Below are 115,343 nucleotides of genomic sequence, written 5' to 3'. Positions count from 1 at the left end.
GGGCAAGCTCTCGTTTACCCATCAAGAAAACATATCGGTGTCGGTTTCCGAAGACGGAAAGACGCTCACCGTAAACCGAGCCAACGACAATCGCGACTCGCGAGCGTTCCATGGGTTGACCCGCGCTCTGATCAATAACATGGTCGTGGGTGTGAAGAACGGTTACGAGAAGAAGCTTGAGATCATCGGGGTTGGTTATCTCGCCGCCATCAAAGGAAAGATTCTGCAGCTTCGGGTTGGTTTCGCCAACGAATTGCAAATCCCGATTCCTGAAAACTTGGAAGTGACATGCCCGGACCAAACGCACGTGACGGTCAAGGGTTGCGACAAGCAAGCTGTCGGTCAGTTCGCAGCCTACGTTCGAGCCCTTCGCAAACCTGAGCCTTACAAGGGCAAAGGGGTTCGTTATGTCGGAGAGCAAGTCAAGATTAAGCCTGGTAAGAGTGCGACCTAGTCGTACACTTAGAGTTTGGACGGGGGCGAGAGGTTTCTGGTTCCCAAAGGTGCGGCTCGGGGCCGTTTGCATGGAAGGCGTAGGATCCTTTTCGGGAGCGCCCTCTGGTTGTGAACGGGAAGCTGCGTTGGTTTTAAGAAAACAACTGGTGGATTCGAGGTAAGTCGTGGATATTCGAAAAGTAGTGGATGGTCAGCGTCAGCGGCGGGCCTACCGTGTGCGGAAGAAGGTTCGTGGAAGCGCCGAGCGCCCACGTTTGTGCATTAATCGATCCTTGACGAATTTCGGATGCCAAGTGATCGACGATGCGAGTGGTTTGACGATTGTTTCCGCCACGACGCGTGACAAGGATGTTCGGGGATCGATCGGCTACGGCGGAAATTGTGAAGCAGCAAAGAAGCTTGGAAAGATCGTCGCAGAGCGAGCGATTGCCAAGGGGATCAAGACGGTTTGTTTGGACCGCGGGTCTTGTAAGTATCACGGTCGCGTGGCGGCTTTCGCCGATGCGGCTCGCGAAGCAGGTTTGGAATTCTAGTTCGGAGTGATCGATAGAGTGGCTAACAATACTGCAGAGAATACTCAAGGCGATCAGCTCATCGATCGCGTGTTGAAGATCAAGCGATGCGCCGCCGTGGTAAAAGGTGGTCGTCGTTTTAGCTTCGCAGCTTTGGTTGTCGTAGGGGACGGGAAAGGTCGCGTCGGCTATGGATATGGCAAAGCGAATGAAGTTCCACCGAGCGTTTCGAAGGCTCAGAAGGCAGCCAACCGAGCGATGATCAGCGTCCCGGTTCAGAACGGGACCATTCCTCACGCAGTGTCGGGTCGATTCGGCGCTGCTCACGTTTTGTTGATGCCAGCCAGCCCTGGCACAGGTATCATTGCAGGGCAAGCAGTTCGTGCTGTTTGCGAAGCGGTCGGAATTCAGGACATCCTGACAAAGAGTTTCCGATCCAATAATCCAACGGTGTTGATCAAGGCGACGTTCGACGCGTTGTCACAACTCCGAACCAAAGAAGATATCGAGCGACTCCGAGGGGTCAAATTGTCATGAATTTAGAAGACATCAACAACGGCATCGTCAAGAACCGTCCTCGCAAGCGTATTGGCCGCGGGGTTGGTAGCAAGACGGGCAAGACAGCCGGTCGTGGTCATAACGGTCACAAGTCACGAAGCGGTTACTCGCGGCACCCCATTTTCAATGGTGGGGATTTGCCGATGGTTCGCCGCATTCCAAAGCGAGGCTTCCACAATCGTTGGGCAGCCACCGTATTCGGTGTGAACTTGAGCGCCATCGACGCGTTGTTCGTTGCAGGCGAAGAGGTGAATCCGACCACGCTTCGCGAGAAGGGATTGGTCAAAGTCCGCTGCGACGAGGTCAAGATCCTTGGCGATGGCGAGCTGACCAAGGCGTTGAAGTTCGTCGTGACCCGAGCGAGCGAGACGGCGAAGGAAAAGATCGCAAAGGCTGGCGGCACCATCGAGATTGTCGCTGCGAAGCGAACCCCTGAAGAGCGCGTTGCGGCTCTCAAGGCGGAGTAGTCCTGCGAGGTCCAGTTGACTTCGAAGGAAATCGAATTCAAAGCACCACGCATTCCGCGTGGTGTTTTCGTTTAAGGAAGGTTGAATTCGGCTAGTCACGATCTCAATCTTTCGAAACAATACAGCCTCTACGTTGTGAACATCACCTGTTCAGGATCAAGCCTATGTTGGAAAAACTTCGGGTTGTTTTTTCGATTCCCGAGCTTCGTCAGAAGATATTGCTGACCCTCGCTTTGTTGGCAATTTACCGAATCGGATACCACATCCGTCTTCCTGTGTTGCAGGAATCCAGCATTGCCATGGGCGGGCAGGTCCAGAGTTTTCTTGACAAGGTCGCTGTCTTCTCTGCGACAGACTTGCGAACCTTGACCATCTTCGGTCTCGGTATCGCCCCTTACATTTCGGCGTCGATTATCTTCCAATTGTTGGGAACGGTTTGGGGTCCCATAGAGCAGCTTCGCAAAGAGGGGCCCGCAGGTCGAAAGAAGATCAACGAATACACCCGTTACCTGACCGTATTCATTTGTGTGATCCAAAGTTGGGTGTATCTGCGGTACATGATCATCGGTCAGTCGGCCGGCTCCATATCCGAGTTCTTTTATGCGAGCGGATCGAACGAACTTTCCTTCGGTTGGCAGATCACGTCTGTCGCCATCATGACTGCCGGTTCCTTGTTCTTGATGTGGCTCGGTGAGCAGATCGATGAGTATGGGATCGGGAACGGGGTGTCGTTGTTGATCATGGCTGGGATTTTGGCCCAGATGCCGAAAGCTTTGTGGGATTTGCGACAGAACATGTCCAGTTCGTTGAGCGGTGGTAGCGGTAGCAACATCGGACCCGACGTGTTGTTGGTATTGGCGTTCCTTTTCGTTGCGGTGGTGTTTGCCGTCGTGTTTATCACCATGGCACAGCGACGCATCCAGATGCAAAGTGCAAAGCACGTTCGCGGCCGACGTGTGATGGGCGGATCGAAGCAGTTCTTGCCGCTTAAAATCAATCAGTCCGGTGTGATGCCGATTATTTTCGCGGGAAGTCTTTTGATGATCCCCGCGTTGGTGTTCGGCATGTTGGCGAGCGCGAGTGCATCTTGGTGGCCCGCGTTGACCTCCGTTTTCAACGCGTTGTCTGCGATGCTCAATTCAGGTTCGTCGTTTGCTTATAACGTCCTCTATGTTGCTTTGATCTTCTTCTTCTGCTTCTTTTGGACATCGATCATGTTCAATCCCAAGGAGATGTCGCAGAACTTGCAGGATTCAGGCGCGTTCATTCCGGGTTATCGTCCTGGGAAGCGGACAGCGGATTACCTTGAAAAAGTGATGGTTCGGATCACCTATGTTGGCGCAGCGTTCTTGGCTGTCGTCGCAATCGTTCCGACGATTATCACTTCTCAGTTTGGTGTTTCGTTTAGCGTGGCCTCCTTTTACGGGGGTACGGGTTTGTTGATCGCGGTGAGTGTGGCTTTTGATCTGATCCAAAAGATCGACAGTCATTTGCTCATGCGAAACTACAAGGGTTTATTGGAAGAGTAGCCCCTGGATCTTGATTCCTACCACCAGGACAGCCAGTTAGAAAGGGCCGCTCCGTGCGATTGGTTTTTATCGGCCCTCCCGGCGCAGGGAAGGGAACGCAATGCAAGCGGTTGGTCGAACTGCTAAACATTCCCCACCTATCGACCGGCGAAATGCTGCGAGCGGTCAAGAAGCAGGAGACCGCCCTTTCCCGTTGGGTCGCTTCCTACATCGATGCGGGGCGCTTGGCCCCCGATCACGTCGTGATGCGCATTGTCGCGCAGAAGCTTCAAAGTGAAGAGTGCGTCAACGGTGCGTTATTCGACGGCTTCCCTCGTACGCTCATCCAGGCTCAGTTGCTGGATGACTATTTAGCTGACCAAGGCCTCAAGCTGGATATGGCCTTGGAGTTAAAGGTAGAGGAAGAGGAGTTGATTCAGCGATTGCTGAAGCGGGCACAGATCGATGGTCGCGTCGACGACAATTACGATACGATCCGCGAGAGACTCCACGTGTTTCATACGCAAACCGCGCCGCTCACCGAGTATTACGCCAAGCAGGGCAAGCTCGAGGTGGTAAACGGGATGCAATCAGCGGATCAAGTGTTTGAAGACATCAAAGCCTGCGTAGAGCGACATCGCTAACGCCACCGTTTACTGAAAGGTCGATCTCTCATGAGTCGTACCCCTCCGTCTGTTGGTTACGGTTTCTGGAAGGTCGAGAAAGATCGAGCGGCGGCACTGACCGTGCAGGCGATCGAAATGGGCTATCGCCATTTGGACTGCGCCTCCGACTACGGAAATGAAGCGGAGGTTGGGCAAGGGATCGAGAAGGCATTGTCGCAAAGACTATGCGTTCGCGATGCATTATGGGTCACCAGCAAGCTTTGGAATACGAATCATCGCGCCGAGCATGTTCTGCCGGCACTGAAGCGTTCGTTATCGGATCTACGCGTCGACTATTTGGATCTATATCTCATCCATTTCCCGATCTCGCTGAAATACGTACCGGAGAGCACTCGTTACCCAGCCGGATGGTTCTGGGATCCTGAGGCGCAGCCTCCGCGAATGGAATACGACCCGGTACCGATCCGCGAAACCTGGCAAGCAATGGAGGAGTTGGTTGATCAGGGGTTGGTCAAGCAGATTGGAGTGAGCAACTTTAGCGTCGCTTTGATTCGCGATCTCTTGGCTCAATGCAGCATTCGGCCGTCGGTTCTTCAAGTTGAAGCGCATCCCTATTTGGTGCAAGCCAAACTGCTGCGTTACTGTCAGCAGGAATCGATCGCGATGACAGCCTTCTCGCCGTTAGGGGCTCCTTCCTATATTCCTTTAGGGATGGCGACGAAAGGTGATTCGGTTCTTGAGCATCCTGTGGTCGTAGGGATTGCCAAGTCGCATGGCAAGTCGCCGGCTCAAGTCGTATTACGGTGGGGTGTGCAGCGGGGGACGTCCGTGATTCCGAAGTCGAGCAATCCTGATCGATTGCGAGAGAACTTGGATGTGGATGGTTTCGTGTTAAGCCAGGAGGAGATGGGACGCATTGATGCGTTGGATCGCCATCAGCGCTTCAACGATCCAGGGGTGTTTTGTGAGCAAGCGTTCAACACGTTCTTCCCGATTTACGAATAGGGAAATTGACGCGACATCTTCGAGGCAGCGATCTCGAGAGGACGCAGAGAGCCTAGGTCGGTGAAGAGAGGCCTGTGGCCGTCAACCGCTGGGCGCTAGCGGTAGAGGTGAGAAAGGGATCGGGCGTGCGTGAGAGGTTAGCCGATCGCTACGCGTCGGTACGCCACGATTTGGGCTTGGTCGCCGAAAGCTTTGATGGCAGCATCGACCGTCTTCGTTTCATCGAGAACGTAGAACTGGTTGAGCAAGCATCGTTCTTGGTCGAGCAGAGTGTTGTCGGCAACGAAGCGATCGATTTTGCCTGGAACGATTTTGTCCCAGATCTTCTCGGGCTTTCCTTCGGCTTTCAATTCCGCTTTGATCGCATCTTCTGCGGCGGTCATGACCTCCGGGGTTAGTTGCAATCGGCTCACGAATTGAGGAACCGTCTTGAGAGGTTTGCCCAAGCGAGCGCGGTCTTCGTTTTCGGTGATGATGCGAGCTCGCATCGATTCCGTTTCTTTAGCAACGAACTCTGCATCGAACTCGGTATAGTTCAAGATCGTAGGCTTCATTGCGGCGATGTGCATGGCAACTCCGCGGAAGAATTCATCCGCACCTGGTTTGCCCCCATCTTTGAACGCGAGGAGGACTCCAATCTTGCTTCCTGCGTGAATGTAGGTCGCGATCTTGTCGCCGCTGAGTTGGTAGAGTTCGGAAACAACCATCTTTTCGCCGGTCTTGCCCGTTTGTTCGACGAGTTTCTCGGCGACAGTCATTCCGTCGATCTTCAGTGCATTGAGTTGTTCGACAGATTCGGCATTGCTATCAAGCGCCAGTTGGCCCAATCGTTTGGCCAAATCGGTGAAACCTTCGTTTTTGGCGACGAAGTCTGTTTCGCAGCAAAGGGCCAAGACGACACCTTTGGTCTTCGAAGGATCGACAGCGGTTACGACGCAGCCTTCGCTGGCCGATTTGTCAGCGCGTTTCTCTGCAACTTTTTGTCCCTTCTTTCGAAGGTAATCGAGAGCGCCTTCGTAGTCGCCGTTGGATTCCTGCAATGCTTTTTTGCAGTCCATCAAACCGGCACCGGTTTGCTTACGAAGTTCAGCGACGTCACTTGCGGAAATAGTCGACATGGTTTGTATCCCTGTATGGAAGTCGTTTCGGATAACGAAGCGACGCCAATCCCAAGAGCAGGATCGGCGCCGACGCATGGTTGAATCTTTGGTGGACGGAGCGCCTGGCGATTAAGCCATCGATTCGGCCTTAGCGACCATTTCGGCGGTTACGTCATTTTTCGCTTCGCCGCCGGCCTTCTTTTGCATTTCTGGGTTTTCGGCCCGGCCTGCCAGAACCGCATCCGCCAGTTGTTTGATGATCAAGTCGATGGAGCGGATCCCGTCGTCGTTGCCTGGGATTGGCAAGTCGATTTGGGTTGGATCGCAATCGGTGTCGATCAATGCGACGGTGGTGATTCCGAGCGCTTTGGCTTCACGAACAGCGTTCTTTTCCTTTTTAGGGTCGACGATGACCAAGCACTCGGGCAAGCGATTGAGGATGCGAAGACCGTTCAAGTTTCGGTAGATCTTTCGATACTCGCGGTTGAGCGAGGATTGCATCTTCTTCGAGTACTCGTTGATGCGTTCGCTGTTCATGATCGTTTCCAATTCGTCCAATCGCTTCATTCGATCACGAACGGTTCGGAAGTTGGTCAGAGCGCCACCCAACCATCGTTCGCTGACGAATGGCATTCCGCAGCGGAGAGCTTCCCGTTGAACGACTTCGGATGCTTGACGCTTGGTTCCGACGAACAGCACCAAGGAGCCTTGTGCGGCGACTTGGTTCAGGTATTTCTTCGCTCGAAGCATTCCGCGAAGCGTTTCGCGGATGTCGATGATGTGGATGAGGTTTTTTCGGCCGTAGATGTACGGCTCCATCTTGGGGTTCCAGCGGCTCACTCGGTGTCCGAAGTGAGCGCCAGCCTCGATCAATTTTTCGACTAACTCGTTGGCCATATTTCACTCTCCGTGGTCTGGTTGTTCCTGCAATGCAAGCCCCGGCCAAGAGGCTGTGCACAGGCAACGGCATTCGCCGTCACCTTCTGCGGTATCGAACAACGGGTAAAAAAACAAATCCCCCGGAACTATCGGGGGATTCTCCATCAAAAGATTAGCCTATGTAAGGGAGTTTCGTCAATCCGTGATTGCCGTCCCAGGGGGGCGAATGTCAGGCAAAACGTTAGACTTTCCCGCCTCCACGCCGGAGATCGAAGACCCATCGAGCGAGGGCCACATCTCCTTCGAGCCCGAGTTTTTCGAGGATTCGTTGGCGATGTCGCGCAACGGCTTGGAAGCTAGTCCCAGAACTGGATGCAATGGTCTTCATGGAGTTCCCGGCGACGAGCAACTCGAGTACTTCACGTTCTCGAAGGGTGAGGCTGCTAAGTTTCTTCTCGGCATCGATTTGGGCCTGCAGCTCCTGTTTCCGTTTTTCCGATGCGTCGTACGCGTTCCGTATGCAACTGAGAAGCTTGTCCGGGTCGACCGGTTTGGCCAAGTAATCGCTGGCTCCGGCGTTGAAGGCGCTCGCGCACCAGCCAATATCGTTTTGGGAGGTCACGATGAGAATGGGAATCTTCCAGCCCGCATCCCGGATCCGGCGGATCAGAGAAGTACCATCGGTATCCCCAAGCTCCAATTCCAGAACAATACATCCAAGAGGCTCGGACTGGATTAGGGACAAAAACCGTTCGGCAGAGTCAAACTCGATGACCGTGTAGCCCGCCCCATCGGCAAGCTTCTTCACCACCCCTCGCGCCTTCGGATCGCTATCGACGATGTAAACGGTCATGTAGACGTTTTCGAGTGAGGGCACGGAAGAGGCTGCGTACGAGTGCGAATCCAGATATTGAAGAGAAGTTGATGCTGTTAACGAGGAGCTCATTGCTGGTCTTTCGATTGGTCACTACCAAGTTAGTTCACGAACTGCGTCCGAGCTCACAAGCCAGCCGCACGAACGAGAGGTTGCATCGTTTTTTGGCCGATACTTAAACACAAACGCCTACGAAAGGTTTCGCGCATCGAAGAAATCTTCCCTTCGGTTCCGCTCGAAAAGTCAGGCTTGTTCCTCGATGCTTCCATAGCGATCTCGTTTGAAAAATAGTGCAAAAATGCAGGGAAAGTACTCGTTTCCATAGAACGGCTTGAAAAGTCCCTCGATGGCCGTTCAATTATTCAACGCTCTCGGCGATGTGTCGCTTTGGGTTGACGCAAGGGCGTCGTTCAAGCATCGGTCTATTCGGTGCATAAGTTTGTTCGATGCCGGCCACGATTCCATGGTCCATGCGGTTCTACGCGCGAAGATTGGTTCCGACGGTCCGCTTCGTGTCTCATCGGGAGGGGAAGAAACTGCACGGAGTAGTTTACATTTTGGGCAAGTGACGGAGAAGGCAATTCTTCTCGAACTTCGTCCAGACCGAGCAACTCGAATAGGAATCCCGCGCAGAGCGTCTATCATACGGATTCCCTTCCTATCCGCTTTTTCGACGATCAAGTTATGAGTGAAACCCCTACTTCCTCCGACGGCTACGAACCGGTTGCCCGCCGTTTGCCTCCTCGAGCCGAAGAAGCCATCTTGGCTGGCACGCTCCTCGACTGGGACTGGCTGGGTCTTCGTAAGAAACTTGGGATTCCCGATCTCGAAGGATTGAAGTTGGTCAGTATCTCCTCCGGGCGGCACCAGGCCGCCGAAGGGCTGGCTCGTCACACGGCGGGGGAACAGCTCCGGCTTCAGGTCCAATGCTTCCACATCGATTCCTTCCAGGCCAGTCGGACCGAAGGGCATCTTCAGCTGGCGGAAGATAATTCCCCGGTCCCATCACCTGGGAATGTCGAGGTGTTGTGCGATGCCGATCTTCCCGACTCCCGCTTCCACGCCGGCCTCCTTTCGCTGGTGACGACAGGCGAAGGAGAGCTTTCCAGGGATTACATTCAGCAGCTTTTCCATCACCTGGTGCTCGGAGGGGTGCTCTTCGTGTCGGTCGATAATCCGGACGATCGCTGGGTTCTCGATCAGCTCAAGACCTTCGAGCGCAGCGTGAAGGTTCGCAAGCACGAGCAGGGAACGGTCTACTGGATTGAGAAAACAGCAGAACTCAAGAAGCGCAAGGATTTTGCTTGCGAGCTCGCCTATCGGGACTGCGATGAGCTGATCAAGATGGTGACGCGTCCCGGAGTTTTCTCCCATCGCCACCTCGACAATGGAGCTAGGCAGCTGCTGGATGCGGTCGACGTCTACCCAGAGTCCAAGCTGATCGATATCGGCTGTGGTGCCGGTTCGGTGGCTCTCGGCCTAGCGAAAAGGGATCCGAGCGCCCGCGTCCACGCGGTCGACGCCAACGCCCGTGCGATCGATTGCGTGCAGCGGGGAATTCGCCTCAATGGGCTGACCAATCTGACGACCGAAGTGAATTGGACAGGCGTTTACGGGGAGCCCGGCTCCTACGACATGGCACTCGCCAACCCGCCCTACTTCGGCGACTTTCATATTGCCGAGAAGTTTCTTGCGGCCGCTCACCGTTCGCTGAGGCCTGGCGGGAGGTTGGTGTTGGTGACCAAGCATCCCAACTGGTACGAGGCTAATTTGGGAAGGTGGTTTGAAGAGGGTGAATTGTTTCCGTCCCGGCGATACCACATCGCATCGGGGGTGAAGCCGAAGGCCTAGCGGTCTTTTGCTTGGAACGCGTTTTTCTGGAAAAGCGATTCTGCACAGGCGGTCTGGGGGGAGGGGTCCGTGGAGATCCCAGACGGACGTAACGCCCGGAGCCAACAGGAAACTAAAAAGCCAACAGGAAACCAAAAAAGCCGGTTCGAAGAACCGGCTCTTTTTCAATGCAGGAATGGAGGTGGCTGGGTGAGGCTCCTACTTGATCTCGCCGTAGCTCCCCGGATCGAAAACTCGATTCGGAGACCTAGTTGGCGGCGGTCGGAACCACCCACACCTTGAGTTCGGTGCCGACTTCTTGGTGCAATTGAATCTTGACCGTGTAGAGCCCCAGTTCCTTGAGAACCCCTTCGAGTCGTACTTGCTCGCTGGTGATCGTAAAGCCGTTGGCCTTGAGAGCGGAGACGATCTCGGTTGCGCCGACGCTACCGTAGAGATGTCCTTCGTCGTTTGCATTGGCTTCGACGTTGATCGATTGCTTCGACAACTGATCGGCGAGTTGGCGGAGGGAAGCGAGTCGTTGCTTCTCGATTTCCGCTAGTTTGGCGCGGTGCTTATCGACCATTCGCTTGTGGTGGTCGGTGGCGACGATCGCCAAGCCTTCTGGGAGGAGATAATTGTTCGCGTGCCCAGGTTTGACTTCAACGACATCCCCTGCTTTGCCGAGATGCTCGACGTTTTGGATGAGCATCAGCTGAATACCGCCATTCGGTCCCTTGGGAAGACGAGGAAATGTCGGAGTACGCATCTTTCGTGTTGTCATTTCAAATCACTAACCAAAGCGGTTTTAAAATAATGTTCTGTATTAAAAGGGCATGTCTTCGTCGATGAAGCCACCATCCCCAACCTCCGACACGTGCATATCGGGAGAAACATGTTGTTCCTGATCTGCAAATCGGTTGCCGTTGCTTTGCGGCCTAGGAGCCCCCGAGCCTTTCGACTCATTGCGGCTCCCGATCAGCTGCATGCGATCGACGATCACATACAATTTGCTTCGCTTCTGGCCATCCTTTTCCCAAGTATCCTGCTTGAGTTTGCCCTCGACGAAGATCGGGGAACCCTTGCCTAAATACTCGGCGACGACCTCTGCGGTCCTACCGAAAAAGGTTACATCGACGAAGGAGGTCTCATCGACCCATTCGCCTGCTGCATTCTTTCGCCGCTCGTTCACGGCAATCGCGTTTTGACATACCGCCAATCGCGAGGTGGTGTATTTCAGTTCGATGTCTCGAACCAAATTTCCAAGGAGAATAACTCGATTGTAGCTAGCCATGTTGTGCACTCCCGGTCTCTAAGCCGTTAACGGCAACGTTTGGCCGAGCCCGAATCTCTTATTCGTCCTCAACCTCGGATTCTTCTTCATCGTCGGCACCCACGCCAACGCCTACGGGCTGTCGTTCGAGAGCATCAATGGGCACAACAACTTTTTCTTGGGCGTGCGCCACCAACGCATCGATCAATCGCGGATCGATTTTGGTGAACATGAAACGGAGCAAGCTCTCGTTGAGCTGGCAAGTCCGATTCAGTTCTTTGAGCTTCAATGTATCGAGTCGGAAATAGGCAAGCCAGTAGGTACCCTTGTTGTGACCGTTGATCGGGTAAGCAAGTCGCTGCTCGGCCCACAATCGGCATACCAAGATCTCCCCACCCAAATCTGCGATCATCGATTGAACGGAGGTGGCAACACCACCCGGGTCGCGGGCGTAGTGATTGCTATCAAACAAAAAAAGGCATTCGTAAATTCCGGTAGCCAACTTTTTCAACTCCTACGCTGTTATTCGCGATCCCTTCGCCGGATCGCCTGTGTTTTCGAAGCGACTAGTCGCTCCCTGGGGATGTGTCCGATGGTTTCTGTTTAGGTCTCTTCGGCGAACGAGGTTCCGACGCGTTGAACAAATTCATCGCAACGTCGATCCCATCGCTCCACCAACACGCAATGGCCGCATCCGCGCGAACCAACGCTTGGTCGACGACTTCTTTGTCGGCGGCCGCGAATTTGCTCAACACATAATCCGCGGTCTCCCACCTATCCGGCGTCGGGTCGATCCCGATCCGAAGACGCGGGACGTCTTGGGTGCCCAGGCAACGAAGGATGTCCTCCAACCCTTTTTGCCCACCACTCGAGCCCGATTTGCGAATCCGGAGCTTGCCCAAAGGCAAACTCAAATCATCGCAAACCACCAGTATATTCGCTGGCTCGATGCGGTAGAACCTTGCAAACTGTGCAACGCACCGTCCGCTCAAGTTCATATAGGTCAAAGGCCAAACCAAACAGACATCCTGCCCGCCCTGCTTGACCTTTGCAAACTGGCCTTCAAATTTAGTCTGCAAGCTCGGCGAACCAAGCTTCCGATGGACTAAATTTAAACATTCAAATCCAATGTTGTGCCGGGTCCAATGATACTTGGCCCCTGGGTTCCCGAGCCCTACCACCATCGACATTCGTGAGGGGGTCAACTCCACAACCGAAACCCACTAGCTAGCCGAATCGGCTGGCTTCTCCTTGCGGATCAACTCGGGCTCCGAAGCTCCCGACGCTGCAACGGCGGCTTCTTCACCCGCTGCTACCGCTACTTGAACCACGACGATCGAACCAGGCGTAACTGCCGACGCTCCCTCTGGAAGCTTCAGCTCGCTGACGTGAATCGACTGACCTAGCTGCAAATGGCTGATGTCGCACGAAAGGAACTCAGGAATCTTCGCCGCGGGGCAGCGAATCACCACTTCGTGTGCCACAAATCGCAATTGACCTGCAGCGGTCATCGCGCCAGGGGCTTCGCCATGCAAATGGACAGGCAACGTCACATCCACCGTTTCCGTTTGCGAAACGCGTGCGAAATCGACGTGGATGACGTAGTCACCCATGCTGCTCCACTGCACCGATCGCAACAAAGCTGTATCGGTCACGGACCCGGTCAGATTGACCAGTTTGGTGCCGTGCTTGATCAGCTTGTTGACCGTGTCCAAAGGCAGGGTCAAGCAAATGTTTTCTTCGCCGTGACCATAGAGAATTGCAGGCACCAAACCCTTTTCTCGGATCTTGATCATTGCACGCGAACCAACTTGTTCGCGCTTCGCTACTTCGATTGTTTCAATCATTCCTAAGCTATTCCGGTGCCAAAATAACGACACGCATGGACAAGTCCACGCAATTTAGGTTTACGATCGCCGCGCGGAGCGGCCGTCGTTTTCGTTTGGGGAAAGCCCAGGAGTATGACGAATTTGCCGGTCGACGCAAGTGCAAATGTACTTGTCGATTTCCGTTCCTCCCCTATGCTGGGGCCATGGCAAAAAAATCTACGAACTTTGACTACATCGAACCCATCGGTTACCGCGTGCTCGTCCGTAAAGACGAGCCAAAACGGGAAACTCGCGGAGGGATCGCACTCCCCGACGCGGCGGAAATCCCCACCATTACCGGACGAATCGTTACGATTAGCCAGCAGATCGAACACGATGAGGATGTGCCCCTCAAACAGTACGACAAAATTCTTTTTCACCCCAAAAACGCAATACCCGTCGATTTCGAAGTCGACAACCAACTTTATGTGATCCCCGTAGAAGATGTGGTTGCGGTCTTCCGCAGCAAGCCGCCCGCCGATCTCGACTAGTCGAATGCGATTGGCCAGCTGCGATCGGCACTGGACGGCTGCGGTGACCGAGTCGACCTTTTCAGGGATCTTTCATCAGGAGCAGGAATAGCCATGCACTCCCACCCCCATCCTGCTGATCCCCAACCTCCGTTTCCTCCGAAAGATCCGCGCTCGGTCACGCGTTCCGGGCTTCACCCAAAGGGTCGCAAAGTCTGCGATCGGAGGAATTGGATCGCTGCCGCGGCTGCCCTTTCGGTCCACACCCTGTCTCTAGGCTCACGCATTCGCTGCCTCGACGCTCAAGAGTCCTCCGGAACTTCAACAGACGCCTCCGTCCCTGACTTGGGCTTCATGACCTCTATCCGGTACCGCGAGAACGGAGAAGCCAAATCGGTTCAAGGAGAATTGGTGGCGGAACGGGATGGCTTCGGGCTCCTGGTCCTCGATGCCGATGGAGCACTCACCGCGATATCTCCAGAGGAATTGGTGGCCAAAGAATCCCAGACCGGTCTGCTCGAACCCACCAAACCGGTCGAACTGGGACAAAAGATGCTGCGTTGGATGCCCCCGAACAGCCGCGTCCTCGACAGCGATCACTTCCTCCTTTGCTACAACACAACGGAAGCCTACGCGCGATGGAATGTCGATCTGTACGAACGACTCTACCGCGGATTCCATCGCTTCTGGAAATCCAAAGGTTTCGAGCTCACGGCGCCCCGCTTTCCATTGGTTTCGCTCATCTTCGAAACCAAAGCGGATTACGTCCGCTATGCGAGCCAAGAATTTCAAGGCGCGGAGAATACATTCGGCTATTACCACCAAGGTACGAACCGTCTTGCCTCGTATGACTTGACCGGTGTCGAGGGAATGCTTCCCAGCAATATGCGAGTCAATCGCGATATATTGGTGCAACAAATCCTGTCCCGCCCAGAAGCGGAACGGACCGTCGCTACCATCGTCCACGAAGCCTGCCACCAAATCGCTTTCAATTGCGGACTGCAAACTCGACTTGGAGCTAGCCCGCTTTGGCTGAGCGAAGGACTGGCGACCTATTTCGAATCCCCTGACTTGACCAGCAAAGGAGGATGGGGAGGAATCGGGAAGATCAATCAACACAACTACAACAATCTCGTTCAATATATCCCGCTCCGAACCGCCGATTCGCTTGCCCTCCTTCTTTCCGACGATAACCGATTGCGAAACGGGGAAACCATGACCCACTGCTACGCGGAGGCGTGGGGGCTCACCCATTTCTTGGTCCAAACCCGCTCCAAAGACTTCGTCAAATACCTTCAGCTCATTCGTGAAATCCCCGTGGGAACCCAACCCCCCACGAGAGAACGGCTCGATCTCTTCCGCTCCTGCTTCGGCGAGGATCTGGCTAAACTCGACCGAGACTTCCTTCGCCACCTGCAGCGTCTTCGATAACCCGCAGCAGTCCCATCTTGACTTCTAGGCCGGTCTCACTATTCTCTTGAAACACAGTCTCAATAAGAGACGGCGAAGCCAGCGATTGGATTTTCTTTGACGTGTTCAAAGACGAACCTCAGCCAGCCACGTTTGACCGATCCTTCTGAGTGTTTCTGCGTTTGCGGGACGGAAGGAATCGCGTTAGGTCGATGCGTAGCGTTGGAGAGATGAGATGGCTTGCGCAAATGGCCGTGGGGTGATTCGGTCGAGGCCACTGCGAACGGGCTTCACCTTGGTGGAGTTGTTGGTCGTGATTGCGATCATCGGTATTTTGGTTGGATTGTTGCTTCCGGCGGTTCAAGCTGCCCGCGAGGCCGCGCGGCGGATGTCATGCCAAAACAATCTCAAGCAGCTCGGTTTGGCTCTGCACAATTACGAGGGAACTTTCAAATCCTTTCCACCCTCGACGATCACTTTGGGGGGATCGGCCGGTCAGCCTTGGTCGGGGCAATCATTCCTCCTCCCGTTTCTCGAAGGGGATAACACCTTCCGCCTGATCGATTTCTCCATCGGTTACCACACGGCAGGAAACAAAGCGAACTTCCCACCCAACGGCGTGGCGACGATCAAGGTTCCTGTGTTGATATGCCCGAGCGACACGAACGATCGGGCGCGGCTCGACGCCAATGGAATTCCTGAGCATTACCCGCTCTGCTATGCGTTGAGCGTCGGTGAGTATTTGATTTACAACCCGGTCAATCGCGCGGACGGCGGGGCCGCGTTTGCCCCCAACTTGCGATCTCGTGTCGGGGGTTTTAGCGATGGCCTCAGCAACACGATCGGCATGGCGGAGGTCAAAGCCTTTACGCCTCGCGTTCACGATGCCACGTTGCCTGCGACTGCACCGCTCACACCCGACGCTGTCTCCCCTTCCATCAGCGGTGGGGCTTGGTCCGAATCGAATGGTCACACCGAGTGGGTTTGCGGCCGAGCGATCCACGCAGGATTCACCACCACTTTTTCACCGAACACACGAGTCCCACACGTTGTCAGCGGTAGGACTTTTGATTTCGACGTATCGAGCAGTCGCGAGGGGCGGGATCAGACCTCCACGACCTACGCAGTCATCACGTCCCGCAGCTACCACACGGGAGTTGTGAATACGTTGATGATGGACGGATCGGTGCAATCGATCTCGTCCAATATTGAATTGCCCATCTGGAGGGCGTTGGGGACCCGTGCTGGGGGCGAAGCCAACACGTTCTTCCAGTAGTCCGATTTGCATGGCGATCGACCGAAAGGACGTCGCCCTGTCCTGTCATTCCAAGCTCGAAACGATCGGCAGGATCAGTTCGCTTTGATCGAGATCGATCGAAAGTTCGGTACCTGGCTCCTGCCAGAGCGTGAAATCCCGGTCGCTGGCGAAGAGCATCAAGCCGATGCTTTCGCCGGCGGGAATGATTTGATCTTCGGGTTGCAAATGGAACTCAACGGTCCGGAATTCGCCCGGCACCAGCGGCTCTTCGTTCTCGAGCGATTTGGCATTTTTGGGATCGGCCCACCCACGGGTGATCACGTCGTCGGTGATCCGTTTGCTTCCCGTCCAAGGTAATGCAACGAGCCAGACCGACAAGCATGCCGACGGTTTATTAGAAGCGACGCGCAATCGAATTCTGGGAGTGCCGGAGATGTGGACTTCCTTTTCCAAAGGCTTGGTGGAATAAAGGAGACGGTGATTGGACCACTCGGCTTGGGCGAGAGCCGAGCCAGGGAAGGAGAAGTTATCGATCAATGTTTCCTTGCCCTGGCTCACAATGGGAACAATCGGGTTCCCATTCGCGTTTCGATCGTTGCGCACGAGTGCACCGGAGCTGATACCTCCCTTTTCCAAGCGGAACGATACGGGTTTGGAATCGGGGTGTGGGTAATTTGCGTACGACTCGGGTTCGTCGCGAGGCTTTCCTTCGCGGACGATGCGTACCGGGGGATCTTTTTCCACGTCGTTCGGAATGTTGTAGAGATAGCGAGTGAACCATCGGTTCATTTGCGAAACGGGGGGCTGGCCGCCGTGCCCTCCTTGGTGCATGAACAGTTGTGTTGGCAATCCTTTGGCTTTGACTGCTTCGTAGATGCGGATGCTGTGTTCGGGCATGACGTTCCAATCGTTGAAGGCGTGGGCCATCAACATGGCCGCCTTCATGGGGCCGAGTTCGTGCAGGTAGTCCCGTTCCTTCCAAAACGCGTTGTAATTCCCGTCTTTGCGATCGAACTCCTTGAGCATACCCTTGTCGCGGACTTCGCAATTGCAGTAGTCCCTACGATCGGGATTGCCGCTATTGATGAAGTCGTAGAGGACATCGATATCTTCACCGATGTAACCGCCTGGATGGCGTACCAGACCATTGGAGCGGTAGTAGTGATAGTACGAGGTATTCGGAGCTACGGGGATGATCGCTTCCAGTCCCTCGACACCGGTGGTCGCGGCTGCCAGGGCAAGGGTTCCGTTGTAGGATGTTCCGGTCATGCCCACTTTCCCGGTCGACCAGTAGGCTTTCACTTCTTCGTCGCCATCCGGAGTTGTGTACCCCTTGGCGCGACCATTGAGCCAATCGATGACTGCTTTGGGAGCGAGCGATTCATTGTCGCCGCCGACCGTCGGACAGCCTTGCGAGAGCCCGGTCCCGGGGGAGGACGAGTGCACCACGGCGAAACCGCGAGGGACCCATTCTTTCAAGTGATCGCGCGAGAGAACCGGCCGGAGGCTCTGTTGATCGATCTCTGGTGCATCTTCGTGTTTGGGTGGTTCGGTCCCGATTTGTTGTTTCGGATTCCACATGTGTTTGGGATCGTTGGATCCCATGCCAGCGTAATAAGGGCTGGATTGGTAAATGACCGGCACCTTAAGCTTTTCCGAATCAGTTTGTGCAGGGCGGGTGACGGCGACGTGCATCCGATCTTGCTTTCCATCGCCATCGGAATCGAAGGGGGCTTCGACCCAAAGATCGTGTTGGATCCAGTCCTTCGCAAACGCTTCGACGACCTGAGCTTCACCGTTCTCAAAACGGGGAAGTGCCGGTTGCTGTGCGGACAAGGGGATCGCGGGTGCCGAAAAGCTGGCCAAGCAAACGTAAAGTGGAAGCGATTTGGTCTTCAAGGGGACGCCTCTGGGGATGGAGTCGATGCTTTTAAGGGGCGAGAGGACGACATGAGTATAGTTGATGGCCGGAAAACGGGCACGCAATCTAGAATCGGCAAGGTAGCGATGAGGCCCGCGTTGGAAAAGATTTTGGGAATCTCTCAGCAACTGCTGTAATCCAGAGTGTTAGGCTGTCTGTTTGTATTGGGGTGCAATTCACGACTCGCCAACCAAAACAGCCATGATCGATACCCGAGAAAGTTTGCTCATTCGACTCCGCGACCGGCAGGACCGGGAGGCTTGGGAGCAATTCATCGAAATCTATCGACCTTTCTTGTTCCGATTGGCCCGGTCCCGTGGCTTCCAAGAGGCGGACTCTAGCGACCTGGTCCAAGAGGTTTTTCTCGCCGTTTCCAGGAAAGTGCACGAGTTCGTCCCCGATCCCGAGCGAGGCAAGTTTCGAGCTTGGCTGGGAACGATCGCCCGCAACGCCATGATCCACTTCCTCACCCGTCGCCAGTACAAGCCGACAGCCCCAATCCAATCTCTTTCGGAGCAACTGGAGGAGTTTGTCGATCCGATGGGGTTCAGTGCTGAGATCAGCGCCCTGTTCGATTTGGAGTACCGGCGTGAACTGTTTCACATAGCGGGTCAGCGGGTGCAGCTCCGCGTCCACGCGAACACTTGGAAGGCGTTCCATCGTTCGGCGGTGGAAGGTGCGGATCCGGAGATGGTCGGCCGCGAGCTGGGGATGACCCCCGGTGCGGTTTTGGTGGCCAAGTGCCGCGTCATTGCCAAGCTACGAAATGAAGTCCAACGGTTGGAGGAATCCTCCTCGTCCGGCAATTCCCTGTCCCCATCTCTCCATCAGGAATGATCGTTCGATGTCCCCAGCCATCCACGTGAGCGACGAGCAGCTTCGAATGCTGATGACCGAAGTCGACGATACGGGCGAGACGGTCGCCGCTGCCTCGCATGTCGAGGCGTGCGAACATTGCCAGCATCGGTTGAGCCAACTGTTGTCCCACGACGAAGTCTGCGTCGATGCCGTCCAGCTCCTCCAAGGCGGATCGGAGTTTGCCGCTTCACTACGGAGCGACGCCACCGCTTCGTTCGAGCAACGCGACGCGGCAGATCCATTGCATGTTCGGGAGGAGAATTCCTCGGAGGAGATCGACGATCGGGAGTTGCTATCTCCCTCCCATCCCGAAATGCTGGGGCGGATCGGCCGATACGAAATCGAACGCCGTCTCGGTTCTGGCGGGATGGGGGTAGTCTATAAAGGGTTCGACACCGAACTGAATCGATCGGTCGCGATCAAGGTCCTCGCGCCGCACTTGGCGACCAACGGCCCCGCAAGGCAACGCTTTGGCAGAGAATCGCGAGCGATCGCGGCAGTCGTTCATGAACACGTCGTCGCCATCCACAACGTCGAATCGAGCGGACCTCACCCCTATCTGGTGATGCAGTATGTCCCAGGCGAGTCGCTCCAATCCCGTATTGAACGAGATGGGCCCCTATCGGTTGAAGAGATCCTGCGCATCGGTATGCAGACGGCGAGCGGATTGGCGGCTGCCCACGAGCAAGGCATCGTGCATCGAGACGTCAAACCAGCCAATATCCTGCTGGAGGCCGGACTCGAACGCGTGCTCCTGACCGACTTCGGGCTCGCTCGAACGGCGGACGACGCGAGTCTGACCCAAACCGGAATCGTCGCCGGCACCCCTCACTACATGTCCCCCGAGCAAGCCAACGGGGAAGCGATCGATCATCGTTCCGATCTTTTTAGCCTAGGTTCTGTTTTGTACTTCATCGCCACGGGCCATCCTCCCTTTCGCGCCGACCGCGCCATGGGGGTGTTGCATCGCATTTGCCATCATCCCCATCGCCCTGTTTGGCAATCGAATCCTCAGTTGCCAGACTCCCTTTGCTACATGATTGATCAGCTGCTGGAAAAGCGACCCAACAAACGACCCGGGAGTGCTGGTGAAGTCAAAGAACGATTGCTCAAGATGCTGCAACGGACTCAAGTCCAGCGCCCAGGCATGTGGACTCGGTGCAAACGATCCCTCCGTCGCCACCGCAGACCGCTGCGAGCTGGGGGGGCTCTGGCGGCCATTTGCACTTTCGCCATCGCAATATTCTTCACACTCGGGGGCAACGAATGGTTCCGTTCGGATGCTGGAAACCCTATCGATCCGTCGATCCCGCGCCCTGTCGTTCCCGAGCTACCCCATATTTCGGATGCGCCCCCCATACAGGAACCCCCTGTTCCTGATCAGGTAGAAAAGCTCAGCGATCTACCGGCCGATCTGCAGGGAACCTTGCAAGGCTGGATGAACGACTCACTGGAGTTTCAGCAAGAGATTGGTCGGCTTCAACAAGAAATCGATTCTTACGAGAACCGATTCGAACGCAACCGATAGAACGAACCAAGTTTCCCACTAAGGAGATGATGTGATGAGATGTTTGCACGCTTGCCGATGGGCAGCCATCGCTGTCTTGTTCGGATGGATTTCACCTTACCCGGTTATGTCTCAGACCTCTGTGCGGGGAGATGCGAAACAATCTGGTGCACCGAATGACGATTCGAAAGGAGTGAAGCCGAAGACGTTGGATGATATTCGCAAATCGCTTCGAGAGAGACCCGCTCCTCCTGCGGCCGAGAGCTCGGGCGGCTATGGAGGTTACGGCAGCGAAAGTGGTGGTTACCCCGGTGGAAGTAGTAGCTACGGCAGCGAAGGTGGTGGCTACGGCGGTGAAGGCTCTGGTAGTCCTAGCGGCATGGGGATGGGAGGGTATGGTGGCGCAGGGATGTCCGGAGAACCGCTCCTTCCGGCAGAGATGCAACAAGTGGCTCAGTTGATATGGAAGCTTCGACAGGCGCTGCGTGCGGCAGCCACGCCCGAGGATCGGTCCGCGATTGAGAAGGAGTTGCGGGTGGCCCTCGACGGCTATTTCACGATGGATCTGGAACGACGGGTCCGGGAGTTGGACAAGCTGCAGGCACGCGTTTCGAAGATGGAGGCAGCACTTCAAAAGCGATTGTCATTGCAATCGGATTGGATCGACCTGCAATTGAAACAGATCTTGTTCCAAGCCAACGGAATCAACGTGACGGTTCCCGGCATGGAGGCGGATTCATCCGGCCACGGAAGCAGTAGCTATGGCAGCAGTAGCTATGGCAGCAGTCCACTCAATGATGGCGTTGGTGGGGGTGGCTATGGAATGAGCTTAAGCGGTTATGGTGGCCCCGGCATGGCCTACGGTGGGCCTGGTCCTGGAGGGCCTGGTATTGGTGGGGCGGGAGCTGACGGTTTCGATGGTTCGCGGATGGAAGGTGCTCCTAGCAGTTACCGATCGGAGACTCCCAGAAATATGGGCTACGATTTTCGATTCGAGATCACTCGCATTCTGCCGCGAGGCTCGAAAGCGGATCTCCAGAATAACGACCCGCTCAAGAGTTATATCGAAACTCCCTCCTCCGAGGACGTGGTAGCCGAAGAACAAGCGTTGAAGGGGGACGACGAAAAACTAAAAAAGATTCTGCTGGCATTCCATATGTTCGAATCCCAATTTCGACATCTCCCGAGTTCTCAAATGAGGCGGAGCGAACAAAACCCTCCACACAGTTGGCGGGTCGCCATCTTGCCTGTGTTGGGGCACGCGGATCTCTACCGTCAGTATCGTTTCGACGAGCCATGGGATAGTCCACACAATCAAACACTCGTCGACCGCATGCCTAGCGTATTCAAGACCGATGCATCGAAATCGGGAATGACTTCGTTCAAAATGGTCGTAGGGCCTGGGGCGATCGACTCGGGGGACGGATCTCAAGGAGGGATGGAACGTATCACCGATGGTACCGCCAATACCATCGCCGTTGTGAAGTCGAGCGATCCGGTCGTCTGGACCAACCCCCAGGACGAGGAATTTAGCCCGACGCGACTTCCTGCGATGGCGAGGGACAATCTTGTGGCGCTTCTGGACGGTTCGGTTCGCTTCCTGGATCCGAACGTTACATCCGATCAGTTGCGAGCTTTGGTTACTCGAGGGGGTGGAGAGGTGGTTGATACGTCGATTTTCCTGTCTACGTCGAAACCATCGAAGTAATCCAACTCCTTGTAGGATGCGAGACGGAATGCCAATAGCGTAAGGACCGTTTTCTCGAGGGATCGGTCCGGACTATACTGGAGTAGTTAGCCGTTGAACGGTTCTTTGCTCGCATCCCCATCCAACCTACGTTCGACGCCATGCGCTTTGCCATCCGATCGATCAGAAACGGAATCGCATGGTGGATGGGCATGAGTTGTTTGTTCTCCTCCGATTGCTTAGGGGACTTCCTGGTTTACACACCACCGGGCGCGAAGGCCGCGATTGTTTTGGAGGGGAAGACCAAGCTTCATTCAGGGAACCTCTTGGAGTTCACCTATCCGGGTTACCCCTCGGTCGCCATGGATCGCGATCAAGCGGTGGTGGTGAAGGCTCCAACCCGACTGGAAGAGTACCGAAAGCTTTGGTTTGACGCGACCAAGTCCAACTCGGTAGACGACTATCTCAAGGCGGCCCACGTCGCCCTTCGGCATGGCAAGTTGAAGGAGTTTTACGAGTGCTGCAGCGCGGCGTATAAGCGGGAGCCGAATCATCCCACCGTCGTGCGATTGGTTGAAGCCCGCGCGAAGATCAAAACACCCGTTCAAGGTTTTGCAGAGACTGAAACGAAGTTGCGCAGCATCACGAAGCTCGCATCGATGAAGGTGGCCAAGAGCGAGCATTACTTGCTGCTGCACGACATCGATGGAGAGTCATCCGCTAGTCGGGCATCGCGTGTGTCCAAGCGATTGGAAAGATTGGAAACGGTATACGAATCCTTTTTTCTCAAGTTCGCGTTGAACGGAATCGTTTTGGAGGCCCCGTCGGAGCCGTTAATGGTGCTCCTTTTCTCGGAGGAGAAAGACTATCTGCGCTATGCGACGCAGCTAGATCCGCAGCTTCAGTCGGCGGCTGGTTTTTGGTCTCCCAAGGATAATGTGAGCGTCTTTTACGATCGCAGTTCCACCGACGAAATGCGTTTGCTGACCGCGTTGGTCGAGGAGATGAAACGAGCTAAATTGCAAGCGAGAGGGACAACGCTATCCCGAGAAGTCGCGCAGCAAACCAACTCGCTGGAACTCATGGTGAAGATCTTGAAGGACGAGCTCGACGCAGAAGTGGTTTCTCACGAAGCCACCCATCAGTTGGCCGGAAACACCGGACTGATGCCTCGTGGAAAGCTTGGGCTCTCCTGGGCCCATGAGGGGCTAGCTTGTTATTTCGAGACACCCTCTGGTGTGTCCTCGGGGGGCGTGGGTGCGCTGAACCCACGACGTTTGCAGGGGTATCGTAGGCTCAGCGGCGATCCATCGCGGAGCCGCATGGAGTTTCTCGTTTCCGACTATTTGTTCGATCCCAAAATGCCTTCGTCGTCGGTCGTGGATGCGTATGGAGGGGCTTGGGCGCTAACCCATTTCCTGATGGAGACCGATGCCCCAAAGCTGACCGAGTATTATCGTCGGTGCGCCGAGCTAACTGTCGAGGCGGAGGCGGGGATCCCGAGGGCCAAGCTGATCGAGCTCTTTTCGGATGTATTCGGTGATATGGCGTCGCTCGAACGCGAGCTTCGGGAGCATATGCGGGATCAAAAAACGGACTTGGAACGATTGCGAGAAGCCGCCAGTCCGTGAGATCTTGATGTGTGTTGGGGCGCAAACGCAGTGGGCCAGTCTTCTTTCATGCAGGGCGAGGGGCCCCTGGCAGATCGCGTCTCTTACTCCGCGCGATTTACTCGGCTGGGCGATAAACCGTGGAGGGGTCCACCAATCGCGATCGATCAATCGAGAATTGCTGTGTGTCCCATTTTCGAAAGAAGCAGCTCGCGTATCCTTCGTGGCATGCGGCGCCGGTCTGTTCAACCAGCATGAGGATGCAATCGGCATCGCAGTCGATTCGCAGTTCGACGACCTTCTGACGGTGGCCGCTTTCCTCTCCTTTTCTCCAAAGTTTGTTTCGGGAGCGGCTGAAGTAGGTTGCGAATCCGGTAGCCAAGGTTTCGCGATAAGCCTCTTCGTTCATCCACGCGAACATGAGAACTTCGCGCGTCTGCGCATCTTGTGCGATTGCAGGCAAGAGACCTTGGACAGACCTCGAGAAATCGGGGGAGGTCGTGGAGGTCGCTACTGCCATGGTCTTTTCAAGATTTCGTTGAAGATGATCGCTGCTTTGAGCGATTGTGGGTTTCGAATTTGCTCGCGGATGTTGAGATTGTTGAGAAGGGGGGCCGACGGTGCAGCCATGAGTTCGGCGGAAGGAACCAATGAAGGAATCACGGGCGGGAGCGCAGGTTCGGGGGCTGAGCTTGGCGCGTTCCTTGATTTGTTCTTTTTGGGTTTCGAAGGCGTCGGTGGAGCTGGAGGCCGATCGAATTGCGATGGAAACCGTGAAACCTCTTCGCGGGCGGGGGCCATTTGGGCCGATGCCTTGGGGGCAGGCGTGTCGCTGCGAGTTGCTGGGGTATTGCTATAGGCATCTCGCTCCGAAAGAGGCCTCAGGGTCGGGATCGGATCCCGAACAGGCTGCCCGACGACGGGGGGAGGTGGGGCGATGGGAGGGCGCGCGTTTTTTTGCTGCTGCCGGTTTTTACGGCGCTCCGCTGCCTGCCGTAGGAACTCGTCCAAGTCATCTGCCATGTTCCGTTATCCTGCTGGAGGTGGGGGCTTACGACGCAGGGGTGCGCGTCGGATTGGTTGGGCCAGTGGTGCTGGTGCCGGCGATGCTTTGACGCATTTCGGTGTCGGCAGTGATGTTCCTGAGTTTGTAGTAATCCATCACATTGAGACGACCGGTCGAGAGGGCCTCCGCGACGGCTCGGGGGACGTCGGCTTCTGCGGCGACGACCGCAGCGCGACTTTCCTCGATCTTGGCGATCATCTCTTGTTCGGTTGCAACCGCCTCGGCGCGACGACTTTCTGCTTTGGCGCGGGCTACACGAGTGTCTGCCTCCGCTTTATCCGCTTGCAATCGGGCGCCGATGTTTTCACCGACGTCGATATCTGCGATGTCGATGGAAACGATTTCGAACGCGGTTTGGTCATCGAGTCTGCTGGCGAGCACGGCCTTGGAAATCATATCCGGGTTTTCGAGAACGACCTTATGGCTATCGGCCGAACCGATCGCGCTCACAATGCCTTGTCCAACTCGAGCGATGATGGTTTCTTCGGTCGCTCCTCCGATCAAGCGTTGCAAGTTCGCTCGGACGGTAACGCGTGCCTTGACCTTGAGCTGAATCCCGTCCTTCGCAATCGCGTCGAGGAAAGGAACCGCACTGCCTTTGGGTGGGCAGTCGATGACTTTGGGATAGACGCTCGTTTGAACGGCATCGAGCACATCCCGGCCTGCTAAATCGATGGCGGCTGCACCCCGGAAGGTCAGGGTGATTTGGCGGCTCTTATGCGCGGCGACCAAGGCGCGGATGACTTGCGGGACATTGCCGCGGGCCAGGTAATGGGCTTCCAGGGACCGGGTGGTCAAATCCGGGTCGTCGATTCCGGCTTGGGTCGACATGATCTTCCCGCGGACAATCGTTCGCGCATCGACACGTCGAAAGAGCATTCCGATTAAATCCAATACGGATACTTTGGCACCGGTCATCACCGATTGAACCCACAGCCAAAAATAGCGTGAGAAGATCGCGAGAATGATGGCGGCGATGATGAACGCAAGCAGTCCGAGGACCAAAAGGATGGCGAACAAAGCCGGGTTCATAAAGTCAGTCCGATTCGAGTTGGCAAGAGATGAGAGTGAACGAAGCAAACGCGAGGATCGCGAGGAATGCCACGATTATCGGGGATGTACCGGGAGTCGAGGCGTTATGGAGCCCGCACCGCGCGGCTGGTGTCTCCACCCATTTGAAACTCCAGTTCCTTGGGGTTTCCCGCATCATCATACTGAATCGTGACCAAACCTGCTGTGTACTTTAGGCCAAATTCCGAGGCGCTGTGCGGAATCAGTTCCAAAGGATTCACAATGATGTTGAGATAGAGCTTTCCGTTTTTCGAGGTGATTTCCCAAGTCCCTCCTCCGGAGCGTTGGTAGCTGCCGACCAGCTTTTTCTTTTGCTCCTCGGTAAGGTCCACGATGACAGGGTCGTAAGGAGATTTGGGTTGCGGAATGGATTCGGGTGGGAGTTCTCGGAGCCAAACGTTTCGGTAGCGGACAGGGTTTCCGTGGTCTTGAAACGACAGGGGGCGTTTCTCTTCGCTTTTCGAGTAGCGATGGTGCTGAAGCCACGAGGTTGGGCCGAGGGGGCGCACGTTGTCTTGAACGAGGACACCGTTATGGAAAACCGTCATGCGAGCGGGTTGTTGGAGCGTTCCGTTCTCTTCGTAGTGGGGACGCCGGAAGACAATGTCATACGTTTGCCATTCGCCCGGTTTGCGACTGGCGTTCACGAGGGGTGGATACTGGCCGTAGATAGCCCCTGCCTGCCCGTCCGCATACGTGATGTTGTCGAACGAATCGAGGACCTGCACTTCAAAAAGTCCCTGCAGGAATACTCCGCTATTTCCTCGGCCCTGGCTTTTTCCGACCACCTTCATCGGGGCTGCCCATTCGACATGCAGTTGGACATCGCCAAAGGAATCTGCCGTGTAGACGTAACCGCTGCCAGGAACCGACTCCATGACGCCCTCCTTGATCACCCATTTTGCTGGCCCCCCGTCGGCGGACCGCCATTTGTCGAGGCTCATTCCGTCGAAGAGGACGATCGCATCCGACGGGGGAGCCACCGGGCCGGCGAGTTCACCTGGCGTGACGATCGCAGGGCGCTCTCGGTCCCAGTCGTGTTGTTTCCATCCCGTGGGGAGCTGACCGAACAACGGCGTGGAGACGGATGCCATGGCAAGGAGCATGGCGGTCCGGAGAGGCAAAGACAACGCCCGAATTCGGACGAGGGAAGGAAGCTTTGGTAGTGAAGGGCTCATAAACATGGCTTGGGGCAAAGAGTCGGTGGAAAGGAAGGAGGCATGAGTTAGCGACGGAAGTATTCCAAGAACGCAGAGGAACGTGCGGACCATACGAACTGCTTGATCCGAAAAATCGTTTCAACCCGCACCTTTTCTCATTCGGCTAACGCGAATTTGAATACGAACGTTGGGCTAAGGAATTCTCCGTCGCGAACGCATCGTACAGTTTTTCACTGCGAGAAACCACACTTTTCGACGTTGGAACCATGTCAGATTTTAGCGACGTATTAAGCCAAACGGTGGGCGGCCCCTTCCCCGGTGCATCGATCCCGCTACCAATCTGTCCAACTCAGATCAACACGGAAAATGCCGGCGCATGGCAGTCGATGGTGCATGCTCGTTTTGGGACCGTTTCGAGTCTCTACGTTTCCCTCCGAGCCAAGCATCCGCCTGCGGCTGCGCATTCGCTCCGCGTTGCGTTCTGGACTTCGGCTTGGGCGACGAAGCACGAGCTGAAGGAAGATCAGCAACAGCTTTTCGAAACGCTCGCCCTGCTGCATGAAATAGGAAAGATTGGCATTCCTGATCGTGTCCTGCAAAAGCCCGAGAGGTTGTTGGAACACGAGCAGTCGATGATGGATATGCATAGCCAAGTCGGTTTAGAGATTCTTCGAGCGGCGGGAGCAAGCAAAGAGCTATTGCTCGCGATCGCGGGTCTAGGGACCAGCTATGAATCGTCCAGCAATCTGCTTTCGCCCGATATCGCGCCGCTCGCCAGCCGACTGGTCAATGTCATCGATGCATACGACTCGATGACCGCGAAGCAAGTCTATCGCGATGCGATGACACGTGAGATGGCTCTCGCGGAAATCATTCGGTTGGGTGGCACCCAATTTGATCCCAAATTGGCGAAGTCGTTCGCCGAGCTTGTATTGAGCAATGACAGGCAGCTACAAGCCCGCGTGGCGGAACGTTGGATCAATCGCATCGAACAGCACGATTTTTCACGACTGTTTGAGATGGATCGCCAGCCAGGGAACGATCGTATGGGGAGCACTCTGGTCCATTCGCTGAATGAGACCTTCTATCGCCATATGATGGACCATGTTCAAAACGGCGTTGTCTTCATCGATTCCGAATACCGTATTCTCGATTGGAATTCGGCCGCCGAACGTTTTACGGGACGATCGGTAACGTCCGTGCTTCACCAGTATTGGACACCTCAAATCGCCGGTCTCTGCGATACGGAAGGCTTTCAATTGCAAGAAGTGGATTGCCCCTTTCGCGCATTGATGACTACCGGTGAGACCAAAAAGCAGAGGCTTGCGATCCGGACGCAGGGGAGCAAGATGTTTCAGGTCCAAGTCGATGTGGTGCCGGTGATCAGCGATCGAGGTCATCTATGCGGCGGAGCCATGATCATCGAAGACGTGAGCGAAACAGCGGAACTCGAACGAAAGATCCTTCACCTAAGCGAGCGGGCTTGCCAGGATCAGCTGACCAAGCTGGCAAACCGAGGCGAACTGAACCGTCAGCTTCCCGAGTTCGTGGAATACCATCAGCGCACGGGAGAGCCGGCGAGCGTCATTATCTGCGACATTGATTTCTTTAAGAAAATCAACGATACGTACTCCCACCAAGCGGGGGACGATGCGTTGATTGCGTTTGCGAATTTGCTCAAGGAATCTTGCCGCGAATCCGACTTCGTCGCGCGCTACGGTGGCGAAGAATTCGTCATGCTCTGCGGGCAATGCGACCTTCAAGAAGCAAAGGAGTTGGCCGAAACCATCCGCAAAAAGCTTCAGCGCACTCCTATTCCTTCTCTGCGCAACCAGTGCCTCACCGCGAGTTTCGGCGTAGCGATCGTGCAGCCCGAGGACTCTACCGAAACCGTCTTGGGGCGAGCAGACCGTGGCCTGCTGATTGCAAAGGAAAGTGGCCGCGACCAAGTTGTTGCGCTAGGAGATGCTGAACCGTCTTCTCAGAAGATCCGATTGAGTTCCAAACGATCTTGGTGGGGCTGGCTCTGTTCCTCGAATGAAAAATCGATCCGAACCGAGCTCTTCACCAATGTTCCGCGGGCTGTCACGCTTGAAAAGCTCAAAGGATTTGTCCGGGAATTCCATGCAGTGGTTCAACACGTCGATAGCAACCATGTGATCCTGGACTTGGACTGCAAACAAACCCCGATTCCGAAACGGTCCGACGAGCGGTTGGGTAAATTCCGGATGTCGATCGAGGTTGCGGACATTGAGATGAAGGTGGCTGGCAAGAGTGGGAACGTGAAGGTCTGCACTCTTCTGGACGTGGAGATTTCGTCACTACGTTCTCGCGATCGAAGAAGCGAAGCGATTCGCAGCCAGTCGAATCGACTGAAAACCGCGTTACAGGGGTACTTGGTCGCACATGAATTGGATGACGTTCTCAAAGAAGAAATCGTGAGAACCATCAAGCCCGAAAGCGACTCTCGCTACGGATAACCCAATCGATGGGCTCCGGCGCAATGGAAGGTTATACCGCGACAGGCGCCGGGATATGAGGATGTGGATCGTAATCCTGTAGTTCGATATCATCGAACTCGTAATCGAGCACGCTCGGACGGAATTGCTTGAGCACGAGTCTGGGGGGAGTTCGCGGAGTGCGAGATAACTGCAATTGAGCCTGCTCGAGATGGTTGTTGTACAGGTGCACATCGCCGAGGGTATGGACAAAGTCCCCTGGTATCAATCCACAGGATCCCGCCATCATGATGGTGAGAAGGGAGTAGGATGCGATGTTGAAAGGGACACCCAGAAAGAAGTCCGCGCTGCGCTGGTAAAGCTGGCAGCTGAGCCGGTTGTTGGCGACATAAAACTGAAACAGGAGATGGCACGGTGGCAAAGCCATGTCTTGGATGTCGGCCACATTCCAAGCACTGACGATCAATCGCCTTGAGTCGGGTGACTTCATAATTTGCTGTTGCACCTGAGCAATCTGGTCGATCACTCTCCCGTCGGGGCACTCCCAGGAACGCCACTGTTTTCCGTAGACGGGACCTAATTCTCCTTGCGAATCGGCCCATTCGTCCCAAATGCTCACCCGGTTTTGCTTCAGATAGGAGATATTGGTTTCCCCGCGGAGAAACCACAAGAGTTCATAGATGATGCTCCGCAAATGAAGCTTCTTGGTCGTGATGAGCGGGAATCCCTTGGACAGGTCGAATCGCATTTGTGCGCCGAACAGGCTCCGTGTTCCCACACCGGTTCGGTCGCTCTTCGCATCACCATGCTCGATGATTTGACGCATCAGATCCAAATACTGTTGTTCCATGGGATCACGCTTGACGAGAAGAATCGGTCGATGGCTGGATTTGATCCACAGGTGCAAATGTTTGTTTCGACGACGAGGCTCTAGCGGCCAGAGTCCAATGCCGGTCGCTCGTCATGCGAATGCACTCTCGTGGGATCCCGAAAGGTTCGACGAGCGACTGAATCTCGGGTAGGGTGAGCGCGGCATGAAAACTTTGGCGTAGCAACTGCTGCCCATTCGAATCTGCTCCTCCGTAGGTCGTGACGAGTTTCTCCAACTCCTCTTCAGATTCGGGTCGAAACAAATCTCGCAAAAACAACACGCCCCCTGGACGAAGCACGCGGATCGCTTCCCGGAAGAAATTATCGTGTTCGGGCAAGTGATGGAGGAGGGTGTTGGAGATCACACCGTCGAAATAGTTATCTTGAAAGATCATGTCTTTGGCATCGACCAAGTGGAGTTGGACTCGCGATGCGCACTGAAAGACCTCTAGGTTGTAACGTGCGATCTCCAGCATCCAACGCGACGCATCGGCAGCCATGATTCGGACGTCCCGATTCAACCGACAGAGTACGGTAGGGATCAACGCCGTCCCGGTTCCCAAATCGAGAAGGTCGGTTCCTAAAGAAGGGACGGCGAGCAAGTCCTTTGCGAATGCTTCGTTGACGGCCGAATGATCCATCGCGTCGTAGGCCATTGCCTCTTCGCATGAATCCATGATCTCGGGCTCTAACGTGCGTTCCAACATAAGAAGGCTTTCCAAGTCGAGTGCACTCGAGTCTTCGCCGACCCGCTTGGTGTTAGCAGCAATCGGGCGAGGTTTCCCCCACGATGCGCCGGCGAGGACCAGCAATTTCGCGTCCGGTGTAGGTGATTTTGTTTTGGTCGTCCACAAAGACGACTTTGGGCTCCGGGATTCTCCATTCCGGCCCGGTTTCCTGTAGGAATCCGAAGGTCGCGATGATGATGATATCGCCGGGACGCACCAAGTGGGCTGCCGCGCCATTGATGCAGACATCGTTCGAGCCCTGTTCGCCCAAGATAGCGTAGGTCTCAAGCCGAGTGCCACGCGTGACGTTCCAAACATGAACCGACTCGAAGGGATCGATCCCGGCTGCCAAAAGCAAATCGGGAGGTAGCGTCAAAGACCCTTCGTAATGCAAGTCAGCTTGCGTTACGGTTGCGCGGTGAATCTTGGAACGAAGAAACTTTCTTAGCATGGCGGTATTGTCACCGGAGCGAAGCCTTTTTACCAGCCAAAATTCGCTCTGACCGTTTCGATCGCAGCACGGGCCGCGGTTGGGCCCTTCGCTAGTTTGGAGTTTGCGGTTTGGTGTCGCCGATGAAGCGAATACCGAGTTCTTTGAGCTGCTTTGGAGTGACTTCCGATGGGGCTCCCATCATCAAGTCCTCGGCTTTTTGGTTCATGGGGAACAAGATGACTTCGCGAATATTCGGTTCGTCCGCCAGGAGCATGACGATGCGGTCGACTCCGGGAGCCGATCCGCCGTGAGGCGGTGCACCGTATTTGAATGCATTGATCATTCCGCGGAATTGTTCATCGACAACGCTTTGATCGTAGCCTGCGATTTCAAACGCTTTGTACATGATCTCGGGCTTGTGATTCCGAATGGCTCCCGAGGAAAGCTCGATCCCATTGCAAACGATGTCGTACTGGTAGGCGAGAATATCGAGCGGGTCCATCGTTTGGAGCGCTTCCATTTCGCCCTGCGGCATGGAGAAGGGGTTGTGGCTGAAAATGACTTTCTGCTCGACTTCATCCCACTCGAACATCGGGAAGTCGACGATCCAACAGAACTTGAAGGTGTCTTTTTCGATCAGTCCAAGTTCGGTGCCGACCCTCGTTCGGGCTGCACCCGCCAGTTTGGCGGCGACGTTCGGTTTGGCGCAAGCAAAGAAGACGCCGTCGTCGGGGCCCAAGCCCATTTGGGAGACGAGTTGCGCGACCCGTTCAGGCCCCAAGTTCTTCGCGACCCCACCTCCGGGCTCCCCGCCTTTGAAGTTGATATAGCCGAGCCCTGCATAGCCCTCGTCCTTGGCCCATTGATTCGTGCCATCGAAGAAGCTTCGAGCACGGACCCCAGCGCCGGGCGCGGGAACGGCGCGAACCACCGAGCCTTGCTCGATCGCATTGGCGAAGACGCCAAAGCCACCGCCCCGAAAGATCTCCGTGACATCGGCGATTTCAATCGGGTTGCGCAGGTCCGGTTTGTCGCTGCCGTATTTAAGCATCGCTTCCTTGTAGGAAATGCGAGGGAACGGGGGCGGAGTGACGCTCTTTCCGTTGCTGAATTCCTCGAACACACCATGGAGAACGGGCTCGATGGCTTGGAACACGTCCTCTTGGGTGACGAAACTCATCTCGAAGTCGAGTTGGTAAAACTCACCGGGAGAGCGGTCTGCTCTCGCGTCCTCGTCTCGAAAACAGGGAGCGATTTGGAAATAGCGATCGAACCCAGCCACCATCAATAGCTGTTTGAACATCTGTGGGGCCTGCGGCAACGCATAGAACTTCCCGTGATGCAAACGGGAAGGTACGAGAAAGTCCCGGGCTCCCTCGGGGCTCGATGCGGTCAGGATCGGCGTTTGGAATTCGGTGAATCCTTGGTCGATCATCCGGCGTCGCAGGCTCGCGATGACTTGGGAGCGGAGCACGATATTGGCGTGCAGTTTTTCCCGTCGAAGGTCCAGGAAGCGATTGCGCAAGCGGATTTCTTCAGGATATTCCGCGTTGCCCGCGATCGGGAGAGGAAGCTCGGCAGCTTCGGACATGATCTCAATCGAAGTAGCCCGAACCTCGATTTCGCCAGTGGGGAGGTTGGGGTTGATTCGGTCGCCGCTCCGGGCCAGGACTTTTCCATCGACGCGAATGACCGACTCCAGCTTCACCGACTGGATGATCGAAAACGCACTGCTGTCCTTGTCCACGACGACTTGGGTTACCCCGTAATGGTCGCGGAGATCGATAAAGAGAACGTTTCCGTGGTCGCGAACCCGATAGACCCAGCCGGAAAGTCGCACAAGAGAATCGACGTCGGAGACGGCGAGTTGGGAGCAATGATGGGTTCGGTAGGGGTGCATAAACGTTTCCGCCTTGAAAGGCTCCACGGAGGGCTGGGAGCAAGCTAAATCTTGGTTTGGCAGCAACTTATCGGCTACCAAGGGGATACTCAAGGCCTATTTGCAAGAGGCAGAAAATGGCCATTGGACGCAGGTTTAGGTTTCGTGAATTCCCTTTGATCCCTGCCAAAGGGTTGCGTGAGGATCAAATCAAAGGTATAGTTTCGGTATCCGGTAAATTCAGCTCCCTTAGCCGGGGGTTTTGGCGGACTCGTTCGCCAAAAGACTGGTTCATCCTGCCGGTGCTCCACGTTGGCCTGACAGCCATTGGCTACAGCCCTTTTCCTCTTCGACTCCTATAGCAAAAGTCCTCCACTTTTGCCGGGTCCGCGTGGAGCATCCGCTCTCCTTCTAGAGGCGTTGATTCGGTCCTGATTGCTTCGGATACCATCTCTCGACCCACGCACTGCCATTTCCTATTTTGGAGTTTTCAACAGATCTATGAGTCAGCCACAAGAATCTCAGTCGACTGAATCCCGCCGCGGTTTCCTCCAGGCCGGAGGAGTCGTTGCAGCAGGTGCCGTCGCAGTGAACAGTTTGCCCATCAGCCGAGCCGCTCACACCTTCAGCAGCGATGAAATCAAAATCGGATTGGTCGGTTGCGGTGGACGAGGAACGGGTGCGGCCCTCCAAGCTCTCGACACGGCAAGCGACTCGAACCGTTTGAAACTGACCGCGGTTGCTGACCCCTTCAAATTCCGAATCGACGGGTCCTTGAGCGCGATCCAAAAGAAGCACGCCGCCCTGGTCGATTTGAAAGATCGCACCTTCGTCGGTGTCGACGCTTTCAAAAAGGTGCTTGAAAGCGATGTCGATATGGTGATCCTGGCAACCCCGCCTGGCTTCCGACCCATGCACTTCGAAGCCGCGATCAAGGCTGGCAAGCATGTGTTCATGGAAAAGCCGGTCGCGGTGGATGCTCCCGGCGTCCGACGCGTCCTCGAGGCCAACAAGATGGCCAAAGAAAAGAAGTTGGCAGTCGGCGTCGGATTGCAACGCCGGCATGAATCGGGCTACCAAGCGACGATTCAAAAGCTGCGCGACGGTGCTATCGGAGACATCATCCTGACCCGCGCCTACTGGAATATGGGAGACCTCTGGGTCCGAAACCGCGAACCACAGCAATCGGAACTCGAATACCAAATCAACAACTGGTACCACTTCAACTGGCTCAGCGGAGATCACATCTGCGAACAACACATCCACAACTTGGACGTGATCAACTGGCTGATGGATGGTTATCCCGTCGAAGCACAGGGGCAAGGAGGACGCCAGGTTCGGACCGGCAAGCAATACGGTCAAATCTATGACCACCACTTCGTCGAATTCACCTACGAGAATGGTACCAAGCTACTCTCCCAATGCCGTCAAATCTCCGGCTGCTGGAACGAAGTCAAAGAGTACGCGCACGGCAGCAAGGGCTGGTGCGAAATCAATGCAGGGAAAATCTACGATCGCGATAATAAGGTGATCTGGACCGCACCCGCGAACGAGCAAGGCCACGCGAAGGAGCACGTCGATCTCTTCGCTTCGATCCGAAAGGGCGAAATCCCCAATGAAGGTGACTACGGTGCCTACAGCACCATGACCTCGATCATGGGACGGATGGCGACCTACACCGGTAAGAAGCTCAGCTGGAAAGATTGCCTCAACAGCAAAGTCTCCCTCGCTAACACCGACGCCATGGATGACTTCTCCGACGAAGCACCTCTCAAGCCAGATGATGACGGACGTTACTGGGTTCCACAGCCTGGCCAAGACCCCGAACTCATCGTCTAGCAGGCGGTCAATCCGCAAATAGTCGTTTGACAAAATATCGGGGGGCGACCAAGCCCCTTGATTCGCTGCGAGAATCGCTGCGATAGAACATAACACGGTCCGTTTGGCAGCCTCTCTGTCGCCTGGAAGGCGAACTGCCAAACGGACCGTTTTTGTTTGAACATCCCCCGGGCACTACGGTCAGAACCACGCCTTCTTGCACAGCTTCTTTACGATTCCGACAGAACGATCGGGATAATCGATAGGGCACGAACCTATGGCACATGCGGTGGTCCTCCTACCCTTTTCGATTCGATTTGAGTTCGAAGCGCTCGATCCTCGACGGGGTACGGCCGACATCTGAGGAAAGGCTTGCTAACGTCTGCAACGGACCGCTGTGAGCTGTTTCGCCATTTGTTACAACCGCTACGAACTGCCAATCCTATGCGTGAACAATCCAGTCGCAGAAAACGCAATTCGCTTCGTGCCTGGTTCAAAGCTTGGGTTTCCAAGTCGGTGCGCGACGCTGCCGTTGTAGGTTGTGTTGCAGGTCTTTCCGGAAGTGCAATGGCGCAACAACCTGTTCCGGCATTTCCCCCGCGGGGTTCGGAGCAGATTCCCGTTTCCGTTCGAACCGGAACCGATTTCCTCTCTAACCGATCCCGCGATGAACAATACGAACAAATTGCCCAAGAGGTCGAGCTTCTCGAACGCCATCAATCATTGCTTCGACGCGTCGTTCGACTCGTCGCCCCAACCGTGGTTCACATTGAAGCCATCAAAGAGGAGCCATCCCCAGAGCGATCCAACGGAAAGCCTCGGGAAACAAAACGAATCGAAGAGGCGGGATCGGGCGTAATCGTTGCCCTCAACAACATCAACGTTATTCTTACCAATCGCCATGTGATCCATGGTGCCCCTCTGCAAAACATTCGCTTGGAAACGTCCGAGGGTGGATTGTTGACCCCCCTCCGCGTTCTCGAAGATCCTTCGACGGACGTCGCAGTGATCGAAATCGATCGAACCCTTCTCCCCACCGCCAAGATCGCCGATAGCCGGCAACTAGAGATCGGAGATTTTGTCTTCGCCGTCGGTAGCCCCTTTGGTTTGAACCATTCGGTCAGCTACGGAATCGTCAGCGCAAAAGGAAGACGCAATCTGGAGTTGGGCTCCAAAGCCATCGTCTTCCAAGACTTCATTCAAACCGATGCTGCAATCAATCCCGGCAATAGCGGTGGTCCGCTGATGAACATGCGTGGGGAAGTGGTCGGTATCAATACCGCGATTGCCAGCAACAGCGGAGGCAACGAAGGGATCGGCTTTGCTATCCCGGTCAATATCGCGGTGAGTGTCGCAAAACAACTGGTGGAGCGAGGTGAATTGCAACGCGCCTACCTCGGAGTGAGTGTCGAGAGAGCCTTTAACGCCTCCAACACCGCACCGGGAACTCCGCCCCCTCGCGGCGCCTTTGTGAAGGTGATCAAGCCGAACAGCCCTGCCGAGCAAGCCGGATTGCGGTATGGAGATATCATCCTCGAATTCGATGGAACCCCAGTCGACAACGATGAGCATCTCGTCCAGTTGGTCGGCCTGACCGGGGTCAATCGCGAAGTCGATATCATCTACATCCGCGATAGCCAGCAGTTCAAGATTCATGTCTCCCTGGCTCCCTTGCCGCTGATGAATTAGACACCGCTCTGCGAATTCACTTCACTCACCGCGCGAGGAGCGAAGTGCGATTCATGTCATTCTTGCAATGCCGTTCTGCGGTGCGCTACTTCAAGTCGATAGCAATCGGCCCGCGGTCGTTCGGCTGGATCTCGATCTGCAGATCTGTTTTATCGAGTGTGGCGTACTTGTTCGGCAGCGCATTCGGCTTCGCGACGATAGTGCCTTTGGAAACCGAAACTTCGTGCTGCACCACGGTCACTCGATACTTGCCCGCCGGTATGCCATCTGACTGAACGTACGTCCAGATATCAAAAGTTCCAGATGGATCCGATTTGGCCTTCGGCCGGACGTCATCTGGAAACGAAACGTCGACGGGAAAGAACGCCAGCTCAGCCCCCGCCACAGGTTTCCCTTTGTACTGAACCACCCCGCTCACAGGATAGGTTTTCTCCCATGGCATGGAGGGTTTTGAACATCCTGTTGCACCTATGCAGGCCACTGCCGTCACCAAGAATGTTACCGCAAGCGGGGAAAGGAACTTAAAGCGTGGCGATAGCGATGGAATCAAAATCAATACTCCTTTCAAGAAATCCTCGGAGTGCAAACCGATGTCTGCACCGCGGTACCATGGGTTTTGGGATGGGTACCATGGGCTTTGGGATGCATGGGACTGCGGCGCGAAAGACGCCACCTCGTTACGTGATCAAAACTCACCTGGGATTTCACCACCTGCGGGTGTTGCCAGGGAGATGAAGACAGCGAGGTTGACCCCTTCGCTGATGAACTGAACCGATCCATCCCCAAGGGCAAAGTGAGCTCCGCCGGTGTGGAACGAATAAGGGGCACCGGTTCCGTGGGTGGCGATAGGTAACCCGAGAATGGTCTGCGCGATGCCTTGCGGGGTATACGTCAAACCGCGGATGTTATGTCCGTTCGTCGAGTTGAAGGAAACCGTCCCCCCCAACACACCTCTCGGATCGTTGGTCGAACCGAATAGCATGAGATCGCTTGCGGGCCGAGACCATCCTCCCGAGTTCAATCGATCGGTGTTGGATGAAGACGCATCCGTATCGTTGAGTGCATTACCTCCCGATAACTTCTTGCGTTTCGCATACACAAAAGGGCGCCCCGCCGACTCCGCGATGGCCAACGTATTCGAAAGACCATCCGAGACGTTGCTGAACTTGTAACCTTTGCTCGTCTGAAGTCCCGTCGATGGGTTGATGGTCGCATTCTTTGGGAAGAAGCCACGTACATAGGTGTAGGGAGGATTCACGCCCGCGAACACTTCTGCCGGATCGCGATAGAGTTCGGGTGGGGCGCTCAAGCCGAGTGTTTGCGTGAATACGCCGGGGGCGATGCCAAAGATGGGGGAATAGTCGGTCGACGACGCAATGCCCGGGATGAAGGCCGCCGTGCTCCCCGGTGGGGCCGTGTCCAGCGCGCCACCATCGGGATTGGATGGGCATACGAAGGCAGGAATACGCGTTTGAGACAATGCGATATTCGTCCCTTGATTCCAGTTGATGGCTTTGTTGTAGCGATCGTAGATCGCGTTCTGCTCCAAGAAGGGTAGCAGATCCGTGAGAACCGAAACCCGGCTTTGCTCTCCGGAGCTTGCAACATTGGAAGGTGGGCGAAGACTGGTCGGAACTTCTTTGCGAGCGCTCTCAAAGTTATGAACCGCGAGACCCAGCTGCTTGAGATTGTTCGAGCACTGCATCCGACGAGCTGCTTCGCGGGCCGCTTGCACGGCAGGCAAGAGTAGGCCTACTAAAATACCAATGATAGCAATGACTACGAGCAGCTCGACGAGCGTGAAGCCGCGGTGCTGAGGGAATCGATATCGTCGCATGGGAAACGTCCTGTGGAATGGAATCCTAAGTGAATAAAAGAAAGGGAGAACCCGGGCGTGGAAGTTCTCGGGTTGGCATCAGCACTATTGCGTAGAACGCATGGGTCGTGCCAATTGGGGGGGAAATAGGAAAATCGGGTGTCGCCGTGGATGACTGTGGGCTGCAAGGGCGCTGCGATACCTCGAAAAAGATAGAAAAGGAATCGAGAGACGAGATCGATTTGCCCCGGTTGGAATAAGGCTTCCAATGGGAGTGGCTAGTAAATCTGCTGGTAGGTTTCCCTTGAAGGAACACGGACCGTGTTCCGAGACGGCCATGGTCTTAGGAAAGGAGGGAGGAATACGCTGCGATTTCAAGCCCTACCTGGAGTGCAGGGATACTGATATGCTCATGGCATGAATGTCGATGCGTCCTTTTTGTCCAAGCTTTCAAGCATTCCCCACAAAGCCGGAAGCTCCCCGAAAGAGAGCGAGTTCTCGCGCGCCTACGGAGCTCAGCTGGCATGGAGTCAGCTGCCGCTCAAGGAGCGATTGAGCAGGCTCAAGAAAGTGCGAAGCCTGCTGGTGCATTACCGGCGGGAGTTGGCCGACGCGATTCAAACCCCAACGCGGCAAGGGTATCGAGAGACCGTTGCCGCGGAGTTGCTTCCCTTGGCCGATGCTGCGAGATGGGTCTGCAGACGAGCACGCAAGATTTTGAAGACGCGCTATGCGAGCCGCTGGGTAACCCCGTTTTGGCTGGGAGGTCTCCATTCCACGGTGGAGCGAGTTCCCCATGGCTTGGTCTTGATCATCGGGGCGGGCAATTATCCGTTGCTGTTGACTGGCGTACAAACTTTGCAGGCGTTGGCGGCCGGAAACGGTGTCGTGATCAAGCCGGCTCCCGGCGCGGAAAGGGTCACCGAGTTGTGGGTGAAGATCCTGGAAGAATCAGGGGTCCCCGAGGGCTTGATCTTGGTGTTGGATAGCAGCATCGCGGCCGCCGAGCATGCGATGGAAATTGGTGTCGATAAAGTCGTGATGACAGGTAGCAGCGCATCAGGCCGCACGGTCCTCGGACGGCTGGCGAACTCGTTGACTCCTGCCACCATGGAATTGAGTGGCTGCGATGCGGTCTACGTACTGCCGGGGGCCGATATGCATCGCGTTTGCGATTTGCTCTTGTTCGGATTGCGGCTCAACGGTGGCGCGACTTGCATGGCCCCGCGAAGGGTCTTTATCACCCGAAAAGCGTCTGAGGTGTTCCATCGATTGCTAGCCCAGCGACTTGCGCAAGAGAATCAAAGGGATTGGAGCTCCCCTATTCCAACATCCGTTTATCGCCGAGTCTGGGATGGCGTCGAAAACGCGGTAGCCCAGGGTGCCAAGGTATTCGAAAGCCATGGACGACATCCACTTCCCGATCTGCGGACCTTGGAGCGGAACGATTCGAGCGAGTCGGGTAATACCAAGACAGTGGCGATGGGGCACCTGGTTCTCACCGATATGACTCCCGCCATGGACATGTGCTCGTGGGACATTTTCGCGCCGGTGTTGATGATCATTCCGGTGGACGATTGGGCGGATGCTTTGCAAGCAGACTCGCAATGCCCGTATGCACTTTCGGCAAGCATCTTCGGTCCCTTGGAAGACGCATTGCGGATCACCAAATACATCACCGCCGGTTGCATCACGATCAACGACTTGATCGTCCCAACGGCGGATCCGCAACTCCCATTCGGCGGCCGTGGCGAAAGCGGATTTGGTGTGACGCGAGGGGATGAAGGGCTTCTCTCGATGACCGTTCCCAAGGTCGTTTCGGTTCGCAAAGGGGCTTGGCTACCCCACGCTCAGCCCCCGACACCGGCCGACGAATCCGTCCTAGACGGATTGCTACAATGCGTCCACTCGAGCACTTGGCTGGCTCGTTGGAATGGCGTTCGGCAGATTGTTCAAGCTATTTTGGCGATGCGAAACAAGCAATAACCCACAAAAAATCGGACTTTGAGGTTTGTCATGATCCAACAAAACGGTCGTTCCTTGAACATAGGCGTCGTCGGCGGAGGACTCGCCGGCCTCGCCGCAGCCTGCACGCTCGCGGCCCGTGGGCACCGCGTTACGCTGCTGGAAAAGAACGAATGGGTCGGTGGCAAGGCAGCCGTTCATCAGCAGGACGGATACCGATTCGATATGGGACCGACCATTCTCACACTGCCATCGGTCCTCAAACGCATCTTCAGTGAAGCCAATCGCAAGCTCGAGGATTACATGGATCTGGTCCCGCTCGATCCACAGTGGCGATGCTTCTTCGAAGACGGCAGCGTTCTAGACCTCATCTCCGATATCCAAAAGATGCGAGAGAACTTGGACAAATTCTCCAAGAACCCTGGTGCAGGGGCTGGTTACGAACGATTCATGCAAATCTCGAAGCAGTTGCACAAAGTATCAGACAAGTTCTTCTTCTGGCGGAGCGTTGGAGGTATTGCCGATACGATGGAGGTGGGAGGGGCTTTTTCACCTGCCGTTCTGAAGGATGTATTGTCCCTTCGCATGGGGAGATCGGTTGCGGGATTGGTCCGGTCGTGTGTTCCAGACGAACGGGCCGCGCAAATGATCGACCACTTCACCCAATACGTCGGATCGTCCCCTGAAGCCTCCCCTGCGGTTCTGTGCGGGATCGCGCATATGCAAACTGAGGAAGGGGTGTGGTATCCGATTGGCGGTACTCGAGCGGTTCCCGTCGCCTTGGAAAAGCTCGCGAGAGAATTGGGCGTGGATATACGAACGAGCATCGATGTCGTCTCCATTCAAAACGATGGTCAATCGGTGCGCGGCGTTACGACCGCATCCGGCGAAACATTCCAATTCGATGCGGTGGTTTCGAACTGCGATAGCGTCCGAACACACCGCGAATTGCTAAACGGAACAGCGACCGAGAAGAAGTTTGAGAAACGACGCAAGTACGAACCGGCTTGCTCCGGAGTCGTGCTCTATCTGGGACTAAACCAGAAGTACGACCATCTGCTTCACCATAATTTTGTTTTCTCCAAAGATCCCCACGAAGAGTTCGATTACATCTACCGACAAGGCAAACCGGCTCCCGATCCGACAGCTTATGTGTGCGCCCCCTCGATCAGCGAACCTGCTGTTGCACCGCCAGGAGGAGAAGCTTTGTACATCTTGGTCCATACCCCCTATCTGAGACCCGAGCACGATTGGAGCAAGATGTTACCCGAATATCGGGAAGTGATCCTGGACAAGCTGGAACGGACAGGAGGCATGAAAGGGATTCGCGATCGCATCGTTTGCGAGGCCTCGTTGACCCCCGAAGGAATCCACAAACGGTACCGGGTTCTCAATGGTGCCATCTATGGTTTGGCCAGCCACGGCAAGTATCTGGGGGCATTCAAGCCTGCGAACCGCTCCAAGGATCTGAAGGGCCTCTATTTGGCTGGGGGGGCTGCTCACCCAGGACCTGGTATGCCGATGGTCTTGATGAGTGGATGGATTGCCGGGGACACTGTCGACAACGATCACCAAGCCGGTCAGCTGGCTGCAACCGCTACGTAAGGCAGGGCTCTAGCGAGGTCGCCGATTCGATCGTGCGAATCGGCACGGGCATCAGGACATCATCGGCTCTCACGAGCCGAATCTGCGAACATCGCGCCAATTCAAACCTTCGGGGTGTTTCGCGACAAAGACAAAGTGCCAGTAGGGATTGTCCACCAAGCCATCGGATCGGGCTGATGACTCGCTCAGTAATGATTCCCGCTTTATCGATGTACTGAAGCTGAACCACCAAGTCATCTGGGTTCTGCATCGCTCGATTGATTGCCACCATCTCTTTTGCATTCATCGCTCGTCCCTTTCCTCCGTTGAGTTCCATCCTGTTACCTCTAGGATCGGTGTAGCAGGGACACGTCTGGTCAAACCATGGGGGATTTTCGAACGGAGGTGGAAAAAGAAGGTATTCAGCCTGAATCAGGGTGGATCCTATCGGGGGAATCCACCTCAGCCGGCCTGATCTCCGAGGTTATAATGGAGAGGCATCGGTCTTCCTGAAAACGCGAGGAATCCTTTCCATGGCAACCGCCCCTAAACCGTGCATCACCCCAGATGAATACTTGCATCGAGAACGCCAGGCGGAATTCCGTTCGGAGTACTTTCGGGGTGAGATGTTTGCAATGGTCGGGGCGTCGGCCAATCACAACTTGATCGTTAGCAACGGAATTCAGAGTCTGGGACTGCAACTCAAGAGAAAACCCTGTCGAGTTTTTCCAAGCGACTTGAAGTTGCGCGTGGCGGCGACGGGCCTTTATACCTATCCCGATCTTTCGGTCGTCTGCGGAGATCCTCAACTGGATTCCGATGGAGGGGATGTATTGCTTAATCCGATTATCCTGGTCGAAGTCCTATCCGATTCCACGGAAGCTTATGATCGGGGGAAGAAGTTTGAGCATTATCGAACGATTCCCGGTTTGCAGCACTATGTATTGATCGCTCAGGATCGGTACGCCATCGATTGCTTCACCCGTCGCGACGATGCCACTTGGAGCTTGGCCAGTTGCTCGACCTTGGAAGGTAAAATCGAGCTCGAGGCAATCGGATGCCAACTTCTGGCAGCCGACGTGTACGACAAGGTCGTCTTTCCCGCCTAGACTCGGTCTGTCTATCCAACCAACACCTCCCTTACGATCTCCATGATGAACCTCCTCTCTCCTTCATGGGCGAGCATGCGATCCTCCTTCCACATACTCGTGTGCATCGGTCTGTCGCTTCTCGGGGCAATGAACCTTCATGCAGAGGAGGTGCCCCAACGCAACGTCGTTTTCATCTTGGCGGATGATCTGGGCTGGAGCGACACCACGCTGTATGGCACAACGAGCTTGTACGACACGCCCCATGTTCAGCGACTGGCGAAGCTCGGTATGACCTTTACGAGGGCTTACTCAGCAAGTCCCCTCTGTTCTCCCAATCGCTCCGCGATCTTGACCGGCCTCAGTCCTGCACGAACGGGCATCACCACCCCCAATTGCCACTTGCCACAAGTTGTCCTTAACGCCTCGGTAGGTACGCGTGCACCTCCTAATCAAATGGCGATCCAACCCAATCCTGTGACACGATTGAAGAGGGAGTATCGAACTTTGGCCGAGGCCTTCCGGGAGGCGGGCTACGCCACGGGTCATTTCGGCAAGTGGCACTTAGGGGCAGAACCTTATTCCCCCCTTCAACAGGGATTCGACGTGGATATACCGCATCACCCGGGGCCGGGCCCGGCGGGAAGCTACGTTGCTCCGTGGAAGTTTCCCTCCTTTCAAGAGAAGGTCGCTTCCGAGCATATCGAAGATCGCATAGCCGACGAAGCGGTCGCATGGCTGGAAGCCAATCGAGACAAACCGTTTTTCCTCAACTATTGGATGTTCAGTGTGCACGCCCCGTTCGATGCGAAACCGGATCGAATCGAAAAGTACCGAAAGCGGGTGAAGTCCAGTGATCCACAGCGGAGTCCCACCTACGCCGCGATGGTATCGAGCATGGACGATGCGGTCGGCCGGTTACTCGACGCCCTGGAGAGACTGCAATTGATCGACAAAACGATCATCGTCTTCACCTCGGACAATGGCGGGAACATGTATAGCGACTTGGATGGTTATGTACCTACCGATAACCAACCCTGGCGCGGAGGAAAGGCGACGATGTACGAAGGGGGAACTCGTGTTCCATGCGTGATATCTTGGCCTGGCATCACACAGCCAGAAAGCCAATCGGACGCGTTGATCCAAAGTGAGGATTTTTTTCCGACACTTCTTCATGGTCTTGGTATTCCTACCGGCGTGGACTATCCGCTGGATGGGGCGGACATCGTGCCTGCTCTTCGCGGTGAGCCACTGCATCGCCCACCTACCTTCCAGTACTTTCCACACTCGCCCTTGGTTCCCGACTGGTTACCACCCGCGGTTGCCGTTCATCACGAGCGATGGAAACTGATTCGCATTTTCCACGGATCGGGAAATGGATCTCATCGGTATCTCCTGTACGACCTTGAGAAGGATCCTGGCGAGCAAAATAATTTGGCTGCCAAGGAGCCTGAGAAAGTTGTCGAACTGGATGTCATGATCGAAGGCTTCCTCCAAAGCACCCATGCGGTAGTGCCGGTCCGCAATCCAAACTTTGATCCATCCCGATACGATCCCGAGGAGGAGGGAAAGCCTAAAGCCAAACGCGCATCCGATGCATCCGCGACGACGTCGAAGGCAGTCAACACGAACGACAAACCTCTGCCGGAATTGCTGGGATGGCGAGCGCGAGGATGCACCGCGCAAGTCAAAGACGGAGTCGCAAAGTTCCTTCCGACCACCGAACGCCCCTTTCTCGGTTTCCCCATGGGTAAACTCCCATCTCATTCCAAGCTGCAAATTCGACTTCGCGGTCCCGAAGGAACTGGGCATGTAGCTTGGCTCGAGAATGCTGGCTTGTCTTCGAACAAAGAGTTGCACCATGTCGATTACCAACTCCCCTCGGATTCTTGGAATGAGATCGTGATAGAAATACCTGAGACCGGTCCAACCCAAGGGATCCTTCGGCTCTTTTTACCCTCGAGCCCATCGCGAGTTGCGAAACAAGACTTCGTTCAGATCGACTGGATCAAACTGGTCGCGCCGGGGGCGAACCGCGTATGGGATTTTTGAAAGCCGAGCCATTCGAGAGGATGGGGCATACGATGTTCGCAAACAGAATTGCCGCAGCATGCGGAGTCATACTCTTGGTCTCTCTCGCTTCCGAGTGGAACCCCTCCGCAATCGCGATGGGACCTCCCGTGGAGCGGCTCTTCAACGAATCCTGTCTGGATTGCCATGCCGGCCCATCGCCGGAGGGTTCTTTTTCGGTCGAAGGGCTGTTGTCCCAATCCGCCAGTTGGGACAGCCCAGACTTGGACACCAAGCCTTGGGAGCGGATCCTACGCAAGCTGCGGGCAGGGCAAATGCCACCCCCCTCGCATGACCGACCGGACCCGGCGTTGCTCCAGGCAGCGCGATCGGAAATGGAGCAGGGGCTTCAACAGCAGAGCGAAGCCCATCCACGCGTAGCAAAAACTCCAGGGTTGCGACGTTTGACCCGCACCGAATATCAGAATGCCATCCGCGATTTGATGGGAATCCCGATTGATGCTGCAGCCTTCCTACCAAAGGATGAATCCAGCCAAGGTTTTGACAATATCACGGTGGGCGAGTGGACGCCCGCGTTCATTTCGAGAGCGGTTCAAGCTGCTCAAAATGTCAGTCGTTTGGCGCTCGGAATTCAGGAGCTTGGTCCAGCTGGAATCACCGTTCGTATTCCGCCCGATCGAAGCCAGGAGTCTCATGTGGACGGGCTCCCGCTCGGAACTCGCGGTGGTGCGCAGTTCGAATACGCGTTCCCTGCAACGGGGATCTATGAAATCCAGGTTCGGTTGACGCGAGATCGCGACGAAAAAGTGGAGGGGCTCAGCAAGGCAACGGATCTTGATATTTTGATCGAGCGCGCTCCGGTGCATCGGTTTGCAATACAGAAGCCGACGCAAGGTGACGATCACACGTTGATCGATGCCAATCTCCGAGTTCGAATCCCGGTAGAAGCGGGAGTGCGTCGCGTCGGCGCAACCTTTCCAGCGACCAGTGCGTCCCTTTTGGAGATCAAACGACAACCATTCGATGCGTCCTACAATCGACACCGGCACCCGCGCATGCACCCAGCGATTTACGAAATATCAATCGTGGGCCCGCTGGATCGAAAGACGGATGTCATCCCAGACACACCGGTCACCCGAATGCTATTTGCGGGAGCTTCGGTGCAACCGGATGCTGCGGATGAGGCTCAAGTGGCTAAAGGTGTGTTGGAGAGGCTCGCGCGACGCGCGTACCGAAGACCGATCCACGACGAGGATTTAGAGACTCCGCGGAAGATGTTTGAGCTTGCGGCCAAGTCGCGAGGGTTTGCCCATGGACTGGAGGCGGGAATCGCATCGATTTTGGTCAATCCGAATTTCTTGCTTCGAATCGAATCGTCGAACGAAGAACCCTCGATCGATTCGCCTCCTCTCGTGCCCCTGAGTCCAGTCGAATTGGCGAGTCGACTCTCTTTTTTTCTGTGGAGCAGTATTCCTGACGAAGAATTGTTACGACTAGCCGAAAGCGGTCGATTGCGAGAGCCTTCGATCCTGGAGGAGCAAGTAAAACGCATGCTGCGCGATCCCCGGGCCGAGGCATTGGTGACTAACTTCGCATCGCAGTGGCTCTATCTCCGCAATCTATCGAGTATTTCTCCCGATCTACGGTTGTACCCCGATTTCGATGACAACTTGCGAAACGCGATGCGTGAAGAAACCGAGTCGCTCGTCCGCGAAGTCTTGTTGGAGAATCGCTCGGTCCTCCAGCTCATTCAAAGCGAACATTCGTTTATGAATGAGCGACTCGCGGTCCATTATGGAATATCGGGAATCTTGGGGAGCGAAACGAGACGCGTTGAGAACGTCGGAGAATTCCATCGAGGTGGAATACTTCGACACGCCAGTCTCCTGTCGGTAACGTCGTATGCGACTCGGACCTCTCCGACGATTCGAGGAAGCTGGGTTTTAGAAAATATCCTGGGTACGCCACCGCTACCGCCTCCCCCCAATATCCCCGCGTTGGGAGAGCGTTCATCGTCCCGTCCGGCTTCAACTCGCGAACGATTGGCCCAGCACCGCGAGAATCCAGCGTGTGCATCCTGTCATGAACTGATCGATCCAGTCGGATTTGTGCTCGAATCGTACGATGCCCTTGGTCGATGGAGACATTGGGATGGAGACGCGGCTATCGATTCTGCGACGGTTCTGCCGGATGGGAAGCGGGCGTCATCGGTTGCCGATCTGGAGTCCAGCATTCTGGAGCGGCCGGATGCATTCGTTGGTACATTGGTAGAGAAGCTGTTGACTTATGGGCTTGGAAGGGGCGCCGAAATCGAAGACGGACCCTATGTAAGAGAAATTGTAAGAAAAGCCGCCGCAGACGATTTCCGGTTTCATACGATTCTCCTCGCCATCACGCAAAGCCGTCCTTTCCTTATGAGGCACAAGGAATGATTCTCAAGAAATCGCTCGATCGACGCACACTCCTTCGCGGTACGGGCGTCGCGTTATCGCTTCCGCTGCTCGACGCTATGGTGCCAGCCATGACAGCGCAAGCTGCGACGGTCGCAAGTCGTCAGAATCTAAAACGGATCGGTTACGTGTATGTACCGATGGGGTATTACGCAAAGGAATGGAAGCCCGAGAGCGAATCGCTAGAGAATCTCCCGTCGAGTCTCTCCCCGCTCCAACCTCTCGCGAAGGATATCAGCGTTCTCTCTGGTTTCGACTTGCAGAATGCCTATCCGGGTTCCCATGCGACTTCGAATTCGGCCTTTCTCAGCGCAGCGAGAGCGAAGCTGACGGAGAGCACGGATTACTACTTGGGAACGACAGTCGATCAAATCGCGGCGAAGCGAATCGGAGCCGAAACGCAGCTTCCCTCTCTCGAACTTTCCATGGATCTCTTGTCGACAGTAGGGCAGTGCGACAACGGATACGCGTGCGTTTATCAGAACAATCTCTCCTGGTCCTCGCCGACCACACCCCTTCCCGCAGAAGCACATCCACGATTGGTATTCGAGAGTTTGTTCGGCGAAGGTGGTGACGCGCAGCAACGGCAGGAAGCCTTGCGACAAAAAGCGAGTCTCCTCGACTCGGTGACCCAGGAGATCTCGCGGCTCAAAAAGAGAGTCGGAGCTTCGGATCGCCAACGGATCGAAAGCTATCTCGAAAACGTTCGCGATGTGGAGCAACGCATTCAGAAAGCGGAACGAAGTGTGCTCGAGAATCCCTTGCCTGATTTGGATCGCCCCACAGGCGTCCCAATCCAGTACGCAGACCATGCGCGATTGATGTTCGATCTGCAGTTACTCGCTTTCCAAGGGGATATCACACGGGTCACGACCTTTCAGTTGGCCCGCGAGGCGAGCAATCGTACGTATCCTGAGATCGGTGTCCCCGACCCTCACCATCCGATCACGCATCACGGCGGGGACCCCGAAAAGCTTCAGAAGGTTGCCAAGATCAACCAATTCCATATCGCGTTGTTCGCAGAGTTTCTCGCTAAATTGAAGGCGACTCCCGAAGGAGAAGGAAACCTGCTCGACCATTCTCTCTTTCTCTATGGCAGCGGCATGGGAGATCCCGATGCGCACGATCACTCGGACCTTCCTATCTTGGTCGCAGGAGGAGCAGCGGGGCAACATCGCGGGGGTAAACACATTCAACTGCAGAGCGCGACACCGCTTTCGAATTTGCATCTCACCCTGCTAAACAAAGTGGGCGTTCCCTTGGAAACATTCGCGGATAGCACCGGCACGATCGATCACCTTTTTGATCCTGTCACGCTCTAGATCATGCTCGATCCCATTCTTCGAACCGTCAAAAAAATTGCAACGTCTCTGCTGATGGCCGGAGCAGTGGTTTTCTACGACGCTCCATCGCGGGCTGATGACGCACTCGAAAAGCTCTCCTCGAAGCAATCGGTCGATATCGCTGAGCTTGCGGAACAGCAACGCTGGGATCTCCTACGCGCGAAAGGGAAACTCGCCTCCGAGTTGCTCAATGCCCCGCAACAGGATGGTATGACAGCTCTTCATTGGGGAGTGAGACACGGTCGGCATGATATCGTCCAGTGGTTGCTCGACGCCGGAGCAAACCCAAACGCCAAAACGTACTACGGTGTCACTCCCTTAACCATTGCATGCACCCAAGGTGATATGGCTAGCGTTCGATTGCTTCTCGATGCCAAAGCGGATGCAACGACGCTTGGCCCGGGGGATGCGACATTGCTTATGATCGCCTCCAGGCAGGGGAATGAGAAAATTGCGGAATTGCTGCTCCAATCGGGGTGTTCGGTGAATGCCACGGAACGCAATGGTCAGACCGCGTTGATGTGGGCCGCTGCAGCGGGAAACACGGACGTCGTCAAGACGTTGCTCGCATCGGGTGCAGACAGAGACCTATCGCTCAAGTCAGGATTCAATGCGTTCTTTTTCGCGGTTCGCCAAGGCCATATGGAGACAGTGGACCTCTTTCTATCGACCGGAACGGACGTGAATCAAGGGATGAACGTCCGATCGGGCGGGGGGAGGAACGCTGCCAATCAAACGTCTTCACTGATTTTAGCGGTGGAAAGCGGGCACTTCGAGCTGGCGTTGCATTTGGTGGGACGGGGGGCAGATCCGAACGATCAACGCTGCGGATACGCAGCACTCCATGCGATCAGCTGGGTTCGGAAGCCCAGCAGCGGTGATGGAGTGGATGGAGATCCACCCCCTCGCGGATCGGGACAAGTCAGCAGCCTCGAGTTCGTACGCCGGCTAATTGCACTGGGAGCCGACGCCAATCTGACTTGCAAGAGCACGAGACCGCCAGGAAAAGCTGCGCTGAATCGCAATGGCGCGACCCCCCTTCTGCTCGCTTGCAAAACGGCCGACCTGCCCCTCATCCAATTATTGGTTGAGCTCGGGGCAGATCTGAACCGACCGAATGCCGACGATTGCACGCCTCTCCTCGCAGCGGCCGGTGTTGGAACGGTCGCGGTGGACGAAGAGCCCGGCACCGAGTCAGAGGTGCTGGAGGTTCTCGATTACTTGCTGGCCGAAAAGATGGACCTCCACCACGTCGACAAGAATGGCGAATCGGCGATGCACGGCGCAGCATATCGGGCCTATCCCAAAGTGGTGCGGCTCCTCAAGGCACAGGGCTTGAAAAGCGACACTTGGAATCATAAGAATCGACATGGCTGGACACCGCTGGACATCGCGGATGGAAAACGGCCAGGAAGCGTCAAGCCAAATCCTGCGGTCCGGAAGGCATTGGAAGAGTCCTTGTAACGAGACTCTTTTCGATTTTCCTCGGTTAGCCCGCTGGTTGTTATAGGTTCAAAGACCTCGTGCCAGCTTTGTCTTTATCCATAGGTTTCAGATCCTTGAATGCGACCCGATCCGGTCGATCGCGTCCGACTTGGATGGTATGCAATCCGCTGGAGTAAACACGCGGCTGAAATCGCGAGCCAGCAACGCGAACCGTATAAAGCACTTCGCCGCCTGTCTGTTCGATGACTTGTACGACGGGATTGCTTCCCCCCTCGAACACCAACTCCGGCAACCAACCGACAATGGATCGACTATCGTTGGCATCCATCGCGATGGTGATGGGCCAGCCCGGGAATTGCTCGGAATCACCTTTCTTCACGTCGCAGAAGCGAGGCCAGCATTCAAAGGTAATGGTTCGCTTCTCCTTGTTGAATCGCGCGATTCCGTATCCATCCGCTCGCTTCTTTTCGTCTCTGATATCTTCGGGGTTGGCATACGCCAACATGCTGATTCGATTTCCAAGGCCATCGAGGAAATCGCCGGTCCAAGGCAATGGGCTGTTGGGGACTGGATTGGAACCCGGCATTTCGTCGAGCGGATGCCACCAACGCCCGTAAATCGTGTTTACCAACGCAGGACTGGTAAAGGCATAGGGGCCATCGCCATGGGAATCGATGCCATGCTTGACGACAACGGCCAAGTGTTGGTCGCCGCATAAGTGAACCGCCCATGCTTGACGAATAATCGAAAGAGCGCGTTTTCGCGGAGTTTGGGGCCAGCCGTTGCAATCCAAATCGGCCAAGAGCCTGCCATCCACTTTGCCATGCATGTGCACCGCCCCGCAGAATGCGGTTTGGGATAACACCGCTTTCATAGTCGCTCCGGCCCAATCCTCCGTCCACGCGCGCAAGAACTTTTCCTGGCGCTCGCCTAAGAGTTGCAGGCCTGGCAAGTCGACTGACTTGGGGTCGTACGCATCATCGTTGATGTGGTCGGGACGCGGTCCCATCTTCGGGATTTTGCCGTCAGGCCCCATCTTGAATTTTCGGTCCTCAAGAATGGCGAAATCGATTCCACCTAGCAGGAGCCGAGTGAAATAGACTTGAATGTCTCGGTCGACAGGGGCGGGGTCGACCGCGTCAGGGAGATGCCAGGCTTGCTGCCGTTGCACTTGATTGACATACGCGACAGGGTAGCGATAGCCTCCGTCTGCATCCCCCGGCGTCACAGATTGTTTGCCGTTTTCTCCCCACAAGTTACCGTGTCCGACATCGTGATCATCGGGAATGCATACCACGGGGCGATTGCGAAAGGTCTCACGGAATTGCAGACCGAACTCAATCCAGCCTGCGGTGTGTTCGGTGTGACGATAGGTTTGGTCCCCGCTGAAGAAGAGAAGATCGGGATCCTGCGCGAGAACATTCTGCACGATCTCGGTCCGTTCCCCGATGGTCTTGCTGGAGTTGCACGAGAGGTTTCCAACGACGATCTCGTTCTTGTCCGCAGGGTCGCGGCGAATGCGTCCCTCAAAGAATGCACTTTCACCGTGGCGAATGCGGTAGGGAACATCGCGCGAAGCGTCCCACTTCTCGACTCGAAAATGGGCGTCCCAGCCAGGATAGAGAACTTGGGTCGTGGCGGCCTGTTGCCATTTTCCGTTCTGTTGAAACTCCAGATGGACGTCGCGAGACTCGCCCGGTTTGAGCGGATACAGCTGTGCGCTGATTTTCAATATTCCCGCATGATGAAGATAAATCGCGAACACGACGACTTGATCGCGAGGTACGTTCATCGAGGGGGCTGGGGACGCTCCTCCTCGCCGGACTTGGGTGTTCCGGTTATTAGCGGGTCGCGTCCACCATTCGCCCGTCGTCAGCGATTCTAGGTTGGGAAATTCGTCTCCAAACGGCTTCACAGCGTCTTGAGCGGCGAGATCCAAATCAGGGAGCACTAGCGAACAGGCAGCAACCGATGCGGCTGTTTTCAACGCAGATCGGCGATCGATGTGGAGAGAATGGTGGTTCGTGCTCATGTGGGGGCTTTTGCGAGTAGGGTGCGCTGTGAAATTAGTACAGTGAGATTGGTTCTATGAGATTGGTACTGCATCTATTCTATCTCGCTATACTTTGCCATGTTTTACGTATTCCTCTATTGCACCCCGCCATGCCGAAAAACCAAAGCTGGACAACTTTGCTTTTGAATACGCTGATCGCGATGGCTTGGATGATTTCTGTCTCGTTGAGCCAAGATCCTGAGTCTTTGCTAGAGGAGCGAATTGCTGCTGGAACAGAACAGACTTATGCCGACGTTTTGGAATCGTTTTGTGAGCGATCGGTCTTTCCAAAAACGATGCAATACCGCGACTCGACCTTGAACTTTGATTTCTGCGTCGTGGAATCGATCTCGCGAACCGCTAACTCCTACCGGTGGGTTTGTCGGGCGAAGTACTCAGGGGAGGTAGATGGTTACTTGTTTTCCCCAGAACGCATACGTTTGGAGTTTTCGAATGAACAATGCCTTGTGAATCAAGGTGACCTGCAAGGCAAAATCGAAACAGAGTCCATTGTTCGGTGGATGGGCGAAGACGATCCCTTTCAGCGAACGGATCTATCAGCCCCTCCCTCGCTACGTCGATATGACGCTGCGGTTTTCCATCCGGAGCAACTACGACTCCATCTGTTTCTCGAAGATTTCTATTACAAATGGGATCCTCAGAACAATGAGCTGAGCCGAAGACTACGCATCACCGATGGAGAATGGAATGGAGTCACTCCTTACTTGGATGCCTCTGTTTACCATCCTCGGTATAACAAGATCTATTTCTTTCGCAGGGATCGATACGAACGCTTTGATTTCAGCAATGGAGTTGGGAAATCAGACAAGTCGGGGCGAATCGCGATCGATGGGTGGTGGCGCTTATGGACCACGGGGATCGATAGCGCGCTGCTCCGCTCACCTGACGAAATCGTTTTCTTTCGCAACGATGAGTTCCGACGTTTTCGCTTGCCCGACGACTTTGCCAAGTCTCCTGAGAAACGGGTATCGGATCCTTTGTGGTCCCAACTTCCCGATGGCCGGATCGACGCTTCGTTTGACTGGAATGGCAAGCTCTATTTTTTGATCAACCGCGAGTTAGTCGAGCTCGATGCGACTCGATCGATCCCGGTGCGCAAGGGGCAGCCACGCGACTTCGGATGGAGTTTTCGCTGAGTGATTTCGACCGCTCGCTGGAGGGACCTTCTTATGCCCAACGATCGATCGTCTGCATCAAGCGGTCTGCGTTGACAAAGACTTGCGTTTGCCACCCTCGCTTGCTCGCCGCTTCGATGTTATCCGTTCGATCGTCGGTGAAGAAAATTCCCTGCGGCGAAACCCCTGCTCGCTGCTCTGCTTGCTCGTAGATCCCACTGTCCGGTTTCATGCTTTTGGCTTCAAACGAAAGGATCACCGGTGAAAACCAATCGACGACTTGTGGATAGCGTTGTTGCACGATCCATTGCCAGTGGGCTTCGCACGTATTCGAGAGCAGGCCCATCGGGATCCGCAATTCCTGGACTCGCTTCAGCACCGGCAAGATATGCGTATTGGCGATAAACATGTCCGCAGCCGCTTCTAGCATGGGTGCCACCGCAAGCGGTTTATCCAGATGCTGTGCGATTCGATCGACAAATTCGCTACCGCTGATGTGTCCTGTCTCGTACGCGATCTGCAACTCGGTATCCATCACCGCGGCCCGCATCTCGCTCGGTGTGACACCGGCTATTTTCGCCATCTTGCGAAACGCCAAGTCGTGATCGAAGTAGAGGAGGACATTTCCCAGATCGAAATAAAAGAATTCAGGTCTCATCAAGTCTCAAACGGAAAGGGACACCAAGAACGGTTGGCCAAGCAAATATCACACCCACACTAAGGGGCGACGACGCTTAACGGTAAGATCCAGGAAGCGATCAGAGTCGTGACAAGCCCGGTGACCGACAGGACACACAACATGACACTCCACGATTGAAGTGTCTCTTTTTGGGTGAATCCCCCCAACCGGCTCACCACCCAAAATCCGCTATCGTTCATCCACGAACCAAACATGGCCCCCCAGCCGATGGCCAAGTATATATAGACGGGGTGAACACCCATCGAGGTGTCGAGCATCCCTTTCACCATCCCGGCAGTGGTAAGAATGGCAACGGTCGCGCTCCCCTGTGCAACGCGAATCACCGACGCCACGACCCACGCGAGGATGATCAAATTGACTTCGCGCCCGCTCGCCAGTTGCTCCACCGCAGTCCCGACTCCCACAGTCCGGAGCATAAAGCCAAATGCTCCCCCTGCGCTCGTGATGAGAATGATCATTCCTGCCGTTTCCAGAGGCTGTCCGATCAAACGCTCTAGCCCGTGCAGTGATATCCCCTTTTGACGGAGTAAGACCAACACGGAGATTCCCGCCCCGATCAACAACGCAATGTTTTTGTGCCCAATGAAATCGACGGCGCCACGGATGTTGGTGAAAAGTTCGAGCCCCATCGCGTTGACTATGCCTTCGCACCAAGCCATCTTTGCCCCTTCTTTGAATGCTCCGTTGGCAACGATCTGCATCAAGGAGGAAAAGCCGATGAGTACGATCGGGAGAATGACTGGCATCACCGACGCCAAGAACGAGGGAAGCTTTGACTCCTCGACTTCCATTTCGTTCGCGCTGACCCCTGCACTGGGCATGGTGGTGCTGCGAGAATTGGCCCAAACACAGAAGTAATAACCGACGACAGCGGGAATCAATCCTCCTAACAACCCAGCCACCAAACTGAGGCCCGTATCGACTTGAAGCTCATCCACCATCGCCAAGGGGCCGGGGTGGGGAATGGTCATCGAATGCGTAATGACACCGCCGCATGCCGTGCACATTGCGAAGAGCATATAGTCTTTCCCCGTTCGCCTCGCCAAGGCTTGAGCCAGCGGAACCATGAGCATGAACATGGTGTCGAAGAAGATGGGAATGCTCAGCAAATAAGTCGACCATAACAAAGCCCAGCCCGCATTCTTGTAACCGAAGAAAGCGAGGAAGCGTCGCACTACCTTGTCCGCCGCCCCACTTTCCATCAAACACATCCCGATGATCGATGCAAAGGCGATCGAAATGGCGATGTCCCGGGCTGTATCGCCCAAGCCTTTCGCGGTTAGTTCGACAACGCCTACCAATCCAGGCATGCTTTTAATCTGCCCGTCCTTTTGAACGACATCCCACGTCTCCTTGTTCGCGGCGACGCCTGCGAGAAGGGAAGCGCAGATCAAAGCCACAAAGGCATGCATCCGAAACTTGGCAATGGCCAAGATGATGAACAGGACGCTGATAAGAAGGACGGCCAGCGGCCAAAGAGGACTCGAGGTGAGATCTTTGAAATACATAAAACGTGTCCGAACGGGAGGGAAGTTCGCGCCAGGGCGATTCGATTCACTAATTTAACCGCATTCTCACCTCCTTCCATCCGCGATAGGAGTTGGGGCGTGAATATCGCAAGTTTCTTCGAAAAAATCGATATACTATCCCGGGCATTCTCCGTTCTCGAAACTTGGAAACCAACGCATGTATGCCAACTTGCCCAATCGATCTCGCTGGATCGTGTGCCTCTCCGTATGGATCGCGAGCTGGAACTGCTCCCTCTTTACCACCTCCACGCTGTGGGGCGAGGAGCCTCTGGACTCGATTCTTGCGAACGTCCAGGAGCATCAACTGCACGGTCATATTCAGTTTCTCGCCGATGACCTCTTGGAGGGGCGAGGCCCTGCGTCGACGGGAGACAAACTGACGCAGCTCTATCTGGAAACACAGTTCAAAGCATTGGGACTTAAACCAATCAAATCCTTAGGCTCCTACCGCCAACCATTTCCGATGATCGGTCAGCTTTCCCAGCCGGAAAAGGAGTGGAGTTTTAGCCAAAATCAGAAAGCGGTCGGAGAACCATTTCGATACTTCGACGATTTCATCGCCGTCGCCGGGAAGCCGGAGAAAATCAATCGGGTGGCGGATGCCGAAGTGGTCTTCGTCGGCTATGGCATCCAAGCTCCCGAGTTTGATTGGGACGACTACAAAAACGTCGATCTTCGGGGCAAGATTTTGTTAATGATGAACAATGACCCCGAGCAAGATCCGAATCTCTTCGCCGGAGCTCGCCGGCTCTACTACGGTCGCTGGGATTACAAATACGAAAGCGCTGCAAGACAAGGTGCTGCGGGGGCGATCATCATCCATACGGATCCTTCCGCGGGTTACCCCTTTAGCGTGATCCAAACGTCTTGGACCGGCGAGGAGTTTGAGCTTCGCGATAGCCAAGCGCCCCGTATGGATCTCAAAGCTTGGATGACGGATGCGGCCACGAAGCGAATGGTCGCGTCCGCAGGATTCGATTTGGAACAGCTTCGGGCCAAAGCGGAGAGTCGCGATTTCAAGCCTGTACCTCTCGGTATCGCCCTAACCACATCCTTCGCATGCGAAGCGAGGGAACGCGAGACGGCAAACGTACTAGCCGTCCTTCCCGGCACCGATCCGAAACTGCAGGACGAGTATTTGGTGTTCATGGCGCACCACGATCACATCGGTATTGCCGCGAGCCGGGATGAAAAAGGTGACACGATCTATAACGGAGCGATCGACAACGCATCCGGTACGGCCGCACTGCTGGCGATCGCCGATGCGATTGTCCATAGCGGTGCACAACCTCGACGTTCGATCTTGTTCGCGGCCGTCGGTGCGGAAGAGCAGGGGCTGCTCGGTTCCAAATACTTTGCAGAGCATCCGCCGATCCCTAATGGAAAGTTGACCGCCGTCATCAACATCGACGGACTGAACTTTTTGGGTCCGACTCGGGATGTGCAGGTTATCGGATTTGGGAAAAGTTCGCTCGATGCCCTCGTGACCGCTGCAGCTCAGTCGCAGTCGCGAACCGTCATTCCGGATCGAGAGCCGAGCAAAGGCTATTACTACCGCTCGGATCAATTCTCGCTGGCCAAAGTGGGCGTTCCTGGTTTGTATCTTCACTCTGGTTATGAAGTGATTGGTAAACCGGAAGGCTGGGGCAAGAAGCAACTTGATGCTTGGACCGATCGCGACTACCACCAGCGTTCGGATGAATACAATCCCGATTGGGATCTCTCCGGCGCGGTCCAAGATATCCGGCTCTTGCTGCAAGTCGGCTGGCAATGTGCCAACCAAGAAACGATGCAGACATGGAATCCTGGCGATGAATTCGAGCTCCCGCGTCAGCAAGCATTGGAGGCTGCCAAGGAGTAGTGCAGTCCATTTGGAATGACTCGTAGGGATGCTTAACCTTGCGAATCGGGGACCCAAATCTCGCAGCGGATGCACTCAACGTCTCGATCAACCGGCCTTGGGTATTCCATGCTTTCCTCGCTCCACGTGAGTGATCCTTTTCGTTCGTGACTCAAATGCACCCCCACGAAGAATCATTGATCCGTTCGTTTATTCAGCCGGCACGGCGACTGCGGTGGCTTCAATGCTTGCAGTCCGCGAACAAGCGGGGCCGAATGTTGGATCGCTTGAATCATTGCCGTGACTTCGATACCAGATTTACTAGCGCCTTATCTCCCAACGTGCATGTTCAAGACGTGTTGGCGGCTCGGAACGCGCCGAAAACTTGCTACGTACTGTCAGCGAACGATAGCATCGATGGGCGAGAGATGGAACTTTCCGACGCCATTGAGCAGGCAAAACTCGGAGGCTGGGGAACGCTGATCGGATGTATTCCCAATCGCCTCGCCTACTACTTTGACGAATGCGGGGAGCGCCAGATGCTTTTGGAGCGTGACGTTTAGGCGTCGCCACGATACAATTGCTACGAATCGAGAATATCGCCGGACAATGCGATGCACTGGAGCGGCGAAGTCGATCCATCACACTTTCGCGTCAATGTTAAAGTTAGATGTCCACTCCCAATCTTCGAGAATCGATCGATAGTCTTACACTTTCCCAATTCCGACGATTGGGCATTGCGTTTTGCTATCGTCTACGATGCGACCAAAAAGACAAGCGACTGGGGAAGGCATTGCGCAGACTGGAAAGATCACTGGGCCCACCGCCCAACGATCAGCTGCGACGCGATGCGTTGAACGCAGCCAGTTCCATTTATCGAGACTTGGCGCAAACCAATCACGTCTTGAGGGCCGCGGCATGTACCCTTGTGTGTGCATGCTGGGATGAGCACACCCCGAATCTCATAGGTAACTTCTACGCTGCTTTGCGTGAAGCAGAGTGCCTCAGCAGTGAGGAAATTGACGCTACGCTGAAGCAAATGATCAATGCTGTAATCGATGTATAAAAAAGCGTTGGACGCGAAGCCGCCGATCGCGTCGTTTCTAAGGTCAATGTTGATTGGCGACGGCCCAGTCAATGCCGCTGTGGTGTGTGGAGAATGAACGTGGAACCTGAAAGCGACGAGCTCGTACCCGTCTTCATGCCTGCACTAATCCTCCTTCTTGGCCACGCGGAAGACAAGAAAGGCTCGCCGCTCTCAAAGGACGAAGTTCACTCGATTCGTGACAGCGGTACCTGCATCATGATGGACGTTGGCGACGCACGCAAAATGGATGGGGCTCGCGGATACTCTGACATCGATCCGGAGAACTGTTGGCATGATTGGCAAATGGCTCGCCGGGAAATGGGCCGCAAAACGGACATGGATCCCGGTCCACGGTTTGACTTTGTCCAGTCGAATGACCCTGCTTATCAACAAACGATTCGAGATGCCCAAGAATCGATCGGACAATTTCGCACAATGCTACCATCGGATGGTTCGGCACGGCCTGACGCGCTCATCAAGACAAAACTGGTAGATGGCAACAATAGCGCATTCATGTGGCTCAACAACACCGCGACCGAAGGCGACAACTTCAGTGCCGAACTGTTTGAAGTACCGGACACTCTGCCGAATTACGCGATTGGCGATCGATACGTTGTGGCGCTCGATGAAGTGACCGACTGGATGGTCAATGAAAATGGTCGCCTTACTGGTGGATTTTCAATACGTTATCATCGCGATCGTATGACTGAGTCCGAAAAGCTAAACTTGGATCGGCACATCGGTGTCACAGATTATGCTTGACCGGCCAATGCACCACCGTCGCCGCGGGTGCCTTTCGGACTTTTGGAAGCGCGGTTTCCGGCGACATCGGTGACTGCCCCCATTGTCATTCATACGCACTGCACGTGCTCAGTGAAACGGTGCTCGTACTCGTACTCGTACTCGAATTCGTACTCGAATTCGAATTCTAATCGAATCAAAAATCACCGATTGTTTGTTTGACCATGATCTACTCGACGCTTTTCGTCTTTCGATCGAGTACGTCGCCGATGCTTTTAATGCTTCGTGTTGGCCGGAGGGGCGTCATTGTCATTCCCACGATCAAAGGTCACGTGTAGCACAATCGATTACGTTCTAATCCAATCGACGATTACGATCACGAGCACCGCGATGCTGAGAACGAGCACGAAGTATCGTCCGACGTAAGCTAGGTTGACGAAAGTTTGGATGGGCCGCTTTTACATGGATTGAGTCACTTGATCGGTGTCACGGATCAAATCGGTTGTTTGCCATAGGTTATCACTCATACTCATCACGCTTGTCGTGGCGGCGGCGAAGTGATGCCCCCATTGTGGAAAGAAGAAACTCGACGGGGTAGACTAAACAACGAAGCGGTGCGATTGGCCCTTGAGAATCGCATGCATCCGAGCCCGCGGTCGGGGCGGCTTTGAAGTCAACGCGTATCGCGCTAGCCCACGGATGCGAATCGTTCGCCGAGTTAAGAAATCGTGAATCCATACGCAGTCTCCAATTCGTGCGGGAGTACTCTTCCTAGGCAACACCGGAGGAATCCCGCCAAACTTAGGTTGATCCTTATCGGAGGTCTGTTCGCTGCCACATCTCCACTCGCGATGCTGTCCGGTTTGCAAGCTGGAATTCATTTGATCGCCGCGGGATTCACTATGCTGATTCTCGGTTGCGCAACCGTTTGGCTGGGGTTCCGTGACTTCACACCGATTTTTCGCAATCTAACAATGGGTTGGGGAGGTTGCCTTGCTGCATTTCTCGCTTGGGCATCATTCTCAGCCTACGACCCAAGCGATCTCGGAGGATCGATTTTCTTTGGTATCGTGTTGATGGCAGTGACACCCATTCCGGTAACGGCTTTTCGGCATTCCGCATACCACCGCATTGGTTCAATCCATGCAGCAAGCAATGTGGAATCAGGGGATACTTTGAGTCTCAGAATGGAGTTTGAGGAAGTGGTAAGTCGTTCGCACTGACCACGTGATCTGTATCATTCCGCAATGGAAAATCCAACTCCCGCAAAGGCGCGAGGAGTTGTCGTCACCACTTCTCGTCATGGAGAGAAGTCTCCTTGTTCGACAAAACGAACCGATATTGGAGATGGGCTGTTCATGTTGGAATCGATCGCAGAATTTTCCCCACTGCAAAAACAGCGGCGAACAAACCGATGTTGATTCGGAGGGGAAAGCCGATTCTCGCCAAGGCGCCACGACGCAAAGTTAGGACGAAGAATCTTGCCGCCTTTGCGCCGAGGCGAGAGACCTTTGTATTGCTCAAACGGGTTCGATATTTGGCTTTGGAATTGAATGTTGCGAATGATCGGAAAGAGGGGAATCAAATACGAGTACCGCGATGCTGAGTAGGAGTAGGACGACGTGCGTGAATAAAGTGATCCCACGGAGCTGCTGGCTGCGGAGGTTGCAATAGCTCCTCAATGTAAAGCCGATTCTCGCCACGGCGCCACGACGCAAAGTTAGGACGACGAATCTTGGCGCCTTTGCGCCGTGGCGAGAGACTTTTGTACTGCTCAAACGGGTTCGGTATCTGACTTTGGAATTGAATGTTGCGAATGATCGGAAAGAGGGGAATCAAATACGAGTACCGCGATGCTGAGTAGGAGTAGGACGACGTGCGTGAAGAAAGTGATCCAACGGAGCTGCTGGCTGCGGAGGTTGCAATAGCTCCTCAATGTAAAGCCGATTCTCGCCACGGCGCCACGACGCAAAGTTAGGACGACGAATCTTGGCGCCTTTGCGCCGTGGCGAGAGACTTTTGTACTGCTCAAACGGGTTCGGTATCTGACTTTGGAATTGAATGTTGCGAATGATTGTGTTGGACGATTACCGGCTCTTGCCACTGGCGAATGGCGGCGTGAACGACTTCTCGCGAGAGGAACTCTTGCTCCAATCGGCCTCGGTCCGTCGAAAGCAGCCATCGATAGAGATCTTGTTCTAGTTCGGTTAACCCGACAGGGGGCTCAATTCCCGCATGAACGGGTTCGCGGACAGCCTTCCATTGAAAATGGCCGAACACCTCCGAAGTCATCAGCAAAGGCTGCAAATGAGGAAGCGATCGTCGGGCCTTCGCAAGGAAGGCAAGCCCCCAGGTGTCGAGATCGCCCCAGTATCCAACACTCCGTTCGCGAAGCCATAGTGCGTCGGTCCAACCTAAATCGAATCCTGTCCCTAATACCGCGATCGTTCCAGGACACGCGGGCAATTGATGCAAGCAGGATTCGTTTTCAATCAAAAGAACACGATCACCCGGTAGGGGAGTCGAGCTCAAATCCACGCTCCGAATTCGCAGTCGCCGGTAGGGTAGCAAGCCCCCGTCCATGTCGTAAACCAATAGCCAATGTTCGCTTTCCCGGTAGGCACCGAGAAAGTCTTCCAAGCCGATCCGACTTACCTCCCCTTCGAACCGCTCATCGAGAAGGGCAGCGATCAAGCTGGAGTGTCGCTCAAAGAACTTGGTGTCCGTACCCACCAACCCAAGCGACCGGAGCGGTTGGGCTTCGGCGCATCCCGGTGTTAACTCTTCAGCAACTCGCAAGGCTTGGATGACCTCCTCCTCTGGTTTGCCTGTCCACAGTGAACGCCTTCGAATCAGCAACCGATGGAAGAGCGGATCGGAGTGTTCGACCCACTTCGCCATCGCGTCAAACTCGTCACGAACGCGCCGATCATGAATCGCATCGATCCATTCGCTTGGCCGATGCAATCGCCAAGAAAACGGGACCTCCACGTCCGAGGCGGCGGCCCGGTAGCGAACCTTCTTCCAAAGAACTTCACCAACTCGAACGTTTCGCCAAGCATCGATGTGACGTTTGACGCGATCAAGTTCCTGCCACATCCATCGCGAGGGAGGTCGTCCGATGGGAATAGAAATCGGCCAAACGTCGTGCCCACCGAGCAATCGGGTCTCTCGATACGTCGGTGATTCCCATTGTTTGGCTAAGATGCGGCGACATGCTTCTGGGGACTTCATTTGGGTCGCGCGATGCTCTCTAGCCGCTCCCACGTGATCGATGCGAGGCTCGCTTCTTTCTTAGGGCGCTGAACGCAGATCACTTTTCGAGTGTGTTGTTTTAGCAGTCCAATCTCTTTGTTCGGCGTGACGAAAATGGGGTGGAGGCTGAAGATTCGAAGGGCTTCGATGATACGACTGGCGGCAGAGGGAGAGCTCTTCGAGAAGGCCTCGTCGAGGACAACCGTTGCATAAAGGGGTTTCGTCGCGGCGGCTGGGCACAGTGCATAGCTGAGGGATGCCGTCAGGATATGGCTAGCCATCAACTCTTTTTCGCCACCGCTTCCGCTTTGCGATCCCGTTCGAGGAGGGGAACGATCTCCCGATTGTCGATCGACCTCAACGACAAAAAACTGAAGGCGAAATCTTGCATCGAGCAATGCCCTGGAGCCTTGCAGCCTACGATTCTCTCCGGCGTCGCGGAGGATGGTCACCATTTCCTGCAACGCTTTGTAATGGCTTTCACCACCATCCTCTTTCAATGCGGCGCTGCGTACTTTACGCACTGCGAAATCGAGACTTCGCAACCGTTCGTCGCGGATACGCTGTGGTTGCAATTGAAGATAGCGTCCCGATCGGAAATCGACTTTCACTAGCGTCTGGTTCAATTCCTTGATGCGTTGTTCGATCGCGTCGACCTCCTCATCGATGCTGGCAATCAATTGCGTTACCCCTTGGTCGGACGAGCGATTCAGATATTCCAGGAAGCGGCCGCGTTTCTCGGGCAGTCCTTCGGTCTGCAGTTGTTTCAGTCGATCGAGGTAGTGCGGTACATCCTCGATCGCAGACCCGAAATCTGCGAGAGCGCCGGTGTCGACACGCTTCGCCACTTCCATCTTCCGAATCAACTGCTGTTCGATATCGACGACGCGGCTGGTCAGTTCCAGCAGTTTTTCGTCGACTGATTTCGTCAGACGCCGCTCTTCTTGGTCGAGTCGTTGCGGTTGGATCCCCTCCGCAATGTTGAGTTGCGTCTCTGCCAACTGCAGTTCATCCGGAAGAAGTCCATTGCCAACCCGTTCTGCGGCTTTGTCGCGTTCCAACTCCGCTTGGGAGCAATTGGCTCCGAGAACTCCGATCTTCGTTTGTCGGTCCATGAGCTCTTTTCGAAGTTCCTCCAGGGACCAATTCTCTTTTTCGAATGCCCACTTCGATTGGCTCGCGTCGGAATTGGGGTCGAGCAAGGCCGCCAATCGCTCCTGAGCCTTGGCAAGTTCCGACTCTGCCCTGGGAAGATCGATACTTGAAAAATCCAAGTCCAGCAACGAATCGAGCATCTGCAATTGTTCGTCGAGCTTGACGAGGCTTTGGCTGTTTTGCGTAGCCGCTTGCTTTCGTCTTTCCGCTTCCTGACGTGCGGTCATCCATTCACGATGAAGGAACTCTAATTGATCGCGGTTGTCAAAACCCGTCATCCAGTCTTGGTCCAGCCTTCTTTGATCTTGTTTCTCGAACTTCCCTTTTCGGCCCGATTGAAGACCTTGAATGGTCATGGCATGTTCGGTTCGTCGCAGCGCGTCGGGGGAATCGACGCAGTGCAAATCGCGGTTTACCAAGAGTTGCTTGGCGGCACCGGCGAGCGGGTGGTCCTTGAATTGCAATTTCGCAACATAGCCGTCGCGATACCCTTGCTCTTTCCCTCCGCTCGCTCCCGCTTCTTGCAAGCGAACGTGCAATCGGTTGTCACGTTGGTTCACCCATCGCAAGGCGGTCTGCATCTCTTCCGTCGGAACCAAGATACGAAGCCGATCCGATCCGATGGCACGCTCGATCGCTCCGCGCCAATTCGATTCGCTCGCCTTCACCTCGACGAGTTCGGCCAGGTAGGGAAGGTCGGACTCGCGGAGACCAAGTTGCGTCGCAAGATCGGCGCGGAAGTCTTGAAACGGTGGAGGGATGTTCGATCCCGGTCGTGCTTGAACCTTTTGTACGAGCTGTTCCAATTCGCGACTCTTTTCTTCTTGTTCGCGGGCCTGAGAGAGTGCAATCAACGTCCGTTCTTGTTGCTCGGTCCTCGACTGTTGCTCGTCGATGCGACGCTGTTGTAGCAACACGCGATTCTTGGCAAATTCGCTCTCCGCAATATCAACCGGGAGGGAGAGCTGTTGCATCATCCGTTGGTATTGTCCTGCGTACTTTCTTTTGATCTCGACGCTTTCTTTACGAAGGGTAATCGTATTTTCTAGTTCGGAGATAACATTTCCACCGAGCTCGAGATAGCGTTCGCGAAGGGCTTCGACTCGTTCCTTCAATTCCTCGGCATAAAGCTCCTTGGACGCGATTTGTATCTGCATCTCCCCGAGTTCTTGTCGCATGCGTTCGACCTCGGCGTTCCACCTTTCTTTCGCTTGTGAGGCGAACCAGATCGGTAGTATGCGTTTAATGGCTTGCTGCCTCTCGACACGGTGGCGAGCTTTTTGGAGGCGGTCAAAGTCTTCGGCGACGGGGATCAGCGAGTCAACTTGCTTCTTGGCCGTTTCCAGCTCCGCATGGATGGCTGCCAAGTTATCAAACTCCGCGGCTACCTCGATCGCTCGATCAAACGCCGATCGATCGTCGAGAACCAACTCGCGAAAGATCTCGTCGATGCTATTGAGTTGTTTCAAACCTGCGGCGCGATTGAGCAGCGTGAAGGCGTTTTCGCCGACATCAAAGAATTTACGGATATGCGTTAAGTACGCGCGCTTGCTATCGAAGAACCGAATATTGGCTGTTTCACGCCCCATCTTGAGCAAATCGCGGACGCCGTCATCATGGAGCATGCGGATCCAGCCTTCGAGCGACTGGTCGTCGGCGAGTGAAAAGATCCATCGCTTCTTCAAATCCTCGGCGGAGTTCCCCGTCCCTTCTGTCCAAAGCAATCCACCCAAGCGGACGGTTTGCGTCCCGCCTTGGTAGGTCGCGCAGATCCCGGTGATGGTTTTGCCGGGACGAGCGACTTCCTCCCGGCCATCGGAACCATCACCTCCCAAGACTCCTCGGACATACGAGACCAAGGTCCGATCGCTTTCATGCCCTCCGGTCGATGCGAGATTGTAGCGAGGTTGAGCAACGAGTAGTGTCATCAAGGCATCGACCAACGTCGTCTTCCCGCTCCCCGTCGGACCGATAATCGCCGTGCCGATGGGATCGAAATCCGCTCGGTGCATTCCGCGAAATGGTCCCCAATTGAACACCTCCAGCCGTGTTAACAAATAAGATGGTTCACTCGACTGAGCACCGTCCATGGCGTTCTCTCGTTCCGGCGATGCGAAGCTGAAAGTGTCCATGGTCGTGTCCGACTCGCTTTCACGATCGAGGCTCATCGTTCTTCCCTCTCTGCATCGTCCGATCGCGTTCCTTGATCTTTCATGATCTGCAATAAACTTTGCAACGACTCAGGATTCGCTAAGTGTGCAATCAAGGGACGAATCGTCACCTCTTGTTTTTTGTCGACCTCCGAAACCAGTCCGTAACCCTTGAGCTGATCCAACAATTGCACCAGTCTGCTCTCGTTTTTCGAATCGCTACCGGTGTCTCCAAAGTAGACCAAGAACTGCGGTAGCAATTCATCGATCGCCATCTTGGCCGGCGAATGCCCGACGCCTGACTCCTGTTCATGCATCACGAAAGATTGTCGCAAGATGGCGATGATCAAGGATTGCTCGAGGGTGAGTCGTTGTCGGCGTACCAAGGGGTGCGACCAACCTTCGTCCATGCTGACTTCACCGTCGACCTGTTGCGTGATCCGAAGAAAAGCAACGCCGCGATGCGTATCCAATTTGACTTCCAAATCCAAAGGCTCCAAGGCCTTTTGAATTGCAGATTCATGGATGCGAATGCATTGAAACAAATCCGATCGCCCCTCCTCTTCGATGAATCCACTCTTGAGCAGTTCTTGGACGGCGGTCTTGATCTCCGCGGGTGTTTTACTTTCCTGAGCTACCCCCGCACTGTTCGGTCTGTTCGCTTCCGGTCGCTCCGACCCAAGATGTTCGTCGGTTTCTCGAAGCACGGCGCCAGAGTCGTTCTCCGGGGGTGGGGCCTGTAAACTTTCTCGGCGATCGTTCCCGGATGCGATACGGTCAAAGATATTGCTCATTCTAGGCTTGATGCTCCTAGGTCTTGGACATGATCGGACGACAGCTTCATGTCTGGGACTGTGAATCGTATGATTCCCACCGAATCATCCTGCAGATCGATGGCTTCGGTTTCCTCTGGGACCTCCACGCCGGCTTGTCTCGCCATGGCAAGCCAATAGGCCAAGGTTTCCAAATCGTGGGTAGGTGGAAGGGCCTTGGCAAGCGCTCCGATCGAGAGAGGGGTACCTGCCTGCAGCAAATGGTTTAGCGTATTCTCGAACAACTGCGCTCGATTCAATGCATGATAGGCTTGCCAGAATTCATCATCCATCTCGTCTGGATTCGCTTCGCGGAAGGTGAGTTCCAGGTCCTCGCCTTCGGTTTGCTCCGCTTGCTTTGCGAGAAGCCGTTCCACGATCGGCAGATTGGAAAGCACCGGTGCAATGGGTGGTAATGGACTATCCGTTTTGCGAACTTTGGCGGAGTGCCAATCGACCTTCAACGCCGCCTGCAAGATCTCCTGCAGGAGAGAACCGACTCGGATTTGTTCATCGACGAGACCCGATTTTAGAAACGTTCGTACGTCTCGTTCGCTGCGCGCGCGAGCCTGGATGACACGTTCCGATTCTTGGACGAGTCGAGAGACCAGTTGTTGGAGATCGGCTCGTTGTTTTCGATGGAGCGCTTCGTCGGTGTTGCTATTATCGAGGATGGAACGCAATCGCGCTTTCATCTCTTCCAGTTCTGCCGTCTTGACCAGTTGAGCATGGAATGTTTCGAAGACTTGCCCTTCGGCGGTGTTGACCAGAGCGTCGTACCCGTTGAGCAATTCATCGACGATTTCACCGCGATTCTGTTTTTCGCTGATGACTCGTTCTCGTAGTTCGCGATCGGCTTTGCGATAGGAGTCCTCCACTCGTCGAAAGTCAGACTGCAGACTGACGGCGAGTTGATAGACTTCGCGGATTCCTTCGATCGCTTTGGGGCCGTCTAGGACTTCGAACTCCCCTGCTTGCACGGCCTTGAGTTCCTTTTGCAACGCGTCGATTCGAGTTTGCAGCGACTTCTCCCGTTCGAATTGGTTCCGGCTCAATTGGGCATCGAGCAATTCGATTGCGCGTTGCACGGTCGCCAAACGCGATGCGGTCGATGTCATCGTTTCGCTTTCGAGCGATTCCAGGAACGCGATAGCGCGCTGGAAGGCGTTTGTGGCCATCACCAGTCCATCTCGTTCGACGATCAAGCCATTCTTGAGCCAAGACCGCAACTCCTTGCGGGCCATCGCCGGAGGTTCCTCGCTCAAATCGAACTCGCTGTCATTGATGAACTCTGCAAAGAGGCCGGCCAGATGTTCCACCGCCTCATCCAATGCGATTCCGTTGGGATACGCCTCTATCAGCGTCTTCAGGCTACTCAGAACAAGCGGAGCCCGCTTGGACGTTAAAAGCTGCCAAGAGGGGTTGGTTCGTCGCAGATAGACGAAATGGTGGACGGATTCTCTCGCTGTTCTGCCAAACCCCATATCGTTCAGTCGATCTCGGATGGAAAAAGGAAGTCGTGCACCGCCTGTCAATTGTAGTTCAATGCATCCGGCAACATAGGCAAGCAAACGCAGCTTGATTCTTTCCCGATGGCCCAAGTTCAATTACCATGGAGAGTCCCACCGCACCCCTCCCTCCCTCATACGGGGTTCCACCCGTCTAAAGGAAGACCATGGCTTTCCGAGTTCAATTCTGTCTTGCCTCGTTGTTCGTCGCCGGAATCTTGGTATTCGCGAACGAGTCTCAAGCAGTCGAGCCACCTGATTTCGTCAACGATATTCAGCCATTGCTGCAGAAAAACTGCGTCGCCTGCCACAATCTTCAAAAGGCTGAGGGGGGGCTCAACCTGGAGAACCTCGACGTTCTTCTCAAAGGGGGCGATAGCGGCGCGGCATTGCAAACCGGGAAATCGGCCGAAAGCAGCCTGGTCCGACGCGTCAAAGGGGAAGAGGAGGTCATGCCCCCCGCCGATAATAAAGTCGGAGCGAAAGCCTTTACGCCGGAAGAAATCGCCCTCCTGTCTGCTTGGATTGACGGTGGTGCAGCGGCTGGTTCTAAGAAGAACGCGACCAAGATGGAGTGGCAAAAGATTCCCGATTCGGTCCGCCCTATTTATGCGATCGATGCGACCGCGGATGGTCAGTTCACCGTCCTTGGTCGGGGGAATCAAGCGGTGGTATACCATTGGGCTGCTCTCGGTTCGTCCGAACCGTTTGTCTTGGTCGACCCGAGCTTAGTCGCCCCAGCTCCTCATGGCGCGGCGCCCTCGACCCCGAACAATTCCACGCACCTAGATTTGGTCCAGTCAGTGGCTATCGATCGGACCGGGAACCGCATTGCAACAGGTGGTTTTCGCGACGTGAAAATCTGGCGTAGGGCGGACCAAGCGATCGCCGATGCCATGGCTGCCAATCTTCGAGGAAGCGTGACGCTGGCGGCTTCTCCGGTGGATAAATGGATTGCGAAAGCCACGCGCGCTCCGAGCTTGGAGATCGTCGATACCGAGTCCCTTCAGACAGTAGCACGCTGGGACGCTCCAGCCTCGATCCGTTCGATCGATTGGACATCCGATGGCAAGAAGGTGGTCGTATTGCTGGAGGACTCTCATGTCGCTCTGCTACCGATCGCGGATGTTGTCGCGCAAAAGACCAAGTCCGTTGCGCCGGAACATCTGCAGAAAACGGATGTTTCGGCATCGCAGATCGTCGCGACCATTGGGAACGGGTTTTTGCTACACACCACCGACGGCCAGTTTCAGTCCTGGCAGTGGAATGGTGCTAGCGAAAGCGAACGGGGCTGGATCAAGACGGAGCTTGGAAAAGAGATCGCGCAGTTGGTTTCAATCGACTTCGCGGCTCCGGATCGAGTGTTGGCAGCCACCCAAGACGGCTCCGCCCACCTCTATTCTGTTTCCCAGGCAAAACTCGAAAGGACCATTCCTCACGGTTCGGCTATTTCTCACGCTATGCTTTCTAGCGATGGGAATACTTTGGTTACTGTCGGTACCGATGGAGTCGCGAAAGGTTGGAATGCAGCGGATGGTAAAGCCCTTTGGGAGAACCGATTGGATTTGGAGTCGCAGCGAGCGATTGAAGAATCCGAGACCCGTTTTACCCGCTTCAAAGCCAAGGTAGATCGAGCGGCATCGCAAGTCCCCGAGCTGGAGAAGAGTCAAAAAGCGGAAGCGGATAACGTTGCCAAGCTCCAAAAGACCAAGTCCGAAATCCAAGAGGCACTTACTAAGAAGGCCGCCGAGTTCGACGCGCAAACCAAACAAGTCACCGAGGGAGAGGCTGCTGTCCAAGCAACGACAGCCGCACTGGAGGAGGCCAAGAAGAAACTGGAGCAATCGCAAAAGGACTTGGAGGCTCGCAAAGCCAACCTAGCCAAGGCGGAGGCTGCAAAGAAGGAAGAGAACGCCAAACTCGAGAACTTGGACAAGACCCTTGCTGCAGCCGATCAATCCGCAGCAAAGGCCGCAGCCACTCTCGCCAGTTTTCAAAAGCAACTGGAAACGGACAAAGCCGAGCTCGCAACGCTGGAGAAGTCCGCACAAGATGTGAAGGGGAGCAAACCACCGATTCCCGTCAGCCAAGCCGCCATCACACCCGACGGGAAAACATGCGTGACCGTTCGCACGAATGGATCGCTCCACGCGTTTCGAGTCGATCGCGGGACGAATCAATCGACGATGGCGGGGAATCTTGTCCCACCCGCGGCCCTCGCGCTGACGGTGGATGGACAAGCCTTGGCCGTCCACGAGGATGGTCGCTCGATCCACTGGGGATTGGCGAATCGATGGTCGTTAGAAAAAACGATTGGCACTGCGGAGGAGTCTCCCTTCAGCGACCGAGTCACCGCTTTGGATTTCAGTCACGATGGGAAACTACTCGTGGTGGGTAGCGGGCCGCCGAGCCGATTTGGGGACCTCAAGCTTTTGGACGTCGAGACAAGCACCATTCGGAAAGACTGGGGCCAGGTGCACAGCGACACCATCTTTGTTGCCAAGTTCTCGCCGGACGGTCAGAAGGTCGCGACCGGAGGGGCCGATAAACTTGTTCGGCTTCATGCCGTCAACGCAGAAAGCGCTCCGAGGACGCTCGAGGGACACACCCACCATGTTCTCGGTCTGGCTTGGCAAGACGACGGTTTCTTGCTCGCAAGCTCCAGCGCGGACAACACCGTCAAGATTTGGGATGTGGAGCTTGGCCAAGCCCAGCGAACCATTGCAGGATTCGGCAAAGAAGTCACAGCGCTTTCTTTTGTAGGACGCAGCACCCAGATCCTTTCCTCGTCGGCGGACCAACAAGTTCGGTTGCACAACGCAGCCGACGGAAAGCTGATTCGAGCGATCGGAGGCCCTGCCGATGCACTGTACAGTTTGACGGCGATCACGCCGGACGTGGCGAACACCAAAACCGCGATGGTCGCCGCTGGTGGTCAAGACGGAATGCTTTGGGTCTGGCAAGTCGAGGACGGCAAAGCGATTCAGCAGATCAAATAGGCCTGAAGCTGAAGGGCCCTTAGGCACCTTAGGCAAAGGTATGAAAGAACTCGCGACCTCGCCAAAGGTAGTAGGTCAGCGTGAGCGCGTCGGGGGAGGGAGCAAGGGAAGGAAGCGTGACCAGCTCCTTTCCGTCGAACGCAAAGGGTTGCTTGCGTCCCCCCTTCTCGCCCATCCCAACCAGCACTCGGTTGCCAAAGAAGTGAGCGAGGAACGCGGGCTCTACGACCTCGAACTTGTCTGGCTGCAGCATTTGTCCCCATTCCATCATCGTCGCTTCATCGGACGTCGAGAGCCTGTCGGCAGGCGTTTCGTAGGCTTCCGGATGCTCGATATCCCAACCGGCGAAGATCGCGAAGGCATCATCCATCGAGACGTTTGCGAGATCCTGCGAAAAAGCTTTGGAGGTCGGGCCCGCGAATCCGACGTTGCTGAACTCGCTGTCGCGCATGCCGTAGCCAAAACGGAACAAGAAGCATTCTTGCGGAGACTCAAACCCTGGCCACGGGAGCGTTCGTTGTTCTAGCAGTTCGAGTCGGGTGGGTGGGAGTCCCATGTTCTCCACTTGAGCAAGCCACTGCGCCAACTGCGATTCCGCGAGGGCCAAGATCGAGCGATACTGTTCGTCGATCTTCTCGATGCACCCGAGTTCTTCGGAATACGCCAGGACTCGGGTCCGAACCGCGGGGTCGATGGCCATTTCCACCAGAGCATCGATGCCGTGTTGCTCCCCCAGTTTGCCTAAGGCAAACGCGGCTTCCGTGCGGATACGTCGATGTTTGAGCTCGAGCGCTTGGTTGAGTTTGCCGATGCACGACGCGTCTCCGATTGCCGACATGGTGTGACAAAGGGAAACGCAGAGGGAAACAGAATCGAACAAGATTCGTTGAATCGATTCCGCGGAGTCCCCGAACTTGGACGGGTTCTCTTCCAGAACACCTAAACGCTGAACCATTTCCCCGAGCAGCTTTACGAACAGAGGGTAGCGTTCCTTGGCGGGGTGGGAATCGACTTTTCTTTGGGTGAAAAGGTGGTTGGCGATGTCGAGTGCCGAGCTCAAGATCGATGGATTGGCGGTATCGAAGACGCGTGGGAAAACGATCGAGGTATCCCAATCGTCGATCTGCAAAAGGGGGCTAAGTGCGAGAGAAGCAGATGTCCAGGCATCCGGGGGCTGCTGGAGCAGCAGATCGATCCCCATACGAATGGCGGTGGAATGGCCCGACGCAAAGGGAACTTGCAGCAGCGCCCCCTCAACCCGGGTGAACCGACCGTGTCGAATCTTCAGATATAGCTCCGCGGCGCACTGCACGGCGACGAGGCGGCGGAGGACTGCCTCTTCGCTGTCCAAGGGAGCGGCGACGGATTGCCGAAGCCATTGAGCGAGCTTGTGAAGCAGTTTCTCCAAGGCTCCGAAGTTCGGTTGATGGAGGAGGGAGGCATCGGATGCGTCGTCCGGATCCGTCAGATCGACCGATTGATTCGCTTGGGGTCCTTGAGGAGTTGGTCTCAGATCCGGAGAATAGTGCTCCCAGTTCTCCGTAAGTTCCCTGGCGACTGCGAAGGACCAAAAGGGAGAATCGGGATCGGGAAATTCTGATCGACCCGTCCCTTCGACACGCGTGGCCGTCTCCAGCTTTTGAAAGACTCTCAAGCTCCAGAGATGAGCTTCATCGGACGATTCGAAGGGGTCAATTTCCATTAGATTCGGACAAAAATGAGATTCTGAGCAAAGCGGCATATCTTAGTCACAACTCTAACGTAAAATGTTTTTTTGGACGACACCAACCGGGATTGAGAGGCATGGAATCAAAAATCGCTGAGACGTTTGAAGAGCTCGGACTATCTCCGATCATGATGAGGGCCCTTGCCAAACTCGGATACGAACGCCCGTCACCCATCCAATCGCGTGTCATTCCTTGGGCCTTGGAGGGGTACGATCTCATCGGCCAGGCGCGAACAGGAACCGGTAAAACAGCTTCCTTCGCGATCCCGATCTTGGAGCAGCTCGACCCACTGCGAGTCTGCCCTTCCCCCCAAGCCTTGGTTTTGGTCCCCACTCGAGAATTGGCTGCCCAAGTCCATGGGGAATTTGTCAAGCTGGCCGATGGCTGCCCGACAGAGATCCTCGAGGTCGCCGGTGGCAAGCATTTGGACCGCCAAACCCGCAAGCTTCGAGAAGGGGTGCAAGTCGTCGTCGGAACACCGGGGCGTGTGATTGACCACATCCAGCGAGGATCGCTCGATTTGCGGCGCCTTTGGTGTGTGGTGCTCGACGAAGCGGATCGCATGCTCGATATCGGCTTCCGACCCGACATTGAACGGATCCTTCGCAGGTGTCCCGAAAACCGTCAGACCCTTCTCCTCAGCGCGACGTTGGCCGCAGAGGTGAAAGAGCTGGCCAACCGCTATCTCTTTGAGCCGGTCCATATCGACTGCTCAAATAAGGACATCTCCGTCGAGACGATCGAGCAACGTTATCTTACGGTTGCACCGGAGAAGAAGCTGGAGACGCTGCTGGCTCTACTCGAACGAGAGCGTCCACCCCAAACCATCATCTTCTGTCGAACCAAACTCGGGACTGCGAAACTGCATAACCAGCTTGAACGCCAGTTGCACCGATACCCAGACTTGAAACATCTCCGCCTGGCGACCATTCACGGGAATATGAATCAATCGCAACGCGACGCGGTATTCAAGCAGTTGCGGGAGGGCTCGATCCAGATCTTGGTCGCGACCGATGTCGTCGGACGAGGAATCGATGTTTCGACAATCTCCCATATCATCAACTGGGATCTGCCGGATGACTGCAGCGACTACGTCCACCGAGTCGGCCGTACCGGACGGATGGGGCGAGAGGGAATTGCATTCTCGTTCGTGGCCAAAGGACAAGGTCAGATGCTGACGGAGATCGAGCATAAGATCAATCGACTGCTGGTGCTCGACCCTCTATCGGAAAACCATGCAACCATGTCCCGCGAGGTGATCACTCCGACCGTCATTCGGGACGAAGTAGAAATTGGATCTGCACCGGAAAGTTTTGGTCTGGTCGCCCATGGAGCTACGAAGAAACCTCGACTCAACCGGATGCGACGCTCCCTCAGCGACCGCGAACGCCGCCGCTAGTCAGGTCCGTCTGTCGCTCGGTCGATTGAGGTAACCGGGCGATTTAAGTAACCGGTCGGTTCAGGTATCCAATCGGCCTAGGTATACTGGGGACCGTCATCCTCGACGGTTCTCTCAGCCTCCCTCCTGTGCTCACCATGACCTCTCTTTCTCGACGTTCGGTCCTCGGGGCCACACTTAGTGCTGCAGCCATCGCTTCCGCAACGCCTCGCTCTCTGGCGCTTCCGCATCCCAAGCCACGTTACCTCAATGAGCGGGTGGGAGTCGGTGCGATCGGTCTTCGATACCAAGGAAGCGTCATCGCGCACAAGGCGCAGATGTATGGTGACATCGTCGCGGTTTGCGATGTCGATCGCCATGTGCGCGATCAAGCCAAGGCAGCCTTTGGCAGCACCCCTGCCAGTTTCGAAGATTACCAGCAACTCCTCGCCCGAAAAGACGTCGACGTAGTCTTGATTGGTACCCCCGATCACTGGCATACGAAAATGGTGATCGATGCGTGCAGGGCCGGTAAAGATGTTTACTGCGAGAAGCCGCTCACCCTGACCATTGACGAAGGAAAGCAACTGGTAAAAGCCGTACGCGAGACGGGGCGAGTTGTTCAGGTAGGTTCGTGGCAACGAAGTGACGAACGCTTTCGACTGGCGGTCGAGATGGTCCGGGCTGGTCGGCTCGGTAACTTGAAACAGGTCGACGTTGTTCTTGGAAAGAACGGAGTCGGCGGACCCTTCATGCCTCGCCAGATCCCCTCCCATCTCAATTGGAATCTTTGGCAAGGCCAGGCTCCGGACGTTCCTTACGTGGAGGAACGATGCCATTACACATTCCGATGGTGGTACGAATACTCGGGCGGACAGATGACCGATTGGGGGGCTCACCATGTCGATATTGCGCAGTGGGCGATCGGTTCCAATCCGGTTGAGATCGACGGGAAGGGGCGGTTTGCCAATCAACTTGACAGCTACAACGTCCCCATCGATTTCTCGGTTGACTACCTCTTTGAAAATGGGGTTCGCATGACGGTGCGCGACGAAGGGGAAAATGGTATCCTCTTCACCGGAGATCGTGGCCGAATCTTCGTCAATCGCGGTAAGATCACCGGGGCCCCGGTAGAGCGATTGGCTGACCAGCCTTTGCCCCGAGAAGATTGGAATGTTTACTCGACCGACAACCTGGATCGCCCGCTTCGCGCTGGAAAACTCGATGCCATCATCAACCACATGGGGAATTTCTTCGATTGTGTGGAATCACGGCAGCGACCGATTTCCGACGTGGAGGGCCAGCATCGCAGCGTCTCATCCTGCCATCTCGCAAATATCTCCATTCGGTTGGGCCGGAAGCTCCGATGGGATCCGGCAGCAGAACGCTTTGACGATGACAAGGAAGCAAACGGACACTTGCAGCGCGAGCAACGAAAAGGCTTCGAAATCGTCTAGAATCCATCGTTTTGCACAGGTTGCCTAGCGATGAAATACGAGCGTTCTTCGGACGAACTGCTGTCCGTCTCCGGATATGTGGCTAGGCTCGTTCGGAGCGTGATCGCGGTCCTTCTCATCGTGGCATTTTCCCTGGGACTAGGTGCCATGGGCTACTGCTACTTTGGCGATTTGACGTGGGATGATGGCCTGCTCAATGCCGCCATGATCCTCACGGGTATGGGGCCCGTGGATCGGATGCATACCACGGCAGGCAAACTATTTGCTACGGTATACGCTCTCTACAGCGGTGTTGCCTTCTTGTCGATGATGGCCCTGTTGATCGCACCGATCTTTCATCGTTTCCTTCATCGCTTCCATTTAGAAGAAGAATAGGTTTGCAATGCAGAGCAAAGCTTCCACCGTGGCGGAGTATCTCGACAGCCTACCGGATGATCGCCGCGCGGGAATCGAAGCGATGCGGCGAGCGGTGCGAGAACATCTAGATCCTGGGTTCGAGGAAGGAATGCAATACGGGATGGTCGGCTATTATGTCCCACACCAACTCTATCCGGCCGGTTATCACTGCGATCCCAGGCAACCACTCCCTTTCGGGGGTATCGCGTCTCAAAAGAATCACCTCACGATCTACTTCATGCACCTCTACATGTTTCCCGACGAACTGAAATGGTTTGAAAAGGAATACGCCAAAACGGGCAAGAAACTGGATATGGGAAAGAGTTGTATACGATTCAAAAAACTCGAAGACATCCCCCTAGAACTGCTCGGCCGCACGGTCCAACGTATCTCAGTCGATCGATACATTCGTCTTTATGAACAAGTGGTTGGACCGAAGAAGAAAGAGTCGAAAGCGACCCGCAGCAAAACTTTAGTCACCAAGAAGACTCCCACTGCGAAGAAAAAGGTGACCAAGACGGTTGCAACTAACAAGACCGCGACCAAGAAGACCGCGACCAAGAAGACCGCGACCAAGAAGACCGCGACCAAGAAAGCAACCACCAGGAAGGCGACCAAGGCTACTAAGAAGAAATCTAAATGACGATGGATTCACTCGACGTGGCAGCGGTTCCTTGGTATCCCAGCGAAGTGGTCTACGAATCGTTTCGCGCTGCTGCCGAGGATCCGCAGGAGTTCTTTGACTCTTTTGAGGAATGGAAGGTCGCGGCCTTGGAGCATGAGCGTCAAGCGGAGCGAGTGGGGGTTATTCTGCTACGTATCCGCATGTCCATCGACGAGTTTCAGGCCTATTGCGGGCTTGCTCCCTGCCGCAATGATCAAGCGGGGCGTTCGCAATTCGCCTATTACAAAGCCGAACAGATCATCAAGATGACGAGTTAAGCGTGGAAGCCTTAGCGTTTCCCATCCTTTGCTCCCCATGGGTCCACTTGCTGAAGATTTTTCGCTGCCAAGGCTTCGTAGCAGTCTGGCAGATCAAATGTTTTCAGGATACCCGGAGGGAGCATCGCAAAGGGCCAATCGTAGTCTTCGGTCTCCGCGACCGACTGAAACGAGACCAAGGCATTTTTCAGCGTCACACGATTCACGGTGGAACTCATAACACCCGCCAATGCTGCAACCACCGCACCCCAGCCAGCTCCTAGGAGATGGATCCGTCGGGTCCCCATGGCTTCAAGCCACCGGATCGTGTGCAAACAATCCGTCACTCGTTGACCTAAGACGGGACGATCCAGCATGAGGCCATGGGCTGCACCGAAGTAGTCACTGCCGTAGGGGTTGTCGAATTGGTTGGCGCCGCACGTGTCCGGTTGTGAATCTCCAATTCCACGAACGTCGCATGCGAAAAAGGGTGTAACACCTGCCGCTCGGACCTGTTCACGGAGCCAAGCGTCGTCACGCAGTTCGCTATCGCTCGAGCGATGCGAGACATAGAGTATGACATCGGTGAGATCCTGACTCGGACGGGACATCCAATTCTCGGGCGAGAGCATCGTCACGATCGCTTGTATTCCTACCTCGGTGTCGACGGCATAGGTCGCATACTCCTTCGCTGGATAAAGGCGATTGCCGACGCTTCGTAAGATGCGGTACTCGGGATCACCCGACGGCGCGACAATGCGCAACGTTGTCCGGATACGTTCTGGCAATTCGCTAGCGGTCGGCTTCTGCCTTGTGCTTTGGTGCGATTGGGCGATATCTCGCGTGTAAGAGAAAACGGTTTTGGATTCTAAGTCGGCGACCGAACCCCTAGGAGTGCACCAGAGTGTTTCGTCACTCTCAATAACCATGTCCGATTCGACATCGCGATCTTTCAATTGGGTATGTGTGTTGAAGAATCGGTACATCGATTCACGGTTCTCTTGGGAAAACCCGTGGTAGTTGGGGCCGATGACCAATTGCAGGTTGTCTGGTTTCCCCATCGCGGTGTAGAGTCCCTTGAGCCGCTCGTACGCCTCCTCTGCACCGCGAACGTCGAAGAAGTCCTTCTCTTGGGCGAGAATCACCATCGGCTTGGGAGCCATCGCGGCGAGGAAGTCCGAGTGGTCCATACGCAGCGCGAGGGCCTTCGGTGGGCACTGCTCGGTGTCCGCAGGGAGTTCGTTTTCAGCATTCCGTCGGAAGGTGGTGATGAAGCAAGCGGGGGCGGCCATCGTCCAACGGGATTCCAAGGCGCAAAGCCAAGTCGTCTGGGTGCCGCCGCCGGAGTTTCCGGTGACACCGACATGGTTAGGGTCCACCTCTTCGCGAGTCAGCAAGTAATCGAGGGCACGGATTCCATCCCATGCAAACCACGTCCCCAGGAACTCGCCGACCAACGTCTGCTGGTTCCCCATTTGGATGTGCTCGGAGACGCCGGAAGACCATTTGGCTTTGCGATCTGGCGCGGAGTACTGCAGGCGCTCCCCTTGGCCGATCGGGTCGTAGATCAGCGAGACATAACCAAGTCTCGCTAAACCCTGCGCGAAAGACTGGTAGGCTTCGGCCGCTTTGCCATTGGCCGAGTGACCGCAGGTGCCGACGACTCCCGGCGCTTTCCCTCGTAGCCCCTTCGGAACATAGAGATTGGCAGTCACCCAAAATCCGGGGCGGCTTTGGAAGATCACATTCTCGATTCGATAGGTGTCCCGCTCCGTGACCTTCATGACTTTGGCGTGAAGGGGTGTCTTTTCGGGCAAAGGTCCGAAGCATTGCCGTGCGCGTTCCTGGCAGCTGGCTACGTACTGCGCAGCCTCCTCCGGGGAGCGGACTTGGGCTCGCAATCGGTTCCCCTCCTCCTCGGCTTGTCGAACCTGATCGATGAGCCACTCCTGGGTCATCCGGCTGAATCGCTGGAGAGGCTGCCAAGCTTTCTCCTGCGGCGCGAAGAGGGGAGCACCGAGAGCCCTTTGCCCGAGCGAAGAGGGCCCCGCGGTGGCGCTCAGCACGAGAGAGGTAGAGGCGATGTGAGAAAGAAACGATCGGCGGTGGGGGAGGTTGGAGGGATTCATCCCACCATTGTAACAGGACGGATCGTTAGGGGCGGGACTCCAACTGCTTCAATCTGGCTTCCAACTCCGCAATCCGTTCTTGGGCAGTCGATAGTTCGGTCGCGACTCGTTCCAACTCCATTTGCAAGGCGGAAACGTATTCGGGCGTCAACATCTCGGCCGTGATACCGGTACCCTCCCATTCACCTGAGGTCTCCGGTGTATTCTTTCGAACCAGCACAGCGCTTCCCCGTTGAAGGATGGAACCTCGGTAGAAGGTGAACTCCATCAGCTCCCCGGGGCTCGCGGTGAGAATATGGTCGTACACATCGTCTGCATTTTTGACTTCCTCACCTCGCATGGAGACGATGCAGTCGCCGGGCCTCAAGCCTGCTCGCTCCGCGGGCGACCCGGAGATTACATCGGTCACCGACGCACCGCGGTAAGCACCGATGGCAAACTGTTTGCGAAACGCCTCCGACATATTCGAAACGTTGACCCCAAAGTACGCCTCGCCCGGCTGAGGCGCGACCGGCTCATAAGGAATCGCGCCGGGAACGTTGCCATGGATACGGTTCGCGATGCTGCGGTCCATCAAAACCGCGACCAAGCTCATATTCTTTCCACGTCGATCCACCAAGAAACGAATGGGGGTGCCCGGCGGATATTCGGCTAGCTGGATGGCGAAGTCCTCCACGGTGGCCACGGCGGTCCCCTCGACCCCAATCAGTCGATCTCCAGGCCGAAAGCCGGCTTTGAACGCTGGCGAATCGGGTGTGACCTGTGCGACGTTCAGACCGAACCCTCCTCCTGCTGAGGATTCGACGGTCATCCCCAAATAGCCGCCACCGGGTTGCTGGGAAGGGGATTGCTGTGGACGAGCCTGCCGTGGATTAGGTGATTGGGGATTGGTTTGTTGGGGAGCGGGGAAAGGGGGTGGGGCCGCCGAAGCACGCTTGGGGCCGGTCGCACTCCGCGGCGGCGGGAGCAATTCATTCTCCTCGTCGGAAGCGTTCGAGGCGTTTTTGGCACCCACTTTCGGTTCCGCCTCGTTTGGCCCAGCCTCTCGTGGCATGGCGACTGGTGGATTCAATTGGAGGAGGCTCTCTCCGAGTCCAGGCTTGCCAGCGCTCCCGCTATCGGTCGAAGGTTTTGAATTCTTGGTCTCTTTCGCAGCCGAATCCTTGGCCTTCGCCTCCTGCTGACGCTTGAGGATCTTCTCCTCCAGCTGTTTGAGAAAGTCTTGCGCGAGCAGGGACGGAGAGGCCATCCAACAGAGCAAGGCAACCGCGGCTACCATTTGTTTGCAATTCATGACCTGACTCCCGCTTCTCTCAACTGATTCGGACGATTTCACTTTCCCATATCACCATAGCCGAGCTACTACGATTCTTGCAACGGAGTTTCACCAGACAATGCTTGCAAGGATACGGTTCGCCTCCCGACGTCAGACCAGACCCACTCGTTTACGGAGCCACCATTCGGACGCTAGCAAAATCAAAATTGCAAAGAACCAAGGGAAACTTTGCCATAGGGGGAGGATGACTCCGAGGACTTTACCATTCGAGTAAGCTCGCAATCGCTCGACCAGTTCTTCGCTTTGTTGAATATCCAAATACTGACCACCCGTCTCTTCCGCCGTGCTCCGGAGCAGGGATTCATTCCGAGCCAATTGTTCCAACTCCCGATCCGGGGGGCGCATCACATAGATGGACGTGGCGAGGAGCTTGGATTCTTCAGGCAGACCAGCAGGAACAAGCTGGATTCGATATTCCCCTTCGATGGGAACCAGCGAGTCCTCGATCGGGACGACTCCCGTGGAGGGGATGGTCCACTCTCCTTCAAAGAAACCTTCCGCATTCTCGACCGCTTGAAGTTCCACGACGGCAACGGTCTGACCATTCCCTTCCACCGTCGCTTGAACACGCTCCAATCCGATCGGTAACCCGTCGTCACCCAAGATTTTGGCTCGAATGGTTACGGACTCGCCATGCCGGACCACTCTCGCTCCTGCGTCGATTGCAATCCTTTCCCCGCGAACGATGAAAGGGGGACGCATGATCCATCCCGCCAACTGATTCCAAAAACGTTGATGGTAAAGATCCGATACGCCATATCGCCAACGCCATGTTTCGTCGGATGCCAAGTAAACGACACGCCCCTGTCCGAATCTCTGCGTCGCGATCAACGGTATCGACCGATTCCGGTCCACGATCCCCTCTACCATCACCTCCGCTCCTCCTTTCGGTTCTCGGTTTCGGTACGTGTGGGGTGGCTGCAATTGACTCCAAAGCTTTTGGTTTGCGATCCCCTCGGACTCAAATTGAAAGGCAGGTTGTTGCGAACCGATCGATGTCAGCTTCAAGGTCTGGATCGCGACTCGGGAATTCCCTAGGACATTGGCAGGTAAACTTGATGCCAAGTCAGGATTCGGAACATTTGGCTGCGCCGAAGTTTCGGTGGCTTGTACCGGCAGCAATTCCTGCAGCCAAGCGGGGGGGATTTGGTCGGTGCCTTTGACGCTATCGAGGACGATCAAGCCGGCTCCTGCGTATGCGACATAATCTCGCAGCCAAGCTTGTTTGTCGGCTGGAATGCTGCTGGCGCTCTCCATGGTCATGATGAGAAGATCAAGTTCGAAGAGTTCTTGCTTGGTGCGTGGAAAGAACTCGGAACGGAAAGCATTCGGTCCCAGGAACGCGTTGACCTTCCACGCAGGATCGCGGTCGAGTGCGTTGCGGAGATATCGAGACTCCCAACCACCTAGCGGGTCCAAAAGGAGTAGCGAATTCTGCTTGACGACGCCCCAAGCCGACGATGCCAAACGATTGTTTTCCTGGGTTAGTTCGGCGGCCTCGGTTTCGACCCATGCGTTCAAGTCCAATGGAACAGCTCGTTGTTCGAATCGGGAGGGATGAAGCTGCTGGGCTCTTGCGAGAAGTGGAGCAGCGGGTACATCCAGGGTAACTTCATACACTCCCCGGTTCTGCGAGATGACTTCTTGGCTCCAAACCATTTCCCCCTCGTGTTCTATTCCAACACGATAGACCGTTCCGACGGGCAAGGTTTCTTTCACTCGCAGACTACCTCGCAATCGGTCTTCGCTTCGCACCGAAGACGAAAAGGTCGCTTCCAAAACGGCGATGTCCACCGGCTCATTTCTATCCCCGACACCGAGTGAATAGATAGGGACGCGCCGGCCGCTAGAACGAACCACATCGTCGACGGTCGCTCCAACGTTGCTCTGTCCATCGGTCAGGAGAACGATCGCGTCCCACGCGGCGGGTGAATCAGGATTCGAAGTATTCTCCGCTTGTTCGCTGGTCGAAAGGATCGAGAGCAACACATCTCCGAGCGGAGTCGAGCTCTCAGCGGCATTCCAGATGGCCGAGGGAACCGGCTCCGGATCCTCAAGAGAATCCCAAAGCTTTTCACCTGTCGCAGCAAAGAGACGCAGATGATGGCTTTCCGCCACGCGATCGATGACCCCTCCGCGAGGATTGCCGCTGCCACTGGCCTGGAGCGCCGCTTGCAATTGATCGATTCTCGACTGGTCTTTGCCCGGATCTTGGATCGCCATACTCTTCGATCGATCTAGAACCCAAGCGATCCGTCCGAGCGTTCCATCGACGTGCTGGTATCGAATTGTCGGCCCCGCTAGCATACCGAGCATCAAGGCAAACGCCATCGCTCGTAACAAGGGAAGGACGAAGCTCCAGGGGCGCTGTAACCATCGCGTTTCGCGCCAATACCAACTGGCGATCAACATCCCTCCGAGCAATGCGAGCGCTGCAATCCACCAACCGGGTACGCTTCCTGTGAACTCCAATCTCATCGCGATGGCACCTCGCTCGCTCTTCGTATCGCCTTCGCTTTCGTTCCCCGTTTGCTCCTATAGGATTGCTCGATCGCCATTTCTGCGAGAAAGCAGAGAACGGCACCGATCCAAAACCAGCTCCATATCTCACGGCCGAGGAAATCGGCACGCATCGCGGTCAGATAGTCGGAAGTAGATTGGGAAACGGGCCAGTTTCTTTCCTCCAACCATGTCTTCGCGGAATTCGGGCTCCATGGCAGCAAGCGAGATTCGCGTTGATCCTCCGCTTCCCCCACGCGGGAATCGACGACTGCCAAAGATCGCACCTCGAGGGGGCCTTGCTTCCATTTCGCTTCGTAAACTCCCTGCTGCCGCGTATCGAGCCATTCGGAACCTTGCCATTCTCTCATCGCCGCAAAAGGATCGATGACGGTGAGGCTCTCTCGCAACCCATCTTGTACCTGTCCCGCAGTACTGATCTCACGGGGCGGGGGATTGGGTATGGACCATGGCTCTCCAGGCGCGAGTAAGGCTGATCGAGCATCTCGTTCCGCTGCATCCGAAACAATACGTTGCACCAGTGGCACAAATGCCGCGCGGGAGGGTAGGTTGGAATCCGAGCGATCGCATGAGAAGGAGAACCATAAAACGGTTCCTCTGCCCAGTGTAGAGCGAACAATCCATGCGTCCCCATTGCTGAGCTTCGCCACGACTTGAGAGCCTTTGGGTAGGGAATCGGTGATCGGGGTGTAGGCTTCGATCAGCGTGTCTCGGAGCGATTCGAGGCTAGGTCTGGAAAGCTCTCGCAGCTTGCTCCACTGGAAACTGTCGGTGTCGATAGCGATCTTCTCATCCGACTCGACAGGCGATAAGGGATTGCTCGCACCTGGGGCGAGAGGTAGCGCTGACTCCGCAATCCACCGAGGTTTTACCTCCGTGCTCCGGATCCCTCCGTGCTCTAGAAGAGGCAAACGATTCCAAGCCTCTCCATTGGTTCGGTCGCCCGGGAAAACCAAAAGGCCTCCCCCTCTTTGGACCCAGTTGGCCAAGATCGAGGACTGGCTCTCGGTGAGATTCGGAACGTTGCAAAGTACAATCACTTCCGAGTTCTGGATTTGGGCCTCGCCCCATTCGTTGGGACCGACGACCGTGCACTCGAAGGGGTCCGATCTCCCAGTCGCCAACTGCGAGAAGGGTGCCAACGCTAGCTTGAGATAGTCGCTTTCGCTCGCCATCTTCTCGGGCTTTCGATCCCCATCGACCAGCATGACGCGAACCGGAGAAAGGACACGCAGGGAAATATAGGAGTCGTTGTCGAATCGCAAACGGTCGTCCAAGTCCATCGCGATACGGGCCAAGTACTCGCGAGTCTCGGACGGTGTCCACCTGAAGGTGACTTCTGTTTGGCTATTTGGCCCTAAGCTTATACGCTGCTCCTCCACCTCTTTCCCGTCGATGAACAAACGAATTGGGGTGTCATTGCAAGCCTCATGACTATCGTTGAAGACAACCGCTTTCAACTCTATTGGTTCGTTAGGAGTAACCCATCTGGGAGACGTTTCCCGAACATAGATGCTCCCATTTCGTAGCAATCGCTGTTCGGTTGGCTCGAATAATGCATCCGCAGTATGAAGCAGCGAAAACTTGGGCGCAACAATTTGTTCTGAAAGACGATCCGCAAATCTCGTCCACGATTCTTCTTTTGCCGCCCAATCTTTCTCTTCCAAGTCAGTCGCCAGGAGCATAAATCGGGAAGAGGTTTGTTGCCGACCAAGCCATTCGAGGGCTAGTGACTGAGAATTCTCGGAATCGAGGCTTCCCGCAATCGAGGGATTCTCGCGAGCTGCTCGCAACCAATTCGCCAAGTCGGCTCTGGTTTCCGTTTCGATGATTCGGGGTGGTGTTCCCGCAAGAACCACGGCGACGCGAGCGTTTTCCGGCAGCTCTTCACGAAGCTGTGCGATCTGGCTCAGCGCATAGTTCCAGCGCGTGGTACTATCCTCTCGCAGCGCCTGCATGGAGACCGAGTCGTCCAAAAGGATTGCGAGGGAAAGGGAACTGCCCAGGCCCCCTGAACTCCAGGATTGCATGAGAGGTCGGGACATCGCGAGCGCTAGGAAAACCGGTATCAGGCATCGGAGCAATAGGAGAAGCCACTGTTTGAGTTGAAAGCGTCTGGAATTCGAGCTGCGAGTTGCCTGCAGAAAGCGCATCGCCCCCCACTCGACCACACGGAATCGGCTCCGATAGAGGAGATGGATCACGAGGGGCAAGACAAAGGCTGTTGCTCCCATCGCCAAGATCGCATTGAGGAACGTCATCGAGCCCCTCTTCGCCGCGCTAGGTACCGCTGGATGGCTTCGCTATAGGACTGGACGGTGGTCAACGAAATCAAGTCCACACCATTCTGTTCGCATCCCTTTCGAATCGTCTCTTGGTGGGAAGCGAGATTTTCGAGATACCGAGCTCGGATGGTGGCGGGTTCCACGATTTGTTCGTCGGTCGCCAGCTCCAGAGACCGAAACATCGTTCTCTGTTGAAAAGGAAACTCCAGTTCGTCCTCGTCGACAATTTGAAATAGGACGACCTCCTGTTGATTGCTCCGGAGCAGCGCCAGAGATTTCACCACCGAGTCTGCGTCGCTAAAGGTGTCGGAGAGGACAATTACCAAACCTCGACGTTTGCTGCGACGTAAAAACTCTTCGGTGGTCTGCCCCCAATCCGCTTCACCCTCAGGAGTGGATTGCGCGAGGAGTTCCATGATGTGGTGGAGATGGCCGGGCTGATTCTTCGGCGGGAGAAAGAGCCGGATCTTAGCATCAAACGTTGCTACCCCCACCGCGTCCTGCTGGGACACCAGTAAATAAGCCATGCATGCAGCGAGCCGGACCGCATACTCGTGTTTGCTCAAACCGGCAGACTGTTGTCCCGCGTAACGCATCGAACCGCTTTGGTCGATCAAAAGTGTGCAACGTAGATTGGTTTCATCTTCGTACTGTCGGATGTACAGGCGGTCCGTCTTTCCGAAGAGCTTCCAATCGATCGTGCGGATTTCGTCCCCCGTCACATAGGGGCGGTGCTCTTTGAAATCAACACTAGCTCCCGTATGCCGTGAACGGTGAATCCCACCCCGTACTCCTTCGACGACTTGACGCGCCAAGAGTTGCAGCGACCCGACACGTGTCATGTCGGTGGGAGTGAGCCATCGCAGAAGGGGATTCTTCACAGTTATGGTCCAAATCGAATGAGATTATCGTCGGACCAATTGCTCAAGCAATTTTGCGATGATGGCATCGGACGTGATCCCCTCGGCTTGAGCGCTGAACGTAGGAACAATTCGATGACGCAATACAGGCGGGGCGAGCGCGACCAAATCTTCTGTCGTGACATGGTAGCGGCCGGACAGAAGAGCGCGCGCCTTGCTCGCCATCACCAACTGTTGACTCGCACGCGGTCCCGGGCCCCACTGCACCAACCCAGGAACCCATTTCGGAGCGTCGGAATCATTGGGACGTAGCGATCGGACGATGTTCAGAACAAGCTGCTTCACCGATTCGGGCAATGGTACGAGGCGCACGAGTTTTTGGAAGGCGATGATATCTTCGCCGTTGACGACAGGAGTGATGGAGGAGCTTTTCGAACCGGTGGTCAAGTCGATGATAGCGGCTTCTTGATCGCGTGTTGGATAATCGACGATCGTTTGAAAGAGAAATCGATCACGCTGTGCTTCAGGGAGGGGGTAGGTCCCCTCCTGTTCAATCGGATTTTGCGTTGCGAGGACGAAAAAAGGCTCTTGCAGTTGGTAATGCTTTCCTCCGACGGTAACCGAGTGCTCTTGCATTGCTTCGAGCAATGCGGCTTGCGTTTTCGGAGGGGTGCGGTTGATTTCATCCGCGAGCAGGATCTGCGTGAAGACGGGCCCTTTCTCGAAGACGAGATGCCGCTGGCCGTCGTTGGCTTGCTGGATGATGTCGGTACCTGTGATGTCGGCCGGCATGAGATCGGGTGTGAACTGAATCCTCTGGAACTGTAGCTCCATGGCTTGAGCGAGCGACCGGACCATAAGCGTCTTGGCCAATCCAGGCACTCCTTCGAGCAAGCAATGGCCGCCGGCCAAGATGGCGATCAGCAATTGTTCGACGGTTTTGTCTTGACCCACGATGGCATTGGCGACTTGTTTCCGCACCTTTGCCATCGCACTTTGCAACCGTTCGGCCTGCGCAACATCGGGGGACTCCATCGCATCGGCTGCAGGCGAGTTCATATAGTCCTAAAATCCAATCGAGGGTAAAACGTGGGGGGGGAACGCTTCGGCGGTGTGAGTCAACCTTCCTTAGGAATCCACTGCCGCCGGCACCACATTGTACTCCAGAATCGGGGCTTCAAAATCCGATCTCCAGAATCCGCGGTTTCCACGGTCCCTTATATCCTCACCGTACTTTCCAAATCGGGCTCTCTGTTTCTGGCATCGCGTCGAGCGATAGCAGACCCATTCCCTATGGCCCCGGGGCTTGTTCATGTCGTCCATCCCAACTTTCCAGGCTTCCATTCGACTTCTGACCGATCGACCGGCGGGGCATACGCTGAATCGGAGGCAAGTCCTTTCGCCGGACAGGCAATGGGCAATCTTCGATGGAAGGAATGGTGACCCACAGATCGCTTCGACTCAAACGATTTCACGGATCCACCTTCCAACAGGATCGATCGAAACGCTTTACGAGACCCCGACCCAATCCGCATTCGGGCCGGGTGTCGGTGCGGCTGCTTGCCATCCCCATGAGAATCGAGTGGTCTTCATTCATGGAGTGAACAACTGCAATAGCGAAAGACCTTACGGTGCCGCACGTCGGTTCGGAGCGATTTGGGATCAAGCCTCCTCGCGCATCGGTGCCTTGGAGCAACGTGTGCTGCAGCGGCACCCCCGTTTGGGTGAACTATCGGGAGGAACCCATGCCCACAGCTGGAGCCCTGATGGCAACCGAGTCAGTTTCACCTACAACGACGCGCTCACTCCCGATATGCCTCGAACCGTCGGCTTCAGTTCGCTGCGACTCGCTCCTCCCGCGTGGGGGGCTTCGGCGGTCTCGGACCAAGCGGAGAACTTTATCGGGCAATCGGCCAGCTTTCTCGTATGCAGGCCCCCGACTCGGTACGGGATATTGCAAGCCCTCGAAGAATGCTGGGTGGGGAATGATCGAATCGCCTTCTTGGGAACGGTATGGCGCAGTCCGCAGTCGGACGAACGGATCCAAGAAATCTTCCTGGCTCATCTCCCCTCGGACACAGAGCTTCGCGAGCTGATCGCGGAAGGGAGTCGCTCGGAATCGGCAGAGCAAGACTTTCATTCGCGATGGGAGTCGATGGTACGGATCACTCGACTGACACAACTGACCGACCGCAAATATCCAGGAATTCAGGGCCCTCGGCACTGGTTAGTCGCCGATCCTCAGCGGGGGTGTATCTTCAGCCTGTGGCGCGACGATCGCGGGTTGCCCCAGGTGATCGAAGTCGATTTGGTTTCGGGGGCATGCACTCCTCTGACCGATTTGGAATACGGTGTGGCGGAGTCCTTTAGCTACGATCCCATCACCGAGCGGATTGCTGTGGTTTCGCATGGGAGCATCCACATTCTAAGTCTCTTGGACAAATCGATGCACCGAATCGAAGAGGTGGAGTTTACGGATGCGATGGGGCGGCAGATCAAAGAACCTTGTTGGCACGGGGGTTATGTGGGTGCTCCTCACCCGATCGATGCGAATAGCTGGTTGATCAATCGGTATGTTCAGCGTCCGGAGGGATCGTTCCTACAAATCTTGCTTTGCACTCGAATCGGTTAGAGGGCGATGGATCGATGCCCCTTCAAGAGAAATCACACATTCTTTCGATGGTGTCGGCGGAACCATCTCGCACCCAGCCGTCGAGTTGTCCAGGATCTTTGAGCTGTTGTCCTCGCACGGCGGGGACCGCAATGTACTCGCACGCGATCGAAGGAAGGCTGCTCATATCCCCCCAAATCTTCTCGAATTGGGAGACAGGGAACACATCTTCCTGCCCTAATCCCCATCGCTTTTTCACATCTTTAATGGTGATGTAGGTGGGAAGGCGTTGACCGAATGCTCGGACTGCTTCCTCGACCTGGTCGGAGTTGCCCAAGTCAGATCGCTTCAGCTCGAAGGCTTGCAAAAGCCGGTCGATACTGATCCAAGTCGTCATCGAGGAATAGAACGAGAGTTTGAATTCGTCCTGATCGGACGGCATCGCCATGCCTTCGACCAAACGACGTTTGCCGTCGACGAGAGCCAACCCACCCCCTCGGTCATCCACACGACGCGAAATGACTTCGAAGCTCAGGCAGGCGTTCGATTCGATGTGTTTGCTGAGCACCAATGGATCGATATTGGCTCCGAGGGTGTCGATGTTATGGAGTAGCAAATATTGCAAGCTGGGTTGCTCTACGAGCATTCGGTGCAACAATCCGTTCCGAAGCATGTTTGGAATCTCGTACCAATGGCCGACAGGATGCATGCACTGTTCTGGAATATTGTCGGTGTAATCGGATGCTTCGCCGGCTGTTTGAGCCCAACCGATAATCGCTGCATGCGCGCTCTCTCGAACCTTTTGCTGTTGCTCGTCTAGTGTTTGGTGCGCCATTTCTTGCCAGAGGAATTGGAGGTCTCGCACCGTAGGGACCATTCTCAGCCCGACCGAGAGGCCTCTCGAGAGGTGGACGGGGCCTGGATAACGATAGTTTTTGACGTCGCTGAGATGGCGTTCGATCGGACCATGTGTGAGATATCCCGTGGTAAAGACGTGCGGAATATTGGCTCCAAATCGGCGGGACGTTTGCCTGCTCTTTGCGAGATGGACTTCGATAAAGCTTCGGTGCTGGCCTGCCAATCGGCAAAATGGATGAAGCCCTTTGACGACTCCCGCGCCTCCTGTCCAACGAGATCCGACCCCCGCAGCGAGTGTAACCACAGCGACTTGGTTCTCCAAAATAGCTTTGGCGCCCACCGAACCCTCCCCGCTTCGAATCAAAGCGGCCGGAGCAACAGGAATGTCTCGAAGGTCGATGATGTCGTCGCGCGAGACATCTTCAATGATCGATTGGGGCGGAAGCCTATTTTCGGAAAGTCCGATGCGGCCTCCCAATAGATCGGTTCGAATTTGTTCATGCACTTCCCGGTCAAAGCCATGGTACTGCAGTCGTTCACGCAATTCAGCGGCCGACTCACCCCGTTGATTTTGCTGTGGCATGATCCGATCTAGTAGCCATTTTGCTTTTTCGCTTTCCATTCGGCACAGATGGTTCAAGCGTCCCAATTCCCGTTGGACCTGCGGGGTGAGGTCTCGTATTTCACGCCGGATCCACTTCGGTGCAACGATTGAATAATAACCATCGGGCATCATGGCCTCATCGCCGGATAGCAGCTTGGCCCATGAACCTTTTTCCTGAATGGAAAACTCGTAAACGATTGGATCCATGGCAAAAGGTAATTGCGTTTCCATGGCTTGTTTGGTTTCGACCAGGGATCGAAGCAGCCAAGGTCTCGCGGCGTCTTGCACGGAGGGGTCGAAGAAGAATCCCATGCCGCCTCCCGACATCCCGCCGAGCATGAGAAAGCCCCAGAACTGCTCTCCCCACCGCTCGCGGCATTGTTCGATCATGCGATCGGTGAACCGATTGGTGCACCACGGGATAATGGTCTGAAGGGGCTCTGTGAAGTTTTTGGTAGTAAGATTGGCGACGCGTCGAATATCGCCGGTTTCAAGAGCCGTAACAATTTGTTCGTAGATCCCGATCGCCTCGTTTCGGGCTCGCCATTCCTGGCTGGCTCGGACCAGATACTTTTCCGTAACCATTTCCAAGATCGGACCGACGTTCTGAGCCATTCCTCCGTAGACGAGGATGAGACTCTTTTGGAGCGCATCGAGCGATTCCCGCGGTATCCGCTTCGCGTCGAGGACGGTGTGCCGTGGCAGCAGTCTTCCGCGGCTGATACCGAATTCGGGATCCCCTTCTTGTGCGAGAACTCCTTCGATCCGTTTGATACCTGGCCAAATCCCCCCCGAGTCTTGCCAGCCCCCACCGGATCCACCGAGCCATTCTCCGAGGATGGCGCGCGCCGTAATCAATCGTTGATCCACGACTTCCAATTCACCAGTCAATCGTCCTACTTGCTGCGTCGCACGCATCAGCACCGAGATCAAGCACCCGAGAAGGTTCGTCGAGACCGCGAGCCGAGATCCCTTTGGGATATTGTTCACGCGACTGACCAGTTCCAGTCCCAACCCTTCTTTCCCAATCAACGTCGCGAGAAGCTCGCTCATTTTTCGGTGGCATCCCTCCATAGCAGGGGGCACAACGCCCGATGCGATGAGCGCACCTTTCAGCAGCCCCAAATAATCTTTGGCAAAATCGAAGACTTCATCGATCTCCGTAATCTCCGCTTCCGCCCCAAGATCGGTGCTGACCAACCTAAGTACGGGGCGATCGATCACGCGCAGGTAAGCCTCCACGGGAGGTTGAGGCTGAGAGTCTCGTCCATACACACCGAGGTGGATGGACGCATTGAGGACCTTTGCACCTTCAGGAAAGTCCATGCCAAGAAAGAAGATATCCGACCAACCGCTATGCGAAAAATCCATTCGAACACTGGTCTTTTCCGTCAAGATCGGGAAGTCACCTTGGTTGGTATGACTTCGGAGCAGCGATTGGTTCAGACGGAGCGGGTGTTCGTTGGGATGGCCGATGCGGAACATCCATTGGTTGCCGCGAACGGTCCGGACGCTCCGTTTGACTTGATCCGCAAGAGTCTGAATGCCGAGTTGGTGGTAAGCGCGGGACAGCGCGCTGGCGATTGCGACCGTAGGACCCTGATGTCGCTGCACCGCGAGCAATTGATCGATCGCCTCGGGAAAGCGGCGGCCCAAGATATGTTGGTAGGCTTCGTAGGGAAGCAATCCAGCGGAGGATTCGGGAAAAGAGGGAGGCAAGTAATACCGGTAGAGGGCTGCCAAAAAGAAATGGGCTCGAACCCGGTGGTAAAGATTGGAGGCGGAGCGGCGAAAGCGATCCAGCTCGTATGCCGCGTCGAGCAATCCGTGGGCATCCAAGTTTCCGCACAGTTCCTCCAACGTGCGGTTGCGAACCGAGTCTACTTCCGATGTGATCGTCTCGATCCAAATACTGGCAGAGTGTGTGTTCATACTTCGGGGCCGAAAGAAGAGAGATGTTCGTTATCGAGTGGCCAGCAGTTCGACCATATCGCTGAGGACTTGGTCGCGATCGACTCCTGAGAGGGATAGAGCCAGTTGGGTGTTCAGCAGTCCGTACTTGACGCCGATGTTGTAGCGGAACCCCTCCACCTCGACAGCGAGATAGCGTTCGCGCAGTGCCAGCTCCTGCAGCGCTTCGGACAAGGCGATAGGACGTCGATGTTCGTCCACGAGGGATTCCAAGATATCCAGGACCGAAGGAGTTAGGACGTGCATACCAAAGAAGCAGAGATAGATCCCGCTTCGAAAGCCCGCGATGGTCAGTTCCTGCTCGGCCAGCGTGGGAGTCGGCTTCTCGATCACACGCTTCACTTCATAAAGACGATCGGTTTGGGGCAAGCGATTGCCGCCGATAGCACCGAAGTAGGGAAGCATCTTTTCTTTGGTGGGGTGCACTCCGGAAACGGCACTGTTTTCCTTGGTTGCGACCTCGATGATCTGTTGAGCGCAACGCTGGCCGTTTCGACTTAAATACAAATGGTCTCCGACGAGGTGGAGAAAAGGTTCGTTGCGAGCAAAGGTCTTCGCGCACAAGAGGGCTTGGCCATAGCCTCTCGGTTCCGGTTGGATGACGAAGGTCAATCGGTCGAGGTAGGGGCCCGCAGCTTTTCGGTAGGCTTCTTCGTTGCCCGGGCTGATGACGATACCTATCGATTCAATCCCGGCTGCGTCGATTTCTTCCACGATCATTTCCAGGGCCGTTTTTTCCATTCCATCTCGATCGACGAGACGCTGGAGCGGCAATGCCCCTTGGCCGGGGCCGGCTGCCGTGATAACCGCTTTTTGAATTCTCATGAACTCGGACCTACCCCAAAGGAAATGTTGGAAATGATGGGCGATGGATGGGGAACCATTCTCTGCGGAGGTGTTTTGGCCGCAGGAGCCCTGTGTAGCGTACTTGAGAGTGTCGCTGAATTCGATCGGTTCGGAACCACGCGGCGTGGGTTTTGAGGGCTGAATGGGGAGCTTGGTCGGTTTGTAGCGACGATAACGTTGGGGTTCCTGCCCAGAAAAATTCCACCGATTACAATGGGCGGTCTCAATAACGGTCTCGCTGCCTGCACTCACCCTGAATGGTCGGAATGTCTTCTCGTCTCGCCGATGGAATCTTCAAGTACGTTCCGGCCTTGGAGTCCCTTCGCACCTATAGCTTGGATCATTTTCGGCGGGATCTCTTCGCAGGGCTGACCGTTGCCGCAGTGGCCGTCCCGCAGGGCATGGCTTACGCCACCATTTTCCACATGCCTCCGGCAATGGGGCTTTACACTGCGATCGTCATGACCACCGTCGGCGCGTTGCTGGATTCTTCCAAGCAACTCATCAACGGCCCGACCAACGCCATTTCCATCGCCATGCTGAGCGCTTTGGCGGTGCTGCCTGAAGATTCGTGGATCGGTGCTGCGATCATGATGGCGTTGATGATTGGCGTGATCCAAACCTCGATCGCCTTGTTTCGCTTCGGAGACTTATCTCGATTTATTTCCCACGCGGTAATCGTCGGATTTACGTTGGGAGCGTCGGTTCTCCTTTTGCTCGATCAGTTGAAAGTCATCCTCGGCATCAAATCGATGGGCGGGCATCATGATCACTTCCTCGTTCGTTTTTACCGGACGATGACGGAGGGAGGAGCTATCCACTTGCCGACCTTTGGTATTGCGACGTTCACGATTGCTATGGCGGTTGCCATTCGATTTCTCAATCGACGTTTGCGATTGGGGTTGCCGGAGCTGCTGATTGCCATCGCTTCCTCCGCAGCGCTTCTGGCTTTCGTCGATCCATCGCAATCCTCGGGTGTGCGGCTTTTAGATCCCGTCCCGCGAGAGCTTCCCGCCTTTGCATTGCCTCCATTGGACTGGAACCAAATGCGGACTCTTTCCAGTAGCGCGGCCGCGATTGCATTTCTCGGGCTTTTGGAGGCAATGGCGATGGCCAAGTCGATCGCAGCCAAAACAGGTCAGAAGCTCGACATGAACCAGCAGTGCTTGAGCGAAGGGGTCGCGAACCTCGCGGGGAGTTTCTTTCACTGTTTTCCCGGGTCGGGGTCGCTTACCCGTTCTTACATCAATCACGCTTGCGGGGCTGCCACCCAGTGGTCTGGCGTGATCAGCGCCGTGGGAGTGATGGGAACCATTCTGTTGATTGCCCCCTTGGCCCAATACGTCCCGCGAGCGGCCCTCGGCGGGGTCTTGATCCTCACCGCCTTTCGCATGACGGATCCCAAGGCGATCGTTTATTATTTCAAAGCGACCCGTTTTGATGCCATCATCATGATTGCGACGGCGGTATCTGCGGTCTTCGTTTCGATTGAGTTTTGTATTTTGATCGGTGTCTTCCTTTCGTTCGCGTTTTACGTTCCGCGAGCGGCGAAGATCAAAGTCAACGAGCTGACCATCACCAGCGACCGCGTCATCCGCGAGGCGACGGAGTCCGATGTTCGCTGCTCGTTCATCCGGATTTTGAATATCGAAGGGGAGATGTTCTTCGGCTGCGCACCGGAGTTGGAGAGGCAGCTTCAAGCCTTCGAGGAATCCCTCCCGGATACATCGCAGCTCATCGTGATCCGGTTGCGAAGAAGCAACAATCCAGACGCGGTCTGCATGCACGTCATGGAGAATTTCATACAACGCATGAAACAACGACGAGTCACGGTCATGCTCTCCGGGGTCCACGCGGCCATGGCGACGACGATGCGAAACGTCGGGTTGGATCAACTCGTCGGCCCCGAAAATATTTTTCGTGAAGAAACCGAGGTCTGGGCGAGCACCTTCACCGCGATGAAAAAAGCCTACGCACAAATTGGAACGGCTCGATGCCAGCATTGCCCGAATCGGCAAATCGCTCAAGAAGAACGGAACGACTGGTCCTATATGATTTGATTTCGATTGGCTGAGTATTTCAATTTGCTTCCATCTGCAGGTGCCGACCGGGTAGAATTCTGCAGGGAATCAGTTCTACGGCAGCTCGTTCAATAGGTAAGGAGCGCTCGATGGATCAGCAAATCGACCACTATCTTCACTTCGTCGCCAATCGATTTCGTCGCATTCGATTCGCATGGCTTCTTTGTTGTCTTTGGTTGGGCTTGGTCCTCTTCATGCTCTTCATGGTGAGCCCCACTGGTGCTTTCCACGATTCTCTGCCCCCTCAAGCCTCCTCGCTCTCCTCCGGCACTGTCTGGGTAGGGGCTGTTGCCCTGGCGGTGGTTATCTGGATTCTTAACCGATGGTCCTACTCCAATCGAACTTGGACGGCCGAGCAAGTTGAGTTGGTACACCCCGACTTGAAGCAACGTCTGCTGACCAGCGTCGCTCCGCCTCTTCCGAACGAATCTCCCTTCCTACGCAAGCAACTGGTCGATGAGACCATTCGTCACGCCCGGACACACGATTGGGGGCAAGCCGTACCGACGTCCCGAATGCTGTCGGTCTGGGGTCTCCAAACTCTTTGCCTTGCCCTGGCATGCTATGTCAGTTGGATTTCGATTTTCCCAGCGTCGGTGCAGTCTGTTGTTCGGAATCAAGGAGCTGCTTCGGAATTGAACTCCAGTGAGGTCCTTGTAGAGCCGGGGGATGTGGAAATCGAACGAGGGACCGATGTGGTCGTGACGGCGCGGTTCCCAGGCGACGAAACGCCTGATCAAGTCTGGTTAGTTCCCACTCCTGTGGATTCGGCCGCAGCAGATGGACCGGCTTCCAGCACAGGTTCGCCATCGGAAAGTCTCAAGAGCCGACTGGAACGTTCGCTTCAAGATCCGATCTATGGTGGCTATCTTCGCAAGGTGACGCGCGATTTGACTTACCGCGTTGAAACAAAGGGATTCCAGAGTCCCGCTTACCGTATCCAGGTTTTCGATTTCCCGAGCTTGGTTCGGAGCGATGCGACGATCGCGCCTCCTGAATATGCCAAGCAGGACACGCGAACGATCGAAGATACCCGTCGCGTGACGGTCGCAGAAGGAACAGAGCTTAAGTGGATCTGTTTTGTGAACAAGCCGCTGCAGAGCGCCGAGCTCATCGATGAAACCGGGGTGACGGTCCCTTTAGTTCCCTCCGCAGAGAACCCGCTCCAGCTCGAGGCGTCCTTTAAGATCGACGCGTCGAAGCAGTGGATGGTGAGGCTGTTGGATAGAGAGAATCGTTCGGCGAAGTTCGATGAAAAGTTGTCGGCAAAAGTGATTCGAAACGAAGCGCCCGAGATCAAGTTAGCGAAGGCACAGGACTTGAGGGTTTCACCTCTCCAAGAGGTCCCCCTCAAAGCGATGGTTCGGGACGATTTTGAGGTGAAGAGGACCGGTGTGACGGTCATGCTAGGTTCTCAGGAGCCTTCCGAGTCACAGATCGAACCGACCCCTTCCAAAGCAGGGAAACTAGAAATCACCCACCTAGTGGACCTTGAATCCCTGCAAGCGGAGCCCGATCAGCTTCTCTCTTATTTCTTTTGGGCGGAAGACGTCGATACCACCGGCCAAGTGAGACGAGTCGAGGGGGATATGTTTTTCGCCGAGGTTCGCCCCTTCGAAGAAATCTTCCGAGAGGGAGAGGCACCCACTGCCCAACAACAGCAGCAACAGCAACAGCAACAGCAAAGCCAGGCGGCCCAGAAAGCCGAGGAGTTAGCCGAACTGCAAAAGCAGATCATCTCGGGGACTTGGAATATCCTCCGCCGCGAGAAACCGCAGAAGGTAACTTCGGCGTTCTCGGAGGATGTCAAGGTATTGGGGGAATCGCAGGCGACAGCGTTGGAGCAAACGGCGGAACTGGAGGAGTCGGTCCAAGACGAAAAATCGGCCGCCTACCTTCAGGAACTGAAGGGGGCGATGGAGTCTGCCATGGAGCGACTCCAGACAGCGAGCCAAGAACAATCCCTGACCGAACTCCGCGAGGCTCTCAACTTGGAGCGAAAGGCCTATGAAGGACTTCTGAAACTACGGGCACGCGAACACAACATTGTCCAGCAGCAACGGCAGCAGTCCCGGAGCAATTCCCGCAGCAGCGCGCAGCAGAATCGACAGCAGCAACTTGAGCAACTGGAATTGAACAATCAGGAGAACCCCTATCAGGAAGAGCAGCAGGCGCAAGACTCTGAGCCCTCCACTCCAGAACGGGAAGCGAGACAGGTCATGAATCGCTTGGAAGAGCTGGCCACGAGGCAAAAGGACCTCAACGAGCAGCTCAAAAACCTAGAGAACGCACTTCAAGAAGCGAAGACCGAAGAAGAAAAGGAGCAGATCGAAGATCAATTGCAGCGTCTTCGTGAAGATCAGGAGGAGATGGTGCGCGATGCGGACGAGTTGCTGGAACGGATGAACGAAGACGAGAATCGGCAAGCGATGGAGCAGGCACGCGAGCAAGTCGAACAGGCGCGCGAGCAATTGCAGCAGTCGACGCAAGCCCTTGCGCAGGGAGAGACCTCCTCCGCTCTTTCCTCGGGTACGCGCGCCCAGCGGCAGATGGACGAGACTCGTGAACAATTACGACAAGAGTCCTCCAGCCAGATGGAGTCGACCATGAAGAACATGGTGCAACAAGCCAGAGATCTAGAGCAGAAACAGCGAGAACTTGAAGAAAAGCTTGATCCATCCGAACAAAGCAATGAACCTGCGAGTTTGAACGCGAATGCAGACGATGCGTCTCCGCTTCGTCCAGAAGGAGCGAACCCGGAGGGGAATCCCGATTCTCAAGCTTGGCGAGAGCAGCAGAAGAAGTGGGAGGAGTTGATGCAGAACATCCGCGATACCGTCGCGGAGGCTGAATCAAGCGAGCCTCTTTTGGCGGAGGAGCTATACGATTCCTACCGTGAAGCAGCTCAACAAGGTGTAGAGAAGAGGCTGACCCAGATTTCGCTGTTGCTCGAACGCGGGTTCGACGAACCGGCAGAGAAATTAGCACGCGAGGCAGGTCAAGCGATCGAGCAATTGCGAGAAGGAATTGAAGGGGCTGCCCAAGACATTCTCGGAAACGAGCAAGAGTCACTCCAACGCGCGCTGCGAGAATTGGACCGAGCCCAAGATCAAATCGAACGCGAAATCCAATCCAATCAATCTCCCCCCCAACAAAGCCAACAGCCCCAACCTGGTCAGCAGCCCCAACCTGGTCAACCTGGTCAACCTGGTCAACCTGGTCAACCTGGTCAACAGAGTCAACAGAGTCAACAGAGTCCCTCCCCCAGCCAACAAACGGAATCGAACCAACCCGGCCAGCAAAACCAACCCGGCTCGGCCAATCCGTCGGATCCTTCTTCTTCAGGTTCGCAGCGAGCGAGCATCGAGTCGTTTCTCCCTCGTGAGCGCGGCGGACCAACCCAGGGGGAAGGTCGCTTCGTCGCCCCATTGACGGGTGAGAATTATCGAGAGTGGACCGATGCGTTGCGGGACGTGGAGGAGTTGGTCGACGATCCGAACTTGAAGGGGGATGTGGCCCGGGTTCGCGAGGCGGCCCGAGAGATGCGAGTGGAATACAAACGGCATTCGAAAGAACCACAATGGGATTTGGTCAAGAAATTGATCGCAGAACCGTTGGCCCGCGTCCATGAGCAAGTCAACGAGGAGTTGCTTCGAAAGGCCGCGGAGAAGAACGCGCTGGTGCCTATTGATCGCGATCCTGTCCCAGCCAATTTTCAACGACAATTGGATCGCTACTACGAAAACTTGGGGAGCGGAACGAATCGATGATCGAGGAGACCCTCTCGGCGGAGACGAACTTCTACTTCGCGCAGCCCCAATGGATGCCCTGGGTATTGATCGCCGGCGCGCTTTTACTCTTTGTGAGTATCCTCTCCTATCGAGGCAGTCGAATGCCGATGGGCTATCGGACACTGGCACTCGCGATCCGCGCGATTGGAATTGGTTTATTGCTGTTCTGTTTGCTCGAGCCCATGGGAAGCACCGAGCGGGCCAAACCGCAGGCGAATGCGTTTGCCCTGCTGGTCGACAATTCGCAGAGCGCACGAGAGACATGGAAGTCGATTGGCCAATCCATGGGCTACACAGACCCATTGGCTTGGTCGCAAGAACGATTGCGGAACGAAGCGGATTGGATGCGAAAACTAGGGGAAGAGTTTCGCATTCGCCGTTATCTCTTCGATCATTCATTGCATGCAATCGACAGTTTTGAAGGAATACAGCAAACCGGTGACGAGAGTGCTTTGATTCGATCGCTTCAATCCTTGGTGGAACGCTACCAGTCGCCTGATGATTCCGAATCGAATTCCACTCGGGGACAGCCTTTAGCCGGAGTTCTACTCTTTACGGACGGTCAAGCGACGGACTGGGAAAAGCTCGCAGGAGAACGCGCGTTTCCAGTACCGATTTATCCGGTCATTCAGGGGGAAGCATCGGAGGTCCGCGATCTGGCAATCTCAGATGTTTCGGTCACGCAATCGGATTTTGAAACCGCGCCGGTCACCTTGTCGGCTTCCATTGCCCATCTCGGTTTTCGCAATCAAAAGGTGACTGTGGTGCTGCGAGATCAAGAAGGAAAGGAGATCGAGGCGAAAACCGTCTCCCTCCCCAACGACGAGGAGAATGCCCCGGTTGAGTTTCGATTTCGGCCGACAAGCGTCGGAGCGCAAGGTTACGAGTTGAATGTCAAACCACTGGCTGAAGGCACATCGGACAGTGGCGCCGAGGCGGAGTGGACGTTGTTAAACAATCGACGCTATCAAGTGATCGATCGCGGAAGGGGCCCCTACCGGATTCTTTACGTCGCCGGACGCCCCAATTGGGAATACAAGTTTCTATCGCGAGCGTTATCAGAAGACCCGGAAGTCGAGCTGACCGCATTGATTCGTATCGCGAAAAAGGAGCCTAAGTTCAGTTTTCGCGATAATCGGGTCGACTCTTCCAATCCTCTGTTCTCCGGCTTTGAAGACATTTCCGACGAAGAAAAAGAACAATACGATGAACCTGTGTATGTTCGATTGGGGGTGAAAGAGTCGGGCGAGTTGCAGAAAGGCTTTCCAAAAGATCTAGGCGAGCTGTATCAATATCGCGCTATTGTCTTGGATGACATCGAGCCTGAATTTTTCACGCAGGAGCAGCAGTCGATGCTTCGGCAATTTGTCTCCATTCGCGGCGGTGGGCTACTCGCGTTAGGGGGACAGGAGTCCATGCGAGGAAGCGAGTTTAGTCGATCGGTGCTAAGCCAGCTGCTCCCTATTTATCATGACCCGGGTACGCCCTTCGCTGCCGATCTTACGAGCGATCCCAATATCGAAACCATCGCGTCGGTTCGCATGCAATTGAGTCGGGATGGTTGGCTCCAGCCGTTTATGCGACTAGCCGATACCGAGGCGGGGGAAAAGAAACGCTTGGAATCGATGCCTGGCTTCCAAGTCTGGAATCGCGTCCGCGAATTGAAGCCCGGTGCTTCGATGCTTGCGCAGGGAGTTCTCGAAGGGGATTCGGAGGCCAGCGGCCCCATTCCATTGTTGGCGACCCAGCGGTTTGGTCGCGGGCGCACGGCGGCACTCATGATTGGAGATTGGTGGCGTTGGGCCATGCGACGCGAAGGAAAAGAGCCCGCACCCCTTTATCAAGCTTGGAGGCAGTTGTTCCGTTGGCTCATCACCGATGTTCCCCAATCCGTAGATATCAGGGTGATCGAGAGTGAAGACAGCGCGCGTGCGCGGAGAATCGTCGTGGACGTCAAAGGTCCTGATTATCAAGCGTTAGACAATGCGCAGGTGCAGCTGATTGTTCTAAAGCCGGACGGAACGAAGATGGAGTTGCTCGCCGACCCCTCCGCCGAAACGCCGGGGCGATATGAGACGATTGTTCTATTGGACACGGAGGGAGTTTATACGGTCGAGGCAAAGTGTTCCGGACAAGACGGAAGCGATGCAGGGAAGGCCGAATCAGGTTGGGTATACGAGCCTTTGGCGAAGGAGTTTCAGGGGCTGGGGGAGAATCGCAAGAGTTTGAGCGAGTTGGCCGAGCGGTCGGGGGGCAAGTTGTTGCGGTGGGATGAATTGGATGCGTTCGTGGAGAATGTCCCGAGCGATGAGATTCCTGTCAAAGAGAAACGCGTGTTTCCTCTCTGGCATCAATCCTGGGTTATTGTGGCCGCCATCGCATGTTTGTGTTTGGAATGGGGATGGAGACGACGCTATGGCTTGGCCTAGATCCTACTTGCTTAAGACTATCCAATCTCTGGGTGGGGCCGCGTTGGTGGGTATCTCCAGCATAGGTGGTTTCGCGCAGTCGTTTGAACAAACCGACCAAGGCATCAAAAAACCGTTCACGAAGCTCGTGGTGCTAGGAGCGCCCGGTGAGGTGGAATACGGTTCGCTCTTTCAATCTTGGGGGAATCGCTGGAGTGAGGTCTTCGGTCCATCGGAGTGCGAATGGATCGATGGAACAACTGGCGATGAGGAGCAAAGCTCTGCGTCGGTGGACGACAAATCACGCATTCTAGAGTTTTTGTCCGAGCGATCGCAATCGTCTGATGAACAGAGCGATGCGCCGAAGTGGTTGGTGTTGATCGGACATGGAACGCATGATGCGTCGGGGGCGAAGTTCAATTTGCGTGGACCGGATATATCGGCCGATGAAATTGCCAAGGCTTTGGAAGGGGATTCCAGTCGATGGATCATCGTGAACTGTGCATCGTCGAGCGGACCGTTTCACGCCAGTTTGTCGGGGAAGAATCGGGTTGTGATCACTGCGACCAAAAGTGGTGCGGAGCAAAACTTTGCCCGATTTGGCGGCTATTTGTCGTTGGCGATTTCGGATCCCGCTAGCGACTTGGACCACGATTCCAGCGTGTCGATCTTAGAAGCCTTCCTCGCGGCCTCGGCGAGTGTGGCTAGGTTCTATCGGGACGAGGGTCGCTTGGCATCCGAGCAATCGCTACTGGATGACAATGGAGATAAGAAAGGAACGCCAGCCAGTTTCTTCCGAGGTTTGCGACCAGCCAAGGCGCCGGCCGATGGCCTCCAACTCGATGGAGGGCTTGCTCAACGCGTGATAGTTCACAGGCTCGGATCAGGTCCTGAGTATTCCCTAGAAAAGCTTGCTAGCATCAACGGCATCGAAGATGACATCGCAAAGCTTCGGTCCAACAAAGCGAGCCTTCCACCCGAGGAGTATTACCGAGAGTTGGAGACGTTGCTATTGCGATTGGCCGAACAAATGTTCGGACCGGAGCCCACAGAAGGCAAGCCTCTATTAGGGCTACCTGAATAGGGCAATTCTTGCTCAGTCGTCTTCTCGGGTCCGAATGCGATCGGGCGTGGCCGCTGCCGAGGGGGAATCACCTTCGGGAGGGCTGATACGGAGTGCCGATTCACCGCTGGTTGGCGGTTTGTCGGACGGGGATTCCTTTTTGGGCTCTTCCGCCTGAGGTGCCGGCGTTTCCTTGGCCGCTTTCGGGCTAGGAGCGGGAAGTTCGGATTCCGACTCAGGCTTGTTCGAACGTTGCGGGGTGCCGGAATCGTTATTCAAAAGGGATTTCTCTCCACCCGACGCTTGCTTGACTGCGTCAGAGGCGTTCGTGCCTGTCGCGCTCGCGGTGACGACCGGGCTGCTCACGATCGGATTGCCGTAGATATCGATAGGGATTCGCACCATGCGTGTGCGGGGGACCATGCGCGTCTCGGTGACAGGGACTGTTCTCGCAATGCGCTGAGGCACTTGTACTTTCGTGACGACTCGTTCGGTGACCGGAGTTCGAATCACGACATCTTCCGAGACGACTTCCTCTTTGTAGGTCGTCAGCTCGACCGGCACTTCACGCACGACGACTTCGGGTACGTACTCCAGTTTTTGGCGAGCGACTTTCCGGGTGACTGGCTTTTGAACGGTTTGAGGCACAACCACTTTTTCTTGATAGGTCTCCATCCTTTGGACTTGGACGGGAATCTTTTCTTCAACAACTTCGCTCTCCATGCGCGTGCGCGTGATGGGAGTTTGTTGTTGGACAATTTCCGATTGCATGCGCGTCGTGGTCACGGGGATCTGCTGCTGGACGATTTCCGATTGCAGTTTCATGGTCGTGACCGGAACTTGTTGCTGCATGGTTTCGTTCACCATGCGAGTCGTGGTCACCGGGACTTGCTGTTGAACCGTTTGGGGCATGTAGCTGGTCTGCGGAACCGCGAATTGCTGAACGTTCGGTTGGTAGACGTTTTGCGTGACGACTTGACCGGCCGATTGGTAAGGAACCCAGCCGAGTCCACCCATACGGTAAGCGGCGGAACCGGTTTGCGCGTTGACGTTGTATCCGCCCGGTTGCCACCTGAGTCGATACGTCGTGTCACCCGGGTGATAGTATTGCTGGGGAACGTACCCTCCCACATCCGCCACGACAGGCTGGTAGGTCGTGACCGGCTGCAGTTGAGTGTAGTTCTGGGTTTGGTAGGTCGTTTCCGTGACGGGTCGCTGCACCGTATAGTTCTGTGTGTGCAGAGTTGTTTCAGAGACAGGCCGTTGCACGGTGTATTGCTGAGTTTGGTATGTCGTCTCCGTAACAGGCCGCTGCACCAAATAGTTCTGAGTTTGGATCAGAGTTTCGGTGACTGGTTTTTGCACCACGATCTGTCGGGTTTGATACTGGGTTTCGGTCACAGGTCGTTGACGGGTGACAACTTGTTCGACCTGCGCGGTCTCCGTAACCATGGTTGTTTCGTCAACCCACTCTTCCTTCATCACCGGTTTGTAGACCGTGACTTGCTCCACTCTTTTGGAGGTTTCGGTGACCGGTTTTCGAACTGTGTATTGCCGCTTCTCCACGCGTTCCTGATAGGTGGGGCGATAACTGACAACCTCTTTTTCGAGAGTCCGATCCTCGTACTCCACCTTCATCACCGTGACTTGGACAGGTTCCCAGACGGTTTCGGACTGGATGCGATAGCGAGCGACTTCCTCGCAAGCTTGTTGTCCGAATAGGGGTGAATTCGAGGCAAATGGGGAAACGGTGCAAACCCCGACGAGCAAAAAAGCGCGGAAGGCATTTTGACGTCGGTTACGCAGGCTCATGGGTTGGCTCATTCGGTATCGACTCCCTGGAAGTTCGTGCATCCCGCGAACTCAAGGTGTTGGGGCTTGAGAAAATCGGCGCACAGGCGAGCTAATTCTGGTTTACAAGTTCGAACGTTTCAAATAAGAAAAACGGCCGCTGGGGTGTTTTAGCATCCCAAGGTGTTACCGTCCCGATCTTTAGGAAAAGTCGACATTTTTCTGAACGACTTGGCGGTTGGTTACCATTACAAACGTCCCAAACGTAAATGCCGATTCAATCCGCAAACTCATCTTTCCCAGTCTTCGTAGCCTGCCTGTTTTTGCACTGGATCATCTCCTCTCATCCGCATACCTAGGTGCACCTCCGTGTTCGAACAAGTCCCTCACGCCAAGTCGATTTCTTCGAGTCGAGACGAGGTTGCCGATCCGATTGGGGATCGACTGAATGGTCGAAATGCGGGGGTACTGGTTGTTGGACACGGGACCCGCAAGCTCGCAGGACAGGAACAATTGCTTCTATTGAGCGATCAGATCGCTTCCCTTTTGCCGGGCACCCCTGTCGAAGCGTGTTTTTTGGAGTTAGCAGAGCCTGATATAGAGCAGGGGCTTTGCAAGCTCCGCGAGCAGGGCTGTGAGGCGGTCGTGGTTGTCCCGGTCCTACTCTTTACTGCGGCCCATGCGAAGTCGGACATTCCCGATGCGGTGGCTGCTTCCGCCGAGGGGCTTGGACTGAGGGTGTTAGCGCAAACTGCGTCCTTGGAAGTTCATCCGGCGGTTTTAGCTCTCTCCAAGCTTCGATTCGATGAGATTTTGGGTTTGCCCGGAGGAGTTCATTGCCCGAGCGGGGGATGTGCTGCTGGGGAGTTGCCAAATGCTCGTTGCGATTCGGCACCGGACCGTCCCGGCGATTGTCCGCTTGCTCAGTGGCTCGGCGTTCGAAGGTCCGGGGAAGGCGGGGGGGGAGGGGACTCTGTCGCGTTGGCGATGGTGGGCCGGGGGACCAGCGACCGGGACGCCTTGGAAAAGATGCGATTGTTCACCGAGCTTCGCTGCAAAGAATCCTTGGTCGCGTGGAGTGAAACCGGTTTTTTCGCGGGTGGCAAGCCCGACATCGATGACCTTCTGGAACGGGCTTCTCGCTCGGGATGTGACACGGTCATTGTGCAACCGCACCTGCTATTTGAAGGGGAATTGATCGACCAATTGCGGCAACGAATTCGAGAACGCCGCGCGGCCGGCTCCGGGATCACTTGGTGGATTACGAGAACTTTAGGAGCCGATCCCGCATTGGCTCGGGTCTTTTTAGAGCTTTTGAAGGACGCTACGTCGGCTTGGTAGGGATTGCGAGATAAAGGGATTTTCGGCTAAAATGCCCCCGCTCTGATGGAGGATAGCCGAATGGTTAGGAACCTGATTCGAAATCAGGCGCCGGGAAACCGGTTGAGGGTTCGAATCCCTTGTCCTCCGTTACCCGCTAAAGCTGTTCGCGTTTGCGATGGCAGAGGCTGGTTTTTTCCCGTGACGGTATTGGTTCTCGTGTTGGAATCAGTTCTCACCCGTCGCGGGATTCTTTTCCGTTGTAATTGGACCGCCACTGAATACAATAGCGAGACCATGATAATGACCATCAAAGGACAAAACGACGAATTTTTCACCACGAAAGAGGCAGCTATTTACCTGCACGTTGCCGAGGACACGGTGCGCACCTACTGCAAGAGGAATCTACTACAGCCCTACGGAAAGATAGGGACTTCCTTGCTTTTCACCCGCGCGGAATGCGACCGATACAACAGGGAAAAACGCGGTCCTGGAAAACCTCCAAAAAATTCTTAGCAATCTCTATTGCACCTGAACCTCCATTTGGTACAGTAAGCAAATCAGGTTAGCCGTGAGAAGCGAGCCTGGTTGGTAATCAACACGACTTCTTTGGCGTTCTGCCAACCAAGTCGAATCACGACTTTTGGGCATGCCGGTGATGGCAATGGATGCCCGCAATGGAGGTGTATATGGCTTCTGTGGAATGGCGATTCACGAGCGAAGGTCTTCCTTGGTTGGAGTTCGTGCACGCGGTCCAGGTTCTCGACGACCAAGAGAAGGTTGTTGTTGAGCTTGGTGGATGCGTGCAAGAGAACTTTGGCGACATCTACACGGCATGGGCTCCGATTCCGAAGCCTGCATTGCCTAGCGTCGTTGATGCGAGTCTGTAGTCGGTCATCAGCTATGGAGGGCTGGCTATGGAAACTGCATTGGATCTTTTCGATTGGGATGCGCGTCGCTCCGATCCGGAGACATCGCACATAGCAGCCGAAGAGCTTTCACCGCGTCTGCGTGGATTGCGTTTGCAGTTCGTTGAGGCGCTCACGCAGCTTGGTCAAGCGACTGCGAATGAGGTTGCTGCGTTTGTGACGAGCGACCCGCATCTAGCACAGTCGATACGCAAGAGAGCGAAAGAAATAGAGCGGCATGGTTTCATCCGTGTCGTTGGCGTTCGTGCATGCAAACAGACTGGAAGCAAAGCCAGCGTGTACGAAGTGGTAGCGAAGTAGTCGCGGTTCGGTGCGGCGTGGTTGGGTCCGGCTTGGCTGGGCATGGTAGGGCATGGCGAGGTTATCCACCAACACCATTGGCGTGGCTACAGATTATTGGGCGTGGTCTGTAGTCGGGTTCGATTCCCGATGTTGGGCTTTGGGTCGGTTTAGGATTCTTTTTAGCAAGGAGCTACGGATGTTGATTTTGGAACGGAAGTTAAATGAACGGATTTTGATTGGTGACGACATTGTTGTAACACTTGTTGCGGCGCGGAACGGCAAGGTACGGCTTGCTGTCGAGGCACCGAGGGAAGTCACCATCTTGCGTCAAGAAGTATTCGAGCGTCAACAGAAAGCAAAGGAGCTTGCGAATGGGTTGGTTCAATAAGACTCCACCGGAGTTGCTTTATATCGGTGCGCGTGTCACACGGATATTCGGACTGATGCCTGAGGTTGTCTATCTCGATTCAAGCGGGAAGCTCGTCAAGAGGAAGGAGACGCACTACAGCGAAAGCGTGGAGCGATTCTTTCAATTAGAACGACACTCGCATCATTCACGAGAGAACTCCGTTGCAATCCACATTAGCGACATTAGCAGGTCTCTTGCTCACGAGTTCTTTGGAAACTGCGAAGTGATGGTGTGGGAATCGGACTTCGATTGCTTCATGTACTGGCACGAGTCAATCAAGTCGTTGGAGTGTATGGAGACGCGGTTCCGATGAGAGCAGAAGCAGGGATAGTTAAGAAGATTCGCATGCTGTTCATGCAGGGGAAAAGCCAGCGTGAATTATGGTCGATGGGATTTCCGCTTGATGCAGTCAGTGAAGCGATTGAGCGATGCGAGATTAGGACCGCATTGCCAAGTGTTCGCACGCAGATAGTTCGCTGCAAGACATGTCGACACAAGTGCTATGAGAACGGACTCCGTGGTGGAGTGTGCCGTGCTTGTTCGATGCGCGCGGAAGCAGAGCGAGAACGGAAAGGAATGGCTAGCTGATGACGTTTAAGAAAGTCAAGCCGTACACGAACGCAAAGGACCGCATGCCGCAGATTCGCAGTTTGCTGCGGCAAGGTGCAACGGCAAAGCAAATAGCGGAGATGGATTTTCCAGCGTTTGAAATTATCAAGGTGCAACGGCAGCTCCGCATTGAGTCGGAGAAGAAGCCTAAGAACAACGAGAAGCGGGAGCCGAAAGACGTGCAGCGATGCACTGAATGCGGCTGTTTGGCGGACAAGAAGACTATTGAATTCGGCGAGTGCAAAGGGTGCATTTGCCGAGCGAAGACAAACTTCGTGAGGAAAGGACGGTTCAGAGTATGACAATCCGACCATTCCCCACCGAGTTCTGGGTCGCTCGCGACGGAGCTGTCTGGTACGTCGAGCGATACGACCCGTACCTACGCAAGCTTGTCATCGTTTCCGAAAGCGGCGTCGAGTCCGAGCGAAACAAAGACGGGACTGTTGGGGGCGGTCGCTCCTACGACGATTTAACGCAAGAGTTAATTGGGTGCACGAGTTTTCCTTTGAGAAAGAAAGCAGTGAGATGAAAAGCGATGCTGAATACCATGCGGACACGAGCCGCATTAGCAACTCGATGATGTCGCTATTGAAGAGGTCGCCAAGGCTGTTTTACCAGCGGTACATACTCGGAGAGGCGGAAGAGCCAACGGACGCAATGCGATTTGGTAGCTATCTGCATACGCTTGTTCTGGAGCCGGAGGAGATTCCTAATCGGTACTACATTGCACCGAAGGTTGACAGGCGAACGAAGGAAGGAAAAGCAGCGTGGGCTCAGTCGCAGGAGTTGGCGATTGGCAAGGAATTGGTTACCGAAGCAGATGCACAGCTTGCGTCGCTTTGTGCGAGTTCTATTCTATGGCACCAAGACTTTAAGTTATTCGCAAAGCTAATTACCGAGTCGGTCATAGAAGAGCGAATCGACTTTACTTTCGCAAACTATGATTGCCGATGCAAGCCGGACATGGTGCATGTTGGATCTCGTCTTTGCTTCGACATCAAGACCGCAAAGGGTGCCAGCCCAGCAGCTTTCTCCAAGTCTGTCGCGGAGTATGGCTACCATCGGCAAGCGGCGTTCTATCGCCACGCATTGCAGGAGAAGTATGGCGAGTACTTCCGATTCCTGTTCGTCGTTGTTGAGACTTCTGCACCATTTGAATCGGCAATCTACGAGCTGGATTTCGATGCAATCGAAAAGGGAGAGCAAGAACTGGAGACGTTGATTGCAGAGTATCGAGTACGACTCGCAAACGACGACTGGTCACCAGAGTTTTCCAAGGGCATCAACACGTTGTCGTTGCCACGTTGGTATCAGAGTGGGATTTATCAATACGAAGGAGAGCAAGTAAGTGAGTGAAGCAACGAAAGAAGCGAAGCCGGAAACGGCGATTGCAAAGAAGCCGAACGGAATTAAGGACTGGCTAAAGAGCGACGCGTTGAAGACGCAGATAGCCAGCGTTGCACCCAAGCACATGGCACCGGAGCGAGTGATGCGTATTGCACTCAACGCAGTGTCCCGAACTCCGAAGCTAGCCGATTGCACGCCAGAAAGCTTCATGCGTTGCCTTTTGGATTTGTCCTCTTGGGGACTGGAGCCAGACGGACGCCACGCGCACCTCATTCCTTACGGGACTGAGTGCACGCTGGTCTTGGATTACAAGGGTTTAGTGACTCTCGCGTATCGAAGCGGATGGGTCAAGAAGATCCATGCCGATGTTGTTTTTGAGGGTGACATCTTTGTTTATTCGCTAGGGACTGTTTGCCAGCATATTCCTTGGGAGTTCCGAGACGACGCAAATAAGCCGGAACACAAGGGACATTTTCGAGCTGCCTATTGCGTGGTAACGATGGCTGACGGAATCGAGAAGCACGAAGTCATGACGGCATCGGAAATCGACGCGATAAAGGCGAAGTCGAGGTCAGGAAATTCGGGACCGTGGAAAGACCACTATACCGAGATGGCGAAGAAGACCGTTTATCGTCGGGCTTCCAAGTGGCTGCCTTTGTCTCCAGAGCAAGCGGACGCTATGGAGCGAGACGACGACAGGATTATCGATGCGGTGAGCGTGGCGGTCACGCAGAGGCTCTCCAAGGCTGCTATGCCGCTGATTGGTGCGAACGAAACGGGAGACACAGAGTAATCATGAAGACACCGACGAAACAACAACTCCAGGTGATGTTGGACGCAAAAGAAAAGATTTGCGATGAATGGGCTGATAAGTACCAGCAGCTCGCAAACGATTTCGACATCGCAATTCGCAACTTATCGCTGTGCGAGTCAAAGGTCAAGCGTCAGGATGAATTGCTAGACCAGTTGCGTACAAAGGCGGATAAGGAGAGAGTTCGACTCAACTCAAGGCTTTCCTGCATCAGCATGATAATCGAGTCACATCTTCTGACGCACCACAATACCGGCACTGACGAAAAAGTGATTTACGACGGTGCTCTTGGAAGGGGAATCGAAGAAATCACGACGGAAGAGGTTCGGTTTCTGCGGTACATCAGAGATCGCATAATGGCAGACGTCGAGGTTCCTTTTTAATGACCGACGACCTCCTCCAATTCGTTCGCGGTGCACAGCCGTCGAGCATTTACGAGCTTGCTGGAGAACTAGCCATGCTAGGCGAAAGCGGTGCAGCATGGCCGCGTGCTAGTGCTGAGCATTGGCGACGTGAACTGCAATCGTTAATCGACAGCGGCAAGCTAGTCGAGGTAGGCGGCAACATCAGTGTTGCTGTCACAGCGAAACCGATGCAAGGGACTTTATTTGACTGAGACAAAGGCTGGGCTGCCTTGGGTGGTGGAGCTGAACACCCTGAATGGTCTGGTGCGCACTTGAGCCGGGTTGCTTCACTCGCCCAATCGGTGCAGCCGGTGGCGTCTTGGAACGTGGACGTGCACCGGCATTTAATTTTCTTACCTAAAGGTGATTTATGGCTACTGTAGTTGAAACAAAACAAGAGTTGATAGTCAGTGGGTCTGTTCCGGTTTTGTATCGCGTATCGGATGCAAAGATTGACGAAATCCGAGCCGAGTTCACAGGGATAAAGATCCTCGACAGCAAGGACTATGAGCGATGCACAAAGGCAATCGCCGTGTGCCGAACTCTTCGGACTGATGTCGAGAAGTGCCGCAAGGAGCTGAAAGAGGATGCACTTGAGTACGGTCGAAGAGTTGACGCTGAAGCAAAGCGACTCACGAAACGCCTCGAAGAAATAGAAGAGCCATTGAAGGCCGAGAAATCACGAGTGGACGAAGAGAAAGAACGGGTTAAGCGGGAAGCGGAAGAAGCTAAGCGAAAGAAAATCGACGCTCGTTTAGAGCTATTGGCATCCGTCAATTCGCGAATCAATCCAATGGTTGTCTCTGACTGGAGCGACGAGGAGTTTGATAGTCATTTTGCAGCCGCAAAGCAGGCCTGGGAAGAAGCAAAGCGTCTTGAGCAGCAAGAGGCAGAGAGGAAGGCCAAGGAAGAAGCTGAACGACGCGAGGCTATGCGGATTGAAGAAGAACGCCTAGCCACAGAACGCGCCGAACTAGATCGGCAACGGAAAGAGGCCGATGAGGCTGCACGGATCGAGCGGGAACGTATCGAAGCCGAGCAAGCTATAGAACGGCAGCGACTTGCAGAAGAGCGAGCCAAGATCGAAGAGGCGCAGCGTATTGAACGCGAAAAGCTCGAAGCTGAACGGGCGGCGATTCAAGCTGAGAAGGATCGGCTAGATCGAGAGCAGTGGGAACGAGAAGAGGCAGATCGAGCCATCAAGCAACGATTATGGGAGGAAGAAGAGAGAAAAGAGCAAGAGCGACTTGACGCCATCGAAGCAGCCGAGCAAGCAAAAAGAATAGAAGAAATGAAGCCAGATCGAGAGAAGATGATTCGATTTGGAACCTTTTTAGAAGAGCTTGAATTGCCATCGTTATCAACCGATGAGGGTGCTAGGCATTATGAGTCGCTTCGAAGGCTTATCGGTATTGCAGCAGAGTTCTGCAAGACATGCTTCGACGAAACGCAATGACCGACACCGACATCATCGAACTGTTCCGCGAGCGCGTCGCAATCATGGTTATCGATGGCGGGGTGAACGAAGCGGAGGCGAACAAAGTTGCGTTTTACGAAACGGCGCGGCTGGTTGGTGTTGAACCGAAAGCCATGCCGCAGCAGTGTAAGGATGAACTGAGAAGGGCGGTTGCAAATGGCTAGTTTAACGATCTACGTAAAGTTCATTCGCAAGATTGAAGAAGTCGATCCGGACGGTAGCCAATGCGACCAATGCGGAGATATGTGCTATCTGCAACAGTACGAAGCTGGAGTATGGATCGAAAACAAAAAGAACCCCATCAAGGTGTGGGCGATGACGTGCTGCGGTTCATGCGAACCGTTGATTCGTGAGGCGTTTGGAGAAGATGAATAGATTGCCTCCTAACGTGGTGTAATCCAGGCAACACGCTTCGCACAGCGAGGAATAGCGGGTTCAACTCCCGTCGTTAGGACTTGATGGAATTAAGGACCGAGAAAAGGAAGGTCAGGAGAATGGACGACGTGTTCAATTTGGAATGCGAGTTTGGGGTTATAGACGCACGCTGCGAGTGTGAGGTCTGTAGGCTCCAGCGGGAGGAAACAGACGTGCGTAGGCAAGCGGTATTGCGTGAGCTTGCGGACGTGCTGGAAGGCATGGAGGCGTAGTCATGAGCTTTCAATGGGTGAAAGTGGAGAAGGTGACGGCACGGAAGCCGGAGGTTTTGCGGATTGCGTCCAAGCTGAATTTGCACCTGGACCACGCCTTCGGGCTGTGTGTTCGGTTCTGGATTTGGTGCGACGACAACCTAGAAACCGGTAGCGCAATTGGTGTAACACCTGTAGCGCTCGATGCGCTTCTGAATTGCGACGGATTTGCACAAACGCTCATCGAAGTTGGTTGGCTTCGGGTCCGCAATGGCTCGCTCGAAGTCCCTAATTACGATCGGCACCTGTCGGAGAACGCTAAAAAACGTGCTCATTCACAGGAAAGAATGCAAGTTTATCGAAAAAAGGCGTCGCAAAAATGTAGCGCAAAAAGTGTAACAACAGCGTCACCAGAGATAGAGATAGAGATAGATAGAAGAAAAGAAGAAAAAGAGGAGGTCTATCGATCCGAAGAAACAGAACTTTTGACCATCTGGAACGACCGGATGCGGCGAAAGGATCGGCTTACCGACAAGCGACGAAAGGCGTTCCGAGCCAGGCTGGAAGACCGATGGTGGTTGGACAACTGGCGGGAGTCAATCGAACGCGCTGTCGAGATGCCGTTCCTCAACGGTGACAACGATCGGGGTTGGCGTGCTGACCTGGATTGGTTTTTGAAACCAGACTCGGTGACGAAGATCATGGAGGGCAAGTACGAAAGCAAAACTCCGGTTGGAGTAGTCTATGACCCACTAGCCGAATACGAGGATCTCGATGCTTAGCATACCTGAGACTCGCGATACCGAGACCACACGCGCTGAGCGTGCACTGGTCGGGTTGATGATTATTCATCCGTCGATAATCGATCGATGCGAAATAGAACTCCACGACTACCGATGCGTCGACAGCGATGCTAGCCAGATTTGGCCGGTGTTGTGCGAGTTGCGTCGTGGTAACTTCCCGATGGCAGATTTAACTTCGCTAGCCGTAGAAGTTCGCAAGCGTGGTATTGCACCGGCGTCGCTTGCTAGGGTCGCAAATGAAGCTGGGTTGCCGTCGAATGAGAACTTTTACATTCACACGTTGACGAAGCAACGACGGAAGCGAAGGCTGTTGAAACTAGCTGCGGATGCGTTAGAAAAACTCGACCGAGAAGACTGCGATGTGGATTCCGTTGCGGATTCGCTTAGCAGCGGACTTGCATCTATCCCGCAACTATCGAAGCGGAAGAGCCGAGCCGGTGACATCATGATGGATGTCTTGGCGTTGTCAGAAGAGACGCAGCAACCGGTTCGAAAAGTGTTTAGCGGAATATCCACGCTCGATTTAAAGATGGGTGGATTTCGCGATGGTCAATTAATCGTTTTGGCTGCACGACCTAGCGTTGGCAAATCCGCATTGGCTGCACAGATGGCAATCAATGCAGCAAAGGACGGTGCGAAAACTCTGTTCATATCGCTGGAGATGTCTGCACAGGAAACCGTAGCGAGAGCGATGGCGTTCGAGACGGGAATCAACATGCAGCATATTCTCGATGGGACTTTGCAAATCGGAGACGTAAATCGCTTGAAAGGATTAGCGACTGCGTATCAAAACGAAATTCCTCTGTATGTGGAGGACCGTTCGAACCTGACAATGCACAGGCTAGAGATGCTTGTTAAGCAATACTCCGCGAAGCAGAGACTAGGTTTTGTCGTGGTTGACTATATCGGTTTGGTGTCCAGCGATGACTCTCGCAAGTCTGCGTGGGAGGTGACTGAGAAGGTCAGCAAAGGATTAAAGCAACTAGCAAAATCCGAGAAGGTTCCGATACTTGCGTTGTCTCAATTGAACCGTGACTCCGAAAAGGAAAAGCAGATTGCAATACCGACGCTTGCACAATTACGCAACAGCGGTTCAGTCGAGCAAGATGCGGACGCTGTTTTGTTGCTGCATCGAGAAAGCAGACAATCGAAGGACGCAACATTGATACTTGCGAAGGGTCGAAATTGCGGTACCGGTAAGCTGTCTCTCGAATACAACGGACCAAAGTATGAGTTTATCCCAGCGATGGTCGACAACGAGTTTTCAAAGGATTTCTAAATGGGAGTGCGACATGCGAAAGTTGGTCCTAGAGTTGCCGATCGTATTGCCTACCTGGAACGCATTGCTGGCGATGAATCACTGGCGACGCGCAAAGATCCGGCATTTGATACACGAGTGCGTATTACGATCGTTTCGTATCTCGCAAGATTGCGAGACGCAGACGGGACAAGCGGCAAAGCAGCAATTGACGGACTCGTACATGCCGGAGTCATTGCAGACGATTCTCCAAAGTACGTCGAAGAAGTCTGCTATCGGCAAGTCAAAGTCAAAACGAAAGCCGAGCAGAAAACGCAAATCATAATTGAGGCGGTCGATTAACAATCAGGAGGTCGATTCATGGAAGTCTTTTCGCAAGCTGACCTAGCAAAGCACTGCGATGTATCACGGCAAACAATTCGACGATGGCAAGACTCTGGAAAGATTCCCAAGCCTTGGCTAAGCGCGGCTGGTATCCATCTTTGGACGAAGCAACA

General features: G+C 55.1%; 100 protein-coding genes and 1 tRNA gene (2 of these 101 only partly in view). 63 read left to right on the top strand and 38 right to left on the bottom strand.

The genetic code is table 11. From position 1 onward, the window contains the following. From rplF to VN12_RS19295, 7 genes are all read left to right on the top strand, one after another. Positions 1-454, top strand: partial view of a 50S ribosomal protein L6 gene (gene rplF, locus VN12_RS19325; RefSeq protein WP_146678347.1) — the 3' portion only. It extends 89 nt beyond the left edge of the window; 454 of the gene's 543 nt are visible here — the last part of the coding sequence; the start codon falls outside the window, past its left edge; its stop codon occupies positions 452-454. A gap of 166 nt (positions 455-620) precedes the next feature. After that, positions 621-989: a 50S ribosomal protein L18 gene (gene rplR, locus VN12_RS19320; RefSeq protein ID WP_146678346.1), complete on the top strand. Its 369-nt coding sequence runs from the start codon at positions 621-623 to the stop codon at positions 987-989. Positions 990-1,007: 18 nt separating this feature from the next. Continuing rightward, positions 1,008-1,505 (top strand): 30S ribosomal protein S5, encoded by a 498-nt coding sequence (gene rpsE / locus VN12_RS19315; RefSeq protein WP_168164504.1) that lies wholly within the window; start codon positions 1,008-1,010, stop codon positions 1,503-1,505. Next, on the top strand, positions 1,502-1,993 hold the full coding sequence (gene rplO, locus VN12_RS19310) for a 50S ribosomal protein L15 (RefSeq protein WP_146678344.1): 492 nt from the start codon (positions 1,502-1,504) through the stop codon (positions 1,991-1,993). The genes rpsE and rplO overlap by 4 nt, the downstream gene beginning before the upstream one ends. Before the next feature lie 164 nt (positions 1,994-2,157). Beyond that, on the top strand, positions 2,158-3,522 hold the full coding sequence (secY, locus tag VN12_RS19305) for a preprotein translocase subunit SecY (RefSeq protein WP_146678343.1): 1,365 nt from the start codon (positions 2,158-2,160) through the stop codon (positions 3,520-3,522). 53 nt (positions 3,523-3,575) lie between these two features. Further along, complete coding sequence (locus VN12_RS19300; RefSeq protein ID WP_146678342.1) at positions 3,576-4,145, top strand: adenylate kinase; 570 nt, start codon at positions 3,576-3,578, stop codon at positions 4,143-4,145. Between the two features lie 30 nt (positions 4,146-4,175). Then, positions 4,176-5,132 (top strand): aldo/keto reductase, encoded by a 957-nt coding sequence (locus tag VN12_RS19295; protein WP_146678341.1) that lies wholly within the window; start codon positions 4,176-4,178, stop codon positions 5,130-5,132. Between the two features lie 137 nt (positions 5,133-5,269). Here the strand turns inward: VN12_RS19295 and tsf are convergent, their stop codons facing one another. The 3 genes from tsf to VN12_RS19280 form a co-directional block, all read right to left on the bottom strand. Then, positions 5,270-6,250: a translation elongation factor Ts gene (gene tsf, locus VN12_RS19290; RefSeq protein WP_146678340.1), complete on the bottom strand. Its 981-nt coding sequence runs from the start codon at positions 6,248-6,250 to the stop codon at positions 5,270-5,272. Between the two features lie 111 nt (positions 6,251-6,361). Then, entirely contained in the window at positions 6,362-7,129 is a 768-nt protein-coding gene (gene rpsB / locus VN12_RS19285; protein ID WP_146678339.1) for a 30S ribosomal protein S2, read from the bottom strand. Between the two features lie 223 nt (positions 7,130-7,352). Continuing rightward, positions 7,353-7,988 carry a response regulator transcription factor gene (locus VN12_RS19280; RefSeq protein WP_168164503.1) on the bottom strand — a complete coding sequence of 212 codons (636 nt, stop codon included), beginning with the start codon at positions 7,986-7,988 and terminating at the stop codon, positions 7,353-7,355. Positions 7,989-8,669: 681 nt separating this feature from the next. Here VN12_RS19280 and VN12_RS19275 point away from each other — a divergent pair. Then, positions 8,670-9,836, top strand: a complete 1,167-nt coding sequence (locus VN12_RS19275; RefSeq protein ID WP_146678337.1) for a class I SAM-dependent methyltransferase — start codon at positions 8,670-8,672, stop codon at positions 9,834-9,836. Between the two features lie 247 nt (positions 9,837-10,083). Here VN12_RS19275 and rplI read toward each other — a convergent pair whose 3' ends face one another. The 5 genes from rplI to VN12_RS19250 form a co-directional block, all read right to left on the bottom strand. After that, positions 10,084-10,599, bottom strand: coding sequence for a 50S ribosomal protein L9 (gene rplI / locus VN12_RS19270; RefSeq protein WP_240491197.1), 516 nt, complete (start codon positions 10,597-10,599; stop codon positions 10,084-10,086). Between the two features lie 42 nt (positions 10,600-10,641). Beyond that, positions 10,642-11,109: a single-stranded DNA-binding protein gene (locus VN12_RS19265; protein ID WP_146678336.1), complete on the bottom strand. Its 468-nt coding sequence runs from the start codon at positions 11,107-11,109 to the stop codon at positions 10,642-10,644. Positions 11,110-11,167: 58 nt separating this feature from the next. Further along, on the bottom strand, positions 11,168-11,590 hold the full coding sequence (gene rpsF, locus VN12_RS19260) for a 30S ribosomal protein S6 (RefSeq protein ID WP_146678335.1): 423 nt from the start codon (positions 11,588-11,590) through the stop codon (positions 11,168-11,170). A gap of 64 nt (positions 11,591-11,654) precedes the next feature. After that, positions 11,655-12,272, bottom strand: a complete 618-nt coding sequence (pth, locus tag VN12_RS19255; RefSeq protein ID WP_240491444.1) for an aminoacyl-tRNA hydrolase — start codon at positions 12,270-12,272, stop codon at positions 11,655-11,657. A 39-nt stretch (positions 12,273-12,311) separates the two neighbouring features. After that, a complete protein-coding gene (locus tag VN12_RS19250; protein ID WP_146678333.1) occupies positions 12,312-12,935 on the bottom strand; it encodes a 50S ribosomal protein L25 in 624 nt (207 codons plus the stop codon). A 185-nt stretch (positions 12,936-13,120) separates the two neighbouring features. On the opposite strand from VN12_RS19250, the gene VN12_RS19245 reads away from it, so the two are divergent. From VN12_RS19245 to VN12_RS19235, 3 genes are all read left to right on the top strand, one after another. After that, positions 13,121-13,447, top strand: a complete 327-nt coding sequence (locus tag VN12_RS19245) for a co-chaperone GroES (protein ID WP_146678332.1) — start codon at positions 13,121-13,123, stop codon at positions 13,445-13,447. Between the two features lie 93 nt (positions 13,448-13,540). After that, on the top strand, positions 13,541-14,857 hold the full coding sequence (locus VN12_RS19240; RefSeq protein ID WP_146678331.1) for a DUF1570 domain-containing protein: 1,317 nt from the start codon (positions 13,541-13,543) through the stop codon (positions 14,855-14,857). A 214-nt stretch (positions 14,858-15,071) separates the two neighbouring features. Next, on the top strand, positions 15,072-16,112 hold the full coding sequence (locus VN12_RS19235) for a DUF1559 domain-containing protein (RefSeq protein ID WP_146678330.1): 1,041 nt from the start codon (positions 15,072-15,074) through the stop codon (positions 16,110-16,112). Positions 16,113-16,157: 45 nt separating this feature from the next. On the opposite strand, the gene VN12_RS19230 is transcribed toward VN12_RS19235, so the two are convergent. Next, a complete protein-coding gene (locus VN12_RS19230; protein WP_240491196.1) occupies positions 16,158-17,993 on the bottom strand; it encodes a Xaa-Pro dipeptidyl-peptidase in 1,836 nt (611 codons plus the stop codon). 223 nt (positions 17,994-18,216) lie between these two features. Here VN12_RS19230 and VN12_RS19225 point away from each other — a divergent pair, with 223 nt between their 5' ends. From VN12_RS19225 to VN12_RS19210, 4 genes are all read left to right on the top strand, one after another. Further along, a complete protein-coding gene (locus VN12_RS19225; RefSeq protein ID WP_146678329.1) occupies positions 18,217-18,852 on the top strand; it encodes an RNA polymerase sigma factor in 636 nt (211 codons plus the stop codon). 7 nt (positions 18,853-18,859) lie between these two features. Continuing rightward, positions 18,860-20,401, top strand: coding sequence for a serine/threonine-protein kinase (locus VN12_RS19220; protein ID WP_205855095.1), 1,542 nt, complete (start codon positions 18,860-18,862; stop codon positions 20,399-20,401). A 34-nt stretch (positions 20,402-20,435) separates the two neighbouring features. Then, positions 20,436-22,088 carry a DUF1559 domain-containing protein gene (locus tag VN12_RS19215; protein ID WP_146678328.1) on the top strand — a complete coding sequence of 551 codons (1,653 nt, stop codon included), beginning with the start codon at positions 20,436-20,438 and terminating at the stop codon, positions 22,086-22,088. 191 nt (positions 22,089-22,279) lie between these two features. Beyond that, positions 22,280-23,698, top strand: coding sequence for a DUF1570 domain-containing protein (locus VN12_RS19210; protein WP_168164502.1), 1,419 nt, complete (start codon positions 22,280-22,282; stop codon positions 23,696-23,698). 97 nt (positions 23,699-23,795) lie between these two features. Here VN12_RS19210 and hisI read toward each other — a convergent pair whose 3' ends face one another. The 4 genes from hisI to VN12_RS19190 form a co-directional block, all read right to left on the bottom strand. Beyond that, positions 23,796-24,197, bottom strand: a complete 402-nt coding sequence (gene hisI, locus VN12_RS19205; RefSeq protein WP_146678326.1) for a phosphoribosyl-AMP cyclohydrolase — start codon at positions 24,195-24,197, stop codon at positions 23,796-23,798. After that, positions 24,188-24,700: a hypothetical protein gene (locus tag VN12_RS19200; RefSeq protein ID WP_146678325.1), complete on the bottom strand. Its 513-nt coding sequence runs from the start codon at positions 24,698-24,700 to the stop codon at positions 24,188-24,190. The genes hisI and VN12_RS19200 overlap by 10 nt, the downstream gene beginning before the upstream one ends. 28 nt (positions 24,701-24,728) lie before the next feature. Next, positions 24,729-25,775: a flotillin-like protein FloA gene (floA, locus tag VN12_RS19195; protein ID WP_146678324.1), complete on the bottom strand. Its 1,047-nt coding sequence runs from the start codon at positions 25,773-25,775 to the stop codon at positions 24,729-24,731. Positions 25,776-25,879: 104 nt separating this feature from the next. Further along, positions 25,880-26,908 carry a family 16 glycoside hydrolase gene (locus VN12_RS19190; protein ID WP_205855094.1) on the bottom strand — a complete coding sequence of 343 codons (1,029 nt, stop codon included), beginning with the start codon at positions 26,906-26,908 and terminating at the stop codon, positions 25,880-25,882. Between the two features lie 332 nt (positions 26,909-27,240). Between VN12_RS19190 and VN12_RS19185 the strand changes: the two genes are divergently transcribed. Then, positions 27,241-29,454 (top strand): diguanylate cyclase, encoded by a 2,214-nt coding sequence (locus tag VN12_RS19185; protein WP_146678323.1) that lies wholly within the window; start codon positions 27,241-27,243, stop codon positions 29,452-29,454. 31 nt (positions 29,455-29,485) lie between these two features. On the opposite strand, the gene VN12_RS19180 is transcribed toward VN12_RS19185, so the two are convergent. From VN12_RS19180 to aspS, 4 genes are all read right to left on the bottom strand, one after another. Continuing rightward, positions 29,486-30,283, bottom strand: a complete 798-nt coding sequence (locus VN12_RS19180; protein WP_146678322.1) for a thymidylate synthase — start codon at positions 30,281-30,283, stop codon at positions 29,486-29,488. A 4-nt stretch (positions 30,284-30,287) separates the two neighbouring features. Beyond that, positions 30,288-31,010, bottom strand: coding sequence for a class I SAM-dependent methyltransferase (locus tag VN12_RS19175; RefSeq protein ID WP_146678321.1), 723 nt, complete (start codon positions 31,008-31,010; stop codon positions 30,288-30,290). 52 nt (positions 31,011-31,062) lie between these two features. Then, positions 31,063-31,482 carry an aspartate 1-decarboxylase gene (gene panD, locus VN12_RS19170; protein WP_146678320.1) on the bottom strand — a complete coding sequence of 140 codons (420 nt, stop codon included), beginning with the start codon at positions 31,480-31,482 and terminating at the stop codon, positions 31,063-31,065. 91 nt (positions 31,483-31,573) lie between these two features. Beyond that, complete coding sequence (gene aspS, locus VN12_RS19165) at positions 31,574-33,457, bottom strand: aspartate--tRNA ligase (protein WP_205855093.1); 1,884 nt, start codon at positions 33,455-33,457, stop codon at positions 31,574-31,576. Positions 33,458-33,844: 387 nt separating this feature from the next. Between aspS and VN12_RS19160 the strand changes: the two genes are divergently transcribed. Both VN12_RS19160 and VN12_RS19155 read left to right on the top strand, forming a co-directional pair. Then, positions 33,845-35,182 (top strand): Gfo/Idh/MocA family protein, encoded by a 1,338-nt coding sequence (locus VN12_RS19160; protein WP_146678319.1) that lies wholly within the window; start codon positions 33,845-33,847, stop codon positions 35,180-35,182. 423 nt (positions 35,183-35,605) lie between these two features. Next, entirely contained in the window at positions 35,606-36,850 is a 1,245-nt protein-coding gene (locus tag VN12_RS19155; RefSeq protein WP_240491195.1) for a S1C family serine protease, read from the top strand. A gap of 85 nt (positions 36,851-36,935) precedes the next feature. Here the strand turns inward: VN12_RS19155 and VN12_RS19150 are convergent, their stop codons facing one another. Then, positions 36,936-37,292 (bottom strand): carboxypeptidase regulatory-like domain-containing protein, encoded by a 357-nt coding sequence (locus VN12_RS19150; protein ID WP_146678318.1) that lies wholly within the window; start codon positions 37,290-37,292, stop codon positions 36,936-36,938. A gap of 243 nt (positions 37,293-37,535) precedes the next feature. Continuing rightward, positions 37,536-38,687: a DUF1559 domain-containing protein gene (locus VN12_RS19145; RefSeq protein WP_146678317.1), complete on the bottom strand. Its 1,152-nt coding sequence runs from the start codon at positions 38,685-38,687 to the stop codon at positions 37,536-37,538. A gap of 396 nt (positions 38,688-39,083) precedes the next feature. On the opposite strand from VN12_RS19145, the gene VN12_RS19140 reads away from it, so the two are divergent. Next, on the top strand, positions 39,084-40,652 hold the full coding sequence (locus VN12_RS19140; protein ID WP_146678316.1) for an aldehyde dehydrogenase family protein: 1,569 nt from the start codon (positions 39,084-39,086) through the stop codon (positions 40,650-40,652). 30 nt (positions 40,653-40,682) lie between these two features. Next, entirely contained in the window at positions 40,683-42,236 is a 1,554-nt protein-coding gene (locus VN12_RS19135) for a phytoene desaturase family protein (RefSeq protein WP_146678315.1), read from the top strand. Here VN12_RS19135 and VN12_RS19130 read toward each other — a convergent pair. Beyond that, the gene (locus VN12_RS19130; protein ID WP_146678314.1) at positions 42,229-42,552 is read right to left on the bottom strand and encodes a hypothetical protein; all 324 of its coding nucleotides are present in this window, start codon (positions 42,550-42,552) and stop codon (positions 42,229-42,231) included. The genes VN12_RS19135 and VN12_RS19130 overlap by 8 nt on opposite strands. A 196-nt stretch (positions 42,553-42,748) precedes the next feature. Between VN12_RS19130 and VN12_RS19125 the strand changes: the two genes are divergently transcribed. Genes VN12_RS19125 through VN12_RS19105 form a run of 5 tightly spaced genes read left to right on the top strand, consistent with a single transcriptional unit; the run spans position 42,749 to position 50,591 of the window. Next, positions 42,749-43,324: a Uma2 family endonuclease gene (locus VN12_RS19125; protein ID WP_146678313.1), complete on the top strand. Its 576-nt coding sequence runs from the start codon at positions 42,749-42,751 to the stop codon at positions 43,322-43,324. Between the two features lie 42 nt (positions 43,325-43,366). Beyond that, positions 43,367-45,355, top strand: coding sequence for a sulfatase (locus tag VN12_RS19120; protein ID WP_205855092.1), 1,989 nt, complete (start codon positions 43,367-43,369; stop codon positions 45,353-45,355). Positions 45,356-45,387: 32 nt separating this feature from the next. After that, entirely contained in the window at positions 45,388-47,766 is a 2,379-nt protein-coding gene (locus tag VN12_RS19115; protein ID WP_168164501.1) for a DUF1592 domain-containing protein, read from the top strand. Then, complete coding sequence (locus VN12_RS19110) at positions 47,763-49,106, top strand: DUF1552 domain-containing protein (RefSeq protein WP_146678311.1); 1,344 nt, start codon at positions 47,763-47,765, stop codon at positions 49,104-49,106. Before VN12_RS19115 ends, VN12_RS19110 begins: the two co-directional genes overlap by 4 nt. Before the next feature lie 3 nt (positions 49,107-49,109). Continuing rightward, positions 49,110-50,591 (top strand): ankyrin repeat domain-containing protein, encoded by a 1,482-nt coding sequence (locus VN12_RS19105; RefSeq protein ID WP_146678310.1) that lies wholly within the window; start codon positions 49,110-49,112, stop codon positions 50,589-50,591. A 40-nt stretch (positions 50,592-50,631) separates the two neighbouring features. Here VN12_RS19105 and VN12_RS19100 read toward each other — a convergent pair whose 3' ends face one another. Continuing rightward, positions 50,632-52,605 (bottom strand): hypothetical protein, encoded by a 1,974-nt coding sequence (locus VN12_RS19100; RefSeq protein WP_146678309.1) that lies wholly within the window; start codon positions 52,603-52,605, stop codon positions 50,632-50,634. Between the two features lie 131 nt (positions 52,606-52,736). Here VN12_RS19100 and VN12_RS19095 point away from each other — a divergent pair, with 131 nt between their 5' ends. Next, complete coding sequence (locus VN12_RS19095) at positions 52,737-53,783, top strand: hypothetical protein (RefSeq protein WP_146678308.1); 1,047 nt, start codon at positions 52,737-52,739, stop codon at positions 53,781-53,783. Positions 53,784-53,814: 31 nt separating this feature from the next. On the opposite strand, the gene VN12_RS19090 is transcribed toward VN12_RS19095, so the two are convergent. Together VN12_RS19090 and VN12_RS19085 are read right to left on the bottom strand one after the other, a co-directional pair. Continuing rightward, complete coding sequence (locus VN12_RS19090; RefSeq protein WP_146678307.1) at positions 53,815-54,420, bottom strand: HAD-IA family hydrolase; 606 nt, start codon at positions 54,418-54,420, stop codon at positions 53,815-53,817. A 59-nt stretch (positions 54,421-54,479) separates the two neighbouring features. Further along, positions 54,480-55,970 carry a GntP family permease gene (locus VN12_RS19085; protein ID WP_146678306.1) on the bottom strand — a complete coding sequence of 497 codons (1,491 nt, stop codon included), beginning with the start codon at positions 55,968-55,970 and terminating at the stop codon, positions 54,480-54,482. 178 nt (positions 55,971-56,148) lie between these two features. On the opposite strand from VN12_RS19085, the gene VN12_RS19080 reads away from it, so the two are divergent. The 4 genes from VN12_RS19080 to VN12_RS19065 all read left to right on the top strand — a co-directional run bounded on the left by VN12_RS19080 (position 56,149) and on the right by VN12_RS19065 (position 59,680). After that, the gene (locus VN12_RS19080) at positions 56,149-57,852 is read left to right on the top strand and encodes a M28 family peptidase (RefSeq protein ID WP_146678305.1); all 1,704 of its coding nucleotides are present in this window, start codon (positions 56,149-56,151) and stop codon (positions 57,850-57,852) included. Positions 57,853-58,007: 155 nt separating this feature from the next. Next, positions 58,008-58,394, top strand: a complete 387-nt coding sequence (locus VN12_RS19075; protein ID WP_146678304.1) for a hypothetical protein — start codon at positions 58,008-58,010, stop codon at positions 58,392-58,394. A 107-nt stretch (positions 58,395-58,501) separates the two neighbouring features. Beyond that, positions 58,502-58,897 (top strand): hypothetical protein, encoded by a 396-nt coding sequence (locus VN12_RS19070; protein ID WP_146678303.1) that lies wholly within the window; start codon positions 58,502-58,504, stop codon positions 58,895-58,897. A 93-nt stretch (positions 58,898-58,990) separates the two neighbouring features. Then, the gene (locus tag VN12_RS19065; protein ID WP_146678302.1) at positions 58,991-59,680 is read left to right on the top strand and encodes a DUF2314 domain-containing protein; all 690 of its coding nucleotides are present in this window, start codon (positions 58,991-58,993) and stop codon (positions 59,678-59,680) included. Between the two features lie 498 nt (positions 59,681-60,178). On the opposite strand, the gene VN12_RS19060 is transcribed toward VN12_RS19065, so the two are convergent. Next, the gene (locus tag VN12_RS19060) at positions 60,179-60,397 is read right to left on the bottom strand and encodes a hypothetical protein (RefSeq protein ID WP_146678301.1); all 219 of its coding nucleotides are present in this window, start codon (positions 60,395-60,397) and stop codon (positions 60,179-60,181) included. A 113-nt stretch (positions 60,398-60,510) separates the two neighbouring features. Here VN12_RS19060 and VN12_RS19055 point away from each other — a divergent pair, with 113 nt between their 5' ends. Next, positions 60,511-60,882, top strand: a complete 372-nt coding sequence (locus tag VN12_RS19055; protein WP_168164500.1) for a hypothetical protein — start codon at positions 60,511-60,513, stop codon at positions 60,880-60,882. Between the two features lie 805 nt (positions 60,883-61,687). Here VN12_RS19055 and VN12_RS19050 read toward each other — a convergent pair. The 4 genes from VN12_RS19050 to VN12_RS19035 are packed head-to-tail and all read right to left on the bottom strand — an operon-like array spanning position 61,688 to position 68,632. Continuing rightward, the gene (locus tag VN12_RS19050; protein ID WP_146678299.1) at positions 61,688-62,893 is read right to left on the bottom strand and encodes a Wadjet anti-phage system protein JetD domain-containing protein; all 1,206 of its coding nucleotides are present in this window, start codon (positions 62,891-62,893) and stop codon (positions 61,688-61,690) included. Continuing rightward, positions 62,890-66,237, bottom strand: a complete 3,348-nt coding sequence (locus tag VN12_RS19045; RefSeq protein WP_146678298.1) for an ATP-binding protein — start codon at positions 66,235-66,237, stop codon at positions 62,890-62,892. The genes VN12_RS19050 and VN12_RS19045 overlap by 4 nt, the downstream gene beginning before the upstream one ends. Next, positions 66,234-67,013, bottom strand: a complete 780-nt coding sequence (locus VN12_RS19040; protein WP_146678297.1) for a DUF4194 domain-containing protein — start codon at positions 67,011-67,013, stop codon at positions 66,234-66,236. The genes VN12_RS19045 and VN12_RS19040 overlap by 4 nt, the downstream gene beginning before the upstream one ends. After that, positions 67,010-68,632: a DUF3375 domain-containing protein gene (locus tag VN12_RS19035; RefSeq protein WP_205855091.1), complete on the bottom strand. Its 1,623-nt coding sequence runs from the start codon at positions 68,630-68,632 to the stop codon at positions 67,010-67,012. Before VN12_RS19035 ends, VN12_RS19040 begins: the two co-directional genes overlap by 4 nt. Before the next feature lie 74 nt (positions 68,633-68,706). Between VN12_RS19035 and VN12_RS19030 the strand changes: the two genes are divergently transcribed. Further along, positions 68,707-71,538, top strand: coding sequence for a c-type cytochrome domain-containing protein (locus VN12_RS19030; protein WP_146678295.1), 2,832 nt, complete (start codon positions 68,707-68,709; stop codon positions 71,536-71,538). Between the two features lie 28 nt (positions 71,539-71,566). On the opposite strand, the gene VN12_RS19025 is transcribed toward VN12_RS19030, so the two are convergent. Next, positions 71,567-73,240 (bottom strand): HEAT repeat domain-containing protein, encoded by a 1,674-nt coding sequence (locus tag VN12_RS19025; RefSeq protein ID WP_146678294.1) that lies wholly within the window; start codon positions 73,238-73,240, stop codon positions 71,567-71,569. Between the two features lie 101 nt (positions 73,241-73,341). Here VN12_RS19025 and VN12_RS19020 point away from each other — a divergent pair, with 101 nt between their 5' ends. The 5 genes from VN12_RS19020 to VN12_RS25935 all read left to right on the top strand — a co-directional run bounded on the left by VN12_RS19020 (position 73,342) and on the right by VN12_RS25935 (position 77,438). Beyond that, complete coding sequence (locus tag VN12_RS19020; RefSeq protein WP_146678293.1) at positions 73,342-74,664, top strand: DEAD/DEAH box helicase; 1,323 nt, start codon at positions 73,342-73,344, stop codon at positions 74,662-74,664. 137 nt (positions 74,665-74,801) lie between these two features. Beyond that, positions 74,802-76,100 carry a Gfo/Idh/MocA family protein gene (locus tag VN12_RS19015; RefSeq protein ID WP_146678292.1) on the top strand — a complete coding sequence of 433 codons (1,299 nt, stop codon included), beginning with the start codon at positions 74,802-74,804 and terminating at the stop codon, positions 76,098-76,100. Between the two features lie 30 nt (positions 76,101-76,130). Then, positions 76,131-76,475, top strand: coding sequence for a hypothetical protein (locus VN12_RS19010; protein ID WP_146678291.1), 345 nt, complete (start codon positions 76,131-76,133; stop codon positions 76,473-76,475). Between the two features lie 7 nt (positions 76,476-76,482). After that, complete coding sequence (locus VN12_RS26245) at positions 76,483-77,139, top strand: DUF1801 domain-containing protein (protein ID WP_205855090.1); 657 nt, start codon at positions 76,483-76,485, stop codon at positions 77,137-77,139. Continuing rightward, positions 77,136-77,438, top strand: coding sequence for a hypothetical protein (locus VN12_RS25935; RefSeq protein ID WP_168164499.1), 303 nt, complete (start codon positions 77,136-77,138; stop codon positions 77,436-77,438). Before VN12_RS26245 ends, VN12_RS25935 begins: the two co-directional genes overlap by 4 nt. A gap of 11 nt (positions 77,439-77,449) precedes the next feature. Here VN12_RS25935 and VN12_RS18995 read toward each other — a convergent pair whose 3' ends face one another. The 6 genes from VN12_RS18995 to VN12_RS18970 form a co-directional block, all read right to left on the bottom strand. Next, positions 77,450-79,546 carry an alpha/beta hydrolase family protein gene (locus VN12_RS18995; RefSeq protein WP_205855089.1) on the bottom strand — a complete coding sequence of 699 codons (2,097 nt, stop codon included), beginning with the start codon at positions 79,544-79,546 and terminating at the stop codon, positions 77,450-77,452. A 25-nt stretch (positions 79,547-79,571) separates the two neighbouring features. Beyond that, complete coding sequence (locus VN12_RS18990) at positions 79,572-80,840, bottom strand: PDZ domain-containing protein (protein ID WP_146678290.1); 1,269 nt, start codon at positions 80,838-80,840, stop codon at positions 79,572-79,574. A 132-nt stretch (positions 80,841-80,972) separates the two neighbouring features. Then, positions 80,973-83,360 carry a VWA domain-containing protein gene (locus VN12_RS18985; protein ID WP_146678289.1) on the bottom strand — a complete coding sequence of 796 codons (2,388 nt, stop codon included), beginning with the start codon at positions 83,358-83,360 and terminating at the stop codon, positions 80,973-80,975. After that, the gene (locus tag VN12_RS18980) at positions 83,357-85,663 is read right to left on the bottom strand and encodes a BatA domain-containing protein (protein WP_146678288.1); all 2,307 of its coding nucleotides are present in this window, start codon (positions 85,661-85,663) and stop codon (positions 83,357-83,359) included. Before VN12_RS18980 ends, VN12_RS18985 begins: the two co-directional genes overlap by 4 nt. Beyond that, positions 85,660-86,568, bottom strand: a complete 909-nt coding sequence (locus VN12_RS18975) for a DUF58 domain-containing protein (protein WP_240491194.1) — start codon at positions 86,566-86,568, stop codon at positions 85,660-85,662. Before VN12_RS18975 ends, VN12_RS18980 begins: the two co-directional genes overlap by 4 nt. Before the next feature lie 24 nt (positions 86,569-86,592). Further along, positions 86,593-87,606 carry an AAA family ATPase gene (locus VN12_RS18970; protein ID WP_240491193.1) on the bottom strand — a complete coding sequence of 338 codons (1,014 nt, stop codon included), beginning with the start codon at positions 87,604-87,606 and terminating at the stop codon, positions 86,593-86,595. A gap of 253 nt (positions 87,607-87,859) precedes the next feature. Here VN12_RS18970 and VN12_RS18965 point away from each other — a divergent pair, with 253 nt between their 5' ends. After that, positions 87,860-89,179, top strand: coding sequence for a DUF3748 domain-containing protein (locus VN12_RS18965; RefSeq protein ID WP_146678287.1), 1,320 nt, complete (start codon positions 87,860-87,862; stop codon positions 89,177-89,179). A gap of 22 nt (positions 89,180-89,201) precedes the next feature. Here the strand turns inward: VN12_RS18965 and VN12_RS18960 are convergent, their stop codons facing one another. Together VN12_RS18960 and VN12_RS18955 are read right to left on the bottom strand one after the other, a co-directional pair. Beyond that, on the bottom strand, positions 89,202-92,552 hold the full coding sequence (locus VN12_RS18960) for a UTP--glucose-1-phosphate uridylyltransferase (protein ID WP_146678286.1): 3,351 nt from the start codon (positions 92,550-92,552) through the stop codon (positions 89,202-89,204). 30 nt (positions 92,553-92,582) lie between these two features. Continuing rightward, a complete protein-coding gene (locus tag VN12_RS18955) occupies positions 92,583-93,416 on the bottom strand; it encodes a sugar phosphate nucleotidyltransferase (RefSeq protein WP_146678285.1) in 834 nt (277 codons plus the stop codon). A 287-nt stretch (positions 93,417-93,703) separates the two neighbouring features. Between VN12_RS18955 and VN12_RS18950 the strand changes: the two genes are divergently transcribed. The 4 genes from VN12_RS18950 to VN12_RS18935 all read left to right on the top strand — a co-directional run bounded on the left by VN12_RS18950 (position 93,704) and on the right by VN12_RS18935 (position 102,801). After that, positions 93,704-95,497 (top strand): SulP family inorganic anion transporter, encoded by a 1,794-nt coding sequence (locus VN12_RS18950; RefSeq protein WP_168164498.1) that lies wholly within the window; start codon positions 93,704-93,706, stop codon positions 95,495-95,497. A gap of 110 nt (positions 95,498-95,607) precedes the next feature. Continuing rightward, entirely contained in the window at positions 95,608-99,288 is a 3,681-nt protein-coding gene (locus tag VN12_RS18945; protein ID WP_146678283.1) for a hypothetical protein, read from the top strand. Continuing rightward, positions 99,285-101,738: a hypothetical protein gene (locus tag VN12_RS18940; RefSeq protein WP_146678282.1), complete on the top strand. Its 2,454-nt coding sequence runs from the start codon at positions 99,285-99,287 to the stop codon at positions 101,736-101,738. Before VN12_RS18945 ends, VN12_RS18940 begins: the two co-directional genes overlap by 4 nt. Next, positions 101,725-102,801 carry a hypothetical protein gene (locus VN12_RS18935; protein ID WP_146678281.1) on the top strand — a complete coding sequence of 359 codons (1,077 nt, stop codon included), beginning with the start codon at positions 101,725-101,727 and terminating at the stop codon, positions 102,799-102,801. The genes VN12_RS18940 and VN12_RS18935 overlap by 14 nt, the downstream gene beginning before the upstream one ends. 12 nt (positions 102,802-102,813) lie before the next feature. Here VN12_RS18935 and VN12_RS18930 read toward each other — a convergent pair whose 3' ends face one another. After that, the gene (locus tag VN12_RS18930; protein WP_168164497.1) at positions 102,814-104,592 is read right to left on the bottom strand and encodes a hypothetical protein; all 1,779 of its coding nucleotides are present in this window, start codon (positions 104,590-104,592) and stop codon (positions 102,814-102,816) included. Positions 104,593-104,940: 348 nt separating this feature from the next. Here VN12_RS18930 and VN12_RS18925 point away from each other — a divergent pair, with 348 nt between their 5' ends. The 21 genes from VN12_RS18925 to VN12_RS26240 form a co-directional block, all read left to right on the top strand. Next, positions 104,941-105,912, top strand: a complete 972-nt coding sequence (locus VN12_RS18925) for a sirohydrochlorin chelatase (protein ID WP_146678279.1) — start codon at positions 104,941-104,943, stop codon at positions 105,910-105,912. A gap of 47 nt (positions 105,913-105,959) precedes the next feature. Continuing rightward, positions 105,960-106,041: transfer RNA gene (locus VN12_RS18920), tRNA-Ser, on the top strand. 147 nt (positions 106,042-106,188) lie between these two features. Next, on the top strand, positions 106,189-106,407 hold the full coding sequence (locus tag VN12_RS26850) for a helix-turn-helix domain-containing protein (protein WP_409994285.1): 219 nt from the start codon (positions 106,189-106,191) through the stop codon (positions 106,405-106,407). A 173-nt stretch (positions 106,408-106,580) separates the two neighbouring features. After that, the gene (locus tag VN12_RS18910; RefSeq protein ID WP_146678277.1) at positions 106,581-106,781 is read left to right on the top strand and encodes a hypothetical protein; all 201 of its coding nucleotides are present in this window, start codon (positions 106,581-106,583) and stop codon (positions 106,779-106,781) included. Between the two features lie 27 nt (positions 106,782-106,808). Further along, positions 106,809-107,120 carry a hypothetical protein gene (locus VN12_RS18905; RefSeq protein WP_146678276.1) on the top strand — a complete coding sequence of 104 codons (312 nt, stop codon included), beginning with the start codon at positions 106,809-106,811 and terminating at the stop codon, positions 107,118-107,120. Positions 107,121-107,298: 178 nt separating this feature from the next. Further along, a complete protein-coding gene (locus VN12_RS18900) occupies positions 107,299-107,490 on the top strand; it encodes a carbon storage regulator (protein WP_146678275.1) in 192 nt (63 codons plus the stop codon). Then, positions 107,474-107,824: a hypothetical protein gene (locus VN12_RS18895; protein WP_146678274.1), complete on the top strand. Its 351-nt coding sequence runs from the start codon at positions 107,474-107,476 to the stop codon at positions 107,822-107,824. Before VN12_RS18900 ends, VN12_RS18895 begins: the two co-directional genes overlap by 17 nt. Next, a complete protein-coding gene (locus VN12_RS18890) occupies positions 107,821-108,099 on the top strand; it encodes a hypothetical protein (RefSeq protein WP_146678273.1) in 279 nt (92 codons plus the stop codon). The genes VN12_RS18895 and VN12_RS18890 overlap by 4 nt, the downstream gene beginning before the upstream one ends. Then, positions 108,099-108,422, top strand: a complete 324-nt coding sequence (locus tag VN12_RS18885) for a hypothetical protein (RefSeq protein ID WP_146678272.1) — start codon at positions 108,099-108,101, stop codon at positions 108,420-108,422. Before VN12_RS18890 ends, VN12_RS18885 begins: the two co-directional genes overlap by 1 nt. Continuing rightward, positions 108,419-108,649, top strand: a complete 231-nt coding sequence (locus VN12_RS18880; protein ID WP_146675239.1) for a hypothetical protein — start codon at positions 108,419-108,421, stop codon at positions 108,647-108,649. Before VN12_RS18885 ends, VN12_RS18880 begins: the two co-directional genes overlap by 4 nt. Beyond that, positions 108,646-109,476, top strand: coding sequence for a PD-(D/E)XK nuclease-like domain-containing protein (locus VN12_RS18875; RefSeq protein ID WP_146675240.1), 831 nt, complete (start codon positions 108,646-108,648; stop codon positions 109,474-109,476). The genes VN12_RS18880 and VN12_RS18875 overlap by 4 nt, the downstream gene beginning before the upstream one ends. Continuing rightward, positions 109,469-110,260 (top strand): recombinase RecT, encoded by a 792-nt coding sequence (locus VN12_RS18870; protein WP_146678271.1) that lies wholly within the window; start codon positions 109,469-109,471, stop codon positions 110,258-110,260. Before VN12_RS18875 ends, VN12_RS18870 begins: the two co-directional genes overlap by 8 nt. Before the next feature lie 2 nt (positions 110,261-110,262). Then, positions 110,263-110,661, top strand: coding sequence for a hypothetical protein (locus tag VN12_RS18865; RefSeq protein WP_146675242.1), 399 nt, complete (start codon positions 110,263-110,265; stop codon positions 110,659-110,661). Continuing rightward, entirely contained in the window at positions 110,661-110,894 is a 234-nt protein-coding gene (locus tag VN12_RS18860; RefSeq protein ID WP_146675243.1) for a hypothetical protein, read from the top strand. Before VN12_RS18865 ends, VN12_RS18860 begins: the two co-directional genes overlap by 1 nt. A gap of 158 nt (positions 110,895-111,052) precedes the next feature. After that, positions 111,053-112,138, top strand: a complete 1,086-nt coding sequence (locus tag VN12_RS18855; protein ID WP_146678270.1) for a hypothetical protein — start codon at positions 111,053-111,055, stop codon at positions 112,136-112,138. Further along, positions 112,135-112,323, top strand: coding sequence for a hypothetical protein (locus tag VN12_RS18850; RefSeq protein ID WP_146678269.1), 189 nt, complete (start codon positions 112,135-112,137; stop codon positions 112,321-112,323). Before VN12_RS18855 ends, VN12_RS18850 begins: the two co-directional genes overlap by 4 nt. After that, the gene (locus VN12_RS18845) at positions 112,316-112,534 is read left to right on the top strand and encodes a hypothetical protein (protein ID WP_146678268.1); all 219 of its coding nucleotides are present in this window, start codon (positions 112,316-112,318) and stop codon (positions 112,532-112,534) included. The genes VN12_RS18850 and VN12_RS18845 overlap by 8 nt, the downstream gene beginning before the upstream one ends. 274 nt (positions 112,535-112,808) lie before the next feature. Continuing rightward, positions 112,809-113,567 carry a hypothetical protein gene (locus VN12_RS18840; protein WP_146675248.1) on the top strand — a complete coding sequence of 253 codons (759 nt, stop codon included), beginning with the start codon at positions 112,809-112,811 and terminating at the stop codon, positions 113,565-113,567. Then, positions 113,560-114,867, top strand: a complete 1,308-nt coding sequence (locus tag VN12_RS18835) for a replicative DNA helicase (RefSeq protein WP_146675249.1) — start codon at positions 113,560-113,562, stop codon at positions 114,865-114,867. Before VN12_RS18840 ends, VN12_RS18835 begins: the two co-directional genes overlap by 8 nt. After that, complete coding sequence (locus VN12_RS18830) at positions 114,868-115,188, top strand: hypothetical protein (RefSeq protein ID WP_146678267.1); 321 nt, start codon at positions 114,868-114,870, stop codon at positions 115,186-115,188. A gap of 18 nt (positions 115,189-115,206) precedes the next feature. Beyond that, a protein-coding gene (locus VN12_RS26240; RefSeq protein ID WP_146678266.1) for a MerR family DNA-binding transcriptional regulator crosses the window boundary here: on the top strand, positions 115,207-115,343 show its 5' portion. Its footprint extends 124 nt past the window's final position; 137 of the gene's 261 nt are visible here — the first part of the coding sequence; the start codon lies at positions 115,207-115,209; its stop codon lies beyond the right edge, outside the window.

This window comes from Pirellula sp. SH-Sr6A (assembly GCF_001610875.1).
Classification (GTDB): Bacteria; Planctomycetota; Planctomycetia; order Pirellulales; family Pirellulaceae; genus JBKCUI01.
This window is presented reverse-complemented; position numbering and strand designations above follow the sequence as displayed.

Bases quoted from the DNA above. Each gene is read 5' to 3' on its own strand.
- rplO (WP_146678344.1), top strand. From the start codon at position 1,502: ATGAATTTAGAAGACATCAACAACGGCATCGTCAAGAACCGTCCTCGC.
- secY (WP_146678343.1), top strand. From the start codon at position 2,158: ATGTTGGAAAAACTTCGGGTTGTTTTTTCGATTCCCGAGCTTCGTCAG.
- VN12_RS19295 (WP_146678341.1), top strand. From the start codon at position 4,176: ATGAGTCGTACCCCTCCGTCTGTTGGTTACGGTTTCTGGAAGGTCGAG.
- tsf (WP_146678340.1), bottom strand. From the start codon at position 6,250: ATGTCGACTATTTCCGCAAGTGACGTCGCTGAACTTCGTAAGCAAACC.
- rpsB (WP_146678339.1), bottom strand. From the start codon at position 7,129: ATGGCCAACGAGTTAGTCGAAAAATTGATCGAGGCTGGCGCTCACTTC.
- VN12_RS19275 (WP_146678337.1), top strand. From the start codon at position 8,670: ATGAGTGAAACCCCTACTTCCTCCGACGGCTACGAACCGGTTGCCCGC.
- rplI (WP_240491197.1), bottom strand. From the start codon at position 10,599: ATGACAACACGAAAGATGCGTACTCCGACATTTCCTCGTCTTCCCAAG.
- VN12_RS19265 (WP_146678336.1), bottom strand. From the start codon at position 11,109: ATGGCTAGCTACAATCGAGTTATTCTCCTTGGAAATTTGGTTCGAGAC.
- pth (WP_240491444.1), bottom strand. From the start codon at position 12,272: ATGGTGGTAGGGCTCGGGAACCCAGGGGCCAAGTATCATTGGACCCGG.
- VN12_RS19250 (WP_146678333.1), bottom strand. From the start codon at position 12,935: ATGATTGAAACAATCGAAGTAGCGAAGCGCGAACAAGTTGGTTCGCGT.
- VN12_RS19245 (WP_146678332.1), top strand. From the start codon at position 13,121: ATGGCAAAAAAATCTACGAACTTTGACTACATCGAACCCATCGGTTAC.
- VN12_RS19240 (WP_146678331.1), top strand. From the start codon at position 13,541: ATGCACTCCCACCCCCATCCTGCTGATCCCCAACCTCCGTTTCCTCCG.
- VN12_RS19235 (WP_146678330.1), top strand. From the start codon at position 15,072: ATGGCTTGCGCAAATGGCCGTGGGGTGATTCGGTCGAGGCCACTGCGA.
- VN12_RS19225 (WP_146678329.1), top strand. From the start codon at position 18,217: ATGATCGATACCCGAGAAAGTTTGCTCATTCGACTCCGCGACCGGCAG.
- VN12_RS19220 (WP_205855095.1), top strand. From the start codon at position 18,860: ATGTCCCCAGCCATCCACGTGAGCGACGAGCAGCTTCGAATGCTGATG.
- VN12_RS19215 (WP_146678328.1), top strand. From the start codon at position 20,436: ATGAGATGTTTGCACGCTTGCCGATGGGCAGCCATCGCTGTCTTGTTC.
- VN12_RS19210 (WP_168164502.1), top strand. From the start codon at position 22,280: ATGAGTTGTTTGTTCTCCTCCGATTGCTTAGGGGACTTCCTGGTTTAC.
- hisI (WP_146678326.1), bottom strand. From the start codon at position 24,197: ATGGCAGTAGCGACCTCCACGACCTCCCCCGATTTCTCGAGGTCTGTC.
- VN12_RS19200 (WP_146678325.1), bottom strand. From the start codon at position 24,700: ATGGCAGATGACTTGGACGAGTTCCTACGGCAGGCAGCGGAGCGCCGT.
- floA (WP_146678324.1), bottom strand. From the start codon at position 25,775: ATGAACCCGGCTTTGTTCGCCATCCTTTTGGTCCTCGGACTGCTTGCG.
- VN12_RS19190 (WP_205855094.1), bottom strand. From the start codon at position 26,908: ATGGCATCCGTCTCCACGCCGTTGTTCGGTCAGCTCCCCACGGGATGG.
- VN12_RS19185 (WP_146678323.1), top strand. From the start codon at position 27,241: ATGTCAGATTTTAGCGACGTATTAAGCCAAACGGTGGGCGGCCCCTTC.
- VN12_RS19180 (WP_146678322.1), bottom strand. From the start codon at position 30,283: ATGGAACAACAGTATTTGGATCTGATGCGTCAAATCATCGAGCATGGT.
- VN12_RS19175 (WP_146678321.1), bottom strand. From the start codon at position 31,010: ATGTTGGAACGCACGTTAGAGCCCGAGATCATGGATTCATGCGAAGAG.
- panD (WP_146678320.1), bottom strand. From the start codon at position 31,482: ATGCTAAGAAAGTTTCTTCGTTCCAAGATTCACCGCGCAACCGTAACG.
- VN12_RS19160 (WP_146678319.1), top strand. From the start codon at position 33,845: ATGAGTCAGCCACAAGAATCTCAGTCGACTGAATCCCGCCGCGGTTTC.
- VN12_RS19155 (WP_240491195.1), top strand. From the start codon at position 35,606: ATGCGTGAACAATCCAGTCGCAGAAAACGCAATTCGCTTCGTGCCTGG.
- VN12_RS19150 (WP_146678318.1), bottom strand. From the start codon at position 37,292: ATGCCATGGGAGAAAACCTATCCTGTGAGCGGGGTGGTTCAGTACAAA.
- VN12_RS19145 (WP_146678317.1), bottom strand. From the start codon at position 38,687: ATGCGACGATATCGATTCCCTCAGCACCGCGGCTTCACGCTCGTCGAG.
- VN12_RS19140 (WP_146678316.1), top strand. From the start codon at position 39,084: ATGAATGTCGATGCGTCCTTTTTGTCCAAGCTTTCAAGCATTCCCCAC.
- VN12_RS19135 (WP_146678315.1), top strand. From the start codon at position 40,683: ATGATCCAACAAAACGGTCGTTCCTTGAACATAGGCGTCGTCGGCGGA.
- VN12_RS19130 (WP_146678314.1), bottom strand. From the start codon at position 42,552: ATGGAACTCAACGGAGGAAAGGGACGAGCGATGAATGCAAAAGAGATG.
- VN12_RS19125 (WP_146678313.1), top strand. From the start codon at position 42,749: ATGGCAACCGCCCCTAAACCGTGCATCACCCCAGATGAATACTTGCAT.
- VN12_RS19120 (WP_205855092.1), top strand. From the start codon at position 43,367: ATGATGAACCTCCTCTCTCCTTCATGGGCGAGCATGCGATCCTCCTTC.
- VN12_RS19115 (WP_168164501.1), top strand. From the start codon at position 45,388: ATGTTCGCAAACAGAATTGCCGCAGCATGCGGAGTCATACTCTTGGTC.
- VN12_RS19110 (WP_146678311.1), top strand. From the start codon at position 47,763: ATGATTCTCAAGAAATCGCTCGATCGACGCACACTCCTTCGCGGTACG.
- VN12_RS19105 (WP_146678310.1), top strand. From the start codon at position 49,110: ATGCTCGATCCCATTCTTCGAACCGTCAAAAAAATTGCAACGTCTCTG.
- VN12_RS19100 (WP_146678309.1), bottom strand. From the start codon at position 52,605: ATGAGCACGAACCACCATTCTCTCCACATCGATCGCCGATCTGCGTTG.
- VN12_RS19095 (WP_146678308.1), top strand. From the start codon at position 52,737: ATGCCGAAAAACCAAAGCTGGACAACTTTGCTTTTGAATACGCTGATC.
- VN12_RS19090 (WP_146678307.1), bottom strand. From the start codon at position 54,420: ATGAGACCTGAATTCTTTTATTTCGATCTGGGAAATGTCCTCCTCTAC.
- VN12_RS19085 (WP_146678306.1), bottom strand. From the start codon at position 55,970: ATGTATTTCAAAGATCTCACCTCGAGTCCTCTTTGGCCGCTGGCCGTC.
- VN12_RS19080 (WP_146678305.1), top strand. From the start codon at position 56,149: ATGTATGCCAACTTGCCCAATCGATCTCGCTGGATCGTGTGCCTCTCC.
- VN12_RS19075 (WP_146678304.1), top strand. From the start codon at position 58,008: ATGCACCCCCACGAAGAATCATTGATCCGTTCGTTTATTCAGCCGGCA.
- VN12_RS19070 (WP_146678303.1), top strand. From the start codon at position 58,502: ATGTCCACTCCCAATCTTCGAGAATCGATCGATAGTCTTACACTTTCC.
- VN12_RS19065 (WP_146678302.1), top strand. From the start codon at position 58,991: ATGAACGTGGAACCTGAAAGCGACGAGCTCGTACCCGTCTTCATGCCT.
- VN12_RS19060 (WP_146678301.1), bottom strand. From the start codon at position 60,397: ATGGATTCACGATTTCTTAACTCGGCGAACGATTCGCATCCGTGGGCT.
- VN12_RS19055 (WP_168164500.1), top strand. From the start codon at position 60,511: ATGCTGTCCGGTTTGCAAGCTGGAATTCATTTGATCGCCGCGGGATTC.
- VN12_RS19050 (WP_146678299.1), bottom strand. From the start codon at position 62,893: ATGAAGTCCCCAGAAGCATGTCGCCGCATCTTAGCCAAACAATGGGAA.
- VN12_RS19045 (WP_146678298.1), bottom strand. From the start codon at position 66,237: ATGAGCCTCGATCGTGAAAGCGAGTCGGACACGACCATGGACACTTTC.
- VN12_RS19040 (WP_146678297.1), bottom strand. From the start codon at position 67,013: ATGAGCAATATCTTTGACCGTATCGCATCCGGGAACGATCGCCGAGAA.
- VN12_RS19030 (WP_146678295.1), top strand. From the start codon at position 68,707: ATGGCTTTCCGAGTTCAATTCTGTCTTGCCTCGTTGTTCGTCGCCGGA.
- VN12_RS19025 (WP_146678294.1), bottom strand. From the start codon at position 73,240: ATGGAAATTGACCCCTTCGAATCGTCCGATGAAGCTCATCTCTGGAGC.
- VN12_RS19020 (WP_146678293.1), top strand. From the start codon at position 73,342: ATGGAATCAAAAATCGCTGAGACGTTTGAAGAGCTCGGACTATCTCCG.
- VN12_RS19015 (WP_146678292.1), top strand. From the start codon at position 74,802: ATGACCTCTCTTTCTCGACGTTCGGTCCTCGGGGCCACACTTAGTGCT.
- VN12_RS19010 (WP_146678291.1), top strand. From the start codon at position 76,131: ATGAAATACGAGCGTTCTTCGGACGAACTGCTGTCCGTCTCCGGATAT.
- VN12_RS26245 (WP_205855090.1), top strand. From the start codon at position 76,483: ATGCAGAGCAAAGCTTCCACCGTGGCGGAGTATCTCGACAGCCTACCG.
- VN12_RS25935 (WP_168164499.1), top strand. From the start codon at position 77,136: ATGACGATGGATTCACTCGACGTGGCAGCGGTTCCTTGGTATCCCAGC.
- VN12_RS18995 (WP_205855089.1), bottom strand. From the start codon at position 79,546: ATGAATCCCTCCAACCTCCCCCACCGCCGATCGTTTCTTTCTCACATC.
- VN12_RS18990 (WP_146678290.1), bottom strand. From the start codon at position 80,840: ATGAATTGCAAACAAATGGTAGCCGCGGTTGCCTTGCTCTGTTGGATG.
- VN12_RS18985 (WP_146678289.1), bottom strand. From the start codon at position 83,360: ATGAGATTGGAGTTCACAGGAAGCGTACCCGGTTGGTGGATTGCAGCG.
- VN12_RS18980 (WP_146678288.1), bottom strand. From the start codon at position 85,663: ATGACGTTCCTCAATGCGATCTTGGCGATGGGAGCAACAGCCTTTGTC.
- VN12_RS18970 (WP_240491193.1), bottom strand. From the start codon at position 87,606: ATGAACTCGCCTGCAGCCGATGCGATGGAGTCCCCCGATGTTGCGCAG.
- VN12_RS18965 (WP_146678287.1), top strand. From the start codon at position 87,860: ATGTCGTCCATCCCAACTTTCCAGGCTTCCATTCGACTTCTGACCGAT.
- VN12_RS18960 (WP_146678286.1), bottom strand. From the start codon at position 92,552: ATGAACACACACTCTGCCAGTATTTGGATCGAGACGATCACATCGGAA.
- VN12_RS18955 (WP_146678285.1), bottom strand. From the start codon at position 93,416: ATGAGAATTCAAAAAGCGGTTATCACGGCAGCCGGCCCCGGCCAAGGG.
- VN12_RS18950 (WP_168164498.1), top strand. From the start codon at position 93,704: ATGTCTTCTCGTCTCGCCGATGGAATCTTCAAGTACGTTCCGGCCTTG.
- VN12_RS18945 (WP_146678283.1), top strand. From the start codon at position 95,608: ATGGATCAGCAAATCGACCACTATCTTCACTTCGTCGCCAATCGATTT.
- VN12_RS18940 (WP_146678282.1), top strand. From the start codon at position 99,285: ATGATCGAGGAGACCCTCTCGGCGGAGACGAACTTCTACTTCGCGCAG.
- VN12_RS18935 (WP_146678281.1), top strand. From the start codon at position 101,725: ATGGCTTGGCCTAGATCCTACTTGCTTAAGACTATCCAATCTCTGGGT.
- VN12_RS18930 (WP_168164497.1), bottom strand. From the start codon at position 104,592: ATGAGCCTGCGTAACCGACGTCAAAATGCCTTCCGCGCTTTTTTGCTC.
- VN12_RS26850 (WP_409994285.1), top strand. From the start codon at position 106,189: ATGATAATGACCATCAAAGGACAAAACGACGAATTTTTCACCACGAAA.
- VN12_RS18910 (WP_146678277.1), top strand. From the start codon at position 106,581: ATGGCTTCTGTGGAATGGCGATTCACGAGCGAAGGTCTTCCTTGGTTG.
- VN12_RS18905 (WP_146678276.1), top strand. From the start codon at position 106,809: ATGGAAACTGCATTGGATCTTTTCGATTGGGATGCGCGTCGCTCCGAT.
- VN12_RS18900 (WP_146678275.1), top strand. From the start codon at position 107,299: ATGTTGATTTTGGAACGGAAGTTAAATGAACGGATTTTGATTGGTGAC.
- VN12_RS18895 (WP_146678274.1), top strand. From the start codon at position 107,474: ATGGGTTGGTTCAATAAGACTCCACCGGAGTTGCTTTATATCGGTGCG.
- VN12_RS18890 (WP_146678273.1), top strand. From the start codon at position 107,821: ATGAGAGCAGAAGCAGGGATAGTTAAGAAGATTCGCATGCTGTTCATG.
- VN12_RS18885 (WP_146678272.1), top strand. From the start codon at position 108,099: ATGACGTTTAAGAAAGTCAAGCCGTACACGAACGCAAAGGACCGCATG.
- VN12_RS18880 (WP_146675239.1), top strand. From the start codon at position 108,419: ATGACAATCCGACCATTCCCCACCGAGTTCTGGGTCGCTCGCGACGGA.
- VN12_RS18875 (WP_146675240.1), top strand. From the start codon at position 108,646: ATGAAAAGCGATGCTGAATACCATGCGGACACGAGCCGCATTAGCAAC.
- VN12_RS18865 (WP_146675242.1), top strand. From the start codon at position 110,263: ATGAAGACACCGACGAAACAACAACTCCAGGTGATGTTGGACGCAAAA.
- VN12_RS18860 (WP_146675243.1), top strand. From the start codon at position 110,661: ATGACCGACGACCTCCTCCAATTCGTTCGCGGTGCACAGCCGTCGAGC.
- VN12_RS18855 (WP_146678270.1), top strand. From the start codon at position 111,053: ATGGCTACTGTAGTTGAAACAAAACAAGAGTTGATAGTCAGTGGGTCT.
- VN12_RS18850 (WP_146678269.1), top strand. From the start codon at position 112,135: ATGACCGACACCGACATCATCGAACTGTTCCGCGAGCGCGTCGCAATC.
- VN12_RS18845 (WP_146678268.1), top strand. From the start codon at position 112,316: ATGGCTAGTTTAACGATCTACGTAAAGTTCATTCGCAAGATTGAAGAA.
- VN12_RS18840 (WP_146675248.1), top strand. From the start codon at position 112,809: ATGAGCTTTCAATGGGTGAAAGTGGAGAAGGTGACGGCACGGAAGCCG.
- VN12_RS18835 (WP_146675249.1), top strand. From the start codon at position 113,560: ATGCTTAGCATACCTGAGACTCGCGATACCGAGACCACACGCGCTGAG.
- VN12_RS18830 (WP_146678267.1), top strand. From the start codon at position 114,868: ATGGGAGTGCGACATGCGAAAGTTGGTCCTAGAGTTGCCGATCGTATT.